This is a genomic window from Streptosporangium sp. NPDC050284, from assembly GCF_044459525.1.
In the GTDB taxonomy this organism is placed as follows: domain Bacteria; phylum Actinomycetota; class Actinomycetes; order Streptosporangiales; family Streptosporangiaceae; genus Streptosporangium.
The window spans coordinates 57,672-173,014 of the sequence record NZ_JBITIZ010000003.1; the positions used below are offsets into that span (position 1 = coordinate 57,672).

Below are 115,343 nucleotides of genomic sequence, written 5' to 3' on the forward strand. Positions count from 1 at the left end.
AGGGAGGCGGCGAGCTGAAGCCAGGCGTCCGAGCGACACCCCCTGGCCGGATACGTACATTCACGTCAGCCTGCAGGGAAGTGGGCGATGAACGCACTACAACTCACGAGCGAGCACGCCGATGGCTTCGTGGTCATCACGGTGGCCGGTGAGCTCGACCTCGCCACCAGGCCGAAACTGTCGGTCTTCACCCAGGACGTCATCGACGCCCACCCAGGTACGGTCATCATCGACCTCTCAGGCGTCACCTTCATCGACGCCTGCGGCCTGAGCGCGCTGATCGCCATCAGGCGGCACGCGCGCGAACGGGACACACCTCTGCTTCTGGCCGGAGCCCCGCCCGTGGTTCTCAAGCTCCTGAAGCTCACGAACCTCGACGCGTCCTTCACCGTCGTCTCCCGCACCGGAGCGATGAGCCCTCCGCCAGGCTGTCCCGAGAGTGCCTCGCAGGTCCAGACGGCCACCCCCCTCGCCGACAGATAGCCCCCGCCCTCAGTGGCGACCGAGGAGCCACCTGGCACACGAACAGCGTGACCAGGTGTGGCTCTCCGTCGCGAAAATGACACTTTTCTGTCATGCCGTATCGGGGCAAGGTGAAAGGGGGGCATGTCGGCCAGAGGAGGCGAGCTTTGACGAGGGCCGTGAAAACGACCGACACCACGAAGCTCGCAGTGAAAGACAGCAGACAGCTCACGTTCGACGGCAGGCGCCTCACGTTCGAGGAGCGAGGTAAACCCGAGGGAATCCCGATCTTCATGCTGCACGGCACGCCGGGAAGCCGGGTCGGCCCGCGCCCTCGTGGATCCGTCCTGTACCGGCTGGGAATACGACTGATCACCTTCGACCGGCCGGGCTACGGCGGCTCCACCCGGCTGCAGGGGCGCTCGGTCGGCTCCGTGGCGGGCGATGTCGAGAGGATCGCGAACCACCTCGGGATCGAACGGTTCGCCGTGATAGGCCGGTCCGGAGGAGGGCCCCACGCACTGGCGTGCGCCGCGCTCCTGCCGGGCCGCGTCACCCGCGTCGCGGCCCTGGTGAGCCTCGCACCGCCCGGCGCGGAGGGGCTGGACTGGTTCGGCGGCATGACACGGTCGAACGTCGTGGAGTACATGGCGGCCCTCGCGGGCCTCAACCACCTGACCCAGATCCTGACACCGGCCGCGCACGCCATCCGCAGCGACCCGGCCCACCTCATCAGCGGCCTGTACGAGGAACTGTCCGAGGCCGACCGGCGGGTGGTGGCCAATCCCGGTATCCGGGCGATGCTGCTGGAGAACTACGCGGAGGCCCTGCGCGACACCGCCGCCGGGTGGATCGACGACGCGATCGCCTTCTGCTCCCCGTGGGGTTTCGATCCGGCCGACATCACCGTCCCGACCCTGGTGTGGCACGGTGAGAAGGACAGGTTCTCCCCGGCCGACCACTCGCGCTGGCTCGCCTCACGTATCCCCACGGCCCGGATGACCGTCCAGCCCGGAGCCGCGCACTTCGGTGCCCTGAACGTGCTGCCCGACATACTCCCCTGGCTCGCCAACCAGGAGCGGATCATCTGATCACCAGGGCTGTGGTTCGAGATCGCGGTTCACCCGGCGCCACGCCGCGAGGTCGGCCACGTAGGGATGATCGTCACCCAGCACGCGCCGCATCGCGTTCAGCACCCGCTCGCGGATCTGCTTGGCCTCGGCCGTACGCCCTCCGGTGTTGAGCGTCACCGCCAGGTTCGCCTCGCAGACGAGGACGTCCGGATGCTCCGCGTGCAGGACGGCGCGCAGGTTTTCGAGGGTCTGCCGCTCCAACGCCTCCGCTGCGGGCAGGTCACCGAGCTCCGCCAGGCAGCCGGCCGTGCCGATGGCGCAGACCAGGGTCGAGGGATGGGTGGCGCCCATCCTCGCAGAGAGAGCGAGGAGCGTCCGCTCCGCGAGTTCCTTCGCCTCCCGGAAGGCACCGAGCTCCCGCAGGTAGATCGCCACGTTGTTCGCGGCCGTCAGGGTGTACGGGTGATCCTCTCCGTGCACGCGCGAGAAGTGACCCATGGTGTCGGCGGCGAGCTCGTGGGCGCGCTCCACCTCCTGGGTGACGGCGAGGCAGGAGGCGAGCTCCAGGCTCGCGACGAGGGTGTCGGTCATGGTCGCGCCGTACCGCGCCACATACCGGGCGAAGGTCTCCTCCGCCTGCCGGCGGGCCTCGGACTCCCATCCGGCCCTGCGCAGGGCGGTGGCGAGCCCGTTGGCGGTTCGGAGGGTGTCAGGCCAGTCGTCCCCCAGCACATGGCGGTACTGCTCCAGGTTGACTCGCATCATCTCCAGGCACTCGCGGAAGTTCCCGAGTTCACGCAGGTCGCGGGCGAGACTGGCGGCCGAGTAGAGGGTGTAGGGATGAGTGTCGCCGAGCACCACCTTGCGGCGGTCCGTCGTCTCCTGGTCGAGGTCGCGCGCCCGCGAGAAGTGACCGGCCAGCCTGAGGCTGGCCCCCAGGTTGTGGGCGGCCATCAGGGTGCGGCGATGGTCGACGCCGAAGAGTTCCTTGAGACGGTCGTAGGTCTCGACGTCCATCTCCAGCGCCTGCCGGAACTCCCCCAGTGCCCGGAGGTCGGCCGCGAGCCCGCCGGCCGTCATCAGCGTGTACACGTGGTAGTTGCCGAGCTCGCGGCGCTGCTGGGTGAGGACCTCGGTGTCGACGGTGTGCGCCTCGCCGTAGCGGCCCTGGGAGCGCAGCGTGTTGGCCATGTGGAAACGGAGGTGCACGGTCTGCCTGTCCCCCCTGCCGAGCTTCTCGTTCCACTGCCTTTCGAGCTGTGAGCCGAGCTGGAGACTCGCGTCGAGCTCGCCGCGCTTCCACAGGTAGCGAACGCGGTCGATCAGCAGCCGCCGGGTCTCCTCCTCGTCACAGGTGGCGGCGGAGGAGGGCACGAGGTGCGGCCAGATCTCCTCGTAGCGGGGCCAGTTCTCCGGGTCGTCGGTGTCACCGACCCTGGGCCGGGCCGCCACCAGGACCCGGTGCACGTCGTGGACGGTGTCCTCAAGCTCGTCGGCGGTGAGCCGGCTGCGGACCACCGCCTGGATGAGCCGGTGGACCTGGATGGAGTTGTCCGCCTGGTCGACCTTGGCCAGCGCGTAACGACCGAGTTGCAGGATGACGGGGCCGAGCATGAGCTTCTCGCGCACCGCGTCGTCGAGCGGCGCCAGGCAGTCGACCATGGCGTCGCAGTACAGCATGTCGAGGGAGATCGGCTCCGGCGCGAAGAACGCGAGCAGTTCGAGCAGCCGGACCGAGGCGGGCGAGCGCTCCCTGAGCCGGTCGAACGACAGGTTCCAGGTCGCCACGACCGGAACGGGATAGTCGCTCCGCGGCTCGGCGAGGGCCAGCACCTCGGTCAGCCGCTCCTCGAGCTGCTCGACGTACTGTCTCGCGGGCATGCCCGTCTGCTCCAGCCAGGCGCCGGCCTGCTCGATGGCGAGCGGAAGATCCCCGAGTGCCCGCGCGACCCTGTCGGCGTCCTCGGGCGCGAGTCCCGGTGCCCGGCGCAGCAGGTGCTCGACGCTCTCCTGGCGGGTGAAGACGTCGACCTCCAGCGGCTCCGCCATGCGCGACCAGTCCGTGTTGCGCGAGGTGATGAGAACGTGTCCCGCGCCGCTGGGGAGGAAACGTTCGAGATCCCGGGGGTTGTCGGCGTTGTCGAAGATCAGGAGCCAGTTCTCGTAGGGATCTCCCCGGCGCAGCGCCTCCCTGGCGGCCTGCGCCGCCTCGGCGACGTTGTCGCCGACGCGCAGCCTCAGGAGCGGCGCGAGCTCGGCCATCACCGGGTTGATCTGGTCGAGATGCTCGGCCGGGATCCACCAGACGACGTCGTAGTCGGCCATGAAGCGGTGGGCGTACTCCAGCGCCACCTGGGTCTTGCCGACACCGCCGAGGCCGTACACGGCCTGGGGCAGGACGACCGTCCTGCTGCTCCCGACGATCTGGTCCCTGAGCCGTTCCAGGACGGCGTTGCGCCCGGTGAACGTCGCGTTCCTGGTGGGCAGGTTCCAGACCGGGGGGCGCGTGCCGGGAAAGCGCGGGCTGATCGGCCCCGCGTCGTCCGAACCCTCGACCGGCTGGGCCGGCCTGCCCACCACGCGGAGCAGGGCCTCCGTGGCCTGGGACTCGTCGAGCCGCATCAGATCGACGCTGCTCCGCTCGCTGAAGGGCGGAACGAGTCGTATATCGGTCACCCGGACCGGGATCAGCCAGTCACGAACCGTCGGATCGATCCCCCCTGGGGCCTCGGCGACGGCTTGCGCCTCTTTCGAGCGCAGGTAGGCGGTGGAGAGCACCGCGACGACGCGGGAGGCATAGGGGTTCCTCTCCCGCTCGTGAGCGTCGTCTGACGTGAGGAGGCCCTGGCGCACCCGGAAGCCGGCTCGGGTGAGGGTGACCCCGATCCACTCCGCCCACAGGCGGTCCTCGGGGACATAGCTGAGTGTGACGACCGTCGGGACGCCGAGCGCCTTCCCACGCAGGAACCTGTCCCTGACGCGCAGCCGGAGCTCCTCGTCCATGGGAGGCAGGGACCGGACCTCCCCTCCGCTGATCACTGTGACGAGCCGTTCGAAGGCGGCCAGGAGGGAGGTGGGCGATCCGGGGGCGTCACCGAACGCCGCCAGTGTCTCCTCGAACCCGTAGAAGGGCTTGTAGGGGATCTCCACCTCGCCCCAGTAGGCGCGCAGTTCCTCGATGTCCATGGAGGCCGGGAACCGGTCGAACTGGCGGCGGGCGAATGCCCGTCCCGCCTCCAGCCTCTCCTTCTCGCTCTCGTCGATCCGCATCGGCACCGGCAGAATCCGGATGCCGCGTTCGTGGTAGCGCTCATCGATGTGGTGGGCGATCGCCGAGGCGCCCTCGACCCCCTGGTTGCTGAGGGTGAAACAGACCACGAGGGTGTCGGGAAAGTGCACGGTGCAGATATCGGCCATGTCGTTGAGACCGGTCCGGCTGTCGATGAGGATGTAGTCGTAGTTGCGCTTCATGTCGGCGCGCATCGCGTCGAAGAACGTGCCGCCCTTGAGCTTGTCGTAGAAGTCGTCCCAGTCGAACGTCGACACCAGGGAGGCGTAGTCACGGTTCTGGCGGCCGGCGGAGAGGAAGTCGAGGCCGCCCTCTCCCGGGAACCCGTTCCAGTCCAGCGAGACCGCGTGCCGCAGCACCTTCGCGTAGTCGAGATGCCAGGGGCCCTGCCGGGGCTGCTGGCTCCTGGCCGCCAGGGCGTACTCGTTGGTCATCTCGATCACACCCGGCGTCGAGCCGATCGTCACCCTGTCGAGAAAAGGCCGGAAGAACTTGTGCAGCCCCGGAGACTCCAGGTCCCAGTCGACGACCAGTACCCGCTTGCCGTTGGCCGCGAGGATCCAGGCGGTGTTGGCGAGGGCCATGGTGCGCCCGGTGCCGCCCTTGTACGAGTAAAAGGTGACGACGTGACCCTCGGGGGCGTCACTCATGGCGTTCCTCCGCGTCATTGGCGTCAGGCGAGGACTGGGGCCCCTGCAGCCGCGGGCGCTCGATCGAGGGTTGCCCCTCGGGGGGATGCGCCGGGGCGTGCCGCAGGTACTGCGTGGCGGTCGAACGGGCCGTCTCAGCCACGGCCCTGTTGAACTCGCCGAGCGAGGAGACGACGGTGACCGCGGACTGCGTGATGCGTCCCGTGGCCATCTTTCTTGGCAGACTCCCCTCCAGAAGCCCTCTCAGCCGCGCCTCCGCCTGAGCGGTCTCGGGGTCGGCGCGGTTCATCACCAGTATCACCGCGACCCACTGCTCGCTGGATTCGTCCAGCCACCGCAGCGACCGCAGCAGTTTCGCCGAGTCCGCGGCCCAGATGTCGAGCAACACGACGCACGGACACTGCTGCGCGTCCTTCGCCGTATCGGGCGACTCCGCGAGCTGACCGGGCTCGGGAAGGTATCCGAGCCGGTGGAGGATGCTCTGGGCGTGCTCGATCAGCGGTATCTCGAGTGCGGGCTCGAAGGGATTCCATTTCAGCGGGGTCGCCGGCTGGAGAGCCCGCCTCCGCCCTCCGGGCGGATCGGGGGAATCGGGGGACACGACGGTGACACGGATGCGTCGGCCGTTGGGACGATGGGTCCGGTAATGCCCGAAGGCGCTCTCCACGGAGTGGTAGTCGGGCGGTTCCGTCCGCACCAGCTTGGCGTTTTCCCCCGCGTCGACGATCCGCCGCGCCAGTTGGTAAACCGCCAGCTCATAGGCCGAGTGAAAACGCCGGAGCTTCATGATTCCGTAGAAACCGTGTTCTTCGTATTTGGAGGTGGGATCCGAATTCCCCACCTGGATGTCACGGATCGCCTCAGGAAGATCTTCCATGGCGAACGGCACCCAGATGGCGGGGACGATCACCTCGATCTTGCCGAGGCCGAGCTCCTCATGCAGTGCGACCCGTCGCGAGAATGCGGCCCACTCCCTGCCGCACTGTTCACTTTCGAAATAGCGCCGAGAGTACAGCGGAACGAAGACCCTGCAGGTCGCGATGGCCCTGGCCAGCATATCGGGCCAGACGCTCCCCGCACGAAGATTCCGATCTATGAAACCTGGACTGGCGCCGTGCCGCAGGCCACTCAATTGCATGACGTCCTTGCACAGATCGTCGAACAGCCTCTTCACCCACTGATCGGGGTCACTGGGATCACTTAAGTCGTGCTTCGGCGTGTGCGCATAACTGAGAAAGAAGTAGGGACCGGCTCGTGGATCGTCCAGCACGAGCAGTCACACCTCCCGGCGAGCACTTGACGCCTTGAGTATAGGGTGGCGTGTCGAGGTGGCAAATACCATCACATTGCGGAGAGTACACATCAGACTTTATCTGCGTACCCGTGTTCATAAAAAGCGGTCGAAACAACCGCCGCGCCTCGGCGACCGGTCGGCGAGTACCGGTACCGGACCATGAACGATCAGCCGGACAAGGCGAAAAGGTTCGGTCGACGACATCGCCGGAATGGTCGTGCGGCACTTCCCGCCCGTTTCGGGTCATCCCCGAAGCGGCGCGCTCCGGTTCCATGTCTCCCGATGGGCCTCGGCCCTGCGCCGGGCCTCGCTCTCCGCGCCGGCGCTGACCGGTTCGTCGAGCCAGCGGCCGACGCTCTCGGTCATCGCGTTCACGAACTTCCTGCCGGTCTCGGTGAGCGCACCGGAGTCGTTCAGCGTCTTCAGCGCCTGCGCCGTCCGACCTCGCCAGTGGGCGAACTGGATCGCGGCCTTCTCGGCCGCCACCCCCTCGTCGAGGGTGCGCCGCACCCGCCAGAAGTCCGCGACGGCGACGTGGGCGTACGTGCCCTGCAACAGCCCCTCCAGCGGCCGGGGGTCGTCACGCCAGGGGGCGTAGTAGAGCGAGGTGTCCGCGACGTCGTACAGATCGAGCATGTCCAGCACCGCACCCAGCTTGACGTGCTGGAACTCGTGGATCAGCAGGAGCGCCAGCGTCACGGCGTCGGAGGGCGCCGCCACCGCGACGGCGCCGAAGGCCTGACGCGCGGCGGAGCTGATCTGCCTTCCGTCGTCACGGGGCACCAGCGGGATGATCGTGGTCAGCCCGGCGGCCAGGGCCGGGGCGTAGGCGGGGTGATCGCCGACGATCACCCTCCAGGCGTCGCGGAGGAGCTCGCTCCACCGCTCCAGTTCGGCCTCGCCCAGCCGGTCGGCGACGGGCCACTGATGACAGTCACGATAGGGGTCGACGTCGTCCAGGACGACGGACAGGTCACCGAAGACCAGCCTGCGCACCGGCGACCAGCCGGGGACCGGCTCCGTCGCGCCGAGATCGACCCGCTGGACGCGCCCGCCCGCCTCTGCGGCGAACCAGCCGTCACCCGTCGTGACGGTCACCGTGCCCGCCGGGCCGACGTCCAGCCTGCCCAGCCCCGGCAGGTGAAGCGCGTCGTCGGGGACGGGCACCCGGAGGGAGTCCTTGATCCCGGCACGCAGGGCCGCGGCCACCGCGATCGCGGGAAGATGGGTGTCGTCGGCGCCGCCGGTCAGGCACAGGACGGCCCAGACCCGCACGTAGGGATGAGCCAGGACGGCGTTGAGCGCCTCCGGAGACTCCTGGTCGACGAGCGTGAGCAGCCGCCATGCCTCAGGCGAGGTGGCGACGGCGCCGACTCTGCCGAGAAGGGCGCGACGCAGGCTTCGCTGGACCGCCTCCAGCGCGAGGATCGCGTCACCCTCCCCGTAACCGGTGGCCAGCGCGGCGATGTCCGCGACCGGGAACGTGTGATGGGCGAAGCCGCTGACCGCCTCGTTGACATGCGTTATCAGGCGCAGCAGGTCCGCGCAGTAGACGCTGGGATTGTCGAAGGCCGATCCCGTGCGGTAACGGTGGGTGTAGAGGCCCCCGCCACAGGTCTCGACCACCGGGCAGGCCCGGCACTGGGCGGACAGACCGGCCGGCCCGGACCGCCGGTCACCGAAACCCGGGTGGCGGGCCACCTCGTCCAGGCAGTGGTCGCGGACGCTCATCCCCGTGGCCGGGGCGCCGTCGTACGCCGTCTTCAGGGAGTCGACCTGCTCGTACGAGCCGTCGGTCTCGATGACGACCAGATCGCTCGGCTGCAGGCCGAGCGACTCGGTGAGACTGCTCCTGTTGTCACGGATCCGGAGCACGGAGTCGAAGATCCGGACGGACATGGGCCTTCCGTCGGTCATCCACCGGTCGAAGATCTTGATCAGCCAGTCGCCGTGAGCCCCCTCGACCGACGGCGGCCGGTCCCATGTCGCGTGGGGAAGCAGGAAGTCGATGTGCGGTGGTTCGAGATCGGCGAGCGCCTCGTAGACCAGCACGGGGTCGTTCGCGACGTCCACGGTGCACAGCAGCCCCGCGTACAGCTCTGGGTGGCGGCGGAGCAACTCGACGGCGCGGATCACCTTGTCGTAACTGCTGCGGCCGTCCGCGTATCTCCGGTGGCGGTCGTTGGCGACGCGATCACCGTCGAGGGAGATGCCCACCTTGATGCCGCGCTCGGCGAAGAGGGCGCAGAACTTCTCGTCCAGCAGGACACCGTTCGTGTGGATGCGCAGATCGACCGCGCAGACCCCCCCGAGCGCCCCCAGGAGCTCGTCGGCGACCCTGGCCAGCCTGTCGCGTCCCGCCAGCAGCGGCTCGCCGCCGTGCAGGACCACGTGGATCTCCGGGAGCTCGTGACGCCTAGCGTGCTCGGCGATTCTGCTCGCCGACCACGCGATCGTCTCGTCGGACATCACGACGGGCCGGCCGCGCCAGCTCTGGTCCGCGTGCTCGTAGACATAACAGTGATCGCATGCGAGATCGCACCTGCTCGCGACCTTGAGCACGAACTGGCGGAACGGAGTGGCGAATGGTTTCAAGGTGACCGGTCGTTCGGACGGCGACTCAGATGGATGAATTGAAAGCCGCGGTGGCGACGCGCCGCTCAAGCGGCTCCGGAACGACGCGCCTCAAAACCTCGGCGTCGACGCAGGAGGCGACGCGGGAAAGAGGAAGGTCCCCCAGGTCGGGCATATCGGTTGGGACCGACGACTCGGCGCCCTCACGATTGTTTTTCTTCACGTCGGCCACCAATTTTAGGATTAGATTCACATAAACAGCGGGGGTCGTCAAAAGATTGCGAACACACAGGGCGACAAGACGGAAACCCTCCGTGCGCGACCTTAGGTGAACCATACCCCCGAGGTTAGGTCCCACACGAAGAGCGTCGCCTCGCGAGGGTACACATTTATACCGGATCGGGACATGGCTTGGTCAGCAGGTGGTGAAGGCTTTCCCTCAGGACACCTCCACGAACCGACTATTTCATCCCCGTTATAGTTAGATCATATCTACAGTCGCCTTTCGCAACAAAACATATACACAGGTCATACGTGGCAAAAATTAAGTGAGATGGGGTATTTATAGTCATAAGTGAGGTATATTTGCTTATGTCCCCATTTGTCGCTCATCCCAGGCCGGCCCACCCTGGCTGTGACGACCCGGACATCCCCGGGCGGCCGACCGGGGGCCCTCGACGGCCCGCCTCGCCCTTCGCGCGCGAAAGAATGAAACTCGAGTATCACGTGGGCCACCGCGCCCCTCAACGACAAAATAGAAACACGCCATACGTGCAAAAATCATGAAACGCGGCCCTGTTAACGTTTTAGGTTATCTGATTCAAACGATAACAGTGGCCCGGAAGCCTGATCGACTTTCTCCGTAGATTCCGTGGACCGAATTCCACTTCACATTACTTGACGGACGACAGAAACAGATCGAAGATGCATCAAGAAGGGGAAAGGCACGATTCGTAGTCACCGGCTGCGCCAGCAAGGTACCGGAGGAAACGTAATCAGGCAGGAAAGGCACCCCCGCATCGTGATCACGGGACATCGCGATCTCACTCCACCCACGACGAGGCTCGTCGAAAAAGCGATCAGACGGTTCCTCGCGCCCCACGCCCCCGAGATGGTGGGAGTCTCCTGCCTCGCCGAGGGCGCGGACCAGGTCTTCGCCGACGTGGTACTCGAACTGGGCGGGCTCCTCGAAGTGATCGTCGTCGCCGAGCAGCACCACCTGACGCTCCCCCCTCCGCACCGGGCGTCCTACGGACGTCTGCTCAGCCGGGCCGGGACGATCAGGCGACTCCCGTTCTCCTTTCCCTCGCCCGAGATCTACGCGTACGCGAACAGGGAACTGCTGGAAGGGGCGGATCTGATGGTGGCCGTATGGGACGGTCGTCCGGAAAACGGAATCGGGGGGACAGCGGAGGCCGTACGGGAAGCACGAAACCGGATGATCGAGGTGCAGGTGCTGTGGCCGTCGGGCGCGGCGCGGACGAGCGTGGGTGTCTCCCATGACAACCAGCCCACCCCATGAGATGAAGGCGATCCCCGAGTCCCAACTGCCGGCGCTCTACCGCGCGGCCGACAGGGGCGCCGTGGTCGGGCAGCGAAGGCTGATGAGGGCCACCGTCCTGCGCCTGGGCTCGCTGGTCGCGGCGGCCACGTTCGGCTCCTTCAGCCTGAACAGCGGGAGGCTGGACATCGCGGCGGTCCTGTCCGCGACGGCCCTGGCGACGGCGCTGGTGACAGATGTCTATCTCCTCACCATGCGCCCCGATCGCCAGTGGCACGAGGCCAGGACGACCGCGGAGTCCGCCAAGACTCTGGCGTGGCGTTACCTGGTGGGCGGGGAGCCTTTCGGCCTCCACGAGGACGAGGAGAAGACGGACCGACTGCTGCACGACAGGTATTCCGAGATCACGAACGGCATCCACGAGTTCGCCCCGGTTCCGCCGGACGACGGTGCCGCCCAGGTGACTGAGACGATGCGCGCCGTCCGAGCCCTGCCCCTGGACGAACGCAGGCGCCACTATGCCGTCGGCCGCATCCACGACCAGCGGTCGTGGTACACCGCCAAAGCCATCCACCACGACAACCGGGCGGCGCGCTGGTCGGTGACCCTGGCCGCGATGGAGGCTCTCGGCCTGGTCGGCGCGGTGTTGAACGCGGGGCAGGTCATCGACCTGGATCTCCCCGGGATCATCGCCGCGGCCGCGGCCGCGGGGGTCGCGTGGCTGCAGACCAGGCAGCACCAGAATCTGGCCGCCTCCTACTCCGTCACAGCCCTGGAACTCGGGGACATCGCGTCGAGACTGGATCGGCCCAGCACGGAGCAGGAGTGGGCGCGCTTCGTCGAGGAGACGGAGAAGGTCCTTTCCCGCGAGCAGATGCTGTGGTGGAACTCCCACAACTGACCGGCTCGCCTGGCCGTCCTCACCCACAGGTTCTCGGTGAGCGCCTCTGCCCGGCGACCTGAGGACAGCTCGTTCACGGTCTGGAAGAAGGTGCCGGGACGCTCCTGCCGGTCTAGATCACCGTCCGGAAGGACCTACGGGACGAGCGGTGGGCGCCGACATGTGGATCACCTCGACCTGACCGTCCAGGAGGAGCGGGCCGGCCGCGTACGGAACCAGCAACGTGTCCCCCCTCCTGAGCGAGTCGTAGTCGGCGACCAATCGCTCCAGGACGCCGGCGGTGAGCGTCAACTCGTAGTCGACGCAACCGCCGAGGCCGAGAACAACACGGGAGGCGTCGGCCATGTCAGTAGAGCGAGCCCTTGCCGGCGGCGCCGAACAGGTCGAGCTTGTGGGCGGCGACCACCTTCATCGCCTCGACGCACGCGGGCTGGATGCCGATCGGCACCGTGCGCATGTCGTTGGTGCGGGTCAGCGTGAGCGCGAACAGATACTCGTTCCACGAGATCATGAACGTGTAGATCCCGACCGCGATCAGACCGGGCACCGAGAGTTGCCGGGGAAGCCGTTCGCGATCGTGCTTAGTTTCGCGTTCGTCTCCTGGCTCATCAGGTAGGACACGAACTTGAACGCCTCGGCCTTGTGCCCGGTGGAGTCTGAGATGCCGATGCCCCACGACGCGTAGGGGATACCGCGCTTGCCGGTGTAGCCGTCCTCGGCGGGCAGGGCCGCGATCTCGAACTTCAGGTCCGGCTTGTTCTTCTTGATCAGGTTGATGTGCGCGAGCGAGTCGATCACCATGCCGACCTGGCCGTTGGTGAACTTCTCGACCTTGTCCTGCTCTTTCATGCCCCACCACTGCGCGAACTCCAGCGTCACGGTGCTGTCCGCACCGGCGTCAGCCGAGTCGCTTGTGCTGCCCGAGCCGCACGCCGCAACGAACGCGACCAGCGCGGCCGCTGTCACCGCCCCTGTCAGTCGCTTCAGCCGGGCTGCGCGAATCGTCACGGCCAGCTCCTTCCACATCTAGATCCTTCTGTTTTCTGCTGTGTGGCGGTCACGTTGGCAGCACATCACCGACATAAACAAGAGAAGAACCGCAGAAAACTGTGCATTATGGCAAATTATCGCACTGGGCGGCCGGGCTGGCGCTTCGGCCACCACCTTCGATCTGGAGAGGGGCAGGCAGAAGCAGGTCTTCGGGGACCCCGCCCACCCTTGCAGGTTTTCGCTGTTCTATGCTGCGATGCACGCGAGCGGGGTGCGTTTGTGGCATACTGCCGCACTACCGAAGGGAGATCAGTGAGCGGCGACAGGGACGATCGGCAGCGCCACCTACCTGCCGGACGCAAGGCCCAACTGGCCGCGTACGTCTCCGACACCGGGCAGGTCACCGTAGGCGAGCTGGCAGAGCGCTTCGGCGTCTCCATCGACACCGTGCGACGCGACCTGGACCAGCTGAGCGCCGACGGCATCCTCGTGCGCACGTACGGCGGCGCCGTCAGCCTGTCCACGATCTCCCGCATCGACCGCGCCGTCGACCAGCGACTCAACGAGCAGGAGAAGGAGAAGGAGAAGATCGCGGCACTGGCCGCGGCACTCGTCCAGGACGGCTCGACCATCATGATCAACGGTGGGACGACCACCCTCGCGTTCGCCCGCAGCCTGCGCCGGCACCGCGACCTCACGGTGGCGACGAACAACCTGCTGGTGCCGGGCGCGCTGCCGCCGACGGCGATCCGCGACATCTACATCTTCGGCGGTGCGGTGCGCTCGCTCACGCTCGCCACGATCGGCCCGGTCAGCTTCCGCACCAACACCGGCACCGAGCTGGACGTCAGCTGCGACCTGGCACTCATCGGCGTCGGCGCCGTCTCCGCGGACGCCGGCTACACGACGAGCAACCTCGCCGAGGCCGCGATGATGCAGGAGATGCTCGCGCGCGCGGCCCGCGTGGCGATCCTCGCCGACTCCTCCAAGTTCGGACGCCGGCTGTTCGCCCAGGTGTCGGAGCTCGGCGCCGCCGACTACCTCATCACCGACACCATGCCGCCGCCCGACCTGAGAGACGCCCTCGCCGCGAACGAGGTGGAGCTGATCACCCCTGCGGCTCCACCGAGACCACGAGAGGCCAGGGGCTAGCCCCGTCGCCCACACGTGGTCGCCTCTCGGCCGAGATCTCCGGACCTCATGCCGAGATCGGCGAGCCGGGTGGCGAGCGGCGGTGACGGGATCGTCGCCGGATCACCCGACGGGAGATCCGCCGATCGTCGACTCCCCCCATGGCTGAAGCCGAGGGCCCGCGCCCGAGGCCTTCGATCACCGCCGGTCGGCTATGGATATGCTGACCCGGCCGGACCGGGAGCATTGGCGCCTGATATCCGGCAAGCCCCCGCCGTTTTCAAGGAGTAACGAATGGCACGCCTGGTGTCCGCCGGTTGGACCGGAGTGATTCTCACCGCTCTCCTGCTGACCGGTTGCTCCTCCGAGCAGCTGGGCGATCGCGGCGGCAAGGAGAACGCAGCGCCGGACAAGGTCGGCGACGTCGACTACGTCGAGGTCTTCCGCAACGCCGACAACTTCCCCAACGTCGCCCGGATCTGCGTCGAGGGCCTCGCCTTCGCCAGCACGTCGAGCGGGGCACGCGGCGAGAGCGGTGTCGCCAACCCGGCGCTGCTCCGCGTCCCCGAATGGGACACCACGTGCGCCAAACACTCGAAAACCCCTCCGTCCCCGAAGACGAGTCCCTCTCCGGGCTGAGATTTTCTCCACGGGAATTCCGAGCGACTCTCACACGAAGAAGCCGTCCCGAGGTGTCTCTTCCTCGCGGAATCGTGTTCTCGGCACATGAGCGCAGGGTGCCGCGCCCGTATGGCCATGGCCACGGCCCGAAGGTGGCGGCTACCTGTGCCGGTGGGAGTCAGGCACCTGGAGATCCGCTCGGCTGAGGGCTTGGAAAGTCCGCGGCGATCAGCAGCCGCGCGGCCGTGTCCGCCCCGTCCGCGCGTATCGCGTCGGCGAGGGATCGGGCGCGGGCCGCCACGTCCGGTCGGAGGGTGCGACCGAGGGCCTCGGTCAGCGAACCAGTGGTCGGCGTGCCGGGCGAGTGCGCGGTTCCGACCCCGAGGTCGTCGACCCGCCGCGCCCAGTAGTGCTGATCGAACTGCTGGGGGATGACGACCTGGGGCGCCCCGGCTCGCGCGGCCGCGGTGGTGGTTCCCGCACCACCGTGGTGCACGACGGCGGCGACCCGCCGGAAGAGCGCCTGCTGGTTTACCTCCCCGATGGACAGGCAGTCCGGCTCGTCGTCCAGCGGTGCCAGGCCGGCCCACCCGCGCAGCACGACCGCGCGGCGCCCGAGCGCGCGGGCCGTCTCGACCATCGTCCTGCCGAGGTCCCGCGGGGCGCGAATGCTGCCGAAGCCGAAATAGACCGGCTGTTCACCGGCGTCGAGGAACGCCTCCAGCTCCGCGGAGAGCGGACGCTCGTCCGGCAGGATCCAGGCGCCCGTCTGGACCACCTCCGGGTCTCCCGGCCAGGGCCCCAGCACCGGATCGGCGGCCAACCAGGGCCTGCCGGTGAACACGTGGCCTCGCACGTCGTCGACGGGAGCCAGGCCGACCGACGCCCGATGGGAGTTGAGAGCGGCGCCGAAGATGTCGTTCCAGCGTCGCGCGTCCCGCTCCCAGAGCACGCGGTTACCGACCGTACCGTCCGTCGGCACGTCTCCTCGCATCGGCAGAGGCGGCGGCGCGTGATGGGGGGTAGGCAAGGCTACCGGGCAGTAACCGGCGAAGACATAGCGGATCCCCTTCCGTTCGGCCACCGAACGAGCGGCCACCACCAGGTACCCGCCCGTCACGATGACGTCGCAGCCCTCGGCCGCCGCCAGCAGCGTCTCGAACTGGTCGGCGATCGAAGCCTCCACCATCCGGCGCCGCTGCTCGGGCGAGGGCGGGGCCGCCGTCGAGTCGGCCTTCCCAGTCGAGCGCAACTCGGGGCCGAGGGGCGCGAACGGGATCCCGAGGCCGCCGATCCAGTCGCGGAAGTCGGGAGGCGCGCACACCTGGACCTCCTTCCCGAGTTCCCTCAACCGCACCGCCAGCGCCACCACCGGCTGGACGTCACCGCGCGACCCGATCGTCGACAGCAGAACACGCATCGAAACTCCCCTCCCGCGACAGCCTCGACCACGATCGGCCGAGGTGTGGTCAACGTGAGCCCGCACGGGCGTCCGTTCCCGTTCGCGATGTGCCGGTTCGGCTCACGGCTCCGAATTCTGGACCGTCCCCGGGGCCTTGCCGCAAGCCCTCCTGTCCGCTATACGTTGAAAGTGGCGGGGAGTCCGAGGACTTTCCGGCTCAAAGGGCTGTCCTATGAGGACCCTGCGTGAGCGCCGCGGCCACGACGGCCACGAAATGGTGAAAGCCGTTTCAGATCGGCCCGGAGTCGTCGGACGGTCTTTCTCGAAGCGCCTCGACCTTGGGGAACGAGGCTCTCAGAGCGCCCCGACGTATACCCAGTCTCCCCCGTGCCTGACGAAGCGGCTGTGCTCCTCCAGGTGGCCCTCCTCGCCGCGCTCGACGTAGTGGGCGCGGAAGCGGACGGTGCCCTCGGTGTGGAAGGCGCTGCCGCCGGTCGTCTCCGTCACCTCCAGTCGCGTCCACCGGAGCCCGCCACCGAGGTCGACGGCGGGCGGGCGCGTCGACGGGTGCCAGGTGCGCAGGAGATAGCCGGCGTCGCCGACGCTGAAGGCGCTGAACCTCGACCGCATCAGCGCCTCGGCCGTCGTCGCGGACGCCTCCCCGCGGTGCAACCGCCCGCAGCAGTCCCCGTACGGCGCGGGCAGCCCGCACGGGCACGAGGCGGTGGGCGCGAAACGGACTCGGGATCGTGGATCACGTCGTGGCACGCCCCCAGTATGCCCATGCCCTCCACCAGGCCCGTTCCCGGCGCCCACCTCGGCCCCGGAACCTGGCCGGATCCGTTCCGCGGATATGTCGTGTTCCGTTTCCCGGGCCCCGTCCCAGGGGCCACCTCGCCAGCGCAGCGTCGACCTCGGCCTCGGAGAAGATCCCGAACGTCGCCAAGGTGGGCCGCGGGCGGCGCGTACGACCGCCCGCGGCCCGGTGGGAGCTCACGTCAGTTGCGCAGGCTCCACTGCTGGTTCGTGCCGCCGTTGCACGCCCACAGAATCATCCTCGTACCGTTGGCGGTGCCGGCGCCGTTGGCGTCCAGGCACAACCCTGACTGCACACCGGTGATGGTGCCGTTGGAGTTGACGTTCCACTGCTGGTTGGTCTGTCCGTTGCAGTCCCAGATCACGACCTGAGTGCCGTTCGTGGTGCCCTGGCCGTAGGCGTCCAGGCACTTGTTGCCGAACACCTGCAGCTGCTTGCCCGACGTGTACGTCCACCGCTGACTGGTGCCGCCGTTGCAGTCCCACAGCTGCGCCTGAGCGCCGTTGGTCGCCGTGCCGCCGTTGATGTCCATGCATCGGCCCGACTGACCACCCACGATCGTGCCGTTCTGCTGGTTGCTCCCGCCGCTTCCCTGCCTGACGAGCGATTTCGACTCGGCCGATCGGTTCCCCTGGGCGTCCACGACGTAGAGCCGATATTCACCGTTCGACGTCGGAACGGCGATGGAGGTCGCGGTTCCGCTCGCCCTGGTCATCGTGTTCCCGGCGGCGAAGGACGTCGTGCCCAGGGGAGCCAGCCAGACCGACTTGCTCGCGTCGCCGGCGCTGCGGATGGGAATCGATGTCGCACCGGCGCTGACGACGGTGCTGGCGGGCAGGACGTAATCCGGCAGAGAAAGATTGCTCTGCGGAATGATGTTCCTGTACGCATCCTCAAGTCCGGAATTCACCGCGATGCCATAGGCCTGCGACGGCCAGACATAGTCGGAGGACACGAGGATGTCGTGGACCGTACTGTTCGGCAGGTTCTTGTTGGAGACCTTGTTGATGGGGCCGTACGTCTGCGTGATGCTCAGATCGTGCTTGCGCCCGAAGTCGTCGGAGTTGATGAGCCACGTGATGTTCTTGTCCACGCTCAGGAGGTTGTCGCGGAAAACCATGTTCCCCGAGCCCTCGTCCGGGTGGAGTCCGTACCTGTGGCCGGACGGGACGCCCTGCATGTAGTTGTTGGTGATCGTGGTCCCCGGCTGGTTGCCCAGCGTGTAGACGGGAGCCGTGTCGCTCAGCCGCTGCACCGTGTCGATGAAGTGGTTGTAGCTGATGGTGTTGTTCTTCGCCGTGGTGGTCGGCCGGTTGGGCGCGATCGAGCCTGACGATCCGTCGAAGTTCCACCATCCCCAGCCGAGCGTCACACCGGACCACGGGGTCTTCTCGATGCGGTTGCGCTGGATGGACAGACCGTCGGCGAAGTACGCCGAGATGGGGCTGTGCCCGTTGAACAAAACGGCGCTGTCGTAGATGTAGTTGTTCTTGATCTCGATGTTCTTGGGCGCGCCTTCGACCTGGGCGGGATACTTCTCGCGGTTCGTCGAGGTGTGGTCCCCGATGTAGACATGCTGGGGATGGCCCACGGCGATGGCGGATCCGGCGATGTCGTTCGTGTAGTTTCCGATCAGCTTCGTGTTCACCACGTCGTTGACCATGTTGATTCCGTCGACACCGGTGTGCTGCACCCGGTTGTTCTGCAGGACGAGCCCGTCGGCGTTCTCGATCTGGATGATGCCGGGCGCCATGTCGACGTTGCGGTAGTAGTAGACGTGGAAGTTCTGCCTGGCGTACGCCTGCGCGCCGAGGTTGCCCTGCTGGGCCTGCTTGAGCACCGAGCCGGCCACGTTGAACAGGTTCCAGTCGGAGTGCTGGACCGTGAGGCCGGAGAAGGTGATGTTCCGGGCGCGACTGCTCGTGGAGGTGCCGGCGACCCTGAGGAGGGTGGACACGTTGTTCGGCGCGAAAACCGTCGCGGTGGACATGTTCTCGGAGCTCGCCTTGTAGTAGTAGAGCGTCCGGCTCGTCTTGTCGAAGAAGAACTCGCCCGGCGCGTCCAGGAACTCGTAGGCGTTCATGACCTTGTGGCTGCCGTTGATCTGGGCGTTGCCGTTGAAGGCGCCCTGGGCGATGGCCGCTCCCGGCTGCTGAAACTGGACTATACGGTTCGCCCCGTCAGAGGTGACCTGCCGGGCTCCCACGATGGCCGTGGTCCAGGTCGTCCCCGTCTCGATCTCGATGTCGTCCTGATTGCCGGCGATGGCGGGAAAATCATTCAGGTTGTACTTCGCTCCCGCGCACTGCGAACCCGACTCCCACGCCCAGGACGCCTGCCCCGCCGTGATGCTGTAGGTGCCGTAGCATCCCGCGGAGTTCATCGTCTTCGAAGCCATGAACGCTCGCTTGTCGTTGACGTAGAGCGCGCGAAGCTTGTTGCTGCGATTCAGCGGGGCTTTCCAGATGTTGCCGCTGTGCTGCGTCCATCCGGTCACCTGAACGCCTCCGCTGAGGATCGGCGTCTCGTTCTGGTACGCGGCGTATATGACCCGGTAACCATTCGTGCCGGAGTCGGCCGGCGTGAAGTCGACGGTGCTGCCGATCGAGTAGTCGCCCCCGCGGAGATACACGTAGATGTCGTCCGTCATGTTGGCGTTCACCGTGCGAACGACGTCCCTGGCGCGCTGCAGGGTTCTGAACGGCGACGTGATCGTTCCGGGGTTGGCGTCGTTACCGTCGGGGGCGACGTAGTAGGTCGCCTGGGCCGCCGCCGAGGCGGAGGTATTACCCGCGAAGGTCGGCAGCAACGCGGCGGCAACGAACACCGCGAGCGCTGCTAACACCTTCCCGGTGGTGGACGAGGCTGACTTCACGCTCTGTTCCTTTCGCTGATTCCGAGCAGAGTGGTCGCCGCGTGATCACCCGTCGCCGTAGAACTCATCGGGGTGTGCCGTCGCGCGGATGTGACGCCTGTCTTGCGGTTGAGGGCATCGATCGGAGGGCCGTGCAGCTTTCCGGCCCGAGGGGTCGGCCCACCCTCACGTCATGCGCGGCGATCGCCGGCAGAGCGTGGGACTCGGCAGGCTCGTCGTCGGTGAGGCCGAATGTCCTTGTCGCGGGATGAGCGGTGCCCACCGTCTCGTGGCACCGAGCATTCGCCCCAGGCGGCTCACGGGCTCTCCGGTACGCGAAGGACGATCTCGTCGGCGCCGAAGGAACCCTGATCGCCCGCCCCGGCGCCGCGCTGACGAGGGTCATCGCCGCCGGGGCGCGAGAGGTCTTCTCATAGCGCGCCCCAAGAATCCGTGGCAGACACAGCGTTACTGTTTCGTAACGTATGACGTATGCCGACTGATGTCTGGGTGTAATGTCCCATTAACAGGGATGTCTCGCAATAGTCCATGGAGTGGGTGAGGCGCGCCTTTCTCCACTCCTGCGCCACGACGTCAGATGATCTTCCGTGACACACTGGACTTCTCGTGGGGCGCGGCAGGGGCCCGTCGCTCATGCGCACGGTGCGACCCGGCGGACAGTGGGTCCGATCTTGCAGGTCAGGGGCCGGTGTCTCCGTCGTCGCGCCGGTCGCCGACGGCTAGGCGCAGTCCTCCACACGGCACTCGTGACGCCCCGGATCCCTGCCGGATCAGCCCGTGCTCCGGGCAGATCGAGGAAGGAAATCGCTTACGTCGGCGATCGCGAATCACCGTCGCCGATGTAACTTTCATCGGCGACGGGAAAGTCAGTGGCGGTGGAGGTGGAACGCTGAAGGTCGAGTTCGTGCATCGGCACCGGTTCCGCACTCGGGCCGGGGCACGGCTGAGGATCGCGACCTGGATCGCGGACTTCTACAACACGCGTAGACGGCACAGCGCCAACGACGGGCTACCGCCGGTCGCATTCGAGCGTCAGGTGATCGAGAAGAGGCAAGCGTCATCGGCCCTGGTGAGAGCCGCTGTGGCATATCACAGAGGCAATGAATATGAACCTGTTCCGTCCCTGCATCGTGTCTCACGGAACAGGGACGGAACGGGGCCGCTCGGGAGATCATCCGGAGGTCGCGAAGACTGACGGACGATTCCACGAAGGAGAGAGCTTCTCCTGCTCAGGGACCTACTTCAGCAACTGCCGGGCCATCACCATGCGCTGGATCTGGTTGGTGCCCTCGTAGATCTGGGTGATCTTCGCGTCGCGCATCATGCGCTCGACCGGGTAGTCGCTGGTGTAGCCGTACCCGCCCAGGAGCTGGACCGCGTCGGTGGTGATCTCCATCGCGGCGTCGGAGGCGGCGCACTTGGCGGCGCTGGAGAGGAAGGTGAGGTCCTTCTGCGGTTCGCCGTGCATGGCGAGTTCCGACTTGGCGGCGGCGGCGTAGGTGAGCTGGCGTGCGGCCTCCAGCTTCATCGCCATGTCGGCGACCATGAACTGCACGCCCTGGAAGTCGGCGACGGCCTTACCGAACTGCCTGCGCTCCTTGACGTAGCCGATCGCGTAGTCCAGCGCGCCCTGGGCGATGCCGAGCGCCTGGGCGGCGATGGTGACACGGGTGTGGTCCAGGGTGGCGAGGGCGGTCTTGAAGCCGGTGCCCGGCTCGCCGATCATCCGGGACGCGGGGATCCGCACGTTCTCCAGGATGACCTGGCGGGTCGGGGAGCCCTTGATGCCGAGCTTGCGCTCCTTCGCGCCGAAGCTGACGCCTTCGTCGCCCTTCTCCACGACGAACGCGGAGATGCCCTTCGCCCCGATGCCCGGCTCGGTGACGGCCATCACCGTGTAGTACTCCGACACCCCGGCGTTGGTGATCCACATCTTGGCGCCGTTGAGCACGTAGTGGTCGCCGTCGAGGACCGCGCGGGTCTTCATGGCGGCGGCGTCGCTGCCCGCCTCGGCCTCCGAGAGGGCGTACGAGAACATCGCGTCACCCCGCGCGACCGGCGTGAGATAGTCCCGCTTGAGCTCCTCGGAGGCCGCGAGCATCAGCGGAACGGTGCCGAGCTTGTTGACGGCGGGGATCAGCGAGGACGAGGCGCAGGCTCGCGCCACCTCTTCGATGACGATCACCGCCGCGAGGGCGTCGGCACCGGCGCCCCCGTATTCCTCGGGGATATGCACGGCGTGCAGGTCCGCCGCGACGAGCGCCTTGTAGACGTCCCAGGGAAACTCCCCGGTCTCGTCGGCCTCGGCGGCGCGAGGGGCGATCTTCTCGTCGGCGAGGGCGCGGACCGTCTCGCGGAGCATCTCGTGCTCCTCGGGCAGTGCGTAGAGAGGATAGCTCATGGGAAAATACTAGGACGTCCAACAAAACATGGAGCGCTCCACCCCATGTGGTATGCCCTGCGGCGTTTGCGCAGGTGGCAAAGTAGAACCACAAGTTGCCGATACCCTGTCGGCAAAGAATTGGGCAGAACGAAGGGAGCACCAGTGGCCTACCGCCTCACGATGGTGGGAACCGGATATCTCGGTGCGACGACTTCCGCGTGCATGGCCGAGTTGGGCTTCGAAGTCCTCAGCCTCGACGTTGACGCGGAGAAGATCGACCGCCTGCGGGCCGGCGATCTGCCCATCTACGAACCGGGCCTGCAGGAGATCCTGCGGCGCAACCTGGCCAACGGCCGATTGCGCTTCACCACCTCGTACGAGGAGGCCGCGGCCTTCGGCGATGTGCACTTTCTGTGTCTGGGCACGCCACAGAAGCCGGGAGAGTACGCCGCGGACGTGTCCTACCTGGACGCCGCGATCGAGTCGCTCGCCCCCCACCTGGACCGCGAATGCCTGATCGTCGGCAAGTCGACCGTCCCGGTCGGCACCGCGCAGCGCCTCGCCGACAAGCTGGCCCGGCTCGCCCCCATCGGCGCGGGCGCCGAGCTCGCGTGGAACCCCGAGTTCCTCCGCGAGGGCTTCGCGGTGAAGGACACCCTCCACCCCGACAGGATCGTGCTCGGTGTCGCCTCCGACAGGGCCGAGAAGGTCATGCGGGAGGTGTACGCCTCCATGCTGGAGATGGGCACCCCGATGGTGATCACCGACTACCCCACGGCAGAGCTGGTCAAGGTGGCAGCCAACGCCTTCCTCGCCACGAAGATCTCCTTCATCAACGCGATGGCCGAGGTCTGCGAGGCCGCCCACGCCGATGTCAAGCAGCTCTCCCTCGCGCTGTCCTTCGACGACCGCATCGGCGGCAAGTTCCTCAACCCCGGCCTCGGCTTCGGCGGCGGCTGCCTGCCCAAGGACATCCGCGCCTTCATGGCCCGGGCCGGTGAGCTCGGCGCCGACCAGGCACTGACCTTCCTGCGGGAGGTCGACGCGATCAACATGCGCCGCCGCGCCCGCATGGTCGACCTCGCCCGCGAGCTGGCCGGAGGCTCCTTCCGCGGCTGTACGGTCGCGGTGCTCGGCGCCGCGTTCAAGCCCAACTCCGACGACATCCGCGACTCGCCCGCCCTGGACGTCGCCGTCAAGATCAGCGAGCAGGGGGGCCGGGTCACCGTCTACGATCCCGTCGCCCAGGAGAACGCCCGCAAGGCCCACCCCGGACTCTCCTACGGCGCCTCGGCCCTGGACGCGGCCAAGGACGCCCACGTCGTGCTGCTGCTGACCGAGTGGCGGGAGTTCGTCGCGATGGATCCCGAGGAGCTGGGTTCCGTGGTGGCCTCCCGCAAGATCGTCGATGGTCGTAACGCCCTCGACGCCGAGACCTGGCGGGCCTCCGGCTGGCACTACCGCGCTCTGGGCCGTCCCTGAGCACAGCGCGTCATCCCGCGCAGCCGCCCTTTTCCGCCCCTCCCCTCGTCAGGGTCGTCCCGAGGCGACCCTGACGACACGGCCGGGCGTTCATCCCTTTGCCGCGTGTCTCCCGGGTCGGGGCGTGTCACCCTGAAGCGCCCCCGCCAGGACGGCGTGGACGTCGCGAGGTCCGCTCACCCGGCAGGCGGAGCGGACACGACGGCGGGTTCCCGGCCTGTGCCGGAAACCGGCCGGATGGGCGTCGACTTCTCGGATATCGCGTCGGTCACCACTGTCTCTCGGGTCACCAGTTCCAACTGTCCCAGTGATACCTACGACGCCAGTGCCTGCGGCGACGGCGGCGGTGATGGTGGTAGTGCCAGTGCGGGTCGTGAGCCGGCCAAGCGCCCCCCGGAAACATCGTGATACCCATCAGGACACCTCTCTCGTAGTAATCCCTTGGACATGACAATTACTACGATATTCGGCATTTCATAGCGAGAAACACCAAGTTGCCTCCAAGTTATTCATACAACGCTTTTGGCGGCCATTACCGCGAAGCCGCTCGCATCACAGCAGGGTGAGTCGCCCCACAAAACCACCTTTCCCTTTTCTTTTGACAAAAGGGTTTTTACCCTCACGGGAAAGCGGTGGCCGAAGCGTGAACCCCGAGGGTGGCGCACCTTTCACCGGGTCGGCCCGGCAGGCGATCCGATCGCGACGACGAGGGCGAAGCCCTGGAAGCGCACAGCAAGAAGGCCCCCGTCACCGACGAGGACCTTTTGTCCGTCCCGATCCCGTCGGGTCAGTTGTCGAACTCGCCGAGTTTCACGCCCCCGACGAAAGCGTCCCACTCCGAACGGGTGAAGAACAGCTTCGGTCCGTCGGGATTCTTGGAATCGCGCAATACGTAAAGAGAACCCGACCCGGCCTTGTGGCCCTCCTCGGGAGCGTCGACAACGGCCACCTCGACGCAAGGACCGCTGTCATCCCCCTCCGGGGCCGCCTTGCGCCAGACGGCGTTGCTGAGGTCTGCTTCCACGTCGTCATCACCCTCGCTATGTCGGCGGTCGCCCAACGGGCGCGGTCATTCGCGCGGATCGCCCCCGCAACGCCGGCACGCCTCCGTCACGTCCCGAGGACGATCTCGGTGACGTGCCCTCCTGTGACGGCTCCGCGAACGGGTGGCGGGCTCCACGCACACAGTATCCGGGCCGTCCGAGACACCCGCAACGACGAAGAAAGCAAGCCGGAGCACCAGGAAGTCAGCGCGTCGAGACGGAACTCACGGCGGAGTCGGTGGTCTTCTGACTTTCACCCATGCCCAGGCTTCCGAACACCGCCAGCACGGCCACCGTGAGCCCGAGGACGGCGCGGATGGCGTTCCTCATGATCCCCACCTCCAAAATCCGTGGAGATCTACTCCTTCCCTCCGAGTCATCGCATATCCGTATTGTTGTCAAGCTATTGGCCATAAGCGGCCATATCAGGCGCCGAGCTGGGCGGCTTCGGCGCGAAGCTTCGCGCCCTTGGCATGGGCTTGGTCCTTGAGAGCGACCTGGAACGCCTCCATCTTCGCCCGCAACCCCTCGTCGGCGGCGGCGAGGATCCGTACGGCCAGCAGACCCGCGTTGCGGGCACCCCCGACGGCGACCGTCGCGACCGGGACCCCGGCGGGCATCTGGACGATCGAGAGCAGGGAGTCCATGCCGTCGAGATACTTCAGCGGGACGGGGACGCCGATCACCGGCAGGGGGGTCACCGAGGCGAGCATGCCCGGCAGGTGGGCGGCTCCCCCGGCACCCGCGATGATCACCTTCAGACCGCGCCCGGCCGCTTCCGCGCCGTACGCGATCATCTCCTCGGGCATGCGGTGCGCGGAGACCACGTCGGCCTCGAACGCCACCCCGAACTCGGCGAGCGCCTCGGCGGCGAGTCTCATCACCGGCCAGTCGGAGTCGCTGCCCATGACGATGCCGACGGTGGTCATGCTTTCTCCCTATGCCTCGTCGCGACCGGCCGGCCGCGCGTTCGCGTTGGTGTCCTGCCCCGCCCGGGGGCAGCGGTCTTCTGTGCCGCCGGAGCCTTCACCCGCCCGGGTCTTCCGGCGTTCGGGACCTCGGTGGTGCCGGGGTGTTCTGCCGGCACGGTCACCGACGACCTCCGACGACCTCCGACGACTCCCGACGACTCCCGACGACTCCCGACGACTCCCGACGACGAGGTGTCCCGGAAGCGAGCTCAGGTGTATCTTCCCTCGGCGAGGTAGACGGCGGCGTGCCTGGCACGCGCCCGGACCTCGTCAAGGTCGGTTCCCATGGCGGTGACGTGGCCGATCTTGCGCCCCGGCCGCACCTCCTTGCCGTAGAAGTGGACCTTGATCCCCGGGTCGTGGGCCATCACGTGCTCGTACCGGGAGAAGATGTCGGGGTCGTCGCCGCCCAGGAGGTTCGCCATCACCACCACGGGGGCGGTCGGCGCGGGCGACCCGAGCGGGAGATCAAGGACCGCGCGCAGGTGCTGCTCGTACTGGGAGGTGCGGGCCCCGTCGATCGTCCAGTGGCCGCTGTTGTGCGGGCGCATCGCCAGCTCGTTCACCACCAGCCCGGAGGGGGTGGCGAACATCTCCACGGCGAGCAGCCCGGTCACGCCCAGTTCCTTGGCGATGGTCAGGGCGATCCGCTGGGCCACCGCGGCCCACTCGGGGTCGAGGCCGGGAGCCGGGGCGAGCACCTCGACGCAGATGCCGTCGCGCTGGACGGTCTCCACCACCGGATAGCTGACCCCCTGCCCGTGCGGCGACCTGGCGACCAGCACGGCGAGCTCCCGCTCGAACGGTACGAACCCCTCGGCCATCAGCGGTACGCCGGAGGCGAGAACCTCGGTCGCCTCGCCCGCGGAGTGGCAGACCCAGACACCGCGCCCGTCGTAGCCGCCCCTGACCGCCTTGAGCACGACCGGCCAGCCGTTCTCCGCGGCGAACTCCTCGACGTCGGCGACCGTCTCGACCCGCCGCCACGGCGGACAGGGGACGCCGATCGCGGTCAGCCGCTCGCGCATCACGGCCTTGTCCTGGGCGTGGACGAGCGCCTCCGCGCCGGGATGCACGGCGAAGCCGTCCTCGGCCAGGGCGCGGACGTGCTCGGTGGGCACGTGCTCGTGGTCGAACGTGACCGCGTCACACCCCTTGGCGAGATCGCGCAGGTCCGCCAGCGACCGGTAGTCGCCCAGGCGCACGTCGGCGATCACGCGGGCGGCGCTCTCGTCGGGCGAGTTGGCCAGGACCCGCAGCTCGATGCCGAGGGCGATCGCCGCCTGCTGCGTCATCCGGGCCAGCTGGCCCGCTCCGATCACGCCGACGACGGGTCCGATGGGACTGGCCAAAGAAGGGCTGCTCACAGCGGTTAAGTTTACCGTCGCGCGGTACGCGGCCAGGCGTGGGGCGGATGGCAGATGGTCGGAGGGTGGTTGGCGGGTGGCCGACGGGCGCCGGGCGGGCGCCGTGACGGGGGCCGGGAAGGTCGTCCGCGGGCACTCGCCCTTCGGTGAAGGGCGCTTTCCGCTCGGTGAAGGGCGCTCCCCGCCCACGGCACTCATCCACCGCGAGATGACCCGGCACAGGGCGAGGCGACCGGCCGCGACCGAGGTCAGTCCGCCGTGAGGGTGGCGAGGCCGCGGCGCAGGCCGGTGGTGGCGAGTTTGGAACCCTTGCCCATGATCTCGGTGGCGACGAGCACGACCTCGGTCCCGGTCAGCCTGGCGGTTCTGGTCCTGCCGGTGAAACCGCGCAGGTCGGCCTTGCCGTAGAGGGGACGGGCCAGGGCGGAGCGACCCTCACGGGCCCTCTGCCGGTATTCGATCTCCAGGGCGTGGATGACCAGGGCGCCGCCGCCGGGCAGCAGCAGCGCGCGCTGGGGGCCGACGAGCAGGCGGACCTCGGTGGTGAGGCGGTCGGGCCTCACGCTCGGCGGGCGCCTGACCAGATCACCGAAGAGATCACGGGCCGGGTCGCCCCTGGGGAAGGTCACCCCGCTCACCCCCGCCGGGTCGGTCAGGTAGGCCAGGTAGCGCTGTGGCACAAGGCGGGCCTTCACCCCCACCGACGGGTCGTCGGCGGGCACCGCGCCCTCGGTCGGCTCGCGGACCTCGCCTCTGATCGGGATGGGCCCGGCGCCGAGCCGCCACTCACCGTCCTCCTGGACGAAGAGGAAGTAGGCCGGGTCGGGCTCGCGGGCCAGGGCGACGAACCAGCGGTCCTCTCCGGCGACGCCGGGCAGGTAGAACTCCGCCTCGCCGTAGGACTTTCTGACGGGAGCTGGGCGGCCGTTCCGGGTCGCCTCACAGGCACGACCGCCCAGCGCTCTCTCCGCCCAGGTGGTGAGCCTCTCGACCGTCGCGCAGTCCTTGTCGCGCCAGGCGTCGTCGAGCCTGCTCAGCAGCGCGATGGCGTCGGTCGCCTCGCTGAGCTCCACCTCGGTGGACGCCTCGCGCGACGGACCGCCGATCTCGGGGGTGGTGACCCGCGTCTCGCTCCCCGCGCCGCAGGCGGTCGTCATCGACAGGCCCAGGATCAAGGCGAGGAGTCGGCGGCGCAAGGGTGGATCCCCGGGGTAGTGGCCGTCGCGTACGGCAGTCCGTCTGGACCGACCACGGGAGGCGGAGATGCCGAGGGCTTCCCATGATCTACGGGGTCAGCGTAACGTCACTGTCCTCATTTATCCCGTGTTATGAGACATTTGTTGAAAAGGCACTTGTTGACGGGTATCTACACCGACGAGTCAACCTCGCGCGGATCACGCCTCCTCACCGGTAACCTGACCCGAAGAGTGTTCGAGATCCTCCGACGCGGCGGATCAGCGGCCGACCCCCGAAAGGACCGTGCAGGAAACGTGGAGTTTCTCCGACACGCCTACCGGCGGCTCGCCGACCTGGCGCGCGAGCTGGCGAAGTTCGGGACGATCGGCGCGATCGCCTTCGTGGTCGACACCGGCGGCACCAACCTGCTCAGGTTCGGTCTCGGCTGGGGACCGCTCACCTCCAAGGTGATCGCCACGATCGTCGCGGCGACCCTGGCCTACGCGGGAAACCGCTACTGGACGTTCAGGCACCGCGAGCAGAGCGGCCTCGCCCGCGAATACTTCCTGTTCTTCGTCCTCAACGGCATCGGCCTGCTGATCTCGCTGCTGGTGATCGGCTTCGTGACCTACACCCTGGGCCTGCAGGACGTGCTGAGTTACAACATCGCCCTGCTCACCGGCACCGCCCTCGGGACCCTGTTCAGGTTCTGGTCGTACAAGAAGTGGGTCTTCCTGCCGATCTCGCCGCCCGTGGGGCAGGCGGAGCCCGTCCCAGGCACGCCGCCCAACCGGTCGGCGGCACCGAGCAGCCAGGTCAACGGCCACATGTATCTCCTGGGCAAGTCGGCGGAAGAAAACACGCCGCCCTCCGCCCCGCGCCAGTCTGGCTGATCCGCGCGTTCCGTCGATCCGGAGTGATCGTCCGCCGTACCGGATCGGGCGGCCACGAGGTGGCACATGTGGAAACGAGTCCTGCCCCGACCGGGACACACCGGGACCGGGACGCACCGGCCGGCCGCGCTCAGGCGGGTCCGCGGACGACGCGGTTCCTGCCGGTGTCGCCCACCTGACGCAGGAAGAGCGCGAACGTCGCGGGGCGCGCTTTTACGAGTTCCAGACGTCCACCGTCCGCCGCGGCCTGTGCCCTGGCGAGGGGCAGGCCGAGCCCCGTGCCGCCGCTTCCGCTCACGTTCCGCTCGAAGACCCGCGGAACCAGGTCGTCGGTGATGCCCCTGCCCTCGTCGGCCACCTCGATCACGATGGACCTCTCCTTGGTGCAGGTGGTCACGGTCACCGTGCCGTCTCCGTGCTTCAACGAGTTCTCCAGCAGGGTGGAGATCACCTGGCCGATGCCGCCACCGGTGCCCAGCGCCTGGAGCCCGCGCGCACCGGTCAGGCTCAGCCGCCGCCCGGCCCTGCGAAACGCAGGGCCCCACTCGATGAACTGCTGGTCGAGCAGCGTGTCGAGCTCGACGACCTCGGACTGTGCCTGACGCTGCCTTCTGGCGGTGGCCAGCAGCTCGTCGATCACGGCGGTGAGCCGCTCGGCCTGCACGATCGCGGCCTCGCCCTCCTCCTTGACGATGCCCGGCTCGTCGGCGGCGGCGACGATCTCCTCAAGTCTCATGGTCAGGCCGGTGAGCGGGGTGCGCAGCTGGTGGGAGGCGTCGGTGGCGAACTCCCGCTCCCTGGACAGGAGGTCGGAGATGCGGGTCGCGCTGCGGTCGAGCACCTCGGCCACCCGGTCGAGCTCCTGGATGCCGTAGCGGTGCTTGCTCGGTCTGGCGTCGCCGGAACCGAGCCGCTCAGCGATCATCGCAAGGTCGCTGAGCGGTAAGCTCAGGCGGCGCGACTGCACTATGGCGAGCCCCACCGCGACCGCGAGGGCAGCCGCGGCGAGTCCCAGGATGAGGAACAACCACGCGCGAACCTCGCGCTCCACTCCCGTCCTGTCCCGGCTGACCGCGACGTACACGCCGTTCTCCGACTGCGCGTCCTCGGTCATCTTCTGGTTCTCGGGGGGCTCGGTGCCCACCGTTATCACCTGGGGCGGCGTCCCTTTCGCGTAAATCTGAATGTAGAGATCGGAATACTTGCGTTGCAGCTGGTGCTCGTCGACGGGCTGATCCTGGATCCGGGCGTACTCGACCTCCCCCAGCAGGCTTTTGGCGTGCGAGGAGAGCTCCTGGGTCGCCTCCTCCTCGATGAGCCGGTGGACCGCCACACCGAGGGGGATGCCGAGCAGCAACACCCCGATGACCGCGACGAGGAGGGTTGAGGAGAGCAGGCGGCGACGCATCCCCTACTCGCGCTCGAACCTGAAGCCGACTCCTCGAACGGTCGTGATGTATCGGGGCTTGGCGGCGTCGTCACCGAGTTTCCGGCGGAGCCACGAGATGTGCATGTCCAGGGTCTTGGTCGAACCCCACCAGTTGGTGTCCCACACCTCGCGCATGATCTGCTCGCGGGTGACCACCTTTCCCGCGTCCCGGACCAGGACCCTCAGCAGATCGAACTCCTTGGTGGTCAGATGCAGCTCCTTGTCTCCCATCCACGCGCGACGTGAGTCGGCGTCGATGCGCACGCCCTGGACCACGGGCGTCTCGGACGTGCCGCGCCGCAGGAGCGCGCGGACGCGCGCCAGCAGCTCGGCGAGGCGGAAAGGCTTGGTGACATAGTCGTCGGCCCCGGCGTCGAGGCCCACCACCGTGTCGACCTCGTCGACACGGGCCGTGAGGATCAGCACGGGAGTTCCGTGGCCCTCGGCGCGAATGCGCCGGGCCACCTCCAGTCCGTCCATCTCGGGCAGACCCAGATCGAGAACGATCAGGTCTATGCCACCCGACAGAGCCCGCTCCAGAGCCTGCGGGCCATCAGGGCTCACCTCTACTTGATAACCCTCGCGGCGCAGGGCTCGCGCCAGTGGCTCGGAAATCGAGGTGTCATCCTCGGCGAGTAGTACACAGGTCATGTTGCGATCGTAGGACCTTAGGGGATCGTTTCCCGGGTACAGCGCGCGGTTTGACTCGTCGTTGACCTATCCATTGACCTGGGCAAACACTGATAAATCCCGGATAGTCATCCCGCAACGGCCGAGGGCTACGGAGTAGGTCTCCCGCATTGGAAGTGCCTGGAAAGCACAGCACCCCAAAAGGGCGAGGCGACAAAACAGAACACGCCCACCAGAGGGGATCTGGTGGGCGTGTTCATGCTTTATTACTTCAAGACGCCGAGGGCGGCTCTGCGTAGCGGGCGAGATAGAGCTGCTCCCCGAGGCTCCCGATGAGACCCAGCTCGGTCTCCAGGTAGTCGATGTGGCGCTCCTCGTCCTCCAGGATCTCCTCGAAGAGCCGGGCCGAGGTGGCGTCACCCTTCTCACGCATCAGGATGATGGCGGGCTTCAGCCGGGTGACGACCTCAAGCTCGACGTCCAGGTCCGCGCGGAGCTGCTCGGCGACGGTCTGGCCGATGTGGAGGGTGCCCAGCTTCTGGTAGTTGGGCAGTCCTTCAAGGAAGAGGATGCGGTCGGTGAGCTTCTCCGCGTGGCGCATCTCGTCGATGGACTCTTCGCGGGTGTATTTGGCCAACCGGGTATACCCCCAGTTCTCCTGCATCTTGGCGTGCAGGAAGTACTGGTTGATCGCGGTCAGCTCCGCGGTCAGCTGCTCGTTGAGCAGTTCGATGATTTTCTTGTCGCCCTGCATGGCGGGCTCCTCGTGCTATGCGGTCGGCATCAAATCTTCAGACCGCTTCAGGATCGCACAGATTTTTCGCACGCAAGAAGCACAGTCGCCGCCGGCGCCCGTGGCATCGCGGATCTGGCGCGCGCTTCTGGCCCCTGCCGAGATGCAGTCGTGCACCTCGTTCTCGGTGACCGCACGGCAGAGGCATACGTACACGGGGGTGCGACCTTTCTGGAGGCTACCATAGGTTAGGCACACCTAAACTAGCTCATTTGGTAAGCCTTGCCTATGTGAACTAGGGCACACGACCTTAATCTCTCTGTCATCGGTCCGAAGTTCCCACCCGGGCGGCAACCGGTCGACGTGCGGGAAACCTCGCGACAGCAGGGCCGTCTTGCGGGTGAGCACGCGAAAAGGTCCACCGGAAACCCGGGTAGGGGACCCGTGGACACGCCACCGGGGCGAGGGAGCCGGAAACGCGAACGCGCCCCGGCGAAGACCGGGACGCGTGAGCGGATCGAGTGCGGAAAGGCGCGGGTCAGTGGCCCCTGGCGAGCCATTCCTCCAGGTGCCCCGCCTCCGCGCCGATGGAGGTGGACTCACCGTGACCGGTGTGCACGGCCGTCTCCGGCGGCAGGGTGAGCAGCTTCTCCCTGATCGACTCGATGATCGTGTCGAAGGAGGAGAAGGATCTCCCCGTCGCACCGGGCCCCCCGTTGAACAGGGTGTCGCCGGTGAAGACCGCGCCGATCTCCGCCCCGTACAGGCAGACCGCGCCGGGAGCGTGGCCGGGCGTGTGCAGCACGGTCAGCTCGATTCCGCCGGCCGAGAGCACCTGCCCGTCCTTGAGCGGGGTGTACGGCAGGTCGGTGTAGACCATCTCCCACAGCACCTGGTCGGCCGGGTGAAGCAGGATCGGCGCGCCCGTCCGCTCGGCGAGGTCGGCCGCCGCGTCGATGTGGTCGTTGTGCGCGTGGGTGCAGACGATGGCCTTGACCTCGCGGCCACCGACCCTCTCGGCGATCGCGGCGGCGTCGTGGGCTGCGTCGACGATCAGCACCTCGCTCGCCGAGCCGACGATCCAGACGTTGTTGTCGACGTCCCAGGTCCCGCCGTCCAGTGAGAACGTTCCCGAGGTGACGACCTTGTCGATCACAGGATCACCACCGAGCGCAGGACCTCGCCGCGGTGCATCTTCGCGAAGGCGTCCTCGATGTCGCCGAGGCCGATCGTCTCGGAGACGAAGCGGTCGAGGTCGAGCCGCCCCTGGAGGTAGAGGTCGATGAGCATGGGGAAGTCGCGGCTGGGCAGGCAGTCGCCGTACCAGGAGGACTTCAGCGCGCCGCCCCTGCCGAAGACGTCGAGCAGCGGCAGCTCCAGCGTCATGTCCGGGGTGGGCACCCCGACCAGGACGACGGTCCCGGCCAGGTCGCGGGCGTAGAAGGCCTGCCGGTACGTCTCCGGGCGGCCGACCGCCTCGATGACGACGTCCGCGCCGTTGCCGCCGGTGAGCTCCTTGACCGTCTCGACCACGTCGGAGGTGCGGGAGTTGACCGTGTGGGTGGCGCCGAACTCCTTGGCCCAGGCGAGTTTGCGGTCGTCCACGTCCACCGCGATGATCTTCGAGGCGCCCGCCAGGCCGGCGCCGAGAACGGCCGCGTCGCCGACGCCGCCGCATCCGATGACCGCCACGCTGTCACCGCGGGTCACGCCGCCGGTGTTGATCGCCGCGCCGATGCCCGCCATCACGCCACAGCCCAGCAGTCCGGCCACCTGCGCCGGTGCCGACGGATCGACCTTGGTGCACTGCCCGGCCGCGACCAGGGTCTTCTCGATGAAGGCGCCGATGCCCAGGGCCGGGCTGAGCGGCGTGCCGTCCTCCAGGGTCATCTTCTGGGTGGCGTTGTGGGTGTTGAAGCAGTACCAGGGACGGCCTCGCAGACAGGAGCGGCACTCGCCGCAGACGGCCCGCCAGTTCAGGATCACGAAGTCACCGGGGGCCACTTCGGTGACGCCCTCGCCGACGGCCTCGACCACTCCCGCGGCCTCGTGGCCGAGCAGGAACGGGAACTCGTCGTTGATGCCGCCCTCGCGGTAGTGCAGGTCCGTGTGGCAGACACCACAGGCCTGGACCGTCACCACGGCCTCGCCAGGGCCGGGATCCGGCACGATAACGGTCTCCAGCGAGACGGGCTCGCCCTTGCCACGCGCGACCACGCCTTGCACGGTGTACGGCATGTCCTGCACCTCATCTGTCATGGTTTCGACCTTCACGGGCCCGCTTACCGATTGAACGGACTTGGGCACCCGGCACTCAATGATTACCAGCCCGGCGCAACACGTAGGGCTGCACCACCCCCAGGCCACGGGCCGGCCGCTGGCGGATGCGGCCGATCTCGACACCGGGCGCGCCCTTCAGCGCCTCGGCCAGCCTGTCGTCGACGACGACCGTGCCGGGGCGGGCGATGGCCGTGAGCCTGGCCGCCAGGTTGACCGTCGTACCGAAGACGTCGCCCATGATCGGCAGTACCGGACCGTACGCGAGCCCGATCCGCACCTCGGGCCCGTATCTGCGGATCGCGCCGACCAGGTCCAGGGCGATCATCGCGGCCTTCCTCGGGTCGGCCGCCGTGAAGAACACCTCGTCCCCGAGCGTTTTGACCATCCGTCCCCCGTGCTCGGCGACCACGTCCGAGGCCCGCGACTCGAAGCCCTCGACCAGCTCGGCCAAGCCCCGCTCGTCCAGCTCGCGCGAGACCCGGGTGAAGGAGACCAGGTCGGCGAAGCCCACCGCGAGGGTGAGCCTGTCCGGCACGATCTCGTCGGTGATGTCGGCGAGCGTGAGCAGGCGGGTCCCCGCGGCGGCGAGCTGGGCGCGCCAGATGTGGACCAGTATCTGCTCGAAGTCGGGGAGCAGCCGGCGCGAGGTCTCCATGACCGCGGCCAGGTCCTCGTCGGTGGGGCGGCGGCCCGGGTCGAGCATGGCGCCGATCATGATCTCGGCCTGCCACTGCGCGAGCCTCGCCGTCGTCTGGCCGAGCGCCCTCGCCATCCGGATGACGGTCTGGTCGTCCAGCAGGTCGCCCTCCATCATCGCCCGGACCCGCTCCAACACGGCCACGTCCGCGTCGGTGAAGGCCACGGCGTCGTCCGGGAGCGTGGCGAACCCCAGCGCGCGCCAGATCCGCTCGGTGAGCTCCTGAGGCACCCGGGCGAGGCTCGCCACCTGGATCCGGGTGTGGCGAGGAGACGCGCCGACGAAGAGGCGCTCGATCTGCTCGGCCGTCGGACGTCCGGCGTGGTGCTCGGCCGCCGGACGTCCGATGGGGACCTCCGTCTCCTCCCCGGCCTTTCCCTGGTCCGGGAGGTCACGCCCCACGGGTCACCGTCCGGGTTCCGACGGCTCCCCGTCGAGCGCGTCGTCGAGCGCGCGGAACAGCTCGGCCCGGACCTCCTGGATGCGGGGAATGTCCCGCAGCGTGATCCGGCCCTGCTCGCTCGCCGACTCGACGACCAGCGTGCCGCAGCCCAGGAGCCTCTCCATGAAGGTCTGGTCGGCGCTGACCGTGTTCACCTTGACCATCGGGATGTCGTCGATGGACTTGTTCAGCACCCCCGTACTGATGGTGAACCGGTGCGAGGTGAGGATGTAGACGGCGTTCTTCCAGCGCAGGTACGGAATGAACGACCACACCGTCAGCAGGCCGACGGCGATCACCGCCACCGCGACGCGCGCGTAGAGCCGATACTCGAAGTCGGGCATGAAGTAAAGGGCGGCACCGGACCCCACGCTGATCAGGATCAGCATGAGGAACGGGCCGGTGAGTCGCTTCCAGTGAGGATGGAACGACTTGATCCGTCGCTCCCCCTCCGTCATGTGGTGATCGGGCAAACCCATGGGGCAAATCGTGACACGTGTGCATGCCCTGCGTCACGAGGTGTGAGGCCGAACATGCACGACGTCACCCGCGCTGAGCGTGTGCTCCTCCCCCTTGGAGCTGACGAGCAGGTGCCCGGCACGGTCGACGCCGGTGGCGGTGCCGGTCAGCACCCGCTCGCCCGGCAGTTCCACCCTCACCTCCCGCCCGACAGTGGCGCTGACCGCGAGATAGGCGGCCCGCAGGCCGCACGCCTCGACGTCGCCGTCCGCCTCCGACCACTCGCGGTAGTGGGTCTCGATCTCCCGCAGCACCGCGCGCAGGATCGGGTCGCGGTCGGCGCAGGCGGCCTTCTCGATGACCAGGGAGGTGGCGGTCTCCACCGGCAGCTCCTCCGGGCGCACGCTCACGTTGAGGCCGACCCCCACGATCACCGCGCTGTCGATCCGCTCGGCGAGCACCCCGGCGAGCTTGCGTTCGCCGATCAGCAGGTCGTTGGGCCACTTGAGGCGTACGTCGATCTCGGCGACCTTCCGGACGGCCGACGCGACCGCCAGGCCGACGAGCAGGGGCAGCCACCCCTGTGTGGACATGGGCGGGTCGGGCCGCAGGAGCACCGAGAACGTCAGGCCGGAACGCGGCGGAGCGCTCCAGACACGGCCGAGCCTGCCGCGCCCGGCGAACTGGGACTCGGCGACGACGACGGCTCCCTGCCGCGCGCCGTCGCGGACGGCGTGCGCGAGGTCGGCGTTGGTCGATCCGGTCCTGTCGACCACGGTGATGCCGGACCAGAGGCCCCCGGGACGGACCAGGGCGCGGGTGAGCGCCGCCTGAGAGAGCGGCGGGCGGTCAAGATCAGTGAAGGGCGAGTCGAGCACTTAGCCATCTTGCCTCCACTAACGACCCCCTGTTACCGAATTAATCCAATGACCAGGGAATACTGTTACCGAAGTCTGGGTCGGCGGGCAAGGTCAGGCTTTTGACCGAGGCGGGAAACCGTACGGAAGATCGTGATAAAGAGACGATGAACGTATGAGCAGACATCTCAGCGCACCGAGACCGGGGCCCACCACCAGGGCGCGGGTCGGGCAGATGCGGGCGGGGACCCTTCACGAGCGCCGGGACGACCTCGCCACCGAGGAGCCGATGGAGATCCGCATCCAGGCAGGCGAGGAACGTCGCACGGTCGCGATCACCATGCGCACCCCCGGGCACGACTTCGAGCTGGCGGCCGGATTCCTGTACGGCGAGGGGGTCGCGGCACCGGCGGACGTCGCGTCCATCGCCTACTGCACCGACGAGGACGTGCCGCAGGAGGCGCGCTACAACACGGTGACCGTACGGCTGCGCGGCCGCGTGCTGCCCGACCTGCCCTCGCTCGACCGGCACTTCGTGACGTCGAGCGCGTGCGGCGTCTGCGGCACCGCCGGCCTCGACGCCCTGCGCGGCCGCTGCTCGCCGCTGCCCGACCAGGAGGACCTGCTCATCTCCCCCGAGGTCCTGTACGACCTTCCCGACCGGCTGAGAAGCGCCCAGGGGGTCTTCGGCAAGACCGGAGGGCTGCACGCGGCCGGCCTGTTCACCCCCGACGGTGAGCCGCTCGCGGTCCGCGAGGACGTGGGGCGGCACAACGCGCTGGACAAGCTGGTCGGCTGGGCCATGATGAGCGGGAGACTGCCGCTGGGCGGGCACGTGCTCATGGTCAGCGGGCGGACCAGCTACGAGATCATGCAGAAGGCCCTCACGGCGGGCCTGCCGGTCGTCTGCGCGGTCTCCGCGCCGTCCTCCCTCGCCGTCGACCTGGCGAGGGAGTTCGGGATGACGTTGGTCGGCTTCCTGCGCGAGGAGCGCTTCAACGTCTACGCGGGGGCACACCGCATCGGCAGCTGAACCTTCCGCCCGCGCTCAGCCGGTGTTCTGCAGGCCGGCGGCGACGCCGTTGACCGACAGGAGCAGCAGCGTGGACAGGCGCTCGCGCTCGCCCTCCGACAGCCCCTCGTCCGCGCGGAGCGTGGACAGGGCGCGCAACTGCAGGTGGGAGAGCGCGTCCACGTACGGGTCGCGGAGCTGCACCGCGCGGGACAGCACCTTGCGGTCCTCGAGCAGGCGGGTGTGACCGGTGATCTCCAGGACCAGGCGGCGCGTCAGGTCGTACTCGGTCAGGACCTGCTCGACGAAGTCGTCCCTCGCGCCGAGCGCGAGGTAGCGGGCGGCGATGTCGCGGTCGGTCTTGGCGAGCGACATCTCCACGTTGTCCAGCAGCGAGGCGAACAGCGGCCACTCGCGGTAGGCGGCGCGCAGCTCGTCCAGGCCCGCCTCGGAGATCACCGCCTCCAGGCCGCTGCCCAGGCCGTACCAGCCCGGCAGGTTGACCCGGGTCTGTGCCCAGGCGAACACCCACGGGATGGCCCGCAGGTCGTCCAGGGACCGGGGCGCGCCGAGACCTCGCCGGGCCGGGCGGGAACCCAGGCGCAGCGAGCCGATCTCCTCCAGCGGGCTGACCAGGGAGAACCACTCGGGAAAGCCGGGCGCCTCGGTCAGCAGCCGGTACGCCTTCTCCGAGGCGGAGGCGACCCGTTCGGCCACACCGCGGAAGCGCCCCGCCGCCTCGGCCGTACGGGCCTCGATGGACGGGGTGGAGGCGAGCAGCACCGCCGAGGTGACCTGCTCCATGTGGCGGCGGGCGATGGCGTCGTGGCCGTAGCGGGCGAAGATGACCTCGCCCTGCTCGGTGACCTTGAACCTGCCGCCGACCGAGCCGGGGGCCTGCGCGAGCACGGCCCTGTTGGCCGGGCCGCCGCCCCTGCCCAGGGCGCCGCCCCGGCCGTGGAACAGCGTGAGCGGCACGTCGTGCTCGGCCGACCAGGCGGCGAGCTCCTCCTGGGCCTCGTAGAGCTTCAGGGTCGCGGCGGCCGGGCCGAGTTCCTTGGCGGAGTCGGAGTAGCCGAGCATGACCTCCAGGCGCCGCTCCTCGGCGAGCCTGGCCTGTACGGCCGGGATCTGGAGCATCCCCGACAGGACGGCCGGGGCGGCGGCCAGGTCGGCGCCCGACTCGAACAGCGGGACGACGTCGAGCCTGGGTGCCCGGTCGCCCAGCGCGTGCGCGGCCAGCGCGTGGACGGCGGCGATGTCGTCGGCCGAACGGGTGAAGGAGACGACGTAGCGGCGGCAGGCGGTCACCCCGAACCGCTCCTGGATCCAGGCGATCGTGCGGATCGTGGCCAGGACCTCCTCGGTCCGCTCGGAGGTGCGCCCGGCGGCGATGTCCTCCAGCGCGGCGGCGTGGACCTGCGAGTGCTGGCGGACCTCCAGCTCGGCCAGGTGGAAGCCGAAGGTCTCCACCTGCCAGATGAGGTGCTGCAGCTCTCCGTACGCCTGCCGGTTCGCCCCGGCCTCGACCAGCGAGTCCTGGGCCGTGCGCAGGTCGGCGAGCAGCTGCTCGGGCGAGCGGTAGGCCAGGTCGAGGCCGCGCTGGCGGGTGGCCGCGATGCGGGCGGCGACGAACATCAGCCACTGCCGGTGCGGCTCCCTCGGGGAGCGGGTCGCCATCTCCGAGACCACGTCGGGGTGGTCGTTCACGGCGCTCGACAGCGCGGCCCTCAGCCCCGCCGAGGCGGGGGTGTAGTCGGCGGTGAGGGTGAGCGAGCGGCCGATCCTGAGCGTGGCGTTCTCCAGGGCGATCAGCACGTGCTCGGCCTGGATGAGCACGGCGTCCCTGGTCACCTTGGAGGTGACGTTCGGGTTGCCGTCGCGGTCGCCGCCGATCCAGCTGCCGTACCTGATGAAGGCGCGGGCCCGGGGCTTGGCGGTGCCGCCTCCGCCGCCGAGCGCGGCGTCCAGGGCGCGGTAGACCTGCGGGACCACCCGGAAGAGGGTCTCGTCGAAGGCCGCCATCGCGGTGCGCACCTCGTCCAGCGGGTCGAGTTTGGTGGACCTGAGCTGGGCGGTACGCCACAGCAGGTCGATCTCCTCCAGCAGCCGTCGCCGGGTCTCCGCCCGCTCGGCCGCGCCCCTGTCCGAGCTGTTGTAGGCGGCGAGCTGGCCGCTGATGCGCTGGATCGCGGTGACCACGGCGCGCCTGCGGGCCTCGGTGGGGTGCGCGGTCAGCACGGGGTGCAGGCGCAGTCCCTCGACGAGCTCGGCGACCTTGCCGTCGCCGAGCTCCTGCACAGCCTGCGCCAGGGACTCGGGCAGCGGCTCCTCGCCGGTGTCGCGAACCCTGAGCGTGCGGATCCTGAAGTGCTCCTCGGCCAGGTTCGCCAGGTGGAAGTAACAGGTGAACGCGCGGGCGATCTGCACCGCGCGGTCGATCGGCCACTCGGCCACCATCGCGGTGATCTCGTCGACCGACACCTGCTTTCTGCGGGCCCCGATGACGGCCTTACGCAGCCGTTCGACATCGGCGAGCAGGTCATCGCCGCCATGCTCGGCGATGACCTGCCCCAGGAGCTCGCCGAGCAGTCGCACGTCCGCGCGCAGCTCGTCGGGCATCTCGGTGACAGCGGAGGAACGCTCTGCCTGATGGGACACGGTGGCGGGCATGCTCGCCAGCGTACCCAGTCCGTTTTGTCGAACGGAGACCGGTCTCACCCATTGGACTAGACCACTGAGGAGGCTGATCCCCGGCCGTTCCCGGGGCCGTACGTGACAGCCGCCGAGGACCGTTCGTGACCGTTCAGGCAGCCGTCGGGGCGCTCCCCTCCGGGCCCGCGTACGGCCGGAAGGGGAGCGCGGGGTGGGCGTCAGGTGGCGACGGAGGTCGCCTCCAGGAGCGCCGGATACCTGGCGAAGGCGATCTTTCCCGCGATCCTGCGGCCGCCCCAGGAGAGCAGCAGCCCGTACGGCACCGCGAGCACGCTGACCCACGTGAGACCGAGCAGGATCGGCAGGACGATCGGCAGCGCGAGCAGGCCGGTGCAGATCAGCGCGCCGAACGACGCCACGAAGGCGATACCGCCCTGGCCGGGGGCCGCGCCGGTGAAGGCGTTCAGGCGCTCGGGCACGGTGTAGGGCACCAGCACGCTGGTCAGCGCGCCCACGCCGAGCCCGGCCCCCAGCACGCCCCAGGCGGTGAGCGTGGCGGGGACCACCCACCCGACGTCCCCGGCGAGCAGCGCCGCGACCGCGGCGAGCAGGAGCAGCAACGGGACCGCGATCGTCGCCACGGCGAGGTGCCGCCCGGCGATGTCGGTACGCCAGTCACGGTCGGTGCCGTAGGCGACGGCGTTCATCCACAGGGAACGGCCGTCGATGCCGAAGGCGTTGCACCACTGGATGCTGATCATCACCGCGCCGATGCAGGCGGGCGCGATCGCGAGGACGCCCCCGGCCGCGCCCTCGCCGTCCCCGTACATGGAGAAGGCCATCACCCCGGTGACCGCGATGGCGGCGAACCAGCCGACCCTGCCTCGCGGGTCGCGCCTGGCGTACTTGAACTCCTTGCCCGCGACCGCGGCGAGCGGGCCGTCGGGCAGGACCTTCGCCAGCAGGCCACGGGAGTTGCGCACCGACGCGCCCTGGGTGGAGGCGTCGGAGGTGACCAGGGCGCGGCGCAGCGCCGCGATCCACAGCCACCCCACCCCGGCGATCAGGAGCGCGAGCAGGGCCGCCCCGGCGACCGCCGTCAGGCCGCCGTCGGCGATGGAGCGGGCCGCGACACCGGAGGGGGTCCAGCTCAGCGCCGAGGCCAGGGCGTGCAGCACGGCCCTGGGATCGGCCGACACGCCGCCGTTGAGCAGCAGGTTGGGCAGCTGGGCCGCCAGGACGAAGAAGACCACCGAGACGGCGAGCACGTCGCGGCCCCTGCGGGTGCGCAGGATCCCCGACAGCGACGTGGTGACCAGCCGGGAGAGCATGACGCAGAGCGCGAAGTGGAGCAGAACCACGACCGCACCCAGGAGCACCCCGCCGATCCCGGTGGCCAGAGCGGCCACCGCCCCCGCCGTCACGGCGAGCGAGGCGAGCGGCCACACGCCGGTGATCGAGGCGGCGAACATGCCGGTGACGAGCTGGCCGGTCCGCAGCGGGAACAGGGCGAGGCGCGACGGGTCGAGCGTGTCGTCCAGCCCGAACGCCAGCAGCGGTACGACCGCCCAGCCCACCAGGAAGACGGTGAACAGCACGGTCACGGTCTCCACGGCGAGGTCGGCGGACGCGAGGCGCAGCGAGGACATCATCAGGAAGCCGACGGTGCCGAAGAGGAACGCGGCGATCGTCGTGAAGACGAACCCCAGCAGGCGCTGGGTGCTGCCCCGCAGGTTTCCCGCGACGAGCCGCAGCTTGAGCCGCACGAACACCATGGGCCCCACCCGTACGGTCCCGGCGCTCACGAGGGGGTCGCGCCCAGCCACGACAGGCCCTCCCGTCCCGCGGGATCGCCGTCGCCCCTCGCCCCGACCAGGGCGAGGAACGCCTCGTTGAGACTGCGGCCCGCCCTCACCTCGTCCAGCGGCCCCTGGGCGACGATCCGCCCTCGGTCCATCACCGAGACCCAGTCGCACAGGCGCTCGACGAGCTCCATCACGTGGCTGGAGAAGACCACCGTCGAGCCGGAGGCGGTGTAGCGCCTGAGCACCTCGACGAGCGTGTTGGCGCTGACCGGGTCGACGCCCTCGAACGGCTCGTCGAGGAAGAGCACGTCGGGGTTGTGCAGCAGCGCCGCGGCCAGGCCGATCTTCTTGCGCATGCCGGTGGAGTAGTCGACGACGAGCTTGTCCGCCGAGCCGGTGAGGGCCATGACGTTCAGCAACTCCTCCGCCCGCCGCTCCACCTCGGCCTTGGGGATGCCGCGGAGCTGGCCGTTGTAGGAGAGCAGTTCCCGGCCCGACAGGCGCTCGAACAGGCGTAACCCCTCGGGGAGCACCCCGATGCGGGCCTTGACCGCGACCTGGTCACGCCAGACGTCGGCGCCACCGATGTGGACCGAGCCGTCGTCGGGGCGGAGCAGGCCGGTGACCATGCTGAGGGTGGTGGTCTTCCCCGCCCCGTTGGGTCCGACAAGCCCGGCGAAACCGCCCTGTGGCACGACCAGGTCGACACCTCCCACGGCCACCTGCTGCCCGAATCTCTTGAACAGCCCCCGTGTTCTTACCGCCTCCGTGATATCAGCCATCGCGCCGCCCTTCCCCAGAGTTGACCGATCAGTCCGCTCGCAGGGGGAACGAACGATCGCCCCCAATGGTTCGCGATGTGAGCGGACGGTTACCCTGCTGGAATGAGCGAGCCCCTGAGTGCCGAACCGCTGGATTCCGGACCCGACATCCACACGACGGCCGGCAAGCTGGCCGATCTTGAGCGCCGCCTGGGTGAGGCGGCCCACGCGGGTTCGGCACGAGCCGTCGAGAAGCATCACGCCGCCGGGAAGATGACCGCGAGGGAGCGGGTGCTCGCCCTCCTCGACGAGGGCAGCTTCGTGGAGTTCGACGAGCTGGCCAGGCACCGGTCCACCAGTTTCGGCCTGGAGCGCCAGCGGCCGTACGGTGACGGGGTCGTGACCGGGTACGGCACGGTCGACGACCGCCCGGTCGCGGTGTTCGCCCAGGACTTCACGGTCTTCGGCGGGTCCCTGGGCGAGGTCTTCGGAGAGAAGATCGTCAAGGTGATGGACCATGCGCTGAAGACCGGTTGCCCGGTGATCGGCATCAACGACTCCGGAGGGGCGCGCATCCAGGAGGGTGTCGTCTCGCTGGGTCTGTACGCCGAGATCTTCAGGCGCAACGTCCACGCCTCCGGGGTGATCCCGCAGATCTCGCTGGTCATGGGTCCCTGCGCGGGTGGCGCCGTCTACTCGCCCGCGCTCACCGACTTCGTGCTGATGGTGTCGGAGAAGTCGCACATGTTCATCACCGGCCCCGACGTGATCAGGACGGTCACCGGCGAGGAGGTGACGTTCGAGGAGCTCGGCGGGGCGCACACGCACAACTCCCGCTCGGGCGTGGCCCACTACGAGGCGTCCGACGAGGCCGACTGCCTGGATTTCGCCAGGGCGCTGCTGTCGTACCTGCCGTCCAACAACATGGACGAGGCACCGGCGTTTGACGCCGATCCGCCGCTGGAGACCACCGACTCCGACCGCGAGCTCGACACGCTGATCCCCGATTCGGCGAACCAGCCCTACGAAATGCGTACGGTTCTCGAACACGTCCTCGACGACGGCGAATTCCTGGAGGTGCACGCGCAATTCGCGCCGAACATCCTCGTGGGTTTCGGCAGGGTCGAGGGGCGCTCCGTGGGGATCGTCGCCAACCAGCCGATGAGTTTCGCCGGAACGCTGGACATCGCGGCCTCCGAGAAAGCCGCGAGATTCGTTCGCACTTGCGATGCCTTTAACATTCCCGTACTGACATTCGTCGACGTTCCCGGATTCCTGCCGGGCACCGACCAGGAATGGAACGGGATCATCCGGCGCGGCGCCAAGCTGCTCTACGCCTACGCGGAGGCGACCGTGCCCCTGGTCACGGTCATCACCAGGAAGGCGTACGGCGGGGCGTACGACGTCATGGGGTCCAAGCACCTGGGCGCCGACATCAACCTGGCCTGGCCGACCGCGCAGATCGCGGTGATGGGCGCGCAGGGCGCGGTCAACATCCTCTACCGGCGCGAGCTGGCCGCGGCCGAGGAGCCGGACGCCGCGCGGGCCAGGTTCGTCACCGAATACGAGGACACTCTCGCCAACCCGTATCTCGCGGCCGAACGTGGGTATGTGGACGCCGTGATCCGCCCTTCAGACACCCGCGTCCAGATCGTCAAGGCGCTGCGTGCCCTGCGCGGCAAGCGCGCGACCCTGCCCCCGAAGAAGCACGGGAACATCCCGCTATGAGACACCTGAAGATCATTAAAGGGGACGCGACCCTCGAGGAGATCGCCGCGGTGGTGATCGCCCTATCGGCGCGCGCCACACCGGCGAATCCGGCGCAAAAAACCCCGCAGACCTCGAAATCCTGGAGCAATCCCTCAGATCGCATGCGAAAAGCACTTCCTGTCGGACAAGGCGCGTGGCGATCCAGCGCGCTGCCGAGATAGATCCAGAGAACGGGGTGTCAAGTTGCGCGAGAGTTGGGACCATCTAAGAAATGGGCGCATATAGTCAGCCGATCAGCTAGTTCCGAGGCCTGGAGGACGACATGAGCATCCTGGACCTCACATCACATCCCATCGCCGCGAAGTACGCCGTCCTGGTCGACGTCGGCTATCTGTACGCGGCGGCCGGGGAGGTGCTCCTGGGCGCCAAGGAGCGCAAGGAATACCGGGTGGCGGCGGACGAGCTGATCCAGGCGTTGCAGAAGCACGCCGAGGAGCGCATCCACGGCGAGCTGCTCCGGATCTACTGGTACGACGCCGCCCGCGACCGGGTGCCGACCGTCGACCAGCGGGTCATCGCCCAGCTCCCCTGGGTCAAGGTGCGCCTGGGCAACCTGAACGCCCGAGGCCAGCAGAAGGGCGTGGACGCGCAGATCAGGAGCGACCTGGAGGCACTGGCCAGGCACCACGCGGTGAGCGACACGATACTGCTCGCCGGGGACGAGGACATGGTCCCCGCCGTCGAGGCCGCCCAGGCCTACGGGGTGCGGATCCACCTGTGGGGCGTGGAGCCCCCCTACGGCACCAACCAGGCGGAACGTCTGGTCTGGGAGTCCGACACCGTCGAGATCATCAGCGCCGACTTCCTGCGCTCCTACTTCAGCCGCGCCCCCGCGCCGGTCCCCGTGCCGGTGCCCCCGATCGCCCCCTCCCCCGCCCAGGTCTTCGCCGGGCGCACCGCCGCCAAGCCCAAGGCACCCGTGGGCCAGGTCACCAAGCTGGGGCCGAGCCGCCCGCGCGTCGAGGAGGTCGGCGAGCACGTCGCCCAGAAGTGGATCCTCACCCGCGGCCGCGACAACATCCGCGACCTGCTGCCGGGGCCGATCCTTCCCACGGTGATCGACACCGAGTTGCTCATCGAGGCGGAGAAGGAGCTGGGCCACTCCCTGCGCCCGTACCCCGAGGCGCGCGTCTGGCTCCGCGACGGATTCTGGGCCCGCGTCTACCGGGAGTTCGAGATCGGCGTCGGCGTCTCCTCCAAGTGACCCCCGCCGGGGCGTCCGGTCCCCGGCCGTCCCTGTGTCGTGACGAGCGCCGCGGCCGGTTCCCGATCCTCCGTAGACCGTCCCTGCCGACTTGGACGGGGTGCGGGCGGCGCTCTCCAGGTGGGTTCCCGACCCTCCTTGGAGGGTCCCGGCCCTGGCGCCCGGCGCCTCACCCGTGCCGACCTCGCTCGTTCTCGCCCCTCCTTGGACCGTCCCGGCCCCCCTGTCGCGACAGCCGCCACGGCCAGGTCCGATTCCCGCCAGCTGTCCCCCCTGAGCCGCGGGTAGCGTCGTCACCGTGTCCGTGAGAGAACTCGACTTCGACTCCTGTTACCGCGCGGTGGCCGCGAGGGACGCCCGGTTCGACGGGCGGTTCTACACGGCGGTCACCTCCACCAACATCTACTGCCGGCCGATCTGCCCGGCACGCACCCCCTCCACCCGCAACGTGCGGTTCTACCGCCACGCCGCCTCGGCCGAGGCGGCCGGGTTCCGGCCGTGCAAGCGGTGCCGGCCCGAGCTGAGCCCCGGCGATCCCGGCTGGGACCACCGGGGCGACCTGGTCGGCCGGGCGCTCCGGCTGATCGACGAGGGGGTGGCGGACGACGGCGGGATGACCCGGCTGGCCGGGCGGCTGCACATCACCGGACGGCACCTGCACCGGCTGTTCACCGCGGAGATCGGCGTGGGTCCGCTCGCCGTGGCCAGGACCAAGCGCCTGCTGCTGGCCAAGCAACTGCTCACCGAGACCGGGCTGCCGATCGTCGACGTGGCGTTCGCCTCGGGTTTCGGCAGCGTACGGCAGTTCAACGCGACCATGAAGGACACCTACGGCTTCACGCCCGGCGAGCTGCGGGCGACGACGGGGGCGAGGCCACAGATACCCGGCGACGCGCTCACCCTGCGGTTGCACCGCAGGGAGCCGTACGACGCCGAGACCCTGATGCGGTTCCTGGCGGCGAGGGCGATCCCGGGGCTGGAGCACGGGGACGGCACGTCCTACCGCCGGGCCGTCCCCGGCGGAACGATCGCCCTCACCCCCGTGCCCGGCCACGTACGGCTGGAGGTGAGCGTCGACGACACCCGCCACCTGGCCAGGATCGTCGCCCGCTGCCGCCGCCTCCTCGACCTCGACGCGGACCCCGAGGCGATCTCCTCCGCCCTCGGCGAGACCTCGCTGGCTCCGCTCGTCGCCGCCCGCCCCGGGCTGCGCGTACCCGGCGCCTGGGACGGTTTCGAGATGGCCGTCCGCGCCGTGGTCGGCCAGCAGATCTCCGTCGCGGGTGCCCGTACCATCCTGGGCCGCGTCGCGGCCAGGGCCGGCCGCCCCACCGGCGGGCAGGGGCCGGCCCACCTGTTCCCGACCGCGGAGGAGCTCGCCGAGGCCGATCTCGCCGGGCTGGGCCTGACCGGGCGGCGGGTGGCGACGCTGAAGGCGCTCGCCGTAAAAGTGGCGAGCGGCGAGATCGACCTGGACGGCGCGCAGGAGCCGGCGCGGGCGGTGGCCGGACTGCTGGAGGTTCCCGGCATCGGGCCGTGGACCTGCGGTTACATCGCGCTGCGGGCACTGCGCGACCCGGACGCCTGGCCTGGCGGAGACCTCGGCCTGCGGCGGGCCATGGCCTGCCTCGGCATCCCTGAAGATCACATCGAGCGGTGGCGTCCCTGGCGGGCGTACGCCGCGCTGCACCTTTGGAGCTCGGCATGATAGAGGCACAGGTTCTCGACACCCCTGCCGGTCCGCTCGCCATGCTCGCCCGCGAGGGCGTGCTGCTGGCGGCGGGCTTCACCACGGCGGGACCCGAGGAGATGTTCGCGCGGCTCTCCCCCGAGGTACGCGCCGAGGGGCTCGTTCTCGCCGACGACCTGGGCGGGCCGGCGCGGGCGGTACGCGACTATCTGGACGGCGACCTCGCCGCCCTCGACGCGGTTCCGGTGGAACAGCCGGGCACGCCCACCCGGCAGCGGCTGCTCACCGCCCTGCGCCAGGTGCCCGCGGGCGTCACGATCAGTTACGCCGAGCTCGCCGAGCGGGCGGGCCTGCCCAGGACCGCCGCGAGGGCGGCGGGGTCCGCGTGCGCGCGGAACCTGATCGCGCCGTTCGTCCCCTGCCACCGCATCCTGCCGTCCACCGGCGGGTACGGCGGCTACTACTACGGCACCCCGGTGAAGCAGTGGCTGCTCACCCACGAGGGGGCACCGGCCGCCGAACGGCTCAGGGCCCGCGGGGAGGGCCGCTGACCCGGCCGTTCCGGCCGTGCTCCGCGTCTCGCCGGGCCGGTCACCGGCCCGTGACCGGCCTATGACCGGTACGGACCGCTGACCGGACCTCCTCGACGCACCCCGCGCCTTCCCGGGACGGCCGACCGGTCCTCCCGGGACCGGCGATCACCCCGGGCGGTCAACCGGCCTTTCTCACCGTGCTCTGTACCTCGCCCACCGGGACGTCGCGGGTCACCCCCACCTCGATCGGGTCGTAGACGAAGGGCACCACGTCGTCCTCGACCTCGATGGGCCAGACCGAGGTGACCTCCAGCACGTAGACGTCACGCGGCTGGTCGATCGAGGAGCGCAGGTAGCGGACACCGCAGGTGAACTCGGCGCCCTGCCGGTACGGCTTGCCGCCCGGCCCGCACTCCTCCTTGACCTCCGCCCGGTCCTCGGTGGTACCCGCGTCGATCTGGATGTCCTGCAGGGTGGCGGTCACGGTGGCGCTCATGATCCCGGGCAGCGTCGCGGTCACGGACCTGGTGGTCTCGCCGACCCCGCTCAGCCAGACCCAGGTCGGCAGGTTGACGTAGCTCTTGGCGTCCGGGTTGAGCTCGATCTTCGGCTCGGGGACGGTGAGCGCGGCGCGGGCGATGTCGACCAGTTCGGCCATGGTGATCCCCGCGGGCGGGGTCGTGTTGGGCGGCACGAACACGTAGGTGTCCAGCCCCATCTGGCAGCTCACCCCGTTGGGATCGGACGCGTCGTGGGCGACCGTCCACCAGCGTCCCTCCTCGCCGAGCTTCTCCACGAAAGGCTTGAGTGCCTCCTGCCGGGTCTGCGGCGCGCCCGGATCCACCCGGGTGGTCCGCTGCTGGAAGTCCAGCATCTCGGAGGCGTTCTGGGCGGGTTCGTACCAGCAGGGCCGCTTGAGCCGGTAGCCGTCGCTTCTCCCCCCGCGGCCGTTCCCGCTGATGATGATCTGGGAGTTCTTGAGACTGACCCGCGCCGTGTTCCCGTCCTGGCTGCCTCGGACCTGAACATCGGAGCCACCACCGCCGCCACCGGGGTCACCGGGGCCCGGAGCGAGCAGCAGCAGCCCCGCGACCACCACATTCATGATCATCGATGACATCCCTTCGAGGCGTCACTGAAAGGTTTGGCGTGCTGGAGCAGCTTGATCCGCCAGACCCCGTCGTCACCCCGCCGGAGGCCGGCGACCTGGAGGAAGGGGCGCCTGGCCCAGTCGGGCTGCTTACGGACCGCCTTCCCGGTCTCCGCGTCCAGCAGTCGCATCCCGGTCTCGTCCACGCACGCGTTCAACTCGGCACCCCTGCCGGTGACCGAGACGACGTTCAGCGCGTACAGCCGGGAGACCCCGCGCACCGAACGGCGCTGGTCCAGGAACGCCTTCACCCACGCGTACGCGTCCCTGCTCGCCCCCTCCTGGACCGTCTCGTAGTACGCGGTGTCCTCTCCTCCGGTGACGACCGCGCGGAAGGACCCGGCACGGTAGTCGCGGAAAGTGTTGATCATCGCGGTGGTGTCCTCGTCGGTCGTGGCCGGCCACTCCACCACCACCTGGACGTCGGCGGAGACCTGGACCGTCTCCACCCTCGGCGCCCTCGGCGCCGTCGCGGCGGAGCCCGGCGCGGAGGTCTCGGGGGGAAGGTCGACGGGGGTGAACCGCTCGGCCTCCGAGGGGGCACAGGCCGTCGACAGGAGTACGACCAGCGCGATCGCGACACGCACACCGATCACGCTAGGAGCGCCCAACCACCGAAACCACCGATATGCGCGATTCGGCATGACTCTCTCCTGGTCCTCCTGGTCCTCCTGGTCCTCCTGGTCCTCCGCACAGCGACCCACCACACCTCCCGCCCGACGGTCGCCGGGCACGGCACCCGCCCGCCACCGCGTGACGTCCGGCGCACGGGCCGGGTCCGCCCGGCCCGTCATGCGGTCGGGGCCGAGCGCATCCGCCACGAGGGCAGCAGCTCGTCGATGAGGGCCTCGGTCTCGGGAGCCATCCCGCCGCCGTAGGGGTGCGACTCGGCCCTGCGGTGCAGGGCGTCGACCACGGCGCGCAGGCGGACGGGGTCGGCGGTGAGGTGGGTGGCCCGCAGCAGGTCGCGCCAGAGCCCCTCGTCGTCCGCGGCCAGCAACAGCCCGGCACGCACCGCCGCGACGGCCTGGTCGGTCTCGCCTCGGGCCAGGCGCGTCTCGCAGAGCCGGTGCGCGGCGTCCGCGACGCCCGCGGTCACGTTGTACTCCAGGTCGTCGGCGGCGAGCCAGGCGTAGCGGCCACGGGGACGGCCGTTCAGCAGCGGGCCCCGTACCAGGCCGAGTGCCCGCTCAAGGAGTTCGGGACGCCCGGCGGGGTTGGCGTGCGACCGGCGGACGAGGTCGCGGAAGAGCATCCAGTCGGTGCGCACCTCGGGGCCGAGCCTGAGCCGCCCGGACTCGTCGGCGTAGAGGTTGGGCCGCCCCTGGCTGTCGGTGCCCAGCCAGGCGACGACCCTCGCGATCGTGGCGTCCCTCACCACCGACTGCACGCCCCTCGGCCAGAGGATGCCGCCGAGCACGACGGGGTGAACGCCGCCGGGGTGCGTCGCCAGGTAGACGGCGAGCTCGACGGCGATCACGGCCCGTCCCTCCTCCATGGGCGGGGGGCCGACGACCTCGGCCTGACCGAGGATGCGCACCTCGACCGAGGGCGTGTGCGGTACGGGCTCCGGCTCGTCGGAAAGCGGCTCGCCCTCCAGCCGCTCGGTCGCGAGGAACAGGTCGATCAGCGCCCGGTACTGGCGCCGGGGCAGCAGCTGCGCGGCCACGTCGAAGCCGAGCGCGTCGACCTCGGCGCGGCCCCCCTCGGTGATCGTCCAGTTCCAGGTGGCGTGTGGCACGTCACCCGCGATCACGTACCCGGCCGCGGTCCGCACGCCCTTCCTCGCGAGCAGGGCGAGGCGGCGGCCCTCCTCGGGGGTGGGGGCGATCGCGGACAGCAGGTAGTGCGGCGTGGCGACCGGGTCGGTGGCGCGCCCGTGGATCCGGCCGGTGAGCACCTCACCGGCGTGATCGCGCTTACCGGCTCCCGCCTCCAGCTCGGGCAGGATCTCCGCCAGGGCGCCCACGTATCTGATCCGATCGGAGGCGATCACGGTCAGCTCCTCGCCGAAGCCGACCAGCGTGAGGCGCATCCGGTCCGACCAGCGGTTGGTGGCCAGCTCCACGGCGAGCGCGGCCAGGGCCTCGGTGGCCCGCGGGCCGTTGATGCCGATCGGCCCGTGGGCGGCCTCCAGGTCGACGAGCACCCGGCCCTCACCGTTGGAACCGAGCGAGACCAGTCCCGGGTAGGGGGCGGGCGCGTCGGCGAGCGTCCGCTCGTCGATCATCCGGCCCTCGTGCGCGGGAAGCCGCCAGACCTGGCCGCCGTCGTGGGCGGTCCAGGGCGCGGGCGCGTCGGAGTCCGGCGGGTGGATCCACAGGTCGAGGGTCTGCGGCGACAGGTGGGCGGCGTAGACCGTGGGCGGGACGCGGTTCTGGGCGGCGAGGGACCTGCCGAGGAGCCGGAGTCCGACGTCGAGCATCCGGCTGCCGGGGGCGTCGGCACCGAGCCTGAGCGCGAGCTCGGCCTGGGCGGCGTCGTCCCTGGGCCGGGTGATCCGGTACCCGAACGCGCGGCGCCAGAGCTGCTGCCTGCGCCTGCGTCCGAGCGCGGCGAGCAGTCCCGCCGCCGCCAGCGAGGCCCCCGCCAGGTAGTCGAGCATCCCCAGGGCGGTGTCCTGCCCGGCGTTCTGCCCGATGTCAGGGGGTTCCGCCACCGCCGCCGGGTCTCGCCGCTCCACCTGCCCGGGGTCCTGCCGCCCGCTGTCGGGCACCGTCACGGGCGGTGTATCGGGCACGGTGCGGGCCCTGTCGCGAGCACCGTCACGAGCACCGTCGTGAGCGGTGTCCCCGCGTTCCTGTGCCGGGCCGGCCTCCCGCCTCCCGTCGGCCCCGGCCCTTTCGCGGGGGTCGGAGACCTCGGGCGCGGGCTCCGCGGGAAGGTCGGCGCCGCCGGGGGTGAAGGTCTGGGTACGGCCGTCCAGCTCCGTCGGCTTGTCCGGGTGGTCCTTGAGGGTGTCGTCACGCGGCTGGGAGGCCGGGACGATGTGGATGTTGCGCGCGTCGTCCGGCATGTCCAGGACCCAGCCGGGCCTGATCAGGTCTGCCATGTGCAGGCGGCTGCCGTCGGGCTGTTCCTTGTGCTGGTTGAGCCGGTAGATCTCCGGATACCTGCGCCCGTCGCCGAGGCACTTCTCCGCGATCTCCCACAGGCTCTCGTGGTGGCGCCCGTGCGGCGGCTGCACCACGTAGACCTTCTTCGCCTTGCGTGCGGGCGCCAGCTCGGCCCGCTCGTCGGCGGCCGGCGCGGACGGCGACGACAGGCCGGTGGAGACGATGCCGGGAGCGGTGGGCGGCAGGCTGGTCATCTTCGCGATCGGCAGGGCCACCGCCGAGACGGTGAACAGCAGCATGGCCGCCGAGACCAGCCGGTTGGCGAACATCTGCGTACCGCCCGACAGCGGCACCCTCGCCGGCATGCCGACCCGGCGCAGACCCGCGTAGATCTCGACCAGCACGCAGACCACCAGCTGCAGCCACGCGAGCCAGACCAGCAGCACGAGGATCGCGACGATCGTGCTCGTACCCACCTGGCTGGTCAGCAGGTCGAGGTTGAGCAGCTCGGGCGGGAGCGGCGGCCCGGCCAGCCGGAGCAGGGCGTAGGGGACCCCCGCGATGAGCGCGACCAGGACGACGAGCGCGCCGAGGCCCGCCAGCAGGTCTCCCGGTGTGCGCCTGGCCTTGATGCGCACGGGCTGTCGCGTGGGCATTCGTCTCCCTCCCCGTTCTGATTCGTCCTCGGTCAACCGGTGGGCCTGCGATTCACGGCAATTGGTCTTCCCCGACGTCCGGCCCGGCCGTGGCCTCGGCCTCCATCTCCGAACCGGGGAAGCCGAAGGCGGACAGGAAGAACGCCTTCCAGGTGACGGAGACGCTCACGGTGACCTCGCCCTGGCCGCCGCCGAGGGTGCATTCCGTGAGCTGTACGTCGCCGCCGCCGTGAGCGGAGACGATCTCCTCGGCCTGCCCGCAGGCCTCCCCCTCCCCCAGCAGCCGGGCCTGGCCGGTGGAGCGCAGGTGCTCGACGTCGATCTGGTCGGCGGCGGATCTGGCGGCCTGTTCGGCGACGTCGGCCGCCCGCAGCCGGGCGTTGATGGCGGCCCCGCCGTCGACGAGCAGCCCGGCCAGCAGGAACACCACCACCGAGAAGATCACCGTGAAGATCGACATCGACCCCCGCTCGCCGAGCGCGGCGGGAGGAGACGGGTGCGCGGGGTTCACTCCTCGACCCTCCTGAACTGCTCCAGCGGGACCACCGAGTCGCCCTTGATGTCCTTGGCCGCCCCGAAGCCCAGGAAGTCCAGGTCCAGGGAGCAGGTCACCTCCGCGTGGACCTGGCCGCCCTCCTCCCAGGTCGTACCGGACAGGCTGACCTGCGGCTCGCACTCGCCCGACAGTGCTCCGCGGGCCGCCTCGTCCGCGGCGGCCTCGGCGTCGGCCAGGGTGCGCTCGACGGAGGCGGCCCTGGCGGCGTCCCTGGCGGCGCCGTTGACCTCGCCCTGGGCCTCGACCACCCTTCCCGCCCCCACCAGGAAGAGCAGGAACAGCAGGAAGACCGGGGCGAGCAGCACCGTCTCGGTGCTGAGCGACCCGCGCTCGCGCCTGTCCCCGCTGGACGTCAAGGGGATCACTCGCATCCTTCGCTCCCGTCGTCGGGACGGAAGCACTCGATGGGACCGCCGAAGCGCGCGGTGACGGTGAACGTGGTGGACGGCAGCAGCGGGACGACCTGGACCGCCGAGGCACTCACCTCGACACCCCGCTGGTCGCCCTCCTCCCAGGCGGTGACCGTGGCGCCTTCGAGGAGTTTCGGGCCGATGGTGCGGATCAGCTCCTGGGCGCGGGACTCGGCGTCCTGCTGCCAGGACTCGGTGTCGACCCTGGCGAGCCGCGCCCCCTCCCTCGCCGCGGCGTCGGCGATCTGACGTCCGTGGAACCACAGGGCGGACTGCACGATGAGCAGGACGACGACCAGCACCACCGGCATGATGATCGCCAGCTCGACGACCGTGGCACCACGCTCGCCACCACGGTCCCCGCCGCAGGGGCGCGCTCTCGCCTCCCGTTCGCGCTCGCCGCCCCTCTCCCGGTCTCCTCGGGTGCGGCGTCGCGCGCGCTCACGGGTCTCCAAGTTCGCCGCCCCCGCCTCCGCCGCCCCCGCCGCCGAACTGGTTGGAGATCTCGGCCTGCTTACCCTCGACGAGGGTCTTGATGAGGGTGGCGAGTCCGAGCGCCACCCCGGCGATGATGGCCGTGATGATGACCCATTCGACGGCGGAGGCGCCCCGGGTGGGGGCGTTGCGCGCCTTCTCGATCCGGACGCTCAGAACGGCGGCCGCGTAGACGATCCACGGATGGCTCAGCATGGTCAGGACCCCAACATCTTCATAGCGGCCGGGAAACTCAGAAAGATCACAAAACCCGCGCAGAGCAGGAGCTGGGCGACGAGCATCGACTGGGAGCGCTCACCCGCCTGCCCCTCGATCTCGGCGAGCTCTCGGCGCCGCATGGTCGCGGCGCGGGCGGTGAGGGAGGTACGGACCTTGGCGCCGTCGTCGGCGACCAGCCCGAGGGCGGCGGACAGGTCGCGCAGCTCGTCGACGTTGATCTCGTCACCGAGCTGGCCGAGGGCCTGCCAGGGGGTGATGCCGACGATCCTGGCGTTGCCGAGCGCCTCGCGGATACGGGACATCGCCCAGTTGGCCCCGTCCTCGTCGGGTCCGGGGCTGCCCACCGAGACCGCCATCATCAACGCCTCGGGAACCCCTCGCCCGCCCGCCAGGTTCATCGCGACGAGGTCGAGGAAGGAGCCGACGACGTGCCGGAAGTCGCGGCGCATCCGCGCGGCGTCCCGCTTGACCTGCAGATCGGGCAGGACGAAGAAGACCCCGGCGACCACGAGCGCCGCCCACAGCGGAACGCTGAGGGACAGGCCCCACCCCATCAGCACCAGCCAGCCGACCAGCAGCGGGAACGCCAGCAGCCCGGAGACCGCAAGCAGCACCTTGGTGGCGAGGAAGCCCTCGAACGACCTGCCGAGCAGCGCGAGGTCGGCTCTCGCCGAGCGGGCCTCCCAGCCCCGCGCGGCGTAGAAGCGGGCCATCCGCTCCCCCAGGCCGCGCCGGAACGCGCTCACCTCCTCGTCGGGCAGGATGAGCCGCGCCCGGGGCGCGTCGGTGCCCTCCCTGGCGGCGTCGAGCGCCATCAGGCGCGTCACCAGCCCGGGGCGGGCGGGAAACAGCGCCCGCAGCAGCAGGAACAGGCCCATCCCGAGCACCGATCCCGCGAGCAGCGCCTCAGTCATCGCGCACCTCGCCTCCGGAGGGCAGGCCGAGCAGGCGGGCGGGCTTGTCGAAGCGGGCCAGGCGGCGCATCCAGGCGAACCCGGCGCCGAAGAATCCGGCGACCACCACGAGCACCGCCTGGCCGAGCGTGTTGTCGTACTCCTCGACGTAGGAGGGGTTGAACACGACGAGCATGACGGCGAAGGCGAGGGCCGTACCGACCACGATCTGCACGCTGCGGCGGGTGGAGCGGCGCTCGGCCTCGACCCGGCGGCGCATGTCGAGCTCCTCGCGGGCCGACACGGCCAGCGCGCCGAGTACGTCGCGCAGGCCGGGGCCGCGCAGCTTGGAGTTGAGGATGAGGGCGGCCACGACCAGGTCGGCGGAGGGGTCGTCGAGCTCGTCGGCGAAGAGCCTGAGCGCGTCGGGCAGCGCCATCCTGGTGTGCAGGCGGTCGACCATGGACCGCAGGTGCGGGCGCAGGGTGGGGGCGGCCGCCCGGATCGAGGACGGGATCGCCTGTTCCAGCCCGGACGCCCCGGCGATGGTGTCGCGGAGCGACTCGGTCCAGGCCGCCAGGGCCTCCAGCCGCCGCATCGCGGTCCGTTCCTCCGCGGCGCCGCCGGACAGGCCGCGCCAGGCCAGGGCGAGGAGCACGGCTCCCACCGCCATGACCGGCCACCCGGTCACCACGAGCACGAGCACCCCGGCGATGACCCCCACCGCCGACCGGGTGGACAGCGCGCGCAGGAACTCGCGCCTGCCCGCCGACCTGCCGGGGGTGGCCGGCCGGACGGGCACCCCGTACAGGGAGAGGAAGAGCAGGAAGAGCCCGGCGCCGAGCGCGAGGCCGGAGAGCAGCACCAGGGGGTCGAACAGGCCCGGAGGCAGGGACGTCATGTCCAGCCTCCCGGGTCGTAGCCGAAGTGGGCGAGCTCCTCAAGGCACGACAGCGGGGCGTGCGGTATCACCCGGCCGTCGGGCGCCCTCGCGAACACCTCGGAGGAGAGCACCCGCCCGTCCACCCCCGCCACCTCGCGCACGCTCGACACGAAACGGCGCAGCCTGCCGCCCACCGCGTAGTCGTTGCGCTTCTCGATGAACACCACGAAGTCGATCGCGCCGGCGATGAGCATGTGGGTGGCCTCGATCGGCAGGCGCTCCGAGGCCTGGAGGGCGTAGGTGGCGATGCGGTTGAAGACCTCCATCGAGGAGTTGGCGTGGATGGTCGACAGCGAGCCGTCGTTGCCCTGGGTCATCGCGTTGAGCATGGTGACGATCTCGTCGCCGAGGACCTCACCGACGATCACCCTGGAGGGGTTCATGCGCAGGGAGCGGCGGACCAGCTCCGCCATGGTGATCTCGCCCTGCCCCTCGGAGTTGGGGAGCCTTTGCTCGAAGGCGACCACGTTGGGGTGCAGCTCGGGAAACTGGTCGAGGCCGAGTTCCAGCGCGCGTTCGACGGTGATGAGGCGCTCGGACGGCGGGATCTCGTTGGCGAGCGCGCGCAACAGGGTCGTCTTCCCCGCGTTCGTCGAACCGGAGATCATGATGTTCTTCCTCGCCGCCACCGCGGCCGAGAGGAACCGCCCCAGCTCGGGGGTGAGGCTGCCGTTTCCCACGAGGTCGCTGAGAAACACCTTGCCCAGCCGGGAACGGCGGATGGAGATGGACGGGCGCACCGTCACGTCCATCACGGCCGAGAGTCGGGAGCCGTCGGGCAGGCGCAGGTCGAGCTGGGGGTTGGCGGTGTCGAACGGCCTGCTGGACAGGCCGCTGTAGGCGGCGAGGATCTGGATCAGCTCCACCAGCTCCTCGTCGGACTCGGCCACCGGCTCGCGCATGAGCTCCTGGCCGTCGGCGTAGCCGACGAACACCCGGTCGCAGCCGTTGATGTCGATGTTCTCGACCTCGGGGTCGTCGAGCAGCGGCTGGAGGCGGCCGACGCCGAACAGGGCCGCGTGGATCCCCGCGGCCAGCGCCTCCTCCTCCTCGGCGGTGGGCGGCGTCCTGCCGACGCCGATCTCGCCGCGGGCGAACTCCTCGAGGATCTGGGCGATCAGTGCGCGGGCGAACTGGCGCTCGTCCTCGCCGCTCATCGGTGGCAGGCCGCTCGCCTGGTCGAGGCGGCGCTGGTGGGCGAGCCTGTCGCCGACGTCCTGCCGGAAACGCTTCACCAGCGTGTGGTCGATGGTCACGGCCTCGCTCCGCTCGACGGCTCGACCGGCGAGCGTGCGGCCTGCTCCCGTGCGCGGAAGGCCGACTCCGCCGACTCCTGGGCGCGGAGCTGGGCGTCGAGACGTCCGCCCAGCTCCCTGGCGGTGCGGATCAGCAGGGAGCGGTCCAGACGTCCGCCCCACTGGCCGCGCAGCAGCTCGGCGCCCTTGGGGTCGTGCGCGAGCCCGCTCACGAAGGCGACGTGCCTGCCGGTGCCCGCGACGATCCGGCGCACCTCGTCGATGGTCGTGCGGTACTGGCGGGGGTCGGCGATCACCACCACGCCCACCTGGGGCTCGCGCGGCATGATCTGCAGGCGTTCGCGCAGGTGGGCGACGTGGTCGAGGCTCGCCCTCGTGAACAGCACCACCAGCGCGGCCTCACCGGTCAGCTCGGCGAGCTGCGGGTGTCCGCCGAGACGCCCGCAGTCGGCGAGCACGTCGGCGTCGGGCAGCGTGGCCAGCGCCCGGCCGAGCGGACCCCAGAGCCAGGTCAGCCCGGACGCCTGCTCACCGTGGGTGAGCCCGGCCAGCACGTCCAGACCACCGACGATCTTCTGGGTGTGCTCGTGGATCTGGCCGGGGTGCAGGCCCCTGCGGGCCGTGGCCCCCAGGGTGAGCAGGCCGCGCGCGGGGTTGAGCACGCCGCCGTCGGCGGCGGGCAGGCGGTAGGCGAGGTCGCCGCCCGCCGGGTCGCACTCGGCGAGCAGCACCGGACGCGGCCAGATCGCGCCGAGCGCGGTGGCCGCCGTGGTCACGCCGGGCGCGCCCTTGTCGGCGGCCAGCACGATGAGCGCCACGTCAGCGCGCTCCCGGCAGCTCGGCGAGGGCGATCTCACCCGCGGAGGCGTACGCGACGATCTGTGGTGAGACGGAGCTGTCCACGATGATGGTGACCAGGCCGTTCGCCCCTGTCCTGCCCGGCGTGCCGATCTGGTGGACGAGGGCGCTCTGCGCCAGCACCCGGCTCTCCCTGTCGGCGCCGCCGCCCTTGCTCGGCACGTGGACGACCTGGACCCGGTCTCCGCGCTCCAACGTGCCCGGCGTCTGGCCGGGTTTGAGCGCGAGGCCGACCTGGGCCTTGCCCGGGCCGAGCTCCCTGCTGGAGGAGACCACCATGTCGCGGGTGAGGAGCGTGCCGGGCAGGAGGGTGACGCGGGCGAAGTTCTCGGTGACGCGGGCGCGCTGGGACCAGGCCACGTAGCCGATGCCGGTGTCGGCGATCTGGACCTCCTTGAGCATCGCCTCGGTGAAGGGCTGTCCGGCGCCGATCTGCTGGGAGACGGCGATCGCCGAGACGCGGTCGCCGCTGCGCAGGACGAGCAGCGTGGTGGCGAGGGCGCCGCCCAGGATGAGGAGGACGGCGAGGGCTGCGAGGGCGGGTTTGCGCTCGCGTGGGGGCACGGGAAGCTTGCGCGACGCCGGACCGGACAGGGCGCCCGCCGAGGTCTGACGCTCGGCGTTCACCGGGACGCGGCCCGTTGGCTTCTCACTGGTCCTCATGGGTAGGGGGACTCCCAGAGTGCTCAAAAATATGGGGAACTACTGGTCGAATTTACGCCATTATGCGCACCATGCGGACGGACTGTCGGACAAAAGCCAGGACCCATGCTCGTTTGATAGGAACACCTCTGTCAACGCCACTTCAGAAGAAGATGTCCGTTTGGCTAGCTGACGGGAGGCTTATCCGGGTGATATGGACGGTAATTAACTCTCGTACCAATCACCCCAGCTTTTTCACCCCTCATTCCCGTGCCCGGCATGCCCGCCCCGGAAGGGGATGCCGCCGGTTTCCGGATCCGGAGCGGAGCGCGCGACTTCCCCCCGGTTCTCCGAACAGGTTTTCCACAGCCCCGCATCACGAGCAGGTCACCGCCACGAAGCCTCCACGGCGACAAATGCCCACTTGAGACGGTATAACCGGTCATCATCCCCAGATGGTTATCCACAGGTTTTCCCGTTTTCCACATACCGGTGGTGAGTCACGACATTGCCGCGAACACTCCCACCGGGATGGTTTTCACTCTGTACGGTGGACCCGCGGCCTGACCCGAGGAGAGCGGCGATGCGGATCATGCTCACCGTGCTCAGCGAGCACGCCGACCGCGATGTCGTGGTCGAGGGCGACGAGACGACCACGGTGGCACGGCTCGCGGAGTCCCTGGCGGGCCAGGGCGGCGAGCGACCGAGCAACGTGGTGCGGCTGACGCGCAGCAAGGCCCCGTACGGGCTGGATCGCGACTCCGCCGGGGCCGAGCCCCCGACGCTGTGGATGGACGGCCGCCCCCTCGACCCCGCCGCCCCCGCGCTCGGCCTGCTCCGCGACGGCGACCTCGTCACCCTCGACCGCTCCCTCGCGGTGGCCACCCTCGCCGAGGAGCCCGGCGGGATCGTGGAGATCCGGGTGGTCGGCGGGCCCGCCGCGGGCTCCGTGCACCGCCTCAGCCTGGGCGTGCACACCATCGGCTCCGACCCCGCCTGCTCGGTCGCCGTGGCCGACCCCAGGCTGCCCGCGCGGGCCGCGGTGGTACGGCTCACCCCGGACGCCATCACCGTGGAACCCGGGGAGGGCACGGCACCCCTGCTGGGCCACGACCCCCTGGAAGGCCCGCTGCCCTGGCCGGAACACGCCCTGCTGAGCTGCGGCGGCACCGTGCTCACCCTCAAGGCGGTGGAGCCGCCCGACGCCCACCTGGACGCGCAACCCGACGGCGGGCTCGCCTACAACCGGCCGCCCAGGTTCCGGCCGCCGGGCGGCGCGCGGCGCTTCGAGGTCCCGGCCGAGCCCAGGCGGGCGGAGACGATGCGGCTGCAGCTGCTCACCGCGTTCCTGCCCGCCGCGCTGGGAGTGGGCCTCGCCATCGCCCTCAAATCGCCGTACTTCCTGCTGTTCGCGTTCATGACACCACTGATCATGATCGGCCAGTGGTGGAGCGACAGGCGGCACGGTCGCAAGCAGTACCGCCAGCAGCTCAAGGAGTACAAGCAGCGGCTTGAGGTCTTCGAGGCGGCCGTGGAGCGGGCGCGCGCCGACGACGAGACCGCCCGCCGCGCCGCCGCGCCCGACCCCGCCGAGGTGCTGCTCACCGTGACCGGCCCCCGGCGGCGGCTCTGGGAGCGGCGCGACCACGACCCCGACGCGCTGCGGCTGCGGATCGGCCTCGCCGACCTCCCCGCCGATCTGGAGTTCACCCCCGAGCGCTCCGCACCGGCCGACGCCCCACTGCCCGCGCCGCCCACCTGCCAGGCGGTACCGGTGGCGCTGGCCATGCGCCGCCTGGGCGTCGCCGGCCTCACCGGGCCGAGGAACACGACGGCGGGGGTGGCGCGCTGGCTGGTCGGCCAGGCAGCCACCCTGCACAGCCCCCGCGACCTGGCGATCGTCGTCCTGTCCGCGCACGGCGACGGCGAGGAACGCTGGAACTGGGTCCGCTGGCTGCCGCACTGCGCCCCGCGCGGAGGCGAGGACTGCGTGGCCCTGGTCGGCGCCGACCCGGAAAGCGCGGCCCGCCGGGTGAGCGAGCTCGCCGCGCTGATCGACGAGCGCCTCGGTGACGACGCCGCCGCGGGTCCCGCGGCCAAACTGGGCCGTATCCCGAGCGGCTGGGGCGATCTGGGCGGAGCCGCGGGCACCGGTGCCGATCAGCCGTACGCCGCCCCCGTCTACGACGAGCGTCCCTACGACGTGCTGGTCGTGCTCGACGGCGCGCAGGCGCTGCGCGCCCTGCCCGGCATGCCCCAGGTGCTGCGCCAGGGTCCCAGGGCGGGCGTCCACACCCTGGCCGTCGACGGCGACCAGCGGCTGCTGCCCGAGGAGTGCGCCACCGTCGCCGCCGTGGAGGCCGACGGCACGGTGCGGCTGCGCGGCGGCGGCCTGGACGACCTCGGTGAGATCCTCGCCGACCAGGTGACGTCCGCCTGGTGCGACAGGCTGGCCCGCTCGATGGCGCCGATCCGCGACGTCAGCCGCGACGACGCCGGACTCGCCCTGCCGGACTCCGCGCGGCTGCTGGACCTGCTGGAGCTGCCCTCGCTCTCCGGCGCGGCCCTGACCGGGCGCTGGGGACGGGCCACCGAGGCCGTGGTGGGCGTGGGCCCCGAGGGGCCGTTCTCCGTCGACCTGCGCAGGGACGGGCCGCACGCGCTCATCGCGGGCACCACGGGCGCGGGCAAGTCGGAGCTGCTGCAGACCCTGATCTCCTCGCTCGCGGTGGCGAACCGGCCGGACGAGATGACGTTCGTGCTCATCGACTACAAGGGCGGCGCCGCGTTCAAGGAGTGCGTGCGGTTGCCGCACACCGTCGGCATGGTGAGCGACCTCGACGGCCACCTCACCCAGCGAGCCCTCGCCTCGCTCGCCGCGGAGATCCGCCGCCGCGAGCGCCTGCTGCTGGCCGCAGGGGCGAAGGACATCGAGGACTACCACGAGCTGCGCGACACCCGCACCGCCCGCGCCTCCCGCGACCTGCTCGTCGCCGGAGGCGGCCCGCAGGTCAGGCCACTGCGCGGGCGTTCCGGTACCTCTGCGTCCCTGGAGCCCCCGCCGCCGCTGCCCCGGCTGGTGCTGGTCATCGACGAGTTCGCGGCCATGGTGAGCGAGCTGCCCGACTTCATGACCGGGCTGGTCGACATCGCCAGGCGGGGACGCTCGCTGGGCATCCATCTCATCCTCGCCACCCAGCGGCCCGGCGGTGTGGTGACCGCCGACATCCAGGCCAACACCTCCCTGCGGATCGCCCTGCGGGTCACCGAGACGTCGGAGTCGGCCGACGTCATCGGCCGCCCCGACGCCTCGTACATCCCCAAGTCCGCGCCCGGCCGCTGCTACGTGAAGTCGGGCGCGGGAGCGGCGACGTCCGTGCAGACCGCGCGGATCGGCGGCCGGAGTCCCGGCGCCTCCGGCGGCGAGGTGAGGGTACGGGTGACGGAGGTCGGCTGGCAGGCCCTGGGACAGCCCAGGCCGGTCCACGCCGGGGCCGAGAGCGGCCACGTCACCGACCTCTCCCTGCTCGTCGACGCCCTGGTCGAGGCGGCCCGCCTGGACGGGGTCGCCGAGCAGCCGAGTCCCTGGCTCGAACCGCTCCCCGACCTCGTTACCGTCCCCGTCCTTCCCGCGACGCCCGTGCTTCCCGATGACGCGCCCCGCGCTCTGCCGTACCGGGCGGGGGCCGAGGAGGTGCCGCCGCTCGCCTTCGGGATCACCGACCTGCCCTGGGCACAGGACCGGCGCGCGCTCGCGCTCGACCTCGCCCACGGGGGGCACCTGCTCGTCGCGGGCGCCGCGCGCAGCGGTCGCTCCACCGCGCTGCGCACGCTGGCCGGGGCGATCGCCGCCGGAGCCTCCCCCGACGACGTCCACCTGCACGCGATCGACTGCGGCTCGGGGTCGCTGCTGCCCCTGGTGGCGATGCCGCACTGCGGGGCGGTGGTGACCCGCGACCAGCTCGACCGGGTGGAGCGGCTGCTGGCCAGGCTCCGCGCGGAGGTGGGGCGGCGCCAGCAGCTCCTCGCCGAGGCCGGGTACGCCTCGCTGGCCGAGTTGCGCGCCGCCGAGGACGGGCCGCGGCTTCCTTGGCTGGTCCTGATGCTCGACCGGTGGGAGGGGTTCGTCGCCGCGTTCGAGGCGTACGACTACGGGCGGCTGATCGAGTCGCTGATGCAGCTGCTGCGCGAAGGCCCCGCGGTGGGACTGCGGGCCGTGGTGACCGGCGACAGGTCGGCGCTGATCGGGCAGATCTCCACGGTCTTCGAAGACCGGCTGATCCTGCGGCTCGCCGATCCCACCGACTACGGCCTGGCCGGGCTGTCCGTCAAGGACCTGCCGGCGACCCTCGCGCCGGGCCGTGCGCTGTCCACCGGCGAGCACGGCACGATCGAGAGCCAGATCGCGCTGCTGTGCGACGACCCCTCGGGACCGGCGCAGGTCGCCACGCTCCAGGCTCTGGCCCGCTCGGCGCCGAAGATCACCGCGGAGCCGCCGATGCGGGTGGACGCGCTGCCGATGCGCGTCACCGCCGCGCAGGTCCTGGACCTCGCGCCCTCCTTCCGGCCTCCCTCACCGCTGTGGGCGCTGCTCGGCGCGGGAGGCGACTCGCTGGCACCGCTCGGCGTCGACCTGCTCGCCCACGGCCCGGCGGCGGTCGTCGCGGGTCCGCCCAGGTCGGGTAGGTCGACGGCCTTGCTGACCGCCACCCACTCGCTGCTCTCCCACGGCACCCCCGCGGTCCTCGTCACCCCTCGGCGCAGCCCTCTGTGCACGCTGGTGGACACCCCCGGCGTGCTGGCCGTGCTGGACTCGGGCGGCGACCTGCACGAGGCCGTCGCGGGGCAGGACCGCTACGTCGTGATCGTCGACGACGCCGAGCTGATCTCCCCCGACTCCCCCCTGGGGGCCGCGCTGGAACAGGTGCTGCGCAGCGGCAGGGACGGCGAGCACGGACTGCTCATCGGCGGCACCACCGGCGACCTGACCACCGCCTACCGGGGGTTCGCGGCCGAGGCCCGCAAGGGCAGGACGGGCCTGCTGCTCGCGGTCCAGAGTCCCGCCGACGGCGACCTGTTCACCGTCCGCCTGCCCCGCGGCGCGGTCGGCGGCCCTCCCGGCCGCGGCCTGCTCGTGACCCTGGGCTCGGTCACCCCCATCCAGGCCGCCGTCACATGAGAGGCCGCCGTCATCCGACGGTTCGTCGTCGCACGGGAGGCCACCGTGTCGGCGCCCTCTCCGCTGTCAGTGCGTCAATGCGGAAATGCCCCTTCCCTTGAGGGACGGGGCATTTCGGCGGGCCGTTTTCTAGCGCGTGGCGGACTCGATATTGCCACGGTAGGTGTTGATGACCCGGGAAGCCTCGGACAGCTCCTCGGACATGCGCTGGAAAGCGGCGCGGTAGTTCTGCCAGGCCTCGCTGAAACGCTGGGCACCGGGCCCCGTCCAGGCGGTGCCGACCTTCGCGGCCTCCCGGTCGAGGGCGGCCACGGTGGCCCTCACCTGGTCGGCCTGCTGGGTGAACTGGGTGGCCATCTGCTGCATTTCCGCGGGATTGCCGCCGAGCAAGTTCTGGCTCATGCCAGTCTCCTTAGGATCGGTGTCGGGGAGAGTCAGTCGCCAAACGAAATCACGATAGGCGTAAGGATCACAGAGGTGGCCGGGTTATGCCAAGCGGCTATGGACGTTCCCTCGGTGACCGAGAGGCTAAACGTTCTCCATTGCCGTGATTTTTCGTAATTCAGAGGGCTATAGGACGGTTATCCGAGATCGCGGTGAAGGGTGGGACCTCCGGAGCGGCCGGACGGGGCTCCTCCGCGACCCGGCCGGGGCCGAGACCGGGACGAGGACCGCGACCACGGCCGGGACCAGGGCCGCGACCAGGGCCGAGACCGGGGCCGGGGCTGAGAGCAGGTTCAGGGGCGATATCGGAAACGGGCCCCGGGGGCAGGACCAGGACTGCGGGACCCACCCGACCCTCGCCGTCAGGCGACGCCTACACTCCGTTGAAGGCCCGCCAGTCCTCTCCTCCGCACGTACTGGCACGTACTGAAGGGAACGACGTCGGTGCACAAGGTCCTGATCGCCAACCGTGGTGAGATCGCCGTACGGATCGCCCGTGCCTGTAGGGACGCCGGGCTGGCCAGCGTCGCCGTCTACTCCGACCAGGATCTGGACGCGCTCCATGTCCGGGTCGCGGACGAGGCCCGCGCGCTCGGCGGCGAGACTCCCGCGGAGACCTACCTCGACGTCGGCAAGCTACTGGGCGTCGCCGCCGAGGCCGGAGCCGACGCCGTGCACCCCGGCTACGGCTTCCTCGCCGAGAACGCCGCCTTCGCCCAGGCCGTGATCGACGCTGGGCTGACCTGGATCGGCCCGCCGCCGGCCGCGATCACCGCGCTCGGCGACAAGGTGCAGGCCCGTCACATCGCCCAGAAGGTCGGCGCACCGCTCGTGGCGGGCACCAGGGATCCGGTCTCGGGGAGCGAGGAGGTCGTCGCCTTCGCGACCGAACACGGCCTGCCGATCGCGATCAAGGCCGCGTACGGCGGCGGCGGGCGCGGGCTGAAGGTCGCGCGCACCCTGGAGGAGATCCCCGACCTGTACGACAGCGCGGTCCGCGAGGCCGTCACCGCCTTCGGCAGGGGCGAGTGCTTCGTCGAGCGCTACCTGGACCGGCCCCGGCACGTGGAGACCCAGTGCCTCGCCGACGCCCACGGCACCGTGGTCGTGGTGTCCACCCGCGACTGCTCGCTGCAGCGCCGCCACCAGAAACTGGTCGAGGAGGCACCGGCCCCTTTCCTGTCGCCCGAGCAACTCGACCTGCTCTACACCAGCTCCAAGGCGATCCTGCGCGAAGCGGGTTACGTCGGCGCCGGCACGTGCGAGTTCCTGGTGGGTCAGGACGGCACGATCTCCTTCCTGGAGGTCAACACCCGTCTGCAGGTCGAGCACCCGGTGACCGAGGAGGTCGCGGGCATCGATCTCGTGCGGGAGATGTTCCGCATCGCCGACGGTGAGGAGCTCGGCTACGGCGACCCCGTGTCGCGCGGCCACTCGATCGAGTTCCGCGTCAACGCAGAGGACGCCGGGCGCGGCTTCCTGCCCGCCCCCGGCACGATCACGAGCATGAGCGCCCCCTCGGGTCCCGGGGTGCGCCTGGACGCCGGTTACGAGGCGGGCATGACCGTCCCGCAGTCCTTCGACTCGCTGGTCGCCAAGCTGATCGTGACCGGGGCGACCCGGAGGCAGGCCCTGGAGCGCTCGCGCAGGGCCCTGGCGGAGTTCGAGATCGACGGCATGCCGACCGTGCTGCCCTTTCACCGGGCCGTGGTGGACGACCCCGCGTTCACGGGCGAGCCGTTCTCGGTGCACACCCGGTGGATCGAGACCGAGTTCGACACCGTGATCCCGCCGTACGAGGGAGAGCGGGGCACGGCCGGGGAGCCGGGCGAGCGGGAGCGGATCACCGTCGAGGTGGGCGGCAAGCGGCTCGAGGTGGTGCTGCCCTCGGGATTCGCCGTCGGCAACGCCGCGGGGGCGGGCCGCGCGGCCTCGAAGGCGCCGCGCCGGAGCGGCGGCGGGGTGGCGGGAAAGGCCGCGAGCGGCGACTCCCTGATCAGCCCGATGCAGGGCACGATCGTCAAGATCGTCATCGCCGACGGCGACACCGTCGCGGCCGGTGACACGATCGTCGTGCTTGAGGCGATGAAGATGGAGCAGCCGCTCGCCGCCCACAAGGCGGGCACCGTCACGGGTCTGGCGGCGTCGGTCGGCCAGACCATCTCCTCCGGCGCCACGATCTGCGAGATCAAGGACACCTGAGCGCGCCCGCGGGCCACGGTTCGGCGAGTCCCGGTTCAGTGAGGCCACGGTCTCCGGCGGAGCGGGGAAGGCGAGGGCGGGCAAGCGGGCAAAAGGCCCCCGCGAATGCGCGCCGGGCCGGGGGCGTGCGCTTACCGGGCCGAACCGGGCGAGGACGGGGGCCGGGCCGATAGGGGCAGTGTGACGATCCCCTACCGAGGTGGACGGGAGACGCCTGACCCTGGCCTGGAGGGGATACGGTCGAGGGGTAGGGAACTCTGTCGTCCACTCATTCGTCTTCAGGACGAAGGAGGCTTTCTGCCGTGACCATCATAAAAGCCGCGCCAGGTCGTTTCGGTGCCATGATCATGGCATTGTTCGTCGGGCTACTGGCCATGTCCATGATCGCCCCGGCGGCCCACGCCGCGGCGCCAGACCCCAGTGCGATCGTCTCTGAGCTGAAGGACGGGGACAACTTCTACGCCGACCCCGCGGCGGGCCTGCCCGCCGATGCCGTGGACGCCATGCGCGGCGCGGCCGACCAGACTTCCTCCGTCTACGTGGCGCTGCTGCCGAAGGGCTCGATCAGCAGCCAGTCCCAGGCGAGGACTTTGCTGAGCTCGATCCTCAAGGGCGTCGGTTCCAAGTCCACCGTCCTGGTGATGAGCGGCACCACGCCGTTCGGCGTCACCAACATCAAGGGTGTCGACGTCGACGAGCTGCTCGGGCGGGCGAAGACCGCCTCCAGCCCGACCGACAACGTGATCAACTTCATCAAGCTGGCCGACGAGGCGGCCGTCGGTGCCGGTGCCCCGTCCGGCTCCTCCGGTTCCTCCAGCTCTTCCGGCGGCTCCAGCACGGGCGTGCTGGTCGGCATCCTGGTGCTCGCCCTCGCCGGTGGCGCGGGCATCTTCTTCTACTCCCGCAAGAAGAAGAAGCAGCGCGAGGAGCGCGAGGCCGCCGAGCTGGCCGCGGTCAAGCAGACCGTGGACGAGGACGTCACCAAGTTCGGTGAGGAGATCACCGACCTCGACACCGACGTCAAGCTGCTCAACGACGGCGCCGACCACCAGCAGGACTGGCAGCGCGCCCTCGACTCCTACGAGCGGGCCAAGCTGGAGCTCGCGGCGGTCAACCGCCCCGACGAGCTCCGTGGCGTGACCACCGCGCTGGAGGAGGGCCGCTACGCCCTCGCCTGCGTGAAGGCCCGCGTCAACAACCAGCCGCTGCCCGAGCGACGCTCCCCGTGCTTCTTCAACCCGCAGCACGGTCCCTCCGTCCGCGACGTGCGCTGGGCCCCGCCCGGCGGCGCGCTGCGCGACGTGCCCGCCTGCGCGGCCGACGCCGAGGCCGTCGATCGCGGCTTCGAGCCGCAGGCGCGCGAGGTCATGGTCAACGGTCAGCGCCGCCCGTACTACGACGCGGGCCCGGCCTACCAGCCCTACGCCCAGGGCTACTACGGCGGCTTCGGCGACGTCATGACCGGCATGCTGGTCGGCACGATGATCGGCAGCATGATGAGCGGTGGCTTCGGCGGCTACGGCTACGGCGGCTACGGCGGCGGCGAGAGCGGGGGTGCCACCGACTTCGGCGGCGGAGGCGACTTCGGCGGCGGAGGCTGGGGTGACTTCGGCGGCGGAGGCGACTTCGGTGGCGGTGACTTCGGTGGCGGCGACTGGTAGTCGTTCCGCGCGGAACACCCGGCAGAAGCAGAACAGGTAGGACAGTACGAACGCAGCACCGACGGGCGCGTTTCCCTTGGAGGGAACGCGCCCGTCGCCGTTGAGAGGAAGCAGGGGGTCCGCCGGGAAAACCTGGCGGGAGGCCACCGGGTTGGGCGCCTCAAGAGCCGTTGTGGACGGCGAGAACCTCGACGCAAAGCGCCTCAGGTGCTGTCGCGGACGGTGAGCCTCGGCTGGAGCAGGGTACCGTCGGGGACGGCGCGGCCTTCGAGTTTCTCCATGAGCAGCCGGACCGCCTGACGGCCCACCTCCTCGGCCGGGATCAGCACCGAGGTGAGCGGCGGACTGGAGCGTTCCGCGATGTCGTCGGGGCAGATCGCCACCACGGCGACGTCGTCGGGCACCCGCCTGCCGTACTGACGCAGCGCCCCCAGCACGTGACCGACCGCGGCCTCGTTGTGCACGACCAGCCCGGACAGGCCCGGCCTGCTGTCGAGGAGCTCGGCGATCGTGGTGGAGACCTGGTCGAAGTTCTCCTCGCACGGCAGGGCCACCCCGGTCAGGCCGGTCTCGCCCACGGCCGCGACGAAACCCTCCCTGGTGCGGCGGGCGAAGCCGGTGCCCCGGTCGTAGACGACCGAGGGGGCGCCGAGCAGCGCGACCTCCCGGTGCCCGCGCTCGGCCAGGTGCTCCACGCAGAGCGCACCCGCCCGCGCGAAGTCGAGGTCGACGCAGGTGAGGCCGGCCGAGTCGGCGGGGAAGCCGATCAGCACGCTGGGTTCCGCGAGCTCCCTGAGCAGCGGTACCCGGCTGTCGTGAAGCTCCACGTCCATCACGACCAGCCCGTCGACCAGCGCGCTCGCCGCCGCCCTGCGCAGCCCGTCGGAGCCCTCGTCGGCGGTGAGCAGCAGCACGTCGTGGTCGTACCTGCGCGCGGCGGTGACCACCGAGGTGGCGAACTGCATCAGCACCGGGACGTGCACGCCCGCCCGAAGGGGCAGCACCAGCGCGATGACGTTGGCCCGCTTGCTGGCCAGGGCCCTCGCACCGGCGTTGGGGTGGTATCCGAGGACCCGCACGCTGTCGAGCACCCGGCGCCGGGTGTCGGCCGAGATCGCGCGCTTCCCGCTGAGCACGTACGACACCGTGCTCACGGCCACCCCGGCGTGCCTGGCGACCTCGCTGATCGTCACCGCCCGCCCGCTCACGTGACCGCGCCGAAGCTCAGGGAGGCGAGGGTGATCCCCGCGTTCTCGAACACCACATAAAGATCGTGGACTCCTCCGGCCTCCGCAAGCCCGGCGCGTATCTCGGCGAGGTCGTAGCGGCCCGCGCGGGGAACGGGGAGGTCGCCGACGACGGGCCCGTAGAGGGGGTCGTCCAGGCGCAGGGTGAGCACGCCGCCCTCGGCGCTGGTCGCGGTGGCCGAGCAGGACGCGGCCCCCTCCCCCAGGTCGACCGAGCGGAACACGATCCACGCGCCCTCGGTGGCGGACCGTACGGCGTCACCCGAGACCCTGGCCGCGTCCACGAACGCCACCGAGTCGTACTCGTCGTGGTCCACGGCGGCGATCGGGCCCGCGAAGGCGTCGCGCGGCGGGATCCGCTCGCCGTCCACGTGGAAGGGGGCGCACAGCCGGATGTCCCGCGCGGAGCCACCGACCATGACCTTGTGGGGTGCGTCCTCGACGACGAACCGGCCCCTGGTGACGTCCCAGAAGGCCAGTTCCGCGATGTCGAACTCCCAGTCGACCCGGGTGCTCTCACCGGGGGCGAGACGTACCTTGACGAAGCCGCGCAGGCGGCGCAGCGCCTGCTTGACCCGGGAGCGCCGCTGGCGGGTGTAGATCTGGACGACCTCCACCCCCTCGCGGGAGCCGGTGTTGGTGACGGTGACCGAGGCGGTGAGCCTGCCGCCCTCCACCGAGACGGCCAGGTCGGCGTACTCGAAGGTGGTGTAGCCGAGGCCGTGCCCGAAGGGGTAGAGCGGGGTCCCCCTGAAGTACTGGTAGGTCGCGTCGGTGGCGATGATGTCGTAGTCGAGCAGGTCGGGCAGCTCGCTCGCCGAGCGGTACCAGGTCTGGGTGAGCCTCCCCTCGGGGTCGACGTCGCCGAACAGCACCTCGGCCAGCGCGTGGCCGTACTCCTGGCCCCCGTGCGAGGACCACAGCACCGCGGGCGGGTCGTCGCCGTCCCAGCTCACCGGGTAGCCGCTGCTGATCACCATCACGGTTCTCGGATTCGCCTCGCGCACCGCCCTCACCACGGCCTGCTGCGCGGCGGGCAGCGCGAGGTCGAGGCGGTCCTCGGTCTCCCTGCCGTTGACCAGGGGGTGGTCGCCGACGACCACCACGGCCACGTCCGCGGTCGCGGCGAGCGCGGCGGCGGCCTCGGCACCGCTCACGACCCGCTCCACGGTGAGCCAGGCCGCGGCGTCGGCGTCGTCGGCGAGACGGAAGACCTCGCCGTCGAAGGCGAGGTAGCGGCCGGTGGAGATGTGCCGGAGCGCGAGCGCGCCTCGGGGGCGGTCCTCGGTGCGGAAGGTCTGGCGCACCTCCCAGCCGTTGGGACCCGGCTGGTCGTTGACCAGCACTCCCTCCTCGTCGACGGACAGGTGGCGGCCGGTCGTCACGGCCCGCAGGGCGTAGCAGCCGCCGCCCCAGTCGAACAGGTCGAACAGGTCGGGCTCGCCACCCGTTCCGAGCGGCCCGCCGTCGGGGTCGGCGACGACAGCGACGACGGGGCGGCCGTTCGTCCCTTCCGCGCCGCCGTCCACCGAGATGGTGATCCGGTCCACGGCCTCGCAGAAGACGGTCTCGCACCGCTCGGCGAGCCCGGCGCGGGCGGTGACGGCGTACGGGAGGGTCCCCGAGTACCAGTCCTCCATGAGCGTGTCGCCGAGCTGGCCGATGACCGCGATCCTGCGCACCGAGGCGTCGAACGGCAGGAGACCGTCGTTGCGCAGCAGCACGATCGAGCGCCTGGCGGCCTCGCGGGCGAGGCTCTGGTGCTCGGGGCAGTTGACGACCGCCTCGTCGATGTCGTCGTACGGGGTGGAGGGGTCGAACTCGCCCAGCCGGAAGCGGATGGACAGCGCGTGCCGTACGGCGGCGTCGACGTCCTCCTCGGTGAGCAGGCCGCGCTCCAGCGCGGCGCGGATGTGGCCGAGGGTGGCCTCGGAACGGTCGTCGTCCTGGGTGAAGCTGTCAAGCCCGGCCCTGATCGCGTGGGCGTACGCCTCAGGCAGGTCGTCGTGGTACCCCTGCGCGCCGGTGAGGTTGCCCGGCGCGTACGCGTCGCTGACGACGAGGATGTCGTCGGGCGCCCATGCCCGCAGCACCTCCTCGATCAGCGGGCTGAGGTGGGCGGGGCGGCCGTTGACCAGGTTGTAGGAGGGCATCACGGCGACCGCGGCGCCGCTCTCCAGCGCGGGCCGGTAGGCCGGGAGCTCGTACTCGCGCAGCACCCGGGGCGGCAGTTCGCTGGAGGTGACGCAGCGGTCGGTCTCGTTGTTGTAGCCGAGGAAGTGCTTCAGGGTGGGCGCGGTCTTCAGCACCGTGGGATCGCTCCCACGAAGGCCGGAGGCGTACGCCGTCGCCATGAGGCCGGTCAGCCACGGGTCCTCGGAGTAGCCCTCCTCGTTGCGGCCCCAGCGGGGGTCGCGCAGCGGGTTGACGACCGGAGCCCAGACGTTGAGTCCCGCCCCGGCCGGATCCTTGTGGTGGAAGGCGAGGACCTCGTCGCTCGTGGCCTCCCCGACCCGCCGGACAAGCTCGGGGTCCCAGGTGCTCGCCAGCCCGATCGCCTGCGGGAACACCGTCGCCGGACCGAGCCAGGCGAGGCCGTGCAGCGCCTCGGTGCCGGTGCGGAACGGGCCGACCCCCAGGCGCGTCACCGGCTGCTGGTACTGGTGCAGCAGCCCGACCTTCTCCTCCAGGGTGAGCCTGCCCCGCAGGTCCGCGATCCGCCGCGCGAGGGGGAGTTCCGGGTCACGGAACGGTTCGTTCATCGGGGACCATCCCTTTGAGAGCGTCGAAGCGCTTCGACTTTCCAGCGTGGAAGAGCGCCTCAGTCGAAGCGCTTCGATAATCGGTCCGGGAAAACTCCGCCGCCACCCGCGCGCCCCGGTGTTCGTTGCGCGCGTGTTTCGAACGGAGCTTCCCTGAAGGGTGCACTCCTGTGCGGCAGAGGTCAAGAGTTACCCGGCAAACGACCTGAATCCACCCGCATCCGGATCGAAAGAACGCCTGCCGACGACCGGAAATCCCCGGATCCGGGTCAGGGGATCCCCTGAAAACAGCATGAATCCAACGGGACCTCCACCCTGACGCGGATCACGAGACCCGCGGGTCCTCCGGTCCGGCCGGGGCGCTCCCCCGGCCCCACGCGGGTCACGAGACCCGCGGCAGGTGGCCGGAGTCCACGGAGTCGAGCACCCGGGCGGCGCCCCCCAGCGCGGCCGCCCCGTACCCGAGCGTGGAGGCCACGACCCGGCAGCCCCCGGCGTCCGGCGCGATCGTGCGTCCCGCGATCTCCGCCTCCACCGCGGGCAGCAGCCACGGCGCGAGCGGCACGTAGTAGCCGCCCAGGATGACCACCTCGGGGTTGAGCAGGTTGGCCAGCAGGGCCACGCCCTTGCCGAGGTTGTGACCCACGGTGCTCAGGACGGCGAGCGTGCGCTCGTCGCCCACGCGGGCCAGTCGCGCCACCTCTTCGAGTTCGGTCTCGACCTCGGCGGGCGAGATCGCGGCGTGTTCCAGCACGGCACCGATCCCGGCGACGGCCTCCAGGCAGCCCAGGCGCCCGCAGCGGCACTCGGCGCCGAGGGGGTCGATCTGGATGTGGCCGATCTCGCCGCCGTATCCCCGGCCCCCGCGGCGCAGCCGCCCGTCGAGGATGATCCCGGCCCCGACCCCGATCTCGCCGGTGAGGTAGACCAGGTTCGCCGTCCCCGCGTGCGGGCCGAAGCGGTGCTCGGCCAGGGCCGCGAGGTTGGCGTCGTTGTCGACCTGTACGGGGAAGCCCGGGTCGCGCAGGGCCTTGGTGAGGTCGCCGCAGAGGTCGGCGTCACGCCAGCCGAGGTTGGGCGCGACGCGCACGGCGCCGTCGGTGCCGATCAGTCCGGGCACGCCCACGGTGAGCCCCAGAACCTGGCGCTCCTCCTTCGCCATCCGGCTCACCACCCGGCGGACGATTCCGGCGACGGTGGCCATCGCCTGGCCCGCCGTACCGGCCGCGCCGGGAAAGGACCTGCGCCAGGACAGCAGCTTCTCCCCCGACAGGTCCACCGCGACCGCGGTGACGTAGTCGACGTTCACCTCGATGCCGATCGCCGCGTACGGCGAGCCGTCGAGCACGAGCATCGTGGCGGGGCGGCCGACGCGGTTCTCCGTCAGGCCGGTCTCCCTGACGAGCCGGCGGTCGATCAGATCGGCGACCAGGCTCGACACGGTCGCCTTGTTGAGACCGGTGGACGCCGCGATGTCGGCCCGCGAGCACGGCGCGTTCCCGCGTACGAACCTCAGCACGACGGCGAGGTTGGTGGCCCGCACGTCGGCGAAGTCCGCCGGCCGCGGGTCAGTCGTAGATGTGATCAAGGTGAGTCCCGCTCCCGCTCGGCCAGGCTGGCCCCATCATGCCCCATCGTTCACCAATCCGTGACCGCTCCCCGGTGCCCCGCGATCGGCGGTCCCTTGTGGCGGCGGCCACCCTCGACTAATTTGTTTGGTCGAAAGACGAACTAATTCTACCCCGGAGCCATCCTCCACGACACCCCCCGATCCACCACGAACCAACGAAGGGAGCGCCCCGTGAACGATCTCCCCCAGGGCGCGTTGACCAGCCGCCGCGGATTCCTCGGACTGGTAGGGCTCACCGCCGCGATGACCGCGGGAGGTGGCCTGCTGAGCGCGTGCTCCGCGCCGAGCGGCCCCCGGCCCGGCAGCGGAGGCGCCACGGCCGCCGCAGCGGACAAGCTCACGTCCCTCACCCCCACCTACACCGCCTTCCCCGGCCTCAAGCCCGACATCCCCGGCACGATCTCCACCCTTCCCGGCGTACCCGACGTCAGCGGCGGCTTCACCTCCTACCCGGCCACCCCCACCCCCGCACTCACCCAGAAGGCGGGCAAGGGCGGCACCTACAAGGCGATGACCCCGCTGTGGGGCCCGCCGCCCCCCGGTCTGGCGAGCAACTCCTACTTCCAGGCCGTCAACGCCGACATCGGCGCAACCGTGGAGTTCCAGATCGCCGACGGCACCGTCTACGTCGACAAGGTCATCGCCAGGCTCGCCGCCGGGGACATCCCGGAGATCATGTGCATCCCCAGCTGGGAGATCGACAAGATGGCGGACTTCAACACCGCCGTCGACAAGGCCTTCGAGGACCTCACCCCCTACCTGCAGGGCGACAAGGTCAAGCCCTACCAGCTGCTGGCCAACCTGCCGACCGCCGCGTGGCAGTGGTCGGTCTGGAACGACAAGCTCATGGCGGTGCCGTTCCCGACCGAGCCGTATCCCCTCGCACTGCTCTACCGCAAGGACCTGTTCGACAAGAACGGCTGGAACGCCAACCCCAAGACCGCCGACGAGCTGTTCGAGCTCGGCAAGGAGATCACCGACGCCAAGGCCAAGCGCTGGGCGTTCGGCAGCATCCACGAGATGATGTGGCCGACCTTCCGCATCCCGCAGGAGTGGCGGTACGAGGGCGGCAAGCTCGTCCACAAGTACGAGACCCCCGAGTTCGAGCCGATGCTGGAGTTCATGCGGAAGGTCTTCAAGGAGGGGCTGGTCCACCCGAGCGTCGTCGGCAGCAAGGGCGCCAACGAGAAGGAGCTGATGGGGAGCGGGCAGATCCTGATCTACCGCGACGGGCTGGGCGGCTGGAAGGAACTCCTGCAGCAGCACCGCGGCAGGAACCCCGACTTCAGCCTGGGCGTCTTCCCGCTCTTCGCCCACGACGGCGGCACCCCGCTGATGTACCACAACAACGCGGCGAACCTCTTCACCTTCGTCAAGAAGGGCCTGCCGAAGGAGCGGGTGGAGGAGATCATTTCCATCCTCAACTGGTGCGCGGCGCCGTACGGGACCAAGGAGTACGAGCTCTCCAACTTCGGGGTGGAGGGCAAGCACTTCAAGCGGGACGCGAAGGGCATCCCCGAGGCGACCGACCTCGGCCGCAAGGAGGTCGCCTACACCTACGGCTTCCTCGCTGGGCGCCCGCTGTACGTGGACTGGGCCTTCCCCGACGCTGTCAAGCTCAACATGGAGTGGCAGAACGCGAGCTTCCAGTATCTGGAGAAGGGGCCGTTCGACGGGATCAGGATCCAGATGCCGTCGAAGTTCTCCGGGCTGCGGGTTCCCACCGAGGACAAGTTCACCGACATCATGCGCGGCCGGCGGCCGGTGAGCGACGCCAAGCAGATCGTCACGGAGTGGCGGCGGGACGGCGGGGACGAGGCCCGCGAGTTCTACATGAAGGTCCTGCGGGACAACGGCCGTGCTTAGGACCACCCCCGAGGACGGCGGAGGAACCGGGCCGGCGGGTGACCTGACCTCACCCGCCGGCGCCGGCACCTCCAAGGATGTCCGCAAAAGGGGTCCGAGGACAAGCCGGGCGCGCCCACAACCCTTCATCTCGCGTCTGAAACGTGACTGGCAGCTACTGCTGATGGCCCTTCCCGCCATCGGGCTGCTCATCCTGTTCCACTATGTCCCGCTGCTCGGCAACGTGATCGCGTTCCAGGACTACTCGCCGTACGTGGGCATCGGGGACAGTCCGTGGGTGGGGTTCGCCAACTTCCACTGGCTGATGTTCGACGCGAGCTTCTGGGACGCGACGATCAACACCCTCACGATCACCACGTTCCAGCTGGTCTTCTACTTCCCCATACCGATCCTGCTCGCCGTGCTCCTGGACAGCGTGGTGCGGCCCCGGCTGCGGCTGTTCATCCAGAGCATCGTCTACATGCCGCACTTCTTCTCGTGGGTACTGGTGGTCACGCTGTTCCAGCAGATGTTCGGAGGCGCGGGCCTGCTCGCGCAGACGCTGCGGGACCATGGGTACGACGGCATCGATCTCATGACAAATCCGGATACGTTCATCGTGCTGGTGACGGCGGAGACGGTCTGGAAGGACGCCGGCTGGGGAACGATCATCTTCCTCGCCGCGCTCGCCGCCATCAACCAGAACCTCTACGAGGCCGCCGCCGTCGACGGCGCGAGCCGCTGGCGGCGGCTGTGGCACATCACCCTGCCCGGCCTGCGCCCGGTCATCGTGCTGTTGCTCATCCTGCGCCTCGGCGAGGCACTGAACGTCGGCTTCGAGCAGTTCTTCCTGCAGCGCGACGCGGTCGGCAGGGAGGCCGCCGAGGTGCTGGACACGTTCGTGTACTGGCGCACGCTGCTCACCGGCGAGTGGAGCTACGGCGCGGCGGCCGGCCTGGTGAAGGGCCTGGTGGGGCTGGTGCTGATCCTGGTGGCCAACAAGGTCGCCCACCGATTCGGCGAGCAGGGAATCTACAAACGATCATGACGACTCTTCCCCCCTGGGCCGAGCGGCCCAGCCGCGCCGGCGGGCTCCTCAAGGGGTTCGTCCTCACGCTCATCGTCGCGTGCGTGCTCTTCCCGATCTACATGGTCGTGCTGACCAGCCTGTCCACCCAGGATGCGGTGACGGAGGCCGGAGGCCTGGTCACCGTGCCGAACGGGCTTTCCTTCGCCGCGTACGAGGAGCTCTTCGCGGGCGGCGTGGTGACCAGGTCGGTGATGGTGAGCCTCGGCGTCACCCTCGTCGGCACCGCGATCAGCCTCACCGTCACCGTGCTCGCCGCCTACGGCCTGTCGCGGCCCGGCTCGCTGCTGCACCGGCCCATGCTGTTCCTGGTCCTGCTCACCTTCCTGTTCGGACCGGGGCTGATCCCCAACTATCTGCTGGTGAGCTCGCTGGGACTGATCGACACCTACTGGTCGCTCATCCTGCCGGGCGCGGTCACCGCGTTCAACCTGGTGGTGATGCGGGCGTTCTTCATGAACATCCCCGACGAGGTGACCGACAGCGCCCGCATCGACGGCGCGAGCGAGTTCCGCATCCTGCGGACGATCGTGCTGCCCATGTCGAAGGGCGTCACCGCCGTCATCGGCATGTTCTACGCGGTCGGCTACTGGAACTCGTTCTTCAACGCCGTCCTCTATCTCAACGACAACGCCAAGTGGCCGCTGCAGGTGGTGCTGCGGCAGTACGTCCTCCAGGGCCAGTCGCTGATCGTCGGACAGACCGGCGTCGGCACCATCGCCGGGCAGTCACCACCGCCGAGCCTGGCCATCCAGATGGCCATCGTCGTCCTCGCGCTGCTGCCGGTGCTGTTCCTCTACCCGTTCGTCCAGCGGCACTTCACCAAGGGGGTCATCATCGGCGCCATCAAGGGCTGAGCGGATCCTGCCGCCCCTGCCGCTCGGCGAAGCGCTCCTCTCCTCGGGCGGCACGCCCTCTGGCCGGCTCCTCCCGTCCTACCGCTCGGTGGAGCGCTCCTCCTGCCGGGCGGCACGCTCCCTGGCCAGCTCCTCCTGCAGGTCTCGGACCTGCTGCTGCAGGGTGAAGATCCGGCGCACGGCGGCGAGGCTCATCCCCTCGCCGACGAGCCGGATGGCGTCCTGCAGGTCGCCGATCTCGTGGCGGGTGTAGCGCCGCTGGCCGCCGGTGGAGCGTGCGGGACTGACCACGTCGTGCTCGTCGAGCCTGCGCAGGAACGCCTGCTCGACCTCGAGCATGTCGGCGACCTGGCCGACGGAGTACAGCGGGGCGTGCTCGTCGTCGAAGGGTAACCGGGCCATCACCGCTCCTTTCCCTTGCGGGGTCGTGGGGTTCCCTTACGGGGTCGTGGGGTTCGTGGATGGTTCCCCGGGAGGGGACGGGGCGGGAAACGCGCGGGGTGGGTGCCGGAACCGGCACCCACCCCGAGGAGGTTCTGCGGTCAGATCCTGGACCTCACGCCTTGATCGACTTCTGGTCGGCCGCGCTCTCGGCCTTCTGGATCGCGACCTTGCGGGGCTTGGCCCGCTCGATGACCGGGATGCGCACCGCCAGGACGCCGTTGGAGTAGGCGGCGTCGACCTTGTCGCTGTCGAGGTGCTCGGACAGGTAGACGCGGCGGGTGAAGGTGCCCATCGGGCGCTCGCGGACGAACAGGCGGTCATCCTCCCCGTACTCCTCCTCGCGGCCGGCGCTCACCGAGAGCACCCCGCGGTCGACGGTCACCTCGATGGTGTCGGGGTCGATGCCCGGGAGGTCGAACTTCAGGAGGACGTCGTCCTTGCGGCGGACCCCGTCGAGCGGCATGGCCACCCGCGCGGCCCCATCACCCGACCCCAGGGCCTGACGCGCGAGCCGGTCGAACTGGCGGTCGAACTCCTGGATGAACGGGTCGATCGACGTCAGCAGCATCGGTAACCACCTCCGTATGAACTGGCAGGTATCCTCAAGCCTGCCTTCTCGGAAACCTCTTAATTCAGTTATAGGTTAGCGGCTCTTCGGTTTGCAAGTATCCTCGGAAAAATTCTCGGCCCTCCTCAGACGCCCCTGGTCAGAGCGTTGAACTCCTCGTCGGTCAACCGGACGGCCGCGGCGGCGACGTTGTCCTCCAAGTGAGCGACCGTCGAGGTGCCGGGGATGGGCAGCATCACCGGGGAACGGCGCAGCAGCCACGCCAGGGCGAGCTGCGAAGGGGTGGCGCCGTGCTCCCTCGCCGCCGCGGCGAGCGGGCCGCCCTCCGCCGCCAGCCTGCCGGTCGCGAGCGGGAACCAGGGGATGAAGCCGATGCCGTTCGCCTCCGAGTACTCCAGCAGGGGCTCGGCGTCGCGGTGTGCGAGGTTGTAGAGGTTCTGCACCGAGACGATCGTCGCGGACTTCCCCGCCTCCTCGACGTCCTCGACGCTCACCTCGCTGAGTCCGATGTGGCGGATCTTGCCCTCCCGCTGCATCAGCGCGAGCTCCCCGACCTGGTCGGCGACGGGGACGGCCGGGTCGATGCGGTGCAGCTGCAGCAGGTCGATCCGCTCGACGCCGAGGTGGCGCAGGCTCAGCTCGACCTGCTGGCGCAGGTACTCGGGACGGCCGACCGGCGTCCAGAGCCCGGGACCCTGCCGGGTGAACCCCGCCTTGGTCGCGATCACCAGGTCGTCGGCGTAGGGGTGCAGCGCCTTCCTGATGAGCAGCTCGGCGACGAACGGGCCGTAGGAGTCGGCGGTGTCGATGAGGTTCACGCCGAGCTCGACCGCCCTGCGCAGGACCCGGACGGCCTCGTCGGGGTCGCGCGGGTCTCCCCACACGCCCTCGCCGGTGAGCTGCATCGACCCGTAGCCCAGGCGGTTGACGGTGAGGTCGCCCCCGATGGTGAACTGCCCGGAGGCCTCGGCGGGACGCGTCGTGGTCGTCATGATGTCCTCCTGGAATTCGGTCTGGCGTTCATGATTCGCAACAGGATGTCGAAGTGACCGATTCCCCCCGCCCCCCGTCACTCGTAAACCTTCCGGCACGCACTCGCAAAGCAGACCGGGCGGGGGCCGGTCCGTGCGCCCGGGAGGCGTGGCGACCGAGCGGCCATCCCTCCGCTTCGCCAGGGCCGAGCACGTCGAACGCGATCACGCCGTCCGGCGCGGAGGTTCCCGTCCTCGCCATGTCCAGAACCGCCACTCACCGGCGCGGGGAAGCGAAGTCGGCCCTCGGGAGGTCCCCGGGTGAGGCGAACGAAGGTCGATCCACGGCGTCTATTTCGCCCCCACGTCCGGCCGCAAACTCTTCGGAAAGTCGGGCTCCGAAGCTCTGTTTTCGCCGCCTTCGGCGTGCCGGCAACATTTTTGCCTTCAATACGGCGAGCTTCGAGAGGAATCCCGACAGCGTGAAGTCCTTTTCCTGCATACGTGGCGATATTACGGCCGACGTCCGGTCGCCGGACGGAACGAATTCCGTCCGGCGACCGGCTCGGTCACCCGGCGCTATGTTCGCCGGGACGATTTATCGGCACTCATCGAATGGTGACGCGGTCCCCCGCAGGCGGGTTCACCGGCGAGTTCTTCACGAGGTAGGACGCCAGTGCCGCCGTGTCGTCCGGACCGCCGTGATAGACGCTGGTGGTCCCCGTCCACTGCGGGAAACCCTGCCAGCCGCCCATCAGGATGTAGTTGGCCGCGATCTTGATCACCTGGGTGTCGGTCACCGGGACACCGTTCAGCGTTATCTCGGTGACGGCTCCGCCCTCAAGCGTGTAGCGGAGCGCGGACGAGGGGGTGAGCACCCAGCCCTGCGGGTTCGGGTACGCCAGGAGGCTTTTGAGCTGCGCGCCGGTCATCGCGTGCACGTCCACGGCGAGCCCGGCCGACTGGGTGCCCCACAGTTCCTCGCGGGTGACCGGGCCCGCGTCCAGGCCCGCGTAGAAGCCGTACCTGCTGACCAGGGCGACCTCCGCACCGGAGAGAGCCCGGACGGCGTCCACGTAGGCGTCGGCGACCAGTTCGGCCAGCGGGCCGCCCGAGGCCGTCAGCCCGACATTCCCCGTGGTCTCGCCGAACGTCTCGTCCTCGCCCGGCAACCCGCACTTGAAGTAGTGGAGGACATTGGACACGAGACCGTCCGGCTGCTTGATCTCGATCTGGACCGACGTCTCCTCCGTCTCCCAGTCCCATTCGAACGTCTGCAGGACGGTGGTGAACGCGCCACCGTGGTTGGGCGGAACCTTGACGCTCCGCCACTTCTCGGTGCCGACGACGCGGTAGCGGATGATCTGCACGCCGGCGGGGAGTCCCTCGAAGGAACCGTGGATCCTGAAGGTCACCGGGCACTTCGACGCGGTGGTCCGCTCGAAGTGGACGGCGACCTTCCCCACGGGGTTCTGAACCGGATCGTCCTGCGCGGACGCCGCGGAAGCCGTACCGGAAACGGCCTGTTTCGGTGCGGCATGCGCCGCCGGAACAAAGACGCCGGATGCCATGGCGATAACGGCCACCAACCATCCGATTCGACGCCCGGCTCTACTGGAAAACTTCACAGAACTCCTATCCGTCGATCCGCGACAAGGAATAACGGGTCAACCCCGTTCCTTTGGACGAGCAGATGCTAACCGGACCGGCCGACAATTCTGCGATACCTGAGAGAGGGGCGATGTGCCCGCCCGACGAGCACCGGGAAAACCATCGGGCACGGATCGGAAAACAGGCCGCTCGATCAACGAGCCGACCAGAAAAAGGAGTCCGAGAGATTCTCCTGCCTGCGCGGCGGGGAGTCACCACGCCAGCGCACGGCGTCGAGGTCGAACGGGAGACGGGGTGCGGTCATTTGACGGCGCCCACGGTCACGCCGCGGGTGAGGGTCCGCTGGAAGATGAGGAAGAAGGCGACCGCGGGCAGGATGCCGAGCAGCGCCGAGGCGCTGGACATCGTGGCGTCCATCATCTTGTCCCCCTGCAGCACCCCGAGCGCGACCGGGACGGTCTGGTTCTCGTTGGAGATGAGGAAGACGAGAGGCAGGAAGAACTCGTTCCAGGTCCAGATGAAGAAGAAGACGAGCAGCACGCTCAGCGTCGGCCTGCTGATCGGCACGACGACCTGCCACAGGGCCCGCCATTTGCCCGCGCCGTCCAGGGCCGCCGCCTCCAGGATCTCGCGCGGGAAGCGGCCGAGCACCGAGGCGAGCAGGTACGTCCCGAAGGCGCTCTGGATCACCGTGAAGATGATGATCACACCGAGCCTGGTGTCGTACAGGCCGACCTGCTTGGCCAGGTAGTACAGCGGGTAGACCAGCGCCTCCTGCGGCAGCGTGTTCGCCACCAGGAAGAGGACCAGGATCCACACCCGTCCGCGCACCCTGCCGATGCCGAGCGCGTAGGCGTTGAGCACCGACAGGACCGTGGCGAGCACCGCGACCGAGCCGCTGATCAACAGGCTGTTCCACAGCTTGCCGCCGAAGTCGACCCGGTTCCAGAAGTCGACGATCCCGTCGAGATACAGCTCGCTCGGCAGGCCCAGCGGCCCTCCCGAGGAGTAGTCGGCCGGGGATTTCACCGCGTTGAGCGTGACGATGGCGAACGGCACCAGCATCGCGACGGCCAGAACGACCAGCGAGACCAGGACCGAGTATTTCCGGATCATGATTCCCTGTCCTGAACCCGCAGGAAGAACACCGTCACCGCGATGATCACGAGGGTGAGCACGGTGGCGATCGCCGCCCCGTACCCGACGTTGGCCTTCTCGAAGAAGTTCTGGTAGCTGAAGTAGGACGGCACGAGCGTGGCACCGCCGGGACCGCCCCTGGTCAGCACGAAGATCGGCCCGAAGACCTTGAGCGCGGCGATCGTGCAGGTGAGCAGGACCACGTAGATCTCCGGCCGGATCTGCGGGATCGTGATGTGCCAGAACCGCCGCCACCACGAGGCGCCGTCCATCTCGGCGGCCTCGTACAGCGCGGGATCGACCCGCTGCAGCCCCGCCATGAAGATGACGACCGGGTAGCCGATCTGGAACCACACCATGATCGCCATCACGCTCGGCAGCGCCCAGGCCGGGTCGCCGAGCCAGTTCCTCGGCTCCATCCCCAGCAGCCCGAGCAGCTCGTTGAGCGCCCCGAAGCGCGGGTGCATGATCCAGCCCCAGACGATCCCGGCCACCGCGACCGGCAGCACCTGCGGCAGGTAGTACGCGGCCCGCAGCACGCCGGCCGCGCGGGGACCGACCTTCTTGCCCACGTAGTCGAAGAGCGTGGCGGCCAGGACGAGGCCGATGAGCGTCGGGACGATCGCCATCGCCACGATGAGCGCGACGTTGTTGCGGAAGGAGGACCAGAACCGCTCGTCGGCGAGGAGGCGGGTGTAGTTCTCCAGCCCGATCCACCTCGGGTCGCCGATCCCCTGCCAGCGGGTGAAGCCGATGCCGACGTTCATCAGGAACGGCACGACGATGACCGCGGTGAAGAGCACGGCGCTCGGCAGCAGGAACACCCAGTACCCACGGTCGCGAGACCTCGGCATCGGAGGTCTCCTTTCTCTGTTCTGTGCGTACGACTTTCTCTGTTCCGTGCGCACGCTCTGCTCCGTGCACATGTCCCGCGCACGTGTTCTGTGTTCTGCGCGCACGCTCTGTTCCGTGCGCCGCTCTGCTTCGTGCGCTGCTCTGTGCGCGTGCCGCGTGTTCGGTACGCGCGGCCCGCGCCGTGACACCGTGATCGTCACGGCGCGGGCCGTGGGAGGGGTCAGTTGCCGATGTCGGCGAGGTTCTCCTCGTACGGAGCGGCGATCTCGTCCAGGACCGCGTCGGGGGTCTTGGTGCCGTTGATGAGGTTCTGCACACCCGAGACGAGCACGTCGTAGTAGCCCGGCGCCGGCCAGTCGGGGTAGAAGGCCAGCCCGTCGGAGGTCGAAAGCCTGTTGAAGTTCTCGATCAGCTCCTTGCTCTTCTCGTCGGTGATCGCGTCCGTGTCGGCGGCGACCGGGATGCCGCCGGAGTTGCCGAGCAGGTTCTGGATGTCCTTCTTCATCGTGATGTCGATGAAGTCGTAGGCGAGATCCTTGTTCTTGGCGTTCTCGGGGACGACCCAGATGTTGCCGCTGGATCCGGCGCTCATCGTGTTGCCCGGCCACAGGAACGAGCCCCACTCGAAGTCCTTGACGTCGCTGGCGAAGCGGCCGTACCACCAGCTGCCGGAGACCAGGATCGGATACTTGCCGCCGATGAAGGAGGTGCCCATGTCCTCGGCCTTGATCGCGGCGGAGTCCTTGTCGACGTAGCCCTTCTTGACCCAGTCGGCGAAGGTGTCGGCCGCGTACTTGAACTCGGGCCCCTTGAAGTCGACCTTGCCCTTGTAGAGCTGGAAGGCGTCCACCCACGGTCGCTGCGCCTTGCTCAGCGCGAGCTGGTAGAAGATCTGCTGCGCGGGATACTCGGCGCCACCGACCGCGATGGGAGTGGTCCCCGCCTTGACGAACGTGTCGAGCGCGGCGGTGAACTCCTCGAAGGTGGTGGGCACCTCGACGCCCGCCTTCTTGAAGGCGTCCTTGTTGTAGTAGACCATCACGTACTCGGCGTAGTTGGGGACGCCGTACCACTTGCCCCCGCCCATCACGCCGCGCTCGTCGTACCTCGCGGTCGTCTGGATCGAGGGGCTGAGCAGCTTGTCCCAGCCGCGCTTGGTCACCTCGGGGGTGAGGTCGGTGAGCAGACCCTGCTTCGACAGCAGACCGGCCGTGGCGTTGCCCTTGTTGTACTCCATCACGTCGGGGGCCTCGTCCGAGTTGAGGATCATCCCCGCCGACTGGCGGATCTGCTCGAACGCCTTCTCCTCGAACTTGACCGTCACGCCGGGGTGCGAGGCCTCGAACTGCTTGACGGCCTCGGCCCACGCCTTGCCCATCGCGCTGTCGGCGCCCTCGTAGTGCCAGAGCTTCAGGACGCGGGGCCCCTCCGCGGCGGGGGTGTCCGCCGCGGGTTCGGTGCCGCCGCAGGCGGCGAGCGCCATGAGCGCCGCCACCGCGGCGACACCGACTTTCAGGTTGAACATGGTCTGTCTCCTAGATGGTGGTGATGACGATCGGGATGTCGGCCCCCACCAACTCGACGCCCGCGATCCGCGCGCTCCCCGAGACGGTCACCCGCAGGCCCTCCCCCTCGGGAGCCGCGGTGATCGTGGTGTCCCCGTCGAGGTCGGAGACGGTGGTACGGGTCTCGCCGGTGTCGGCTCCGACTCCGTACGCGACCAGGGTGATCTCCCCGAACGGCCCGTCCCCGACGGTCCCGCCCTGCTGGGTGAGAACGGGGACGACGGCCCCGCGCCGGACGTACAGCGGGACGCGGTCCAGTGGCGTGGCGGCCGTGACGTACCGGCCGCCGGACAGGACCTCGCCCGTCCAGTGGTCCACCCACTCCCCCTCGGGCAGGTAGACCTTCCTCACCTGCTCGGGTGAGGTCATCGGCGCCACCAGCAGGTCGCGGCCGAGGAGATACTCCAGGTCCGCCTGCCAGGCCACCGGGTCGTCCGGGTAGTCCACACACAGCGCCCGCATCATCGGGGCCCCGGTCCTGGCCGCCTCGACGGCCGCCGTGTAGATGTACGGCATGAGCCGGTAGCGCAGCCTCAGCGCCTCGACCGCCTCCGCCTCGACCTCGGGAAACTCCCACGGCTCCCTGCTGGTGGTGCCGTGCAGGCGCAGCAGCGGGGAGAGCGCGCCGAACTGGGTCCACCTGACGTACAGGTCGTCGGTGGGGCGGCCGGTGAACCCGCCCGCGTCGTGGCTCCAGAACGGGACGCCGGACAGGCCGTGCGCCAGCCCGCCGCGCAGCGTGCTGCCCATCGCGGCGTAGCTGGTGTAGGTGTCGCCGCTCCACTGCGCCGAGTGCCGCTGCCCGCCGAGGAACGACGAGCGTGCCCAGACCATGCCGTGCCCCGCGATCTCCTTGGTCACCTCGGAGACGGCGTCGTTGAACAGCAGCGTGTAGACGTTGTGCAGGTCGGTGCCCGACATGCCGTTGGCCGCGACCGCGTCGTGCGGCACGCCCTCGGCGAAGTCGGTCTTGAAGACCTGGACTCCCTGTTCGAGCAGCGGGCGCAGCAGCCCCTTGAACCACTCGGTGGCGGCCGGGTCGGTGAAGTCGACGATGCCGCAGGCCGGGTAGGAGCCGTGCCAGCAGTCTGCGACGTAGACCTCACCGTCAGGCTTTTTCAGGAAATATCCACTCTCCGCCGCTTCCGCGAAGATCGGGCTGAGGTGGGAGATGTACGGGTTCATCCACAGGCAGACCTTGAACCCCATCTCCTTCAGCTCGGCCAGCATGCCGGTGGGGTCGGGGAAGCCTTCGGCGTCCCAGCGCAGGTCGGACCAGTGGCCGTCGGTCTGCCAGTACGTGTCCAGGTGCAGCACGTCGCACGGGATGCCGCGCTCGCGGATCCTCCGCGCCCTCGCCATCACCCGCTCCTGGGTGTCGACGAAGAACCCCGAGGAGATCCAGGTGCCGAACGCCCACTTCGGCGGGAGCATCGGCCGGCAGGTCAGCAGGTCGAACCGGTCCAGCACCTCCGACGGCGTCGGCCCGGCGATCACGTAGTAGTCGATCAGGTCGTCCGGGACCACGATCTGCACGCAGCTGTGCGTGGACTGGCACACGTCGAACTCCACCGGCGTCCCGCTGTCCACCAGCACGCCGTAACCCCTGCTGGACAGGTAGAACGGGATGTTCTTGTACGCCCGCTGCGATTCGGCGCCGAACGCGTCGAAGTTCCACATCACCGGCCGCTGGCCGCGCTTGTCCAGCCGGGTGAACGACTCGCCGAACCCGCTGAACGCCTCGTCGGCGGGGGCCACGAAGCTCTCGTGGTAGCCGACCACCGCGCCACCCGAGCTGGAACGGCCGAACGGCAGCGTGCGCAACCTGCCGCTGATGTCGGTGTGCCCGCGGTCCTGCTCAAGCAGCGGCGCCCCGCTCGCGTCGGTGAACCTCAGGTGCCAGGGAGCCAAAGTGATCTCCGCCCGCAGCGAGCCCGCGTCCAGCAGGATCGTCTCTTCGCGGCTCTCCACCCGCGCCCCGGCGAACTCGCCCGGCGTGACCATCGGGATCGCCTCGGCCGACCGGGTCCGCGCGTCCGCGTCCTGCCCGAGCCGGACCCGGATCACCCCCTCTCCCGCCACACTCAACTGGACCAGAAGCGTCTCCTCGGCGGATGTCACGGCCTTCAGGATCACCCCTGCCGCATCGGAGGCGACCGGCTCAGCCGAGATCAACGCCGACAGGCCCCCCTCACCGTGCGAGCGTACGGGCAGCTCAGGCGGGTCGGCGACGAAGTACTCGTGCGCGACCAACGGGGGACGGTAAGGCATGGGAACTCCAGCGCTCGGGTCTGCTTCTGCCGAGTTAGTTTTACGTCCAAACCAACAAACGTCAATGCCCCCACCCGCCGGACTCCGCCCGCCCACCCCCTCGCACGGGTCGTTCGCGGGCGAAGGGAGCCGGGGCCGTCCTCTTGAGCGGATCCCGCCGCGCGTGGATAATTAGTTTAGTTTCCATCCAAACAAAGGGGAGCCGTGGACTGGTCGGAACGGCTTGGCGGGCTGTGGTACGGCGGGGACTACAACCCCGAGCAGTGGCCGGAGGAGGTCTGGAAGGAGGACGTCGAGCTGATGCGGCGGGCCGGGGTGAACCTGGTCAGCGTCGGCGTGTTCTCCTGGGCACGGCTGGAGCCCGCACCCGGCGTCCACGACTTCGGCTGGCTCGACCGCGCCCTCGACCTGCTGCACGACGGCGGGATCCGGGTCAACCTCGCCACCCCGACCGCCTCGCCGCCCCCCTGGTTCGGCCTCGCCCACCCCGACGCCCTCACCGTCACCCACGACGGCACCCGCCTCACCCACGGCAGCCGCGACACCTACTGCGTGCACTCCCCCGCCTACCGCGCCGCCTGTGCCGGGATCGCCCGCACGCTCGCCGAACGCTACCGCGACCACCCGGCGCTCGCCATGTGGCACGTGCACAACGAGTACGGCACCACCTGCCACTGCGACCACGCCGCCGACGCCTTCAGGACCTGGCTGCGGGCGCGGTACGACATCCTGGAGGCGCTGAACGACGCCTGGACCACCTCGTTCTGGAGCCAGCACTACTCCGCCTGGGAGCAGATCACCACCCCGCGCGCCACCCAGTACCTGCCCAACCCCTCCCACGCCCTGGACTTCCGGCGGTTCGTCTCCGACGCGATGCTCGACCACTTCCGCGAGCAGAAGGCGATACTGCGCGAACTCACCCCGGACGTTCCGATCACCACGAACTTCGTCCTCGGCGACTGGGTGCCGGTGAACCACCGCCACTGGGCGGCCGAGGTCGACCTGGTGGCGATCGACCACTACCCGTCCACCGACCCGCCCGCCGAGACCGCCTTCGCCGCCGACCTGGCCCGCGGCTGGGCCTCCTCTCCCACGTACGCCTCGGCGCGAGGCTCAATCGAGGCGGCGTACGACCCGGCGCACGACTCACCCGGTCCGACGCATGGCACATCCGGCGGCCGGGCGCACGGCCCGACCACCGCAAAGCCCTGGCTGCTGATGGAACAGGCGGTGGTCACCTACACCGGCCCCCGGATGCGCGCCAAGCGCCCCGGTGAGATCACCAGGCTGAGCCTGTCGCACATCGCGCGGGGCTCGCGGGGGGTGATGTTCTTCCAGTGGCGGGCCTCCCGTGGCGGCGCCGAACTCTGGCACGGCGGCATGGTCCCGCACGCCGGACCCGACTCGCGGATCTTCCGCGAGATCTGCGACCTGGGCGCCCTGCTGCCCACGCTGGAGGACGCCTGCGCGGCCCCCGTCGAGGCCGGGGCCGCGATCCTCTGGGACGACGAGGCGAACTGGGCGCTCCAGGCCCCCGGCCTGCCCTCCACCGAACTGAACTACACCGAGGCCGTCCGCCAGGCCCACCGGGTCCTCTACCGGCACGGCGTCACCGCCGACCTCGTCCACCCCTCCGCCGACCTGTCGGCCTATCCGCTCGTCCTCGTCCCCAGCCTCTACCTGATCTCCGACGCCGACGCCGACAACCTGCGCCGCTACGTCACGGACGGCGGCACCCTCGTGGTCTCCTACCTCAGCGGCATCGCCGACGAACACGCCCGCGTCCGCCTCGGCGGCTACCCCGGCGCCCTCCGCGACCTGCTCGGCATCCGCGTCGAGGAGTTCCACCCCCTGCCCCCCGACATCGCCCTCACCCTGTCCGCCCCGTTCTCGAACGGATCCGGCCCGCGCCCAGCCAACCCCGTACCCCATCAGGCCGAAACCCCCACGCGGTCCCGCCCCGGAGCCGGCACCTTCGCCTCCGGCCAGGTCGAGACCGGCACCTTCTGGAGCGAGCACGTCCACCTGGAGGGCGCCGAAGCGCTGGCCGTCTACACCGGTCCGCACCCCCCGCTCTCCGGCCAACCCGCGATCACCCGCCGCCCGTACGGCTCCGGCACCGCCCTGTACATCTCCACCCGCCTGACCGACGCCACCTACGCCCGCCTGCTCGGCCTGTCCCCGACACCGATGGAACTCGTACGACGCGGCGACTGGCTCTTCGCCGTCAACCACGACGACAAGGAACACGAGATGGACGGCCTGCGCTTGCCTCCCGGCGGTTTCACCGTACGAACACGCCCCAACCTGAGGCCTTGACCTGGTGTCCTGCGGACCGGTGATTCATCGTCAGATCCTGTGCGAACTCTTTTCCGGTGAGCCGGTGTGTCGACAAGGTCCGAAGTCGGAGCCGTCGGTGCTCTCCGATGAGGAGCGCACGGTGCCGGGACGGTGGATGCGGCGAGTGAACTCGGCTCAGGACACCGCACACCACCGAGGAATCCCCGCCAACGACCGGCGAAAGTCGCACTTTGCGGTTGTAGAGCCAGAGCGCGAGCGGGGCGAATACGATCGTCGTGACACCTGAGAGCGCGAGGACGAGCGCGATATCCCCTGCGTCGGGCACGCCATCGAGGAGACTCCGCGCCGCATCGACGAGGAGCGTCACCGGGTTGACGGTCACGAACTCCCGCACCCAGGTCGGCATGGTCCCCGGCGGCGCGAACGCCGAACTCACGAAGGTCAGCGGGAGGAGAATCAGGGTGGACGCCCCCATGACCGCAGCCGGAGCCCGCGCGGTGAGTCACGTCCATGCCTCCTTATGGTCTGGCGCGGGGCCGTCGGCCGTTTCACGATGCGAGTACGTACGCCCGATCCTGGTCGATCCGCACCTGTACCTGGTCGGACACGGCCACTTTCCAGTCGATGCCATATCAGGCCAGCTATCGAAATGCGGGCTAGTACTACAGTTGTAGTGCCAGCCCGGCCTCGCGTCCTCATTGGAAGGACGGCAGGACCATCTCCACCAGCGCGTCGACGTCGTCGTCGACCATCGGCTCGCCGGTCATGCCCATTCGATGGAGCAGGGTCCCGACGACGACGTCGATGAAGAACAGAATCCGGTGCTCCGGCTCACCGAGCGCGTCCTGGAGCGCGAGCCTATAGGGGTCCTGCAGCCGCGAGGAGAGGATCTCGCGCAGCTCCGGATCGCTGACACCGTCACTGAACACGCCCGCGAACGCGTCGCCCACCCCCGGCTCGCCGATCTTGCCCGCGATCCAGCGGATGGCCGAGGACATGATCTCGGCCCGGCTGGCACCCTCCTGCGGCACCGGGCCGAACGCGTCGAGCAGGCAGTCCACGATCAGCGCCCCCTTCGTCGGCCAACGACGGTAGATCGTCGTCTTCGCGATGCCGGCCGCAGCGGCGATGCGCTCCACCGTGGCACGCGCGTAGCCCAGATCCTGGACCGTGCTGAGCGTCGCGGCGAAGACCACGTCGTTGATGCCGGAACGCGGACGGCCAGGCGGCCGGGCGGGCGTGCTCGAAGTCATGCTCGCATGATACCGAGTTGGGCTACCGTAGGTTTCGAAACTAAAGGTATCGGAACATGAGGAGAGGTCCATGAACGACATCACCGCGATGCGGCGGCCGGCGGAGCCGGACTGGTCCACAGTGACGGCCGAGGAACTGATCGCCTTCCGGGAAGCCGAGAACCGCGTCCGGGCATCCACGGCGGCACGGGTGATCACCGGAGAGCCGGACTCCGGTGCCACGATCGGCTGGCAGCAGGTGGCGCTGCCCGGCCGCGAGCTCCCCGTCCGGGTGTACCGCCCCTCGGCCACAGGCGCCTTGCCCCTCGTGATCCACGTGCACGGAGGCGCCTTCGTCGGCACGGCCGCGCAGAGCGACTGGGTCAACAGCCACCTCGTCGCCCACCTGCCGGCGGTCGTCGTCTCGGTCGAGCACCGCCTCCTCGACTGGGAGACACCGCTGTCCGCCGCCGCCGACGACGGCTGGGATGTGCTCCGGCACGTGGTGGAGCACGCCGGGACGTGGGACATCGATCCGGCCCGCGTCGCCGTCTTCGGCGAGAGCTGCGGCGGGTTGATCAGCGCGCTGGCGGCCATCAGGGCCAGGCGGGCCGGCCTGGGACTGCGGGCGCAGGTGCTGGTCAACCCGGCGGTCGACGTGACCTCGACGTCCTGGACGTACGACTCGACGACCCAGTACGCGGACACGCCCACCCTGTCCGTGCCGCAGCTGCGGTTCTTCCAGCGGCTGGCCATCCCCGAGGGTGCCGACGCCCGCGCGCTGTCGCCGCTGTATGCCGACGATCTGAACGGGCTGGCTCCGGCGCTCGTGGTGGTGCCGACTTCCGACCCGATCGCCGACCACGGCCGCCACTACGCCGAGCGGCTCCAGGAGGCCGGGACTCCCACGCGGCTCAGCGAGTACCCAGGGGCGGGGCACGCGTTTCTGAGCATGCCGGGCATGGCGCCCCAGGCGACGCCCGCGCGGACGGAGATCCTCGCCTTCCTGCGGGAGTCCCTCGGTGAGTGACACCCGGGCGGACTCGGGCACTGTGGCCGGGCTGTTGCGCCCGCACGCCGGCAGTTTCGCCGCCCTGGTGACCCTGCAGGTGATCGGCGCCGTGGCGGGCCTGGCGCCGCTCCTGGCGGTGGCCGAGCTGGGGCGCGCCTTACTGTCGCCCGACTCGGTCGATCGCGCTCATGTCTGGTTCGTGGTACTCGCTGGCGTGGCCGGGCTGCTGGTCCGGCTGCTGTTCACCGCCGCATCGTCGGGGATCGGGCACCTGCTCGACGGCCAGGTGCAGCTGGCCTTCCGGCGGCGGCTGGCCGCGCACCTGGGCCGCGTCCCGATCGGGTGGTTCTCCCGGCGCAAGACGGGTGAGCTGGCCAAAGTGGTGGGAGAGGACGTGAGCGCGGTGCATCCGTTCATCGCACACACGCCCGGCGAGCTGGTCTCGGCGTTCGTGGTGCCGCTGGTATCGCTGGTCTACCTGTTCATGGTGGACTGGCGGCTCACACTTATCACGTTGATCCCGGTGCTGCTGGCTGTGGCGCTGGTTCCCTTGATGATGACCTCGGCGCGGCAGCGGGAGCAGCGCGAGTTCGATGCGGCCATGGGGCGGATCGCCGGCTCGGTCGTGGAGTTCGTGCAGGGCATCGCGGTGGTCAAGGCGTTCGGCGGGGCCGGGCGTACGCACCGGAAGTTCCTGACGGCCACGGACGAGTTCGCCGACATGTTCCTGCGGTGGGCGCGCGGGCTGGCGCCGATCGCCGCCGGGATGCAGACGGCTCTGGCGCCACCGTTCGTGCTGCTGGTCGTGCTGGTCGGCGGAACCGTCCTGATCGCAGGCGGCGGCATGGCGCCGCCCGACCTGCTGCCGTTCCTGCTGATAGGCCTGGGGCTGACCGCTCCGGTGGCGGCGCTGGGGCACGGATTCGACGACATGCAGGCGGCCCGGCGCGCGGTCGGCCGGATCAGGGACGTGCTGGCGGTGGAGCCGCTGCCCGAGCCTGACCGCCCGATCGCGGCGCGCGGGCACCGGGTGGAGCTGCGGGACGTGCACTTCGGCTACAACGCCGACCGCAGGGTGCTGCGCGGCATCGACCTGATACTCGAACCCGGCACGATCACCGCGATCGTGGGTCCCTCGGGCAGCGGCAAGTCCACGCTGGTCCAGCTGCTGCCCCGGTTCTTCGACCCGACCCACGGCTCGATCACCCTGGGCGGCGTCGATCTGCGCGAGCTCGGCAGCGGGCAGCTCTGCCGGACGGTCTCCTTCGTCTTCCAGGACGTCCGCCTCCTGCGTGCCTCCGTCGCCGACAACATCGCGCTGGCGGTCCCGCATGCCGACCGTGACCAGGTGGTCAGGGCCGCCAAGCTGTCCAACATCCACGACCGGATCCTGCAGCTGCCGCGCGGCTACGACACGATGCTCGACGAGGAGGCCGGGCTGTCGCGCGGTGAGGCGCAACGGATCGCCATCGCCCGCGCGCTGCTCGCCGACACCCCCGTGCTGGTGCTGGACGAGGCGACCGCGTTCGCCGACCCACAAACCGAGCAGGCGGTACGGCACGCGCTGGCCACGTTGCAGGGCGATCGCACCATCGTGGTCATCGCCCACCGTCTGGAGACGATCGCTGACGCCGACGCCGTCGTGATGTTGGACGACGGAGCGATCGTCGAGCGCGGCACACCCGCCGAACTGCTGAGCCAGGACGGCAGGTTCGCCGCGTTCTGGCGATCCCGCCGAGGAGACGAGCCCTGGTGATCCGCATGCTACTGCGAGTCCTGGGACACCAGTACGCGCAACCGGTGCGCCACACCGTGGCCCTGATGACGGCGACCGCGGTCGTCGAGGGCCTGTCGTACGCCCTGCTGGTCCCCGTGCTGCGTGCCCTGTTGGACAACGACGCCGCCGCCGCCCGTCCCTGGCTGATCGCGTTCGGCGCGGCGGTCGCGGTCTACGCCGTGCTCCGCTACGTCAGCGACCTGTCCGGGTTCCGTGTCGGAACCACGTTGCTGCGTGGCACGTACCGGCGGCTCGGTGACCATCTGGCCCGCCTGCCCATCGGCTGGTACGGCCCCGGCCGCGTCGGCGAGGTGTCGCTCCTGGCCAGCAGGGGCGTACTGCAGGCGATGAGCGTGCTCGCGCACGTGCTGGCGCCGTACGTCTCCGCCGCCGCGACTCCCCTGACCATCGTCGCGGTGATGCTCGCCTTCAACTGGCAGCTGGGGCTGGCCGCGCTGCTCGCCGTGCCCGTCGTGGCGGGGATCCAGCTCTGGACGGGACACGCCACGGCCGCTGCCGACGCGGAACGCCACTACCGCGACCAGCGAGCCGCCGGTCGGGTCATCGAGTACCTGCAAGCCCAACCGGCGCTGAGGGCAGGCGGCCGTACCGTCGAGCGCTTCGGCCTGCTCGACGACTCCCTGCGCGGGCTCCAGCGTGCCTCCCGCCGCTCCATGCTGTCGGCGCTGCCCGGCATCCTCGGCCTGTCCATCACGGTGCAGGCGATCCTCACCGCGCTACTGATCCTGGGCACGTACCTGGCGCTGGACGGCACCATCGGCCCAGCCGAGGTGCTCACCATCCTGGTCCTGGCCACCCGATGCGCCGACCCCCTCCTCTCTCTCGGCGATATCGGCGGACGGCTCCGCAACGCCGGCGCCGAGCTGACAAAACTCGACACGCTCCTGCGCACCCCGCCGCTCCCCGAACCCCGCGAGCCGATCGAACCGGCCCGGCACGACCTGGAGTTCGACTCCGTCACCTTCCGCCACGGCGACCGCACGGTGATCGACGACTTCTCGCTGGTCCTCCCCGAAGGCCGGCGACTGGCCGTCGTCGGCCCCTCAGGTGCGGGCAAGAGCACCTTGCTGCAACTCCTGGCCCGCTTCCACGACGTGGACACCGGCGCGATCCGCATCGGCGGCACGGACGTCCGCGCCATCGACACGCAGGCGCTCATGGCCCGGATCGCCGTCGTCTTCCAAGACGTCTACCTCTTCGACGGCACCATCGAGGACAACATCCGGCTCGGCCGCGCCGACGCCACCGAAGCCGAGGTCCGCGCGGCGGCGACCGCGGCCCGCCTGGACGAGGTGATCGAACGCCTGCCGGACGGCTGGGCCACCACCGTCGGCGAGGGCGGCACCCTGCTGTCGGGCGGCGAACGCCAGCGCGTCTCCATCGCCCGCGCCCTGCTGAAAGACGCCCCCATCGTGCTGCTGGACGAGGTGAGCTCCGCCCTCGACCCGGTGAACGAAGCGGCCGTCCACCTGGGCATCGAACGGCTGATGGTGAGCAGGACAGTGGTGATGGTGACGCACCGGTTGCATACCGTGCGCAACGCCGACCGCATCGTCTTCCTCGACGGCGGCCGGGTGGTGGAAGAAGGCACGCACGACGAACTGCTCCGCTGCGGCGGCCGCTATGCCGCCTTCTGGGACATCTCCATGGCGCCGGCAGCGCCTGAATAGGGGGCGATATCCACTCGGGTCAACGCACGACGGGATCGCGAACTCCCGGCGCATACCGAGGCGGGCGAGCTTCTTCCCAGCCTCGCCGCAAGGTGTCACCTCATCCGGTCTGCCCGTCGGTGGCGGCGCGTTTCTCTACGTGGCCGCGGTCGTGGATCTGTACTCGCGCCGACTGGCGGGCTGGTCGATCGCCGCCATCTAAAGTGAGCCAGAGCCCGGTTTTTGGTGCGACAGGGCGTGGCCGACGATTCCCCGGCACCTCCATACGCCGCCTCACCGGGGCCGGGTGACCGGGACCACCGTGAGCAAGTGGTCCAAGCCCTTGAAGTCCTTCGGGTTGCAGGTGTAGAGGGGGAGCCGGTGCGCGATCGCCACGCAGGCGATCATCAGGTCGGCTGTTCGGGGGCGGGGTTTGCGGCCGGAGGCGATGACGGCGGTCCACAACTGGCCGTACTCGCGGGCGGCGTTGTCGTCGAAGGGCAGCGGGTCGAACTCGGCCTCGGCGGTTTGCAGGATCCTCATCCGCTGGGCGAGTTCCTGCGCTCCGCCGGCCGTCAGTACGCCGACCGACAGCTCCGCGGTGGTGATGGCGCTGATCATCATCTCGTCCGGCAGCTCATCGGGGTCGATTCCAGCGCGCAGGATGAGGATGTTGGTGTCGAGCAACCCTTGAACGGGGGTCATTCCCCGCCCTCCGCGAACTCGCCTCTGCCGTAGGCGCGGTCGAAGGGGTCGTAGAGGTCGTCGTTGACGTGCCGGTCCATGTCCTGGCGGTACTTTCGGTCGTCCAGGAGCGGCATGCCACGGGACACGGCGGCGAACTCGGCCCGCGAGACGGCCCGGCGCTGGCGACGGAAGGGAACCAGATCGCCGATGTGGTGGCCGTTACGTGTGACGGCGTACCGCTCTCCACGTTCCAGTCCATCCATGATCTCCGCTGACCGGTTGCGCAGATCGCGCTGGGAGATCTGGTGGGAGTGGTCGGGCTCAGGAGTGCTCACTCATCAACTCTAACTCCGCGTGCTACCTGGTGCCACTTGGTAGCACCAGGGTGTCGCCCCTCGACACGGTGACTCCGTCCTGGAGATCGGCAGCCGTGAGAGAACCGTACGGATCATCGGCAAGACTTACGATCATGAAGATGCGGGTCGAATTCGGATTGACCAGGCGTGCCGCGCGGCCGATCCGGTGCCCTGCCGGTTGAAGCGGGTCCGGAGGCCGGCTGATCCACGACGTCGCGCGTGGATCAGTCGATCACCTGCCCGTTCGGCGAGTCAGGATGTGAGGAGCCTGCTGTCGAATCCGGTGCGGAGAAGAGCCTGGTAGGCGTCATGGACCTCTCCTGGAACGGGCTGCTCGATGGCGTAGCCGAGCTTGGGGTACTCGATCACACGCTGGAGATCGCCGACGAGCATGTCGATGACCAACTTCGGATCGCCGATCGAGCTGACGTAGTCGTCCAGCTCAAGCGGCTCGGAGGCGCACACCACTTCGGCCTCGGGCCATACCTTCCGCGCCGTGGCATACGCTCGGCGCTCCATGTACGGCTTGGAAATCAGGAGTACCGAACCAGGCTGGATACCCGCATCGGCCAGTACCTGGCGGGACAGACGGATGTTCTGGCCGGTGTTGGTCGCGTTCGGTTCCAGCAGGATCGCCTCGCCGGGCACGCCGAGTTCGAGCGCGTACTCGCGGTAGTGGACGGCCTCGCCACGCGGGAAACGTGCTGCGGTGGTTGGGCTGGTGGCGCCGGAGAAAACGAGCAGTGGGAACCATCCGGTGCGGTACAACTCGACCGCCGCACGCGCGACCCCAAGGTCGTGGCTGCCCAGGCCGATGGCCGCATCACACCGGCGCAGGTCGTGGTGCATCTGGTGGTAGTCCCAGATGGTGCGAGCCTGCCGCCACTGCTCGTCGGTGATGACCTGCTGCTTGACACTCACTCGGCTGCTCCCTGATCGCCGTGGCAGAGGAAGACGGTGGTTCTCCCTCTGGATGGTTCGCTGGATGCCCTCGATACTGCGCAGTTGGTGCGCGAGCCCGTGCTGTGCGGCCTCGCGTGCGGCACGGTCGAGGACCATCAGCCCATCATCCACAGTGGCCCGGCCGGAAAGCAGGATGTGCCCGTAGATAGAGGTGGGCCTGGATGCGCCCACGAGGGCCGTCATCAGGCAGCTGGGTGTGCTCACAGATGGGCCCGTCGTTCAGGAAGCTGTCACCAAGTACACGCGAGTTGTGTTAGGCCAGGTAGAGGCCCGGAATCCGCTGTTGATCCGGGGTTCCTGAGCTGAGTCGGCAGTTCACAACTTCGATCACCGTCAAGGCGTATGAGGTGTGCGGAGGGGGAGAGCCGGAGCGTGTTGATGGCCAGGCCTGCCCCGAGCCACTGTCGGTCGATCCGGCCACGATGATCGCGGACGCGGCGGCGTTCAGCGCCGAATCACCCAGCCCGGCGCCCAGGTCCCGGCAGCGTCGTGGCCGGCCGCTACGGCGGCGGCGAGGTGGGCGCGGAGGGTGGCCAGCGCCGGGTGGGGGTTGTCGCGACGCCACAGGAGCGAGTGCGGGTAGACGGGCGTCGGGTCGGTCACCGGGATGCGGCGCAGGCCGTGGTCGACGGGCCAGGCCAGGCGGGTCTGCTCGCCCATGAAGGTAGCCAGGGCCGGGGTGTCGGCGATGGTGTCGAGGAGCGCGTCGGAGCCGAAGTTGGGGCCGGTCGCCTCGATGGTGAGACCGAACTCGGCGACGAGATCGTCGTAGTAGGCGGCCCACTCGGTACCGGGGACGATGCCGGGCATCCAGATCCGGTGCCCGGCGAGCTGAGCGACGGTCACCGACCGGGCGCCGGCCAGCGCGTGGGCGGGCCCGGTGAGGAGCTGGAGCACCTCGTCGAGCACCCAGACGGACTCGATGTCCTCGGGAAGGGGCCGACCGGGCACGGCGACGGCACGGAAGGACGCGTCGATCGCACCGGACCGAATGGCGGCGAGGGCCGTCTCGATGTCGAACAGCATCACCACGTCGAGCTCGATCTCGGGGTGCGCGCGGTGGAAGCCGCGCATCAGGCCCGACGCCGCGCTGCGTGAGGCGATCACGTCGACGCGCAGCGGACGGCTGCCGGGGCGCACGGACGCGACCGCGCGCTCGGCGACGCGCAGCAGTTCGCGCGCGTGGGGCAGGAACGCCTGCCCGTCGATGGTGAGCCGGGCCCCGCGCGCGGTGCGGGTGAACAGCCGCACCGCGAGGTCCTTCTCCAACCCGGCGATGCGCTTGGAAACGGCCTGCTGAGTGATCGACAGATCTGCGGCGGCGTGCTGGAACTGGCCGGTGTCTACGACGGCGACGAACGTGCGCACAGCGTCTAGATCCACACTGACTGACCTTATTACACAACTTACGGTTGTGTGACTTCGATCGTCTGGTTGTTTGACCTGCCTACTGGCTGCGCGTTTTGATCTCTCAAATCAATGTGTGGTTGTTTTCTAGAGATGGCGGGGTGCGCGTTGGGAAGGTCGCTGGGGCGGCGGTTCAGGTGGTTCTGGGCCGCGTACGCGGTCAGCACGTTCGGCACACGGTTCGCGTTCGACGCGTTCGCCCTGATCGCGATTCTCGCTCTGGACGCAGGGCCTACCGAGGTGTCGGTGCTGGCCGCTGCGGGACTCGCGGTCGGGGCGGTGGTCGCGGTGCCGCTCGGGCCGTGGGTGGAGTTCCGGCGCAAACGGCCAGTGATGATCGCGATGGACCTTATCCGGTTCGCGGCGCTGATGAGCGTTCCCGCCGCCTACGTGCTCGGCTGGCTGAGCTTCGCTCAACTCCTGGTCGTGGCGGTCGTTGTCGGCGCGGCCGACATCGCCTTCACCGCTGCGAGCGGAGCGTGTCTGAAGGCGCTCGTCCGGTCCGAGGACCTGCTCGTCGCGAACGGGCGGTTCGAGGCCACGGCCTGGACCGCCACCGCGCTCGGGCCGCCGCTCGGTACCGCCGCGATCGGGCTGGTGTGCCCGGTGACGAGCGTGGCGGCCAACGCGGTCAGCTTCCTCCTCTCGGCCGCGGGGATCCGCGCCATCGGCGGGCGGGAGCCACGTCCCGCGCGAACCGCCGCACCGCCCCGGCCCGGAGCCGGCGACCTGCTGGAGGGATGGCGGTACATCCTCGCCAGCCCGGCGCTGCGCCCGTTGTTCTTCAACACGGTCCTGGTCAGCGGCCTGATCATGGCAGCCTCGCCGTTGCTCGCCGTCCTCATGCTCGGTGACCTCGGGTTCGCCCCCTGGCAGTACGGCCTCGCCTTCGGCGTCCCCTGCGTCGGCGGCCTCATCGGCTCGCGACTGGCCCGCCCGCTCCTCGCACGGTTCGGACAGCACAGGGTCATGCTCACCGCCGGGACGCTGCGCGCGTGCTGGTCACTCGGATTGGCCTTCATCGGCCCCGGCCCCGCCGGGCTCGTCCTCGTCATCGCCATCGAACTCGGGCTGATCACCTGCATGGGCGTGTTCAACCCGGTATTCGCCACCTACCGGCTCGAACAGCTCCCCTCGGACCGGATCGTCCGCACGCTGTCCGCCTGGTCGATCACCAGTAAAGCCACCATCGCGGCCATGACCGGACTGTGGGGCCTGCTGGCCGGCCTCACCAGCCCCCGCGCCGCGATCGCGATCGCCGGTCTCCTCCTTCTGGCGACCCCGCTCCTCCTCCCCCGACACGACCGCACGCCACTGGAAAGGCAAACACTCGCATGAGCATCACCCCCGCACACACCGCCCTGCTCGTCATGGACTATCAGCCCGCGCTCCTATCGCTGCTCCCCGAAAGCGACAGTGAAGCCCTGCTGGGACGCATGGAAAAGGTGATCGCCGACGTTCGCGCCAAGGGCGGCACCGTCGCCTATGTCCGGGTCGGCTTCACCGAGGCCGACTGGGCTGCGATCCCGCCTGCCAACAGGTCTTTCGCACCGATCGCCCAGCACCGTCTCATGCACCACGCAGACCCTGACACCGCTGTCCACGAACGTCTCGCTCCCCAGGACGGAGACATCATCGTGCGTAAGATCCGTCACGGAGGCCTGTCCAGCACCGACCTCGATCAGCGGCTGCGCGAACACGGCATCACCACTTTGATCATCGCGGGCATCAGTACCAGCGGCGTCGTCCTGTCCACCGTCCTCGACGCGGCCGACCGCGATTACCAGCTCTACATCCTGGCCGACGGCGTCGCCGACCCTGACCCCGAAGCGCACGACGTCCTGCTCCGTCAGGTCTTTCCCTCACGGGCCCGCATCCTCGAAACCGCCGAGTTGCACACCCTCCTGCGGGCTGACTGACGCCAGCCGCGACTCCTGAGGAGGTCCCCAGCCCCAAAAGAGTCATTTCGTTAGCAGTTCTCAGCGCTGCCCGGGTTGAGCCTGCGGGGGCATCTGGGTCGGCCACGGGTTGGGCGGGGCAGCGGGCGCATGGGGTGGCTGCCCCGAACCGAAGGGCGCCGGGGGGAAGGAGACGGGGACGGCAGACGGCGAAGCCCGGACCGAGTCCCGGCTACGGGCCCCCACCGCAACGGAGACGCTCGCGATCTCGAGAGCGAGCCCGCCCATGCCGAGGAGGATCGGGGTCTGCACGCCGTCCTCGGTGCCGCAGATCTGCACCGGCTCCTTCCCGATTTTCGTGGCCCGGCATTGCCACCCGGTGGCGTCGTCCATGTCCCACAGGGCGGCATAGCCGAGTACCGCAAAGCCGGAGACCATCAGGAGAATCTGCAAGGTGCGAGCTATCGGCGACATGATCCGCCACCATATCGGGCGCGTGCCCCTGGACGGTGCGACGCAGGAAGACCCGTGCTCGCGTCGAGGTCGGGCCACTCCACGCGCAGGTGCTGCAGGACGGCGACGGCGGTGGACCGCCGGGTAACGGCGCTCGGCCGGTCGTCCGCCGGTGTGTCGTAGGACGAAATCACGATCAGCTCCTCTCATCTACTTGAGAACGCGACTCCGGGGTCACTGAGGTCGGCGGGTACGGGCGATCGGCCGCAATGGCTACGAGCTGCGCGGCGCCCTGGGGCGAGATTCGCCAAAGGTCGAGTTCTATCTGTTGCATGCGGTCCCACAGCTCAGCGGCGCTGTCCGCGTAGACCGCACGGAAACATGCCGGATCCCTGCAGTCCCAGGCTTCGAATCGCCGGTATCTAAGACTCCACCAGACCAGCCATCCGTACGCGTACGCCTGCACCTGCTCGGCGGCCAGCACCGCGTCGGCGTCAGCGCGGGTCGACATGCTCTGCCAGGATCACGTCGGCCAGCAGCGGCAACTCGCAGCCCAGCTGCGTGGTGAGGGGGCGAGCGCGCAGGATCTCGTAGTGCTCGGCGAGCCGTTCGGCGGCCGTGGCTACGTCCGAGGCGGCGCTGAGCAGATGGTCGCCGGATCCGTCGAGCTCAGGGCTGGTCCACCAGAAGTTCTCACCGTCGCTGTAGGCCAGGAGCCCGCGGTAGACGGACACGATGGCGTTGCCGGAGCGGAACTCGTGGATGTCAGCCGAGATGCCATGGGCGCGATCCAACTCGATGACCAGTTCTTCGGCGCGGAGCCAGGCAGTGGTCGACGGCGCGGCGGCGTGCACCGGGGAAGGGAGACCACCGCGCCTGCTCATGGGAGTGTCGCTCCGCTGTGGGACCGCGTTCATGCCGTGGCCCCTCGCCGGTACGGTTCGCGCCGCCAGGGCGGGGAGGTGGTGTCCGGCGAGCGGCCCCCGCCATAGGCGTCGGTGACCGTCACCGGCCGCGCGTGACGGCCGGGCCGAACCTGGGGCGGGGTGGCGGTTGGGTGAACCCTCAGCGGGCGCGACGGCGCCGCCGGTAGCCGACCGCTCAGGCCCAGACGCCGCCGCGCGGCCATCCGAGCGCACACCTGCCGGGACGTGGGCTGCTCCCACAGGTGGTCACGACGATGCGGCAGGCTGTGCGCCTCGTAGGCATAGGGGGCGTGCCCGCACCACCGGCAGCCCAGCGGCAACGGCGGGGAATCCGCGTTCCAACGGATCCGGATGGCTCTAACCTTGGCCATGGATCAGGACTCACTTCCTGGTCAAGGGGCCCGTACGGCGTATCAGCGCCTGCGGGCCCCGTTGCTGTTACATCTCCTTCCATCACAACGCTGCGTAATCCCTCCGGCACAGATGCGTTTGGAGGACACTGGGGGCGACAAGACCTCCCCCAACTGCGGCGAAGAGGTGTACGTGATGGCCGCTGATCTCCCCGCGTGGGCCGTACGACTCCGCGAGGAGCGACGCAACCGGCTGTGGACCCAGCGCGAGATGGCCCGCCGACTCGTCGAGGCGGCCGACGAGGAAACCCGCAACCATCTGCCCACCCGAGAGACCATGATCCGTCGGATCAAGGCGTACGAGGCCGGGCACAACCGGCCCGGCGATCCGTACCGCGTGCTGTACGCACGAGCATTCGGTATCCCCGAGGCCGAGCTGTTCGCCGATCCGCAGGATGCCTCTGCCTCTGAGCACCCGACCCGAGGTAGCCTCGCTTGGAAGGCGTCAGATGGAGACGACATGGAACGCCGACGACTTCTACAGCTCGCCGCCGCCGGAATCGGAATACTCGGCCTTTCCGGCGAGGCGATTCGCCAACTGCTCGACCTGTCCCTTGCGCACGATTTCCGCAGTGCCGAGGAGTGGGAGCTGACCTGCGGCGATCACCTCTACGCGCTCCGGACCCGACCTCCCGCACAGGTGGCGGCCGACCTCATCATCGATCTGCTCCTGGTTCGACGGCAGTTGGAAACGTCGGCCCCCGCCGAGGTAGCCGGGTTGCATAGGACCATGGCCGCGCTTTCGGCCGTCCATGCCAACGCGCTGACCCGCCTGGGCGACCATGGGGCCGCCGTCCGCTGGTGGCACACGGCCCGCCACGCGGCTGATGCGTCCGGGAATCGAGAACTCCGTCTGCTGGTCCGTGCGGAGGAGGCAGGCCACGGACTCTACGGGCAGCGAGCCCCGGGGACGGTTCTCCGCCTCGTTCACGACGCGAAACAGATCGCCGGCGGGCCTTCCGTCGACCTGATGACCACCCGGGCCAAGGCCCTCTCCCTGCTCGGCAGACACGATGAGGCGCTCGGAACGCTGAACGCTCTTCTCGACCTGGCGGCAAAAGGCGTCACCGGAGACTCCCTCGGCTTCTGGAAAGCGAATCAAATCCATTTCACCGAGAGTTGGGTCTACGCCAGTGCGGGCGACGCGGCCAGGGCGGACACGGCTCGGGCAAATGTGCTCAAGCTGACCGGCGACTACCAATACCAGGCCAACGTCGCACTCCACGAGGCACTCTGCATGATCGTTAAGGGGGACATCGACGAGGGCTCGCGACGGGCGACGACGGTGATAGCCCCCCTTGCACCCGCCTACCGCAGCCACCACATCATCGAAACCGGGAAAATACTGCTACGCGCCGTACCTCGCGATCAGCAAGACCGCCCTGCTGTCGGCGATTTTCACGAAGTGCTGAACAGCGAGGTCTCGAAAAGTGCGTGAACAAATAGCTTTTCGAGCATCCTCGCGCTATCCATCAGTCTCGACCTGGACCGGCACAGTGCCGCCAGGCAGCAAGGTCAGTAGGGGCTGATTGTTGCGAACTCGAACGAGAGCGTGACGACGCGGCTCAGCCAAGCAGGTTCTTCGCGAAGATCCAGTCCAAGCCGTCCTCGTCGGCGATGTCGAGATTTTCAGCCCGTACCAGGCCAGCGCGCACCGTCACCCGTTGAGAGGCGGTGTTGGCCGGGCACACACGGGCGATGACGGGCAGATCGGGAACGCGTTCCGTCACCCGCTCAACCACCGCGGTCGCGGCCTCGCCGACTACTTGTTAGGATACGACTGTATCCATTCGGGAGATGAGGTCACCATGCGAATGCCTGACCGGCCGTCCGCCTTCACCAGCGACTCTGCCCGTGACAAGTACTACGCCGTCTATGACCGAGTGCTCGGCGAGCTGTGGCCGGTGCCGGTGGACGCCATCGACGTGAAGACCCGCGCCGGCATTGTGCGGATCCACCGGGCCGGGCCCGTCGAGGGGGATCCCGTGGTCCTCCTGGCCGGTGCCGGCGGGAACGCGCTGGCCTGGTACCGCTACATCGAGCCGCTGGCGCGCACGCGCCCGGTCCTTGCCGTCGACCCGCTCGGCGAGCCGGGCCGCTCGGTTCAGAGGCGGCCGCTCGCGACCGGTGCCGAGGTCGGCGGCTGGGTCACCGACGTACTGGCCGCAGTTGGAGCCGAGCGCGCGCACGTGGCGGGTTTCTCTGCCGGCGGCTGGGCCGCGGTGGAACAGCAACTCGGCGGGGGCGGCCGGGTCGCGGCGCTGACGCTGGTGGACCCGGGCGGCTTCGCGCCGTTGCCCAGGCGGTTCATCCGCTGGGCCCTTGCCGGCGCCATCGCCTCCATGCTTCCTCGTACGTTGCGACACCGCATGGCCGGCGTAGTGGACAACGGGGTGCTGCGCGAGGATGGGCTGGTGGAGCTGATGCGGGCCGGCTGGTCCTTCCGCCGGCGTGTGCCCATCCCGCCCGCCTACACCGACGAGCAGATACGCGAGGTGCCCGTGCCCGTGCAGGTACTGCTGGGCGCCCGCAGCGCACTGCTCGACGCGCAGGCGCTGGCCGCGCGGCTGGCCGACATCGCGCCGTCCTGGCGCGTGGAGATCGTGCCCGGCACCGGACATTCGCTGCCCGTCGAAGCTCCGGACCTGGTCGCCGAGCGGATCCTCGCCTTTCCCGGCCAGACGCGGCCCGGGACCGCAACACCGAAGCACAGCACGAACGACAGGTAGGAAACGGGCATGCCCCGACAGGTGGATCATGATGAGCGGCGGCGCCAGTTGACCGAGGCGCTGCTGCGCATCGCCAGCACCCGCGGCCTGCAGGCGGTGTCGATGCGTGAGATCGCCGCCGAGGCCGGGGTCTCGCTGCGCGTCGTCCAGTACTACTTCACGAACAAGCAGGCCCTGCTCGAATCCGGCCTCACCGAGCTGGGTGCCCGCATGGACCGCCGGGTCAAGCAGCGGGCCGCCGCTGCGGCGGGCGAGCTGACACCGCGAGGCGTTTTCGCCGCCGTCCTCGGCACGATCCTGCCCTTCGACGAGCAGAGCAAACTGGACTCCATGGCCTGGACCGCCTACTACACCGCCGCCCTCACCGACCCGGCGCTCGCCGCGGTCGGGCTCACCCTGCCCAACGCACTGGAAAACTTCCTCACCGTACGGCTGACCGCCGCACAGCAGGCCGGGGACATCGCCCCCGATCGTGACCCGCGTACCGAAGTCGCCAGCCTTCTGGCTCTTGCCAACGGCCTGACCTCCAGTGTCCTCAGCCGACAGCACAGCTACGAGGCCGCCACCAGGATCATCGACTACCATCTGGACCGCCTGTTCGGGCCGGCAGCGGCTTGACCCAGCGGGACCACTGCGGCTTGAACGGATCCAGCCGGGACGGCCGGCTGATCCGCGACGTCGCGCGTGGATCAGCCGGCGCGGTACTCCACCCATGCCCGGCAAGCCGTGGCGGTCCTCGCACGCTTCGCCCGCAGATGAGCCGGACCGACCTCGGCCAGGCGGGCGGCGAACAGGGCGCGGGCCGCAGCCAGTGCGGTCACCGCATCCACCGGGGCCGAACCCCACGCAGACACCTGGACAGCAACCCGCTCAGCCCCGGCAGGCGTGTGGCCGGCTGGGCAAAGGGCGGGCTTCCCGACCGAGCGGATCGTTACCACCCTGCGCAACACCTGCCAGGAGCTGACACCGCTGGAGGCCTGGCGGCTGGCTCCCGGCTGGTCACGCGCCCAAATCGTCGCCCTGTACCTCGCTGACGGACTACACCCACCAGCCCTGGTGGTGGGAGCTGCTCTCAGCGGTGGCCATGGGGCCGGGGTCTCGTCCCAAGGCCATTGCGGCGATCGCGCGAGCGGCATCGTGGGCTTGCCGCAAATCGGTCATGAGTGCTCCAGCCATAGACAGTGGTCTTGCCGGTGTTGTCGACTGAGCCGCGGTTGCGGCCACCATTGATCATCGTTTTGTGGAGGCAAACGATCACACGGCGGTCGCCGGGCACAGCGTAGACCCTGCCCGCCGGGAGGGGTCCTTCGAGGTTCCGATGTCTCGGATAGCGGGCCGGTTCGCGCGGGTAGAGCCCCGGCGCCGGGCAGCCGGCTTGGTCCGGGGCCGCTGTCGGACCTGCCGCGCAAAAACTGCTGGAGCATCGCCGAGTGGGCTGGGGAGGCCACTCCGGACGGCATGCGGCACCTGCCCGGCCGGGCCAAGTGGGATGCCGATGCCGTCCGCGAGCACCAGGTCAGCCGCTACACCTCCTGGTCCCGTCCAGAGGCGAAGATCACGATCTACGGCTGGAGTCTAGGCGTGCCAGAGGGCGGCGAGCTGCCGGGTGGCCAGCCGGGACGGTATGGCGCGCAGCAACGCGTCGCGTAGCCATCCGGCGACGCCGGTCTGGGAGGTCAGCCGCGACTGCCGGGACGCCGCCTGCATTATGCGGTTGGCACTGGGCCTGCGCTCTGCGTCGTAGCGCAGGAGCCGCTCGGCGACGTCCGCCGGCTCGGCGCCGGTCAGCTGGCGGGTCAGGGCGGCCGCGTCCTCGAAGGCCTGGCTGGCGCCCTGGCCGAGGTCGGGTGGCATGGCGTGCGCGGCGTCACCGAGGAGCGCGACCCTGCCGACCGCGTACGAGGGCAGGGGTTCGGCCAGGCAGGCGATCGGATCGACGTAGATGTCGGCGGGCGGGGTGGCCTCGATCAGCGCCGTGACCAGAGGGTGCCAGTCGGCCATCAGGGACAGCATCTGTCGGCGTGCCTCGCCCGCGCCGGGCAGCGAGCCGTGCAGGACGGAGTCGGTGAACCAGTACAGGCGGTCCTCGCCGACGGGGAACAGGCCGAACATCGCCCCGCTGCGGCGGTCGACCAACTGGCAGGCGAGCAGGTCCGTTTCCAGGCCGGTAGGGCGGGGCAGCATGCCGCGCAGGTCCATCCGGCCGGTCCGCCGCAGCCCGGGGTGGCCGGGAATGAGCTGTCCGCGCAGCTTGCTGCCGATGCCGTCGGCCGCGATCACGGCATCCGCTCTCGTGACGGGGCTGCCGTCACTGATCACGGTGACCCCGGTGGGGTCGGACTCCAGGCGCTCGACCGGGGTCGCGGTTCGTACCAGGTCGGCGGGCAGCGGAGCGCGTAGCGCCCGGTGCAGTTCCGCCCGGTCGATGAGGGCGGGCGTCCCGACCTCCTGCTGCGCCTGGATCGCATCGGTGACCAGCAGCGGCCGTCCGCGCCGGTCCCGCAATCCCGCGCGAGCGTCGATCATGACGTGCCCGCGAACGTCTTCGGCCAGCCCCAGCGCGTCCAGCGCGCGGAGCCCGTTGGGCATGACCACGATCCCGGTGCCCGCCTCCCGGAGCTCGGCGCCCCGTTCGAGGAGCGTCACCTCGTGGCCCAGGCGATGCAGCCCCACCGCGGCCGCCACTCCCCCGAGCCCGGCACCGACCACCACGATCCTCATGAGACCTCCTCACGATTCACTACGAACGTACTAGTACGTATATTGGTAACATGGTCGTATGCCGCCCACCAATCCGGCCCGTCGCCGGGCCCTGACCGATGCCGCCATCGCGCTGCTGGCGTCGTCGGGCGTGCATGGACTGACCCATCGCGCGGTGGAGAAGGAAGCGGACCTTCCGCCGGGAACGGCCTCGAACTACTTCCGCAGCCGGGAAGCGCTGCTGGTGGCCGCCGCGGAACGCGTCGTCGAGCTGCATCACGCCGACACCGACCGGGCCACCGACCAGCCCGCGACGCTGGCCGACCTGTTGACGGAATCGCTGCTCACAGCGGCGACCACCCTGCGCGACCGCTATCTGGCAATCTTCGAACTTCAACTGGAGGCCGTCCGCCGACCGGTGCTCGCCTCGGCGCTCGCGGGCCTGCAGGACACGTCGTTGCAGATCACCGCCGGGCACCACGGCAAACTCGGCCTCGCCATCCCAGGCGAGAAGATCCCCGCACTGATCGCGCTCTACGGGGGTGCGCTGTTCACCCTGGTCACCGCGCCGCCGGGGAGCGTCAGCAGGGACGTCGTCCAGGGCTTGGTCCAGGTCATCGTGCACGGCTGTGCCGTACACGATGAAAATCCTGAAACGGCACGGCAGGGCCGCCAAACCTAGCGCGGCTCCCGGGTGCGGGTCGGTGTTGGGGCTCCCGGGGGGGCGAAGTGGGTCATTGCTGGCGGCTGTAGGCGCGGATGGCCAGGGGGCAGAACACCACGAAGAGGGCCGCACACCAGATGAGCGTGGTGGTGACGGTGCCGCCGACCGGGGTGCCGTTGAGGAGGGCGCGGCAGGCGTTCATGGCGTGGGTGACGGGGTTGATCTCGGCCCAGGCTCGCAGCCAGCCGGGCAGGGTCTCGATGGGAGCGGCGAGGCTGGTGCCGAGCTGCAACGGCAGGAAGCCGATGAAGCTGATCGCGAGGACGGTGTCGGCGCTCCTGGCGAGGACGCCGAAGAACACGGTGACCCAGCTGAGGCAGAAGCCGAAGGTGATGGCGAGGCCGGCGGCGGCGAGGGCCGCGGGGAGACCGCCGTGGGCGCGGAAGCCGAGGAGCGTGCCGATGGCGAAGAGGATGGCGACGGCGAGCAGATAACGGACGATGTCTGCCAGTACGGAGCCGAGCAGGGGCGCGAGGCGGCTGATGGGCAGGCTGCGGAACCGGTCGGTGACGCCGTTCTTGAGGTCGAGGTTGATGTTGGTGCCGGTCGAGACCATCCCGGCGAGGCCGGCGCCCATGACGAGGATGCCGGGGAAGAGGTACTGGAGGTAGTCGGCGGTGGAGCCGGCCACGGAGCCGCCGAAGAGATAGAGGAAAAGCACCATGAACAGGGCGGGTGTGACGACCCCGTTGATGATCGGGCCGGGGTTGCGGGTGGTCTTGGCGAGGCTGCGGCCGGCGAGCACGAAGCTGTGCCGTAGCCAGGCGAAGGGCCGGGTGCGCGGTGGTTCGATGCTGGACACGGTGGCGGTCATCAGGCGGCCCTCGTCGGTTCGTCGGTGTGGTCGGCGGTGGTGGGTGCTTCGGTGCGCGATCGTTCGGTGGCGATCATCGTGCGGCTTTCTTCGGTTCGTCGGTGTGGTCGGCGGTGGTGGCGGAGGCGGCGGTGGGGGTTCCGGTCAGGGCGAGGAATACCTCGTCGAGGCTGGGCAGGCGCAGCGACAGCTCGGAGACGCCGATGCGGCGTTCGCGCAGCCGGGCGGCGATCTCGAAGAAGTCCCCGTCACCGGTGACGGGGACGACCAGCTCGTGGCGGATGGAGCGCTCCGGGGTCCGGCCGGCGACTTCGGCCAGGATGCGGGCGGCCGCGTCGGTGTCGGCGGGGTCGTTCGGCCGCACGGCGATGGTGTGCCCGCCGACCTCTCGTTTCAGCTCGGCGGGAGTGCCGGAGGCGATGACCTGTCCCTGGTCGATGACGGCGATGGCGTCGGCGAGGGCGTCGGCCTCTTCGAGGTACTGGGTGGTGAGCAGGACGGTGACGCCCTCCGCGCTCAGGCCTCGGATCATCTGCCACAGTTCGTCGCGTTTGCCGGGGTCCAGTCCCACCGAGGGCTCGTCGAGGAAGACCACCTCGGGGTGTCCGACCATGCTCGCGGCGAGGTCGAGGCGGCGGCGCATGCCACCGGAGTAACCGGCGACCGGTCTTTTCGCCGCGTCCTCCAGGCCGAAGCGGGCGAGCAGGTCGGTGGCGCGCAGGAGAGCCTGCGGTCGGGACAGGTCGAGGAGCCGGCCGATCATGACCAGGTTCGCCAGGCCGGTCAGCTCCTCGTCCACGCTGGTGTGCTGGCCCGACAGCGCGATCCGCCGACGCACCTCTGCCGGTCGGCGTACCACGTCGAACCCGGCCACGGACGCGCGTCCGCCGTCGGGGCGCAGCAGGGTCGCGAGGACGCGGATCACGGTGGTCTTTCCCGCGCCGTTGGGGCCCAGCAGGCCGAGCACCTGCCCGCGCGGGGCGGTCAGATCGACACCGTCCAGCGCACTGACCTTGCCAAATGCCTTGGTCAGCCCTTCGGTCTCGAACCCATGATCGCTCACCGTCACCATCCCTCATCCCGGTCGTCTCGCAACTCAGATGTTTTTAACATCTGAATTTTGAGAGTATCCTAATGCTGATGGTCCATGGAAAGGAACGGTGATGGTTCGACTGACTCGGGTGCAGCAGCAGGAGCGCACCCGGAGGTTCGTGCTGACGGCGGCGAGGGAGGAGTTCATCGAGCACGGCTACGCCTCGGCCAAGGTCGACCGGATCGCCGAGCGGGCCGACCTGACCCGCGGGGCGGTGTACTCGAACTTCCCGAGCAAGCGCGCGCTGTATCTCGCGGTGCTGATCGACATGGTCGAGAACGCCACCGCGGACGAGTCGCCGACGCCGCCACCACCGACGACGGCCGATGCGCTGGGCACGTTCGCCAGGACCTGGCTCGAACGGCTGCCCCTGGTCGGCGACACGGCCTCCGGAGGGCGCCTGCACCTGCGTTCGCTCGCCGGTGTCCTCGACGACGAGCGCGGACGCACGGTGCTGGCGCAGGTCGTCAGGGTGGAGGCGTTGCTGCTCGCCCTCGCACTGGAGGCGCGCGAACCGGCTCGCGCGATGCCGGTGCGGCACGTACGGCTCGCCGAGCTGGCACTGACGCTGCTGGACGGTTCGGGTCACCTGGCCGAGAGCGCACCGGGATTCGGCGACCCCTTCGACCTGGCACGCGCGTGTGAGCATCTGGCCGGCATCGATCTCGCCGATACCTGGACCCCGCCGTACCTGCCCTATGTCACTCCGGCGCGACCGTGCGAGGACGCGTGGGATCCGCCCACCGAACTCACGGATCGGATCAGCGGGAATCGGGTCGACCTCGGCGCCGACGGCCTGATCACGGTGCTGGGGGCCGGTCGTCTCGCCGCCACCGAGGAGGCCGTCCGTTCCGCCCGGCCCGGCGAGCAGGTGACGGTGGTCGTCGTCACGGACGACGCCGCCGAGACGGGCCGCCTCGTACGGCTCAGGATCACCGATCTCGTCGGCTGCCTGCGGCGGGTCTTCGCCCCCGATGCCTGGCAGCGCGTCCGGCTGGTCCTCGACGACGTCGCACTGGCGGCGTCGGCGATCGGCCTGACGGACCTCGACGACGAGACGGAGTCCGCCGTCCGCGTCCAGGGTGGCTCGATCGTCGCCCGAGCCCACGGACGAGGCGCCGCGTACGCGGCCTCGATCTCCGACGCCTCGCCCGCCGACGCCTCCACCGCCGACGCCTCGAACGACACACGGCCGAAGGGGTCAACGTCATGACCCGATCCGAGTCTCCCGCGACCGGCACCGGCCTGTCGGTGCTCCACGCCCTGCGTTGCAGCGGCGCCGCCGGTCTCACCCGCCTCGCCAACGCCACGGGACTCGGTGAATCCGACGTCGAGTCCGAGCTGATCGATCTCGCGGTCGCCGGTCTCGTCACGTATACGGGCGGCGACTTCGGCGGGTGGAGTCTCACCGACGTCGGCCGGGTCGTGAACGCCGAACGCCTCACCGCCGAGTTGGAGTCGGCCGGCGCCCGCGCCGCCGTGCAGGCGGCGTTCGACGACTTCCTCGTGCTCAACCCGGAACTGCTCGAACTGTGCACGGCGTGGCAGATCCGGTCCGTCGACGGTGTCATGACCGCCAACGACCACCGCGATCCCTCCTACGACGCCCGCGTCCTCGCCCGGTTCGTCGACTTCGACCGGCGGGCCGCCGTCGTCGGCGCCAAGCTGTCCGCGGCGTTGCCCCGATTCGGCCGCTACCGGACCCGTCTCACCGAGGCACTCGATCGCGCCGCCGCCGGCGAGTTGGAGTACGTGGCCGACGACTTCTCGTCGTACCACGTCGTGTGGGCGGAGCTTCACGAGGACCTGCACGCCACACTCGGGATCCCCCGATGGGTATGAGATGGGTTCGCCCGCTCTCCCCGAGCGTCGAGGAGACGGCGGAGACGCTGGGCGGCAAGGCACACGGCCTCCTGGTCCTGAGGCGTCTCGGGTTGCCGGTGCCTCCCGGGTTCGTCGTCACCACCCGGGCATGTCGCGCGTTCCTGCGCGACGGGCGTCTTCCCGACGGGCTCGACGACGAACTCGCGGCGGCCGTCGCCGACCTCGAAGCCTCCACCGGGCGCCGCTTCGGGGGATCACGGGCGCCGTTGGCGGTCTCCGTTCGTTCCGGGGCCGGGGTGTCGATGCCCGGCATGATGAACACGATCCTCAACCTCGGCCTCACGACCGCAGCCACGGCCGCTTTGGCGGCCGAGACGGGCGACTCGCGGTTCGCGCTGAACTCACGGCTGCGGTTCCTGGCCGGCTTCGCCGCCGCGATCACCAACGTGGACGACGGAACCCTCGGGCGAGGGACCGGCGACGAGGAGGCACGGATCGAGGCGGTCGAGGACCTCATCCGGCGACGATGGGGCCGGCCGATCCCGGACGACGCGGCGCGGCAGCTGGAGTCGGCGGTCGAGGCCGTGTTCTCGTCGTGGGACACGCCGCGCGCCAGAACCTACCGCGAGCTGCACGACATCCCGCACGACCTCGGTACGGCCGTGATCGTGCAGACGATGGTGTTCGGGAACCGCGATGAGCACAGCGGTACCGGAGTCGCGTTCAGCCGCGACCCCAACACCGGGGAGAACGTCCCGTTCGGTGAGGTGCTGTTCGGGCACCAGGGTGAGGACGTCGTCTCCGGCGGCTCACTCACCCGGCCCCTGCGCGAACTCGCCGGCCGGGAACCTGCGGTGTGGGCCGGCCTCCTCGACGCCCTGCGCCGGGTCGAGGGGCACTACCGCGACGCGTGCTATGTCGAGTTCACCTTCCAGGCCGGGGAGCTGTGGATTCTGCAGGTCCGGCCGGGAAGGTTCGTCGGGGGTGCCGCCGTCCGCGTCGCGACCGACCTCGCCGACGAGCGGGTGATCGGGCGGCAAGAAGCGCTGCTCAGGATCTCACCGCGGCATCTCCCGCACGTCCGCACACCCCGGATCGCGGGAACCGCCGACATCCTGGCCAAGGGAATCGGCGCCTGCCCCGGTGTCGCGGCCGGCAGGGTGGCGACCACCTCGGACGGAGCGGTGCGCATGGCCGCCGACGGCCCGGTCATCCTGGTACGGCCGGAGACCTCCCCGCACGACATGCGCGGTCTGGCGGCCGCCGCCGGGATCGTCACCGCCCGCGGCGGGCCGGCCAGCCACGCCGCGGTCGTCGCGCGGTCGATGGGAAAACCCGCTGTCGTGGGGATCGGCGACCTCGTCGTCGACGTCGCCGGCTCCTCGGTGCGAGCCGGTGGACGCACCGTCGGTGAGGGCACCCTCGTCACCATCGACGGGACCGGCGGCGAGGTCGCCCTCGGCAGTCCCGGTGTCGTCACGACCGGAGCCGACGCCCACCTGCGCCGGCTCCTCGAATGGGCCGACGAGGTGTCGGGCGACCACTCGGAACGCGACGAGGCCCTGCGCCTCGGCGCCGCCCACGCCGTACTCCGTCACGGCTAGGACTTCGGGTCTTCGGGTGGGCGAGAGCCCATGTGAGGAGCACCGGGGAGCCCGTCAAACGGCGGCGGTCCTATCCAAGGTGCCGGGCGAGGAACCTCAGTGCGGTGTCGGTTTCGAACGCGGGGACTCCCCCGTGGTCGCCGGGGTTGGCGTGCAGCGTCTTCTCGGTCGAGCCCAGGGCGTCGAACAGCGCCAACGCCTGGTCTCTGGGAACCCGCGTATCGTCCCACTGGAGCAGGAACTGCACCGGCACGGTGACCCGGGCGGCGCTCTCGGCCAGCCCGTGCACGCCGAGCAGGCCCAGCACCGCGGCGCGGATCCGGGGGTCGACGGCGAGGAGCGGCACGCCTAGCCCGCAGCCCATCGACACCCCCCAGTAGCCGACCGGACCTGCGCCCACGTGGTCGAGTTCCTGGACCGCGGTCAGAACCGCCTGCCAGTCGGCGACGGCCTCCTCTGCCAGCAGGTCGTGCATGGCCGCGACCAGCCCGGCCGGATTCTCGCCGGCGGCCATGCGGGCCCGCATGTCGCCCGCGAACCGGATGAACCGTTCGCTTTTCTGCCGCTCGCCGTGGTTGGGAGCATCGATCGCGGCGACGGCGAAACCTCCCTCGGCGGCGAACCGGTGCGCGCCGGCCAGGACGCCGGGAGCTCTCTTGTGCTGGCCGCCGCCGTGCCCCATCAGGATCAGCGGGCGGGATCCGGTGGCGCCTTCCGGCGTGAACAACACGCCGGGGATCTCGCCGAGGGTGAAGGACTGTTCGGTGACGCCGTCGGTCGACGTCTGAGAGGTCAAGCTGAAGCGCATGGCGTTTCGAAGCCTTTCGGGGTGCCTTGTCGGGCGCTCCCTAGACCATGCAGGGGAGGGAGCCCCGATCTGTCGTCACAGCGTTGATCGGTCTCACCTCCTTCGGTCGTAGTGCCGCACGGCGCCGCCGAACGTATCACACGGATCTCTGCCGGCAAAGGCCGCCCGACGCGGCACCAGACCGCTCCGGCGCGCCGGGCGACCGGCACGTCAGGGGGGTCACGAACGCTCCTCGCTCATCCCGCGCCGGTGGGCGCCCGGCAACACCGGGGACGGTCCTGGTCGATCGTGCGCTCAGGGCCGCGTGCCCGGCCCGAACCCCGTCCAGCGCAGGTCGGGCGGGAGGTGACCCATGTCGTTGTACAGCAGCACCGTCGGCGCCACGGCGTCGCGATACTCGATCGCCGTCAGTGCCGTGTTTCCGCAGTTCAGCCCCAGCCAGCGCACCGGTGGCGCGTCGAGGGCGTGCCGCAGCAGCCAGGCCACCGGATAGGCGTGGGTGACCAGGACCTCGTGGGTCTCGGTCTCCGCGGGGCGCGCGAACCTGTCGGTCAGCGCGTGCGCGAGGGCCGCGCCCGCGGCGGCCTCCTCGGCGTCGTACCCGTCGAAGAACCCCGCCCATGCGGGGGGCAT

General features: G+C 69.7%; 102 protein-coding genes and 1 pseudogene (1 of these 103 only partly in view). 35 read left to right on the top strand and 68 right to left on the bottom strand.

Features of this window, described 5'->3' with window-relative positions:
• Positions 1-87: 87 nt before the first annotated feature.
• Together ACIBH4_RS07895 and ACIBH4_RS07900 are read left to right on the top strand one after the other, a co-directional pair.
• Complete coding sequence (locus tag ACIBH4_RS07895; protein WP_362502387.1) at positions 88-483, top strand: STAS domain-containing protein; 396 nt, start codon at positions 88-90, stop codon at positions 481-483.
• Between the two features lie 188 nt (positions 484-671).
• On the top strand, positions 672-1,553 hold the full coding sequence (locus ACIBH4_RS07900) for an alpha/beta hydrolase (protein ID WP_362502390.1): 882 nt from the start codon (positions 672-674) through the stop codon (positions 1,551-1,553).
• Here the strand turns inward: ACIBH4_RS07900 and fxsT are convergent, their stop codons facing one another.
• The 4 genes from fxsT to fxsA form a co-directional block, all read right to left on the bottom strand.
• Positions 1,554-5,474 carry an FxSxx-COOH system tetratricopeptide repeat protein gene (fxsT, locus tag ACIBH4_RS07905; protein WP_362763203.1) on the bottom strand — a complete coding sequence of 1,307 codons (3,921 nt, stop codon included), beginning with the start codon at positions 5,472-5,474 and terminating at the stop codon, positions 1,554-1,556.
• Positions 5,467-6,744 (bottom strand): TIR-like protein FxsC, encoded by a 1,278-nt coding sequence (locus ACIBH4_RS07910; protein WP_362502396.1) that lies wholly within the window; start codon positions 6,742-6,744, stop codon positions 5,467-5,469. The genes fxsT and ACIBH4_RS07910 overlap by 8 nt, the downstream gene beginning before the upstream one ends.
• 267 nt (positions 6,745-7,011) lie before the next feature.
• Complete coding sequence (locus tag ACIBH4_RS07915; RefSeq protein ID WP_362502398.1) at positions 7,012-9,363, bottom strand: FxsB family cyclophane-forming radical SAM/SPASM peptide maturase; 2,352 nt, start codon at positions 9,361-9,363, stop codon at positions 7,012-7,014.
• A 25-nt stretch (positions 9,364-9,388) separates the two neighbouring features.
• Positions 9,389-9,574, bottom strand: a complete 186-nt coding sequence (fxsA, locus tag ACIBH4_RS07920; RefSeq protein ID WP_362502401.1) for an FxSxx-COOH cyclophane-containing RiPP peptide — start codon at positions 9,572-9,574, stop codon at positions 9,389-9,391.
• Between the two features lie 789 nt (positions 9,575-10,363).
• Here fxsA and ACIBH4_RS07925 point away from each other — a divergent pair.
• Together ACIBH4_RS07925 and ACIBH4_RS07930 are read left to right on the top strand one after the other, a co-directional pair.
• On the top strand, positions 10,364-10,864 hold the full coding sequence (locus ACIBH4_RS07925) for a hypothetical protein (RefSeq protein WP_362502404.1): 501 nt from the start codon (positions 10,364-10,366) through the stop codon (positions 10,862-10,864).
• On the top strand, positions 10,842-11,744 hold the full coding sequence (locus ACIBH4_RS07930; protein WP_362502407.1) for a DUF4231 domain-containing protein: 903 nt from the start codon (positions 10,842-10,844) through the stop codon (positions 11,742-11,744). The genes ACIBH4_RS07925 and ACIBH4_RS07930 overlap by 23 nt, the downstream gene beginning before the upstream one ends.
• Before the next feature lie 117 nt (positions 11,745-11,861).
• Here the strand turns inward: ACIBH4_RS07930 and ACIBH4_RS07935 are convergent, their stop codons facing one another.
• Genes ACIBH4_RS07935 through ACIBH4_RS07945 form a run of 3 tightly spaced genes read right to left on the bottom strand, consistent with a single transcriptional unit; the run spans position 11,862 to position 12,752 of the window.
• Entirely contained in the window at positions 11,862-12,089 is a 228-nt protein-coding gene (locus ACIBH4_RS07935) for a hypothetical protein (RefSeq protein WP_362502410.1), read from the bottom strand.
• Between the two features lies 1 nt (position 12,090).
• Positions 12,091-12,291: a hypothetical protein gene (locus ACIBH4_RS07940; RefSeq protein WP_362502413.1), complete on the bottom strand. Its 201-nt coding sequence runs from the start codon at positions 12,289-12,291 to the stop codon at positions 12,091-12,093.
• The gene (locus tag ACIBH4_RS07945; protein WP_362502416.1) at positions 12,279-12,752 is read right to left on the bottom strand and encodes an extracellular solute-binding protein; all 474 of its coding nucleotides are present in this window, start codon (positions 12,750-12,752) and stop codon (positions 12,279-12,281) included. Before ACIBH4_RS07945 ends, ACIBH4_RS07940 begins: the two co-directional genes overlap by 13 nt.
• Positions 12,753-13,046: 294 nt before the next feature.
• On the opposite strand from ACIBH4_RS07945, the gene ACIBH4_RS07950 reads away from it, so the two are divergent.
• Both ACIBH4_RS07950 and ACIBH4_RS07955 read left to right on the top strand, forming a co-directional pair.
• A complete protein-coding gene (locus tag ACIBH4_RS07950; protein ID WP_362502419.1) occupies positions 13,047-13,886 on the top strand; it encodes a DeoR/GlpR family DNA-binding transcription regulator in 840 nt (279 codons plus the stop codon).
• 273 nt (positions 13,887-14,159) lie between these two features.
• Positions 14,160-14,504, top strand: a complete 345-nt coding sequence (locus ACIBH4_RS07955) for a hypothetical protein (RefSeq protein WP_362502422.1) — start codon at positions 14,160-14,162, stop codon at positions 14,502-14,504.
• A gap of 160 nt (positions 14,505-14,664) precedes the next feature.
• On the opposite strand, the gene ACIBH4_RS07960 is transcribed toward ACIBH4_RS07955, so the two are convergent.
• From ACIBH4_RS07960 to ACIBH4_RS07970, 3 genes are all read right to left on the bottom strand, one after another.
• Positions 14,665-15,906, bottom strand: a complete 1,242-nt coding sequence (locus ACIBH4_RS07960) for a glycosyltransferase (RefSeq protein ID WP_362502425.1) — start codon at positions 15,904-15,906, stop codon at positions 14,665-14,667.
• A 336-nt stretch (positions 15,907-16,242) separates the two neighbouring features.
• Positions 16,243-16,656, bottom strand: a complete 414-nt coding sequence (locus ACIBH4_RS07965) for a YchJ family metal-binding protein (protein WP_362502428.1) — start codon at positions 16,654-16,656, stop codon at positions 16,243-16,245.
• Positions 16,657-16,886: 230 nt separating this feature from the next.
• Positions 16,887-19,550, bottom strand: a complete 2,664-nt coding sequence (locus ACIBH4_RS07970) for an RICIN domain-containing protein (RefSeq protein WP_362763199.1) — start codon at positions 19,548-19,550, stop codon at positions 16,887-16,889.
• A 607-nt stretch (positions 19,551-20,157) separates the two neighbouring features.
• Here ACIBH4_RS07970 and ACIBH4_RS07975 point away from each other — a divergent pair.
• Complete coding sequence (locus ACIBH4_RS07975) at positions 20,158-20,775, top strand: IS3 family transposase (protein ID WP_362502437.1); 618 nt, start codon at positions 20,158-20,160, stop codon at positions 20,773-20,775.
• Between the two features lie 42 nt (positions 20,776-20,817).
• Here the strand turns inward: ACIBH4_RS07975 and ACIBH4_RS07980 are convergent, their stop codons facing one another.
• A complete protein-coding gene (locus ACIBH4_RS07980) occupies positions 20,818-21,981 on the bottom strand; it encodes an acyl-CoA dehydrogenase family protein (protein ID WP_362502440.1) in 1,164 nt (387 codons plus the stop codon).
• 162 nt (positions 21,982-22,143) lie between these two features.
• Between ACIBH4_RS07980 and ACIBH4_RS07985 the strand changes: the two genes are divergently transcribed.
• A complete protein-coding gene (locus ACIBH4_RS07985; protein WP_362503905.1) occupies positions 22,144-23,445 on the top strand; it encodes a UDP-glucose/GDP-mannose dehydrogenase family protein in 1,302 nt (433 codons plus the stop codon).
• Positions 23,446-24,232: 787 nt separating this feature from the next.
• On the opposite strand, the gene ACIBH4_RS07990 is transcribed toward ACIBH4_RS07985, so the two are convergent.
• From ACIBH4_RS07990 to ACIBH4_RS08010, 5 genes are all read right to left on the bottom strand, one after another.
• Positions 24,233-24,469 (bottom strand): DUF397 domain-containing protein, encoded by a 237-nt coding sequence (locus ACIBH4_RS07990; protein WP_350946427.1) that lies wholly within the window; start codon positions 24,467-24,469, stop codon positions 24,233-24,235.
• 223 nt (positions 24,470-24,692) lie between these two features.
• Positions 24,693-24,818, bottom strand: a complete 126-nt coding sequence (locus ACIBH4_RS07995) for a hypothetical protein (protein ID WP_362502443.1) — start codon at positions 24,816-24,818, stop codon at positions 24,693-24,695.
• Between the two features lie 95 nt (positions 24,819-24,913).
• Complete coding sequence (purE, locus tag ACIBH4_RS08000; RefSeq protein ID WP_350946425.1) at positions 24,914-25,417, bottom strand: 5-(carboxyamino)imidazole ribonucleotide mutase; 504 nt, start codon at positions 25,415-25,417, stop codon at positions 24,914-24,916.
• Positions 25,418-25,668: 251 nt separating this feature from the next.
• The gene (locus tag ACIBH4_RS08005; RefSeq protein WP_399171866.1) at positions 25,669-26,754 is read right to left on the bottom strand and encodes a 5-(carboxyamino)imidazole ribonucleotide synthase; all 1,086 of its coding nucleotides are present in this window, start codon (positions 26,752-26,754) and stop codon (positions 25,669-25,671) included.
• 320 nt (positions 26,755-27,074) lie between these two features.
• Complete coding sequence (locus ACIBH4_RS08010; protein ID WP_362763196.1) at positions 27,075-28,022, bottom strand: hypothetical protein; 948 nt, start codon at positions 28,020-28,022, stop codon at positions 27,075-27,077.
• Between the two features lie 294 nt (positions 28,023-28,316).
• On the opposite strand from ACIBH4_RS08010, the gene ACIBH4_RS08015 reads away from it, so the two are divergent.
• The gene (locus ACIBH4_RS08015; protein ID WP_362502453.1) at positions 28,317-28,895 is read left to right on the top strand and encodes a GtrA family protein; all 579 of its coding nucleotides are present in this window, start codon (positions 28,317-28,319) and stop codon (positions 28,893-28,895) included.
• A gap of 130 nt (positions 28,896-29,025) precedes the next feature.
• Here ACIBH4_RS08015 and ACIBH4_RS08020 read toward each other — a convergent pair whose 3' ends face one another.
• From ACIBH4_RS08020 to ACIBH4_RS08060, 9 genes are all read right to left on the bottom strand, one after another.
• Positions 29,026-30,303, bottom strand: a complete 1,278-nt coding sequence (locus ACIBH4_RS08020; protein WP_362502456.1) for an ATP-binding protein — start codon at positions 30,301-30,303, stop codon at positions 29,026-29,028.
• Between the two features lie 3 nt (positions 30,304-30,306).
• Entirely contained in the window at positions 30,307-30,975 is a 669-nt protein-coding gene (locus ACIBH4_RS08025) for a response regulator transcription factor (protein ID WP_012888073.1), read from the bottom strand.
• 250 nt (positions 30,976-31,225) lie between these two features.
• Positions 31,226-31,708: a bacterioferritin gene (bfr, locus tag ACIBH4_RS08030; RefSeq protein WP_344747432.1), complete on the bottom strand. Its 483-nt coding sequence runs from the start codon at positions 31,706-31,708 to the stop codon at positions 31,226-31,228.
• 15 nt (positions 31,709-31,723) lie between these two features.
• Positions 31,724-31,945, bottom strand: a complete 222-nt coding sequence (locus ACIBH4_RS08035; protein ID WP_362502459.1) for a (2Fe-2S)-binding protein — start codon at positions 31,943-31,945, stop codon at positions 31,724-31,726.
• A 280-nt stretch (positions 31,946-32,225) separates the two neighbouring features.
• Complete coding sequence (locus ACIBH4_RS08040; RefSeq protein ID WP_362502462.1) at positions 32,226-32,843, bottom strand: MBL fold metallo-hydrolase; 618 nt, start codon at positions 32,841-32,843, stop codon at positions 32,226-32,228.
• Complete coding sequence (locus tag ACIBH4_RS08045; protein WP_362503908.1) at positions 32,840-33,925, bottom strand: S-(hydroxymethyl)mycothiol dehydrogenase; 1,086 nt, start codon at positions 33,923-33,925, stop codon at positions 32,840-32,842. The genes ACIBH4_RS08040 and ACIBH4_RS08045 overlap by 4 nt, the downstream gene beginning before the upstream one ends.
• A gap of 76 nt (positions 33,926-34,001) precedes the next feature.
• A complete protein-coding gene (locus tag ACIBH4_RS08050) occupies positions 34,002-35,012 on the bottom strand; it encodes an adenylate/guanylate cyclase domain-containing protein (protein WP_399171869.1) in 1,011 nt (336 codons plus the stop codon).
• A gap of 57 nt (positions 35,013-35,069) precedes the next feature.
• Positions 35,070-35,585, bottom strand: coding sequence for a PH domain-containing protein (locus ACIBH4_RS08055; protein ID WP_362502468.1), 516 nt, complete (start codon positions 35,583-35,585; stop codon positions 35,070-35,072).
• Between the two features lie 33 nt (positions 35,586-35,618).
• Positions 35,619-36,443 carry a biotin--[acetyl-CoA-carboxylase] ligase gene (locus ACIBH4_RS08060; protein ID WP_362502471.1) on the bottom strand — a complete coding sequence of 275 codons (825 nt, stop codon included), beginning with the start codon at positions 36,441-36,443 and terminating at the stop codon, positions 35,619-35,621.
• 154 nt (positions 36,444-36,597) lie between these two features.
• Here ACIBH4_RS08060 and fdhD point away from each other — a divergent pair, with 154 nt between their 5' ends.
• Complete coding sequence (gene fdhD / locus ACIBH4_RS08065) at positions 36,598-37,455, top strand: formate dehydrogenase accessory sulfurtransferase FdhD (protein WP_362502473.1); 858 nt, start codon at positions 36,598-36,600, stop codon at positions 37,453-37,455.
• Positions 37,456-37,470: 15 nt separating this feature from the next.
• Here fdhD and ACIBH4_RS08070 read toward each other — a convergent pair whose 3' ends face one another.
• The 3 genes from ACIBH4_RS08070 to ACIBH4_RS08080 form a co-directional block, all read right to left on the bottom strand.
• Positions 37,471-40,107 carry a phosphoenolpyruvate carboxylase gene (locus ACIBH4_RS08070; RefSeq protein WP_362502476.1) on the bottom strand — a complete coding sequence of 879 codons (2,637 nt, stop codon included), beginning with the start codon at positions 40,105-40,107 and terminating at the stop codon, positions 37,471-37,473.
• Positions 40,108-40,307: 200 nt separating this feature from the next.
• A complete protein-coding gene (locus ACIBH4_RS08075) occupies positions 40,308-41,915 on the bottom strand; it encodes a hypothetical protein (protein WP_362502479.1) in 1,608 nt (535 codons plus the stop codon).
• Positions 41,891-42,676: an ABC transporter ATP-binding protein gene (locus ACIBH4_RS08080; RefSeq protein ID WP_362502482.1), complete on the bottom strand. Its 786-nt coding sequence runs from the start codon at positions 42,674-42,676 to the stop codon at positions 41,891-41,893. Before ACIBH4_RS08080 ends, ACIBH4_RS08075 begins: the two co-directional genes overlap by 25 nt.
• A gap of 102 nt (positions 42,677-42,778) precedes the next feature.
• On the opposite strand from ACIBH4_RS08080, the gene ACIBH4_RS08085 reads away from it, so the two are divergent.
• From ACIBH4_RS08085 to ACIBH4_RS08105, 5 genes are all read left to right on the top strand, one after another.
• Positions 42,779-44,383: an acyl-CoA carboxylase subunit beta gene (locus tag ACIBH4_RS08085; RefSeq protein ID WP_362763190.1), complete on the top strand. Its 1,605-nt coding sequence runs from the start codon at positions 42,779-42,781 to the stop codon at positions 44,381-44,383.
• A complete protein-coding gene (locus tag ACIBH4_RS08090) occupies positions 44,380-44,586 on the top strand; it encodes an acyl-CoA carboxylase subunit epsilon (RefSeq protein ID WP_362763187.1) in 207 nt (68 codons plus the stop codon). Before ACIBH4_RS08085 ends, ACIBH4_RS08090 begins: the two co-directional genes overlap by 4 nt.
• 101 nt (positions 44,587-44,687) lie before the next feature.
• Positions 44,688-45,629 carry an NYN domain-containing protein gene (locus tag ACIBH4_RS08095; protein ID WP_350946408.1) on the top strand — a complete coding sequence of 314 codons (942 nt, stop codon included), beginning with the start codon at positions 44,688-44,690 and terminating at the stop codon, positions 45,627-45,629.
• 298 nt (positions 45,630-45,927) lie between these two features.
• On the top strand, positions 45,928-47,337 hold the full coding sequence (locus ACIBH4_RS08100) for an AlkA N-terminal domain-containing protein (protein ID WP_362763185.1): 1,410 nt from the start codon (positions 45,928-45,930) through the stop codon (positions 47,335-47,337).
• Positions 47,334-47,870, top strand: a complete 537-nt coding sequence (locus ACIBH4_RS08105) for a methylated-DNA--[protein]-cysteine S-methyltransferase (protein WP_362502496.1) — start codon at positions 47,334-47,336, stop codon at positions 47,868-47,870. The genes ACIBH4_RS08100 and ACIBH4_RS08105 overlap by 4 nt, the downstream gene beginning before the upstream one ends.
• Positions 47,871-48,030: 160 nt before the next feature.
• Here the strand turns inward: ACIBH4_RS08105 and ACIBH4_RS08110 are convergent, their stop codons facing one another.
• The 12 genes from ACIBH4_RS08110 to ACIBH4_RS08165 form a co-directional block, all read right to left on the bottom strand.
• Positions 48,031-48,963 carry a hypothetical protein gene (locus ACIBH4_RS08110; protein WP_362502499.1) on the bottom strand — a complete coding sequence of 311 codons (933 nt, stop codon included), beginning with the start codon at positions 48,961-48,963 and terminating at the stop codon, positions 48,031-48,033.
• Entirely contained in the window at positions 48,960-49,589 is a 630-nt protein-coding gene (locus tag ACIBH4_RS08115) for a hypothetical protein (protein WP_362502502.1), read from the bottom strand. Before ACIBH4_RS08115 ends, ACIBH4_RS08110 begins: the two co-directional genes overlap by 4 nt.
• Positions 49,590-49,792: 203 nt before the next feature.
• Positions 49,793-52,714, bottom strand: coding sequence for a BTAD domain-containing putative transcriptional regulator (locus ACIBH4_RS08120; RefSeq protein WP_362763182.1), 2,922 nt, complete (start codon positions 52,712-52,714; stop codon positions 49,793-49,795).
• A 52-nt stretch (positions 52,715-52,766) separates the two neighbouring features.
• Positions 52,767-53,225 (bottom strand): flp pilus-assembly TadE/G-like family protein, encoded by a 459-nt coding sequence (locus ACIBH4_RS08125; protein WP_362763179.1) that lies wholly within the window; start codon positions 53,223-53,225, stop codon positions 52,767-52,769.
• The gene (locus ACIBH4_RS08130; RefSeq protein WP_362502511.1) at positions 53,222-53,635 is read right to left on the bottom strand and encodes a TadE/TadG family type IV pilus assembly protein; all 414 of its coding nucleotides are present in this window, start codon (positions 53,633-53,635) and stop codon (positions 53,222-53,224) included. Before ACIBH4_RS08130 ends, ACIBH4_RS08125 begins: the two co-directional genes overlap by 4 nt.
• A complete protein-coding gene (locus ACIBH4_RS08135; protein ID WP_362763176.1) occupies positions 53,632-54,135 on the bottom strand; it encodes a TadE family protein in 504 nt (167 codons plus the stop codon). The genes ACIBH4_RS08130 and ACIBH4_RS08135 overlap by 4 nt, the downstream gene beginning before the upstream one ends.
• On the bottom strand, positions 54,122-54,370 hold the full coding sequence (locus ACIBH4_RS08140; RefSeq protein ID WP_362502517.1) for a hypothetical protein: 249 nt from the start codon (positions 54,368-54,370) through the stop codon (positions 54,122-54,124). Before ACIBH4_RS08140 ends, ACIBH4_RS08135 begins: the two co-directional genes overlap by 14 nt.
• 2 nt (positions 54,371-54,372) lie before the next feature.
• Positions 54,373-55,308 (bottom strand): type II secretion system protein, encoded by a 936-nt coding sequence (locus ACIBH4_RS08145; protein ID WP_362763173.1) that lies wholly within the window; start codon positions 55,306-55,308, stop codon positions 54,373-54,375.
• Positions 55,301-56,188, bottom strand: a complete 888-nt coding sequence (locus ACIBH4_RS08150) for a type II secretion system F family protein (RefSeq protein WP_350946397.1) — start codon at positions 56,186-56,188, stop codon at positions 55,301-55,303. Before ACIBH4_RS08150 ends, ACIBH4_RS08145 begins: the two co-directional genes overlap by 8 nt.
• Positions 56,185-57,486: an ATPase, T2SS/T4P/T4SS family gene (locus ACIBH4_RS08155; protein WP_362502523.1), complete on the bottom strand. Its 1,302-nt coding sequence runs from the start codon at positions 57,484-57,486 to the stop codon at positions 56,185-56,187. The genes ACIBH4_RS08150 and ACIBH4_RS08155 overlap by 4 nt, the downstream gene beginning before the upstream one ends.
• Positions 57,483-58,304, bottom strand: a complete 822-nt coding sequence (locus ACIBH4_RS08160) for a hypothetical protein (protein ID WP_362502526.1) — start codon at positions 58,302-58,304, stop codon at positions 57,483-57,485. Before ACIBH4_RS08160 ends, ACIBH4_RS08155 begins: the two co-directional genes overlap by 4 nt.
• A gap of 1 nt (position 58,305) precedes the next feature.
• On the bottom strand, positions 58,306-59,007 hold the full coding sequence (locus tag ACIBH4_RS08165) for a hypothetical protein (protein ID WP_362502529.1): 702 nt from the start codon (positions 59,005-59,007) through the stop codon (positions 58,306-58,308).
• A gap of 562 nt (positions 59,008-59,569) precedes the next feature.
• Here ACIBH4_RS08165 and ACIBH4_RS08170 point away from each other — a divergent pair.
• Positions 59,570-64,165, top strand: coding sequence for an FtsK/SpoIIIE domain-containing protein (locus ACIBH4_RS08170; protein WP_362763170.1), 4,596 nt, complete (start codon positions 59,570-59,572; stop codon positions 64,163-64,165).
• A 129-nt stretch (positions 64,166-64,294) separates the two neighbouring features.
• Here ACIBH4_RS08170 and ACIBH4_RS08175 read toward each other — a convergent pair whose 3' ends face one another.
• A complete protein-coding gene (locus ACIBH4_RS08175; protein WP_350946392.1) occupies positions 64,295-64,567 on the bottom strand; it encodes a WXG100 family type VII secretion target in 273 nt (90 codons plus the stop codon).
• A gap of 486 nt (positions 64,568-65,053) precedes the next feature.
• Between ACIBH4_RS08175 and ACIBH4_RS08180 the strand changes: the two genes are divergently transcribed.
• Together ACIBH4_RS08180 and ACIBH4_RS08185 are read left to right on the top strand one after the other, a co-directional pair.
• Positions 65,054-66,811 carry a biotin carboxylase N-terminal domain-containing protein gene (locus tag ACIBH4_RS08180; RefSeq protein ID WP_362763167.1) on the top strand — a complete coding sequence of 586 codons (1,758 nt, stop codon included), beginning with the start codon at positions 65,054-65,056 and terminating at the stop codon, positions 66,809-66,811.
• 302 nt (positions 66,812-67,113) lie between these two features.
• Positions 67,114-68,472 carry a hypothetical protein gene (locus ACIBH4_RS08185; RefSeq protein ID WP_362502538.1) on the top strand — a complete coding sequence of 453 codons (1,359 nt, stop codon included), beginning with the start codon at positions 67,114-67,116 and terminating at the stop codon, positions 68,470-68,472.
• 203 nt (positions 68,473-68,675) lie between these two features.
• On the opposite strand, the gene ACIBH4_RS08190 is transcribed toward ACIBH4_RS08185, so the two are convergent.
• The 3 genes from ACIBH4_RS08190 to ACIBH4_RS08200 form a co-directional block, all read right to left on the bottom strand.
• Positions 68,676-69,665 carry a LacI family DNA-binding transcriptional regulator gene (locus ACIBH4_RS08190; RefSeq protein ID WP_362502541.1) on the bottom strand — a complete coding sequence of 330 codons (990 nt, stop codon included), beginning with the start codon at positions 69,663-69,665 and terminating at the stop codon, positions 68,676-68,678.
• Between the two features lie 11 nt (positions 69,666-69,676).
• The gene (locus tag ACIBH4_RS08195; protein ID WP_362502544.1) at positions 69,677-72,481 is read right to left on the bottom strand and encodes a glycoside hydrolase family 3 C-terminal domain-containing protein; all 2,805 of its coding nucleotides are present in this window, start codon (positions 72,479-72,481) and stop codon (positions 69,677-69,679) included.
• 382 nt (positions 72,482-72,863) lie between these two features.
• Complete coding sequence (locus ACIBH4_RS08200; protein ID WP_362502547.1) at positions 72,864-74,069, bottom strand: ROK family transcriptional regulator; 1,206 nt, start codon at positions 74,067-74,069, stop codon at positions 72,864-72,866.
• A 213-nt stretch (positions 74,070-74,282) separates the two neighbouring features.
• On the opposite strand from ACIBH4_RS08200, the gene ACIBH4_RS08205 reads away from it, so the two are divergent.
• The 3 genes from ACIBH4_RS08205 to ACIBH4_RS08215 are packed head-to-tail and all read left to right on the top strand — an operon-like array spanning position 74,283 to position 77,900.
• A complete protein-coding gene (locus ACIBH4_RS08205) occupies positions 74,283-75,977 on the top strand; it encodes an extracellular solute-binding protein (RefSeq protein ID WP_362502550.1) in 1,695 nt (564 codons plus the stop codon).
• Positions 75,970-77,004: an ABC transporter permease gene (locus ACIBH4_RS08210; RefSeq protein WP_399171698.1), complete on the top strand. Its 1,035-nt coding sequence runs from the start codon at positions 75,970-75,972 to the stop codon at positions 77,002-77,004. Before ACIBH4_RS08205 ends, ACIBH4_RS08210 begins: the two co-directional genes overlap by 8 nt.
• Positions 77,001-77,900: a carbohydrate ABC transporter permease gene (locus ACIBH4_RS08215; protein WP_362502553.1), complete on the top strand. Its 900-nt coding sequence runs from the start codon at positions 77,001-77,003 to the stop codon at positions 77,898-77,900. The genes ACIBH4_RS08210 and ACIBH4_RS08215 overlap by 4 nt, the downstream gene beginning before the upstream one ends.
• A gap of 78 nt (positions 77,901-77,978) precedes the next feature.
• On the opposite strand, the gene ACIBH4_RS08220 is transcribed toward ACIBH4_RS08215, so the two are convergent.
• From ACIBH4_RS08220 to ACIBH4_RS08255, 8 genes are all read right to left on the bottom strand, one after another.
• Positions 77,979-78,302: a MerR family transcriptional regulator gene (locus tag ACIBH4_RS08220; protein ID WP_362502556.1), complete on the bottom strand. Its 324-nt coding sequence runs from the start codon at positions 78,300-78,302 to the stop codon at positions 77,979-77,981.
• 154 nt (positions 78,303-78,456) lie between these two features.
• Complete coding sequence (locus ACIBH4_RS08225; RefSeq protein ID WP_362502559.1) at positions 78,457-78,912, bottom strand: Hsp20/alpha crystallin family protein; 456 nt, start codon at positions 78,910-78,912, stop codon at positions 78,457-78,459.
• A gap of 125 nt (positions 78,913-79,037) precedes the next feature.
• Entirely contained in the window at positions 79,038-79,904 is an 867-nt protein-coding gene (locus ACIBH4_RS08230; RefSeq protein WP_362502562.1) for an aldo/keto reductase, read from the bottom strand.
• Positions 79,905-80,491: 587 nt separating this feature from the next.
• Entirely contained in the window at positions 80,492-81,349 is an 858-nt protein-coding gene (locus tag ACIBH4_RS08235) for a 5'-nucleotidase C-terminal domain-containing protein (RefSeq protein ID WP_362502564.1), read from the bottom strand.
• Between the two features lie 445 nt (positions 81,350-81,794).
• Entirely contained in the window at positions 81,795-82,610 is an 816-nt protein-coding gene (locus ACIBH4_RS08240) for a carbohydrate ABC transporter permease (RefSeq protein WP_362502566.1), read from the bottom strand.
• On the bottom strand, positions 82,607-83,485 hold the full coding sequence (locus ACIBH4_RS08245) for a sugar ABC transporter permease (RefSeq protein WP_362502569.1): 879 nt from the start codon (positions 83,483-83,485) through the stop codon (positions 82,607-82,609). Before ACIBH4_RS08245 ends, ACIBH4_RS08240 begins: the two co-directional genes overlap by 4 nt.
• Before the next feature lie 221 nt (positions 83,486-83,706).
• Positions 83,707-85,011, bottom strand: coding sequence for an extracellular solute-binding protein (locus ACIBH4_RS08250; protein ID WP_350943503.1), 1,305 nt, complete (start codon positions 85,009-85,011; stop codon positions 83,707-83,709).
• A 10-nt stretch (positions 85,012-85,021) separates the two neighbouring features.
• Positions 85,022-87,322: a TIM-barrel domain-containing protein gene (locus tag ACIBH4_RS08255; RefSeq protein ID WP_362763163.1), complete on the bottom strand. Its 2,301-nt coding sequence runs from the start codon at positions 87,320-87,322 to the stop codon at positions 85,022-85,024.
• A 204-nt stretch (positions 87,323-87,526) separates the two neighbouring features.
• Between ACIBH4_RS08255 and ACIBH4_RS08260 the strand changes: the two genes are divergently transcribed.
• A complete protein-coding gene (locus ACIBH4_RS08260) occupies positions 87,527-89,641 on the top strand; it encodes a beta-galactosidase (RefSeq protein WP_362763160.1) in 2,115 nt (704 codons plus the stop codon).
• Here ACIBH4_RS08260 and ACIBH4_RS08265 read toward each other — a convergent pair.
• Positions 89,607-90,098, bottom strand: coding sequence for an ABC transporter permease (locus ACIBH4_RS08265; protein WP_362763158.1), 492 nt, complete (start codon positions 90,096-90,098; stop codon positions 89,607-89,609). The genes ACIBH4_RS08260 and ACIBH4_RS08265 overlap by 35 nt on opposite strands.
• Positions 90,099-90,318: 220 nt before the next feature.
• Entirely contained in the window at positions 90,319-90,876 is a 558-nt protein-coding gene (locus tag ACIBH4_RS08270) for a TetR/AcrR family transcriptional regulator (RefSeq protein WP_362763155.1), read from the bottom strand.
• Between the two features lie 70 nt (positions 90,877-90,946).
• Here ACIBH4_RS08270 and ACIBH4_RS08275 point away from each other — a divergent pair, with 70 nt between their 5' ends.
• From ACIBH4_RS08275 to ACIBH4_RS08285, 3 genes are read left to right on the top strand one after another with little or no spacing between them, the layout of a single operon-like run.
• Positions 90,947-91,885: an alpha/beta hydrolase gene (locus ACIBH4_RS08275; RefSeq protein WP_362763152.1), complete on the top strand. Its 939-nt coding sequence runs from the start codon at positions 90,947-90,949 to the stop codon at positions 91,883-91,885.
• Complete coding sequence (locus ACIBH4_RS08280; RefSeq protein ID WP_362763149.1) at positions 91,878-93,623, top strand: ABC transporter ATP-binding protein; 1,746 nt, start codon at positions 91,878-91,880, stop codon at positions 93,621-93,623. The genes ACIBH4_RS08275 and ACIBH4_RS08280 overlap by 8 nt, the downstream gene beginning before the upstream one ends.
• A gap of 5 nt (positions 93,624-93,628) precedes the next feature.
• Positions 93,629-95,335: an ABC transporter ATP-binding protein gene (locus tag ACIBH4_RS08285; protein ID WP_362763235.1), complete on the top strand. Its 1,707-nt coding sequence runs from the start codon at positions 93,629-93,631 to the stop codon at positions 95,333-95,335.
• A gap of 273 nt (positions 95,336-95,608) precedes the next feature.
• On the opposite strand, the gene ACIBH4_RS08290 is transcribed toward ACIBH4_RS08285, so the two are convergent.
• From ACIBH4_RS08290 to ACIBH4_RS08305, 4 genes are all read right to left on the bottom strand, one after another.
• Entirely contained in the window at positions 95,609-96,019 is a 411-nt protein-coding gene (locus tag ACIBH4_RS08290; RefSeq protein ID WP_362763146.1) for a type II toxin-antitoxin system VapC family toxin, read from the bottom strand.
• The gene (locus tag ACIBH4_RS08295) at positions 96,016-96,336 is read right to left on the bottom strand and encodes a prevent-host-death protein (RefSeq protein WP_362763143.1); all 321 of its coding nucleotides are present in this window, start codon (positions 96,334-96,336) and stop codon (positions 96,016-96,018) included. Before ACIBH4_RS08295 ends, ACIBH4_RS08290 begins: the two co-directional genes overlap by 4 nt.
• Before the next feature lie 273 nt (positions 96,337-96,609).
• On the bottom strand, positions 96,610-97,278 hold the full coding sequence (locus tag ACIBH4_RS08300) for a YdcF family protein (RefSeq protein WP_362763140.1): 669 nt from the start codon (positions 97,276-97,278) through the stop codon (positions 96,610-96,612).
• A 486-nt stretch (positions 97,279-97,764) separates the two neighbouring features.
• On the bottom strand, positions 97,765-98,703 hold the full coding sequence (locus tag ACIBH4_RS08305; RefSeq protein WP_362763137.1) for a LysR family transcriptional regulator: 939 nt from the start codon (positions 98,701-98,703) through the stop codon (positions 97,765-97,767).
• A 132-nt stretch (positions 98,704-98,835) separates the two neighbouring features.
• Between ACIBH4_RS08305 and ACIBH4_RS08310 the strand changes: the two genes are divergently transcribed.
• Together ACIBH4_RS08310 and ACIBH4_RS08315 are read left to right on the top strand one after the other, a co-directional pair.
• The gene (locus tag ACIBH4_RS08310) at positions 98,836-100,065 is read left to right on the top strand and encodes an MFS transporter (RefSeq protein WP_362763134.1); all 1,230 of its coding nucleotides are present in this window, start codon (positions 98,836-98,838) and stop codon (positions 100,063-100,065) included.
• Positions 100,062-100,646: a cysteine hydrolase gene (locus tag ACIBH4_RS08315; protein WP_362763131.1), complete on the top strand. Its 585-nt coding sequence runs from the start codon at positions 100,062-100,064 to the stop codon at positions 100,644-100,646. Before ACIBH4_RS08310 ends, ACIBH4_RS08315 begins: the two co-directional genes overlap by 4 nt.
• A gap of 60 nt (positions 100,647-100,706) precedes the next feature.
• On the opposite strand, the gene ACIBH4_RS08320 is transcribed toward ACIBH4_RS08315, so the two are convergent.
• The 3 genes from ACIBH4_RS08320 to ACIBH4_RS08330 all read right to left on the bottom strand — a co-directional run bounded on the left by ACIBH4_RS08320 (position 100,707) and on the right by ACIBH4_RS08330 (position 102,375).
• Positions 100,707-101,099, bottom strand: coding sequence for a hypothetical protein (locus ACIBH4_RS08320; protein WP_362763129.1), 393 nt, complete (start codon positions 101,097-101,099; stop codon positions 100,707-100,709).
• Between the two features lie 473 nt (positions 101,100-101,572).
• On the bottom strand, positions 101,573-101,995 hold the full coding sequence (locus ACIBH4_RS08325) for a hypothetical protein (protein WP_362763126.1): 423 nt from the start codon (positions 101,993-101,995) through the stop codon (positions 101,573-101,575).
• Complete coding sequence (locus ACIBH4_RS08330) at positions 101,992-102,375, bottom strand: hypothetical protein (protein ID WP_362763123.1); 384 nt, start codon at positions 102,373-102,375, stop codon at positions 101,992-101,994. Before ACIBH4_RS08330 ends, ACIBH4_RS08325 begins: the two co-directional genes overlap by 4 nt.
• Before the next feature lie 175 nt (positions 102,376-102,550).
• On the opposite strand from ACIBH4_RS08330, the gene ACIBH4_RS08335 reads away from it, so the two are divergent.
• Positions 102,551-103,852, top strand: a complete 1,302-nt coding sequence (locus ACIBH4_RS08335; protein ID WP_362763120.1) for a hypothetical protein — start codon at positions 102,551-102,553, stop codon at positions 103,850-103,852.
• A gap of 127 nt (positions 103,853-103,979) precedes the next feature.
• Here the strand turns inward: ACIBH4_RS08335 and ACIBH4_RS08340 are convergent, their stop codons facing one another.
• Positions 103,980-104,144 (bottom strand): hypothetical protein, encoded by a 165-nt coding sequence (locus ACIBH4_RS08340; RefSeq protein ID WP_362763118.1) that lies wholly within the window; start codon positions 104,142-104,144, stop codon positions 103,980-103,982.
• 78 nt (positions 104,145-104,222) lie between these two features.
• Here ACIBH4_RS08340 and ACIBH4_RS08345 point away from each other — a divergent pair, with 78 nt between their 5' ends.
• Together ACIBH4_RS08345 and ACIBH4_RS08350 are read left to right on the top strand one after the other, a co-directional pair.
• Entirely contained in the window at positions 104,223-105,143 is a 921-nt protein-coding gene (locus ACIBH4_RS08345) for an alpha/beta fold hydrolase (protein WP_362763116.1), read from the top strand.
• A gap of 9 nt (positions 105,144-105,152) precedes the next feature.
• Positions 105,153-105,761, top strand: a complete 609-nt coding sequence (locus ACIBH4_RS08350) for a TetR/AcrR family transcriptional regulator (protein WP_362763113.1) — start codon at positions 105,153-105,155, stop codon at positions 105,759-105,761.
• 71 nt (positions 105,762-105,832) lie between these two features.
• Here the strand turns inward: ACIBH4_RS08350 and ACIBH4_RS08355 are convergent, their stop codons facing one another.
• Entirely contained in the window at positions 105,833-105,964 is a 132-nt protein-coding gene (locus ACIBH4_RS08355) for a hypothetical protein (RefSeq protein WP_362763111.1), read from the bottom strand.
• Between the two features lie 497 nt (positions 105,965-106,461).
• On the opposite strand from ACIBH4_RS08355, the pseudogene ACIBH4_RS08360 reads away from it, so the two are divergent.
• Positions 106,462-106,650 (top strand): annotated as a pseudogene (locus ACIBH4_RS08360) (IS701 family transposase); the annotation flags it as partial.
• Between the two features lie 68 nt (positions 106,651-106,718).
• Here the strand turns inward: ACIBH4_RS08360 and ACIBH4_RS08365 are convergent.
• On the bottom strand, positions 106,719-107,864 hold the full coding sequence (locus ACIBH4_RS08365) for an FAD-dependent monooxygenase (protein WP_362763108.1): 1,146 nt from the start codon (positions 107,862-107,864) through the stop codon (positions 106,719-106,721).
• 58 nt (positions 107,865-107,922) lie between these two features.
• Here ACIBH4_RS08365 and ACIBH4_RS08370 point away from each other — a divergent pair, with 58 nt between their 5' ends.
• Positions 107,923-108,525 (top strand): TetR family transcriptional regulator, encoded by a 603-nt coding sequence (locus ACIBH4_RS08370; protein WP_362763106.1) that lies wholly within the window; start codon positions 107,923-107,925, stop codon positions 108,523-108,525.
• 52 nt (positions 108,526-108,577) lie between these two features.
• On the opposite strand, the gene ACIBH4_RS08375 is transcribed toward ACIBH4_RS08370, so the two are convergent.
• Together ACIBH4_RS08375 and ACIBH4_RS08380 are read right to left on the bottom strand one after the other, a co-directional pair.
• Positions 108,578-109,381: an ABC transporter permease gene (locus ACIBH4_RS08375; protein ID WP_362763103.1), complete on the bottom strand. Its 804-nt coding sequence runs from the start codon at positions 109,379-109,381 to the stop codon at positions 108,578-108,580.
• Positions 109,382-109,454: 73 nt separating this feature from the next.
• Positions 109,455-110,444, bottom strand: a complete 990-nt coding sequence (locus ACIBH4_RS08380) for an ATP-binding cassette domain-containing protein (protein ID WP_362502589.1) — start codon at positions 110,442-110,444, stop codon at positions 109,455-109,457.
• A gap of 100 nt (positions 110,445-110,544) precedes the next feature.
• Here ACIBH4_RS08380 and ACIBH4_RS08385 point away from each other — a divergent pair, with 100 nt between their 5' ends.
• The 3 genes from ACIBH4_RS08385 to ACIBH4_RS08395 are packed head-to-tail and all read left to right on the top strand — an operon-like array spanning position 110,545 to position 113,902.
• Entirely contained in the window at positions 110,545-111,687 is a 1,143-nt protein-coding gene (locus ACIBH4_RS08385; RefSeq protein ID WP_362763100.1) for a helix-turn-helix domain-containing protein, read from the top strand.
• Entirely contained in the window at positions 111,684-112,316 is a 633-nt protein-coding gene (locus ACIBH4_RS08390) for a transcriptional regulator (protein WP_362763097.1), read from the top strand. The genes ACIBH4_RS08385 and ACIBH4_RS08390 overlap by 4 nt, the downstream gene beginning before the upstream one ends.
• Positions 112,307-113,902, top strand: a complete 1,596-nt coding sequence (locus ACIBH4_RS08395) for a pyruvate, phosphate dikinase (RefSeq protein WP_362763094.1) — start codon at positions 112,307-112,309, stop codon at positions 113,900-113,902. Before ACIBH4_RS08390 ends, ACIBH4_RS08395 begins: the two co-directional genes overlap by 10 nt.
• A 70-nt stretch (positions 113,903-113,972) precedes the next feature.
• Here the strand turns inward: ACIBH4_RS08395 and ACIBH4_RS08400 are convergent, their stop codons facing one another.
• Both ACIBH4_RS08400 and ACIBH4_RS08405 read right to left on the bottom strand, forming a co-directional pair.
• On the bottom strand, positions 113,973-114,698 hold the full coding sequence (locus ACIBH4_RS08400; protein ID WP_362502601.1) for an alpha/beta hydrolase: 726 nt from the start codon (positions 114,696-114,698) through the stop codon (positions 113,973-113,975).
• A 306-nt stretch (positions 114,699-115,004) separates the two neighbouring features.
• On the bottom strand, positions 115,005-115,343 hold the 3' portion of the coding sequence (locus ACIBH4_RS08405) for a histidine phosphatase family protein (protein WP_362502604.1). It continues 249 nt past the right edge of the window; only the last 339 of its 588 coding nucleotides appear in the window; its start codon lies beyond the right edge, outside the window — the gene reads right to left on this strand; it ends in the stop codon at positions 115,005-115,007.

Coding starts and splice junctions, on each gene's coding strand:
- ACIBH4_RS07895 (WP_362502387.1), top strand. CDS start 88: ATGAACGCACTACAACTCACGAGCGAGCACGCCGATGGCTTCGTGGTC.
- fxsT (WP_362763203.1), bottom strand. CDS start 5,474: ATGAGTGACGCCCCCGAGGGTCACGTCGTCACCTTTTACTCGTACAAG.
- ACIBH4_RS07930 (WP_362502407.1), top strand. CDS start 10,842: ATGACAACCAGCCCACCCCATGAGATGAAGGCGATCCCCGAGTCCCAA.
- ACIBH4_RS07935 (WP_362502410.1), bottom strand. CDS start 12,089: ATGGCCGACGCCTCCCGTGTTGTTCTCGGCCTCGGCGGTTGCGTCGAC.
- ACIBH4_RS07955 (WP_362502422.1), top strand. CDS start 14,160: ATGGCACGCCTGGTGTCCGCCGGTTGGACCGGAGTGATTCTCACCGCT.
- ACIBH4_RS07960 (WP_362502425.1), bottom strand. CDS start 15,906: ATGCGTGTTCTGCTGTCGACGATCGGGTCGCGCGGTGACGTCCAGCCG.
- ACIBH4_RS07975 (WP_362502437.1), top strand. CDS start 20,158: ATGATCTTCCGTGACACACTGGACTTCTCGTGGGGCGCGGCAGGGGCC.
- ACIBH4_RS07980 (WP_362502440.1), bottom strand. CDS start 21,981: ATGAGCTATCCTCTCTACGCACTGCCCGAGGAGCACGAGATGCTCCGC.
- ACIBH4_RS07985 (WP_362503905.1), top strand. CDS start 22,144: ATGGTGGGAACCGGATATCTCGGTGCGACGACTTCCGCGTGCATGGCC.
- ACIBH4_RS07995 (WP_362502443.1), bottom strand. CDS start 24,818: ATGAGGAACGCCATCCGCGCCGTCCTCGGGCTCACGGTGGCCGTGCTG.
- purE (WP_350946425.1), bottom strand. CDS start 25,417: ATGACCACCGTCGGCATCGTCATGGGCAGCGACTCCGACTGGCCGGTG.
- ACIBH4_RS08005 (WP_399171866.1), bottom strand. CDS start 26,754: ATGACGCAGCAGGCGGCGATCGCCCTCGGCATCGAGCTGCGGGTCCTG.
- ACIBH4_RS08020 (WP_362502456.1), bottom strand. CDS start 30,303: ATGCGTCGCCGCCTGCTCTCCTCAACCCTCCTCGTCGCGGTCATCGGG.
- ACIBH4_RS08025 (WP_012888073.1), bottom strand. CDS start 30,975: ATGACCTGTGTACTACTCGCCGAGGATGACACCTCGATTTCCGAGCCA.
- bfr (WP_344747432.1), bottom strand. CDS start 31,708: ATGCAGGGCGACAAGAAAATCATCGAACTGCTCAACGAGCAGCTGACC.
- ACIBH4_RS08045 (WP_362503908.1), bottom strand. CDS start 33,925: ATGCCGTACACCGTGCAAGGCGTGGTCGCGCGTGGCAAGGGCGAGCCC.
- ACIBH4_RS08055 (WP_362502468.1), bottom strand. CDS start 35,585: ATGGGTTTGCCCGATCACCACATGACGGAGGGGGAGCGACGGATCAAG.
- fdhD (WP_362502473.1), top strand. CDS start 36,598: ATGAGCAGACATCTCAGCGCACCGAGACCGGGGCCCACCACCAGGGCG.
- ACIBH4_RS08070 (WP_362502476.1), bottom strand. CDS start 40,107: ATGCCCGCCACCGTGTCCCATCAGGCAGAGCGTTCCTCCGCTGTCACC.
- ACIBH4_RS08080 (WP_362502482.1), bottom strand. CDS start 42,676: ATGGCTGATATCACGGAGGCGGTAAGAACACGGGGGCTGTTCAAGAGA.
- ACIBH4_RS08085 (WP_362763190.1), top strand. CDS start 42,779: ATGAGCGAGCCCCTGAGTGCCGAACCGCTGGATTCCGGACCCGACATC.
- ACIBH4_RS08090 (WP_362763187.1), top strand. CDS start 44,380: ATGAGACACCTGAAGATCATTAAAGGGGACGCGACCCTCGAGGAGATC.
- ACIBH4_RS08095 (WP_350946408.1), top strand. CDS start 44,688: ATGAGCATCCTGGACCTCACATCACATCCCATCGCCGCGAAGTACGCC.
- ACIBH4_RS08105 (WP_362502496.1), top strand. CDS start 47,334: ATGATAGAGGCACAGGTTCTCGACACCCCTGCCGGTCCGCTCGCCATG.
- ACIBH4_RS08110 (WP_362502499.1), bottom strand. CDS start 48,963: ATGATCATGAATGTGGTGGTCGCGGGGCTGCTGCTGCTCGCTCCGGGC.
- ACIBH4_RS08120 (WP_362763182.1), bottom strand. CDS start 52,714: ATGCCCACGCGACAGCCCGTGCGCATCAAGGCCAGGCGCACACCGGGA.
- ACIBH4_RS08140 (WP_362502517.1), bottom strand. CDS start 54,370: ATGCTGAGCCATCCGTGGATCGTCTACGCGGCCGCCGTTCTGAGCGTC.
- ACIBH4_RS08145 (WP_362763173.1), bottom strand. CDS start 55,308: ATGACTGAGGCGCTGCTCGCGGGATCGGTGCTCGGGATGGGCCTGTTC.
- ACIBH4_RS08150 (WP_350946397.1), bottom strand. CDS start 56,188: ATGACGTCCCTGCCTCCGGGCCTGTTCGACCCCCTGGTGCTGCTCTCC.
- ACIBH4_RS08165 (WP_362502529.1), bottom strand. CDS start 59,007: ATGAGGACCAGTGAGAAGCCAACGGGCCGCGTCCCGGTGAACGCCGAG.
- ACIBH4_RS08170 (WP_362763170.1), top strand. CDS start 59,570: ATGCGGATCATGCTCACCGTGCTCAGCGAGCACGCCGACCGCGATGTC.
- ACIBH4_RS08175 (WP_350946392.1), bottom strand. CDS start 64,567: ATGAGCCAGAACTTGCTCGGCGGCAATCCCGCGGAAATGCAGCAGATG.
- ACIBH4_RS08195 (WP_362502544.1), bottom strand. CDS start 72,481: ATGAACGAACCGTTCCGTGACCCGGAACTCCCCCTCGCGCGGCGGATC.
- ACIBH4_RS08215 (WP_362502553.1), top strand. CDS start 77,001: ATGACGACTCTTCCCCCCTGGGCCGAGCGGCCCAGCCGCGCCGGCGGG.
- ACIBH4_RS08220 (WP_362502556.1), bottom strand. CDS start 78,302: ATGGCCCGGTTACCCTTCGACGACGAGCACGCCCCGCTGTACTCCGTC.
- ACIBH4_RS08225 (WP_362502559.1), bottom strand. CDS start 78,912: ATGCTGCTGACGTCGATCGACCCGTTCATCCAGGAGTTCGACCGCCAG.
- ACIBH4_RS08230 (WP_362502562.1), bottom strand. CDS start 79,904: ATGACGACCACGACGCGTCCCGCCGAGGCCTCCGGGCAGTTCACCATC.
- ACIBH4_RS08240 (WP_362502566.1), bottom strand. CDS start 82,610: ATGATCCGGAAATACTCGGTCCTGGTCTCGCTGGTCGTTCTGGCCGTC.
- ACIBH4_RS08245 (WP_362502569.1), bottom strand. CDS start 83,485: ATGCCGAGGTCTCGCGACCGTGGGTACTGGGTGTTCCTGCTGCCGAGC.
- ACIBH4_RS08250 (WP_350943503.1), bottom strand. CDS start 85,011: ATGTTCAACCTGAAAGTCGGTGTCGCCGCGGTGGCGGCGCTCATGGCG.
- ACIBH4_RS08255 (WP_362763163.1), bottom strand. CDS start 87,322: ATGCCTTACCGTCCCCCGTTGGTCGCGCACGAGTACTTCGTCGCCGAC.
- ACIBH4_RS08265 (WP_362763158.1), bottom strand. CDS start 90,098: ATGGGGGCGTCCACCCTGATTCTCCTCCCGCTGACCTTCGTGAGTTCG.
- ACIBH4_RS08270 (WP_362763155.1), bottom strand. CDS start 90,876: ATGACTTCGAGCACGCCCGCCCGGCCGCCTGGCCGTCCGCGTTCCGGC.
- ACIBH4_RS08275 (WP_362763152.1), top strand. CDS start 90,947: ATGAACGACATCACCGCGATGCGGCGGCCGGCGGAGCCGGACTGGTCC.
- ACIBH4_RS08285 (WP_362763235.1), top strand. CDS start 93,629: ATGCTACTGCGAGTCCTGGGACACCAGTACGCGCAACCGGTGCGCCAC.
- ACIBH4_RS08290 (WP_362763146.1), bottom strand. CDS start 96,019: ATGACCCCCGTTCAAGGGTTGCTCGACACCAACATCCTCATCCTGCGC.
- ACIBH4_RS08315 (WP_362763131.1), top strand. CDS start 100,062: ATGAGCATCACCCCCGCACACACCGCCCTGCTCGTCATGGACTATCAG.
- ACIBH4_RS08320 (WP_362763129.1), bottom strand. CDS start 101,099: ATGTCGCCGATAGCTCGCACCTTGCAGATTCTCCTGATGGTCTCCGGC.
- ACIBH4_RS08325 (WP_362763126.1), bottom strand. CDS start 101,995: ATGAACGCGGTCCCACAGCGGAGCGACACTCCCATGAGCAGGCGCGGT.
- ACIBH4_RS08330 (WP_362763123.1), bottom strand. CDS start 102,375: ATGGCCAAGGTTAGAGCCATCCGGATCCGTTGGAACGCGGATTCCCCG.
- ACIBH4_RS08335 (WP_362763120.1), top strand. CDS start 102,551: ATGGCCGCTGATCTCCCCGCGTGGGCCGTACGACTCCGCGAGGAGCGA.
- ACIBH4_RS08345 (WP_362763116.1), top strand. CDS start 104,223: ATGCGAATGCCTGACCGGCCGTCCGCCTTCACCAGCGACTCTGCCCGT.
- ACIBH4_RS08350 (WP_362763113.1), top strand. CDS start 105,153: ATGCCCCGACAGGTGGATCATGATGAGCGGCGGCGCCAGTTGACCGAG.
- ACIBH4_RS08365 (WP_362763108.1), bottom strand. CDS start 107,864: ATGAGGATCGTGGTGGTCGGTGCCGGGCTCGGGGGAGTGGCGGCCGCG.
- ACIBH4_RS08370 (WP_362763106.1), top strand. CDS start 107,923: ATGCCGCCCACCAATCCGGCCCGTCGCCGGGCCCTGACCGATGCCGCC.
- ACIBH4_RS08375 (WP_362763103.1), bottom strand. CDS start 109,381: ATGACCGCCACCGTGTCCAGCATCGAACCACCGCGCACCCGGCCCTTC.
- ACIBH4_RS08385 (WP_362763100.1), top strand. CDS start 110,545: ATGGTTCGACTGACTCGGGTGCAGCAGCAGGAGCGCACCCGGAGGTTC.
- ACIBH4_RS08390 (WP_362763097.1), top strand. CDS start 111,684: ATGACCCGATCCGAGTCTCCCGCGACCGGCACCGGCCTGTCGGTGCTC.
- ACIBH4_RS08395 (WP_362763094.1), top strand. CDS start 112,307: ATGGGTATGAGATGGGTTCGCCCGCTCTCCCCGAGCGTCGAGGAGACG.